Genomic DNA, 114,708 nt, shown 5'->3' with positions numbered 1-114,708 from the left:
CGCCTGGCGGATGTTGATCTGCAGCCCCTCACCGGCAACCCCCCGAGGCCGTGCTCGGCGCAGGGCCTGTTCACGGCTGGCGAGGGCTGCGGCGGCCGCCTCGTCACCCGATTTGCGCAGCTCGTTCAGGAGCGCCTGTGCAGCGGAGGTCGCGCCCCCGCTCGCGCACCTGGCCACTCGCAGGAAGGCTGCGAGTGACAGCCGGGCGAGACGCCCGTGGTCGGGCTGGCCTCCGCTCACCACCCCCGCACCGAAGAGCACTTCCAATCCCAGCGAATCGGCCACTTGGAGGTACTCGCCCACCGTCTGGAACGCCTTCTTCCCCATGCTCGCCGCCACGTCGCGAACGCCGCTCGGCTCGCCCCGCTCGCGCATGCGATCGCGCCGCCGCTGAAACGCCACCGCCCATTCCCACGCCGAGAGGTCGGTGCGGTCGAAGTTCTCGCCGAACACCATCGCATCGGCACGGTCGTCATCCGTCGGTTCGAGCCGGACAGGAACGAGCCAGTTCCCTTCCCCGTCTCGTTTCAGGACCGGGGCGGCCTCGCCTCGCTCCACCAGGCGGTGGAGAGCGCGTACGCGCATCTCACCGGGCATGAGCTCGACCCAGCCCTGCTTGGACGGATGCGGCCGCGCGCGCGGCTCGTGGATGAGCCCGTTCGCCAGCACGCTGTCGGCGAGGCGCTCGATTTCCGCGGGCGGGAATACGAGCCTCACCTGGAAGGGCGAGGCGTCGATGCGATCCAGTCGAACCTCCTGCAGACGCCCTTCACCGCTCCGGCCGTCGCGGCTCGCGTCATACGTGCCGACGTTGTCGTCCAGCCGGACCCGCGGCTGATCCCCTCCCCGGCCGCGCCCGAGGGTCACAGCCCACCCGCAGCCGGCCGGAGGCCGACCCGCGCCAGCCCGAGGATCCCCAGCACCTCGCGCACCAGGTCGCAGAACTCCGCGGCGTTGCTGGAGCGCGGCGCGTAGAGCGTGACGGGCTTCTCGTACAGCGCCGCCTCGCCGGCAGCCATCTCGAAGGGGAACGTGCGGTCCATCCTCAAACCGGGGTAGTGCCGGTCCACCTCCTCCTGCATCCACGCGAGAAGGTTCGACCGCCTGTGTACGAGCGTGAGCAGCACGCGCAGCTGCACGGCCGTGGCGGCCCCGCGCGCGAGCGCGGCGATGTCGTTGATCCGCTCCAGGCTCTCCTTGCCCGGGACGGCGGGAATGAGGACCAGATCGGAGCCACGGACCGCGGCCGTCGTGATGGGGCCCAGCGCGGGTGGCGTATCCACCACCACGAGATCCGGCCCCAGCGCCCGCGCCCGTTCGATCTGCCGCAACGCGCTGGAGAGATCGGCCCCCTCCATCGACCGGCCGCCCCGCAGCAGCTGACGCGGCAGGCCGTGGTCGCTGCCGAAGGTCACCGCCACAGGGTCGGCGGCCAGCGGCTCCGCGACCCGGCTGAACCCGCTGCGGCTCGTCAGGTCGGCCTGCGGATCGGCATCGACCATCACCACGTACAGGCCCCCCTTCGCCGCGAGGTGCGCGATCGCCGTGACCGAGGACGTCTTCAGCGTCCCCCCCTTCGCGCCGACGAGTGATAAGACCTTTGGCATCTCCCCAGTATGAACCAGGCGTGGAGTCGGGCGCGGCGGATGTCCGTATACCGGACAGACCCTCCGCGCGGCGTTCTCGCTACTGGTACCATGACCTGACAGGATCCGCCGACGAGCAGCGCCGGCCCGGGCGCCGGCATCTCGGACCCCGGGGGAGAAAAGGAGAGGGAGCACCCCCCCTTCCACATCGCACCCCGACGATGGTGACATGCTCGCACCTCAGGAGGACGCGGTTCAGCTGGCCCTCCACCTCCGGACGCTCGAAACGGCGGGGCAGCTCGTGGTGGGCACGTACGACGAGGTCCTGGCGCTGCAGGCGATGAACTCCCACGTCGAAGCCGATCCGGCATCACCGACCGGTTTCGCCCTCACCCTGCGCCGCCTGGCCACGGGCGAGGCCGCCGAGGCCGCCGGGATCACGCGCCACGACGTCGCGCTGCCGCAGCGGTGGGTCGACCACATGACCGCCGTCGCCGGCGACCCCCGGGGGCACTTCGTCTGGAGCTACCAACGCAGCCCCGTCTGTGGCGAGCCCTTCGCCACGACGACCCACGGCGCCCACCTGCTCAGCGTGTTCTGCAGCGCGATGGCCGCGTGCTGAGCGGTGGGCGCGCTCACGCACCCCGGAAAGTAAATCGGCGGGCAGCGTCAGCTCCGGGCCCCGCGCCGCCGAATCGACTCACTCCCCTTCCTCTTCGAGCCCCATGCACCCGACCACCGTGAGCTACTTCGCCGTTCCGACCGAAGCCGCGCACGGATTCTTCGCGTCCGAGCTCGCCGGCGATCTCACGCGCGGCGCGCTTCCGCCCAGCCTCGCAAGCGCCCGCCTGAACGCCACCTGCCTGGACGACGAAGACGTTACGGACGTCTGCGGCCACCCGGCGAGCCGTGCGGCGCTGCTGGAGGAGATGGACGCGCTGGTCCACTGCTACGGGGAGGACTGCCCCGTGTCGGAGATCGTGAGCGATCCGCTGCCGTACGCGCTCGCCGCCCGGGTGCTCCCTTCCGGGTACCGCCGCGCCGCCTTCGACGTCGCGCTCCAGGACGTCCTCGACGCCGACCCTCGCGCGCTCGCCGAGTGGCTCGAGGCACGATGCGACGGTGCGGGCGAGCTGTCCGACGTCCGTATCCGGCTCCTCGGCAGCGCGGGCGACCGGTTGCGGCTGGAGATCAGCGGGGAGCTCGTCCCCACCGCGCCCGAGCGCGACGTGGAGAACCCGCTGGTCCCGAGCGACGAGGTTCCGCTGAACGCCGGGTGCGAGCCTGCCGACCAGCCTCGCTACTGCGGCTACACGATGGGCGGCTGGACACGCCTGTGCCCGCGGTGCATGGCCGTGCACGAAGCGCAGCGAGAGCTGCTTTCCACCCACTGAGAGCAAGAAGCCGCATGAAGCCCCTCTCGATTCCCGGCTACGTCATCGCCGCCGCGTCGCTGCTCGCCGGCGGCGAGGGCACGGCCGCGACCTCGCTCTTCATCGCCCTGCCCGCGGCGCCCGAGAGCCGCCAACCGATCGTGATCGCCCGGTGGAACCACGAAACGGGCGGATGGTCGGAGCGTCAGGCGTTCCACGAGCTTCCCGAACCGGGAGCCCCGCCGGCTGTGGCGCGCGCGTACATGGCGTACGCGAAGCGCCTCGGAGCGGAGGCCGCGACCTTTCTCGCACAGGGAGCGCCGCTCAGCCGTGCCCTCCGCGCGCCGCTCATGATCGGCCACGACCACGCGCGGGGGATCCGCGCGGCCCGACGCAGATCGCTAGAAGAGCTGGGGCACGCGGGCTGGGCGGACACCCTCGTGGACGCCTACGTCGACCCGTTCGGCGCCTGGGCCGCCATGGACGCCGCCGGCGCGGACAAGGTCGAGCACGAGGAGGAAATGTGGTGACCCGGTGGTTCCTGTCCCGGCAGGACTACTGGGGCGAGGAGAATCCGCTGGCCGTCGAGATCGCGGCTGGCGGGCTGGACTATTCGAACGCCGACATGCTGGGCGTAGCCTACGCCCGGCTCGGAGAGGGCGAGGAATACGAGGACCCGCGCGAAGCGGCCGCCGCCGCTGTCGCCGTCGCGGTGGCGTGGCGGCGGGACACCGGCCGGTCCGCTGACGAGATCACCGTCCGCATCGGGTTCACCGGGGGCGGCTCCATACCGTTCGAGGAAGGCACGGACGCCGAAGCCATCGCGTGGGGCGCAAACACGTACGCTGGGCTGCCGAAGTGCCCCGGGTGCGGAGAGCTGATGAAGGAGCGCTGGGTCCCGACCGACTTCGCCGTGGACGATGACGAGGCGTGCTGCTCCCAGTTCTGCTGCGAGCAGCGCCATCTCGTCAGCGAATACGCCGCGTGAGCTGAACGCCGACGCCCGGAAACCGATGTCCGTCGCCGACCACGCCGCGCGCTTCCGTCCCCAACTGGCCTTCGACCTCCCTGCCTGTCCGCCGCCTCGGCCTGCACCGCAGCCGTCCTGGCAACTCCCAGCGAGAGCGGGCAGCGACGATGCGCCGCCGGATTCGAACCTCCGCGGGATCAACCTGGCACGTCGCGCGGCCGCCCTCCTCGCTGAAGTAGTCGCCACGCAGGAGGAGATCGGCGCCTCCGAGAACCTCGACTTCGCGCGCCAGGTCCACAGGGCAGCCACCCAGCTCGCCGGCGCGCTCCGAGCGAAACCAGCCTGTTAGGTCGGTGATCCGCGGCGGCAGCACTCTCCCCACCCCCGCAACCCCGTGACGGTCATGATTGGAGCCACAACCGCACCGCCCTCGTACCGCAAGCTGGTGAGCGCCCTCCGGCGACTGCTGGAAGCCAGCCGAGGCACGGTAGGCGACTACCGCGTCCACAAGGACGCGTGCGACCTGGTGGATCGGGCGGAAGAGATCCCGGCCCCGCTGGAGTTGGACGAGCGGCAGACCGGGACCGTGCTGGCCGCCCTCCGCTATTGGCAGCGGAATGCCGAGAACGGCGCGCCCGAATGGGAGATCGCCACCGAGCCCGAGGGAGGCGCCCTGGACGAAGACGAGATCGACGCCCTGTGCGAGCGCATCAACTGCTCCCCGGGGGACGCCGACACGCCCGTGAGCATGTCTCCCACGGACACCCGGGCCCTCACCCTGTTCACGTCCACGCAGGCCGGCGCATCGGCAGAACAGCGGACCCGGCTTTCCGCCGAGGTTCTCGCCGTCCTTCGCGCGGAGTTCAAGATCGACGTGATCGGCCATCTCCACGGCCAGCCCCTCGTCCGCCTGGACGCGCATCCGCACTACTACACGTCCTGGTACCTGGGCGACAACGGCGGCGAACTGAACGTGGGGCCCATCAACCGCGACGAGGAAATGCGCTCCGTCCCCTACTTCGCCTGGAGCACCCTGCTGGACGCTGGGACAATCGCCTACCGCGTCGCGGCGGTGATCCGCGACGAGGTGATCGACTACGACCTCCGCCGCCCCAAGCTGGTGCAGGGATAAGCACCAGTTCTCTCCGGCGCCCTCGGCAGCTGCACGCGACCGGTGGGGCGGTCGAGAGCTACGTTCGCCCACACCCAATCACATACCCATGGATCAGGCGCGGCTTCGGGCGTCCGTCCTGCGGGCGCTGACGCGAACCGTACAGGCGCACGGCTGGACGTATATGTATGGTCCGTTCGCGGACCATCCCGTCAGGTACGGATACACGATCGGCCTCCCCGAGACGTTCGGTTTTCCGGAGGCTGTCGTGGTCGGGCTGAGCGAGGACACGGCGGCATACGTCTTCGCGGAGCTCGTGACGCGACTCCGTGCCGGCGAGCATCCCCCGCTGAACCAGCACATCAGCCTCGGCCTCAACCTGCCGGTCGTCCTTCGCGCGCTGCCGGCGTCGGCTCAGCCCGAGCACCTGTGGGGCGCGAACGCATACCACGATGGACGCCGCGCCAGCTACGAGGCCGTCCAGATCGTCTGGCCCGACGCAGGCGGGCGCTTCCCATGGGAGGCCGGCTATCCGCGGGCGGACAATTACCAACCCCTTCTCTTCGATGACCCGCCGCCGGAGTAGATCTGCCCGCCCGTGGAAAAACCCGTTGAGAAAACGATGGGCGCTTTCACCAGCAACCGCCGCCCGGCGACATCCGGTGCGGCAATTTCCCCGTGGAGGGCTCACGCCGATGGCGCGCATGTTGGAGCTGACGATCCAGGAAGGATTGTCCGTCGGTCGCCTGATCGCGGACTGTACCGCGTTCGCCGCCGGAAAGGGCCGTGCACCGGACCCGCGCACCCTCACCGCCGCCATTGCCGGGGCCAAGCGGCCCCAGGACGGGGAGCGCCTCGCCGCCGTCGCCCTCTGCGCGAGCGCCGTCACCGATCCGGTCGACGTCATCGCGCTCATCGGCGCGGTCCGCGACGACTACGCGCGCTGCGACCTCTTCGGCGACGCCATCAGGATGCAGCTGATCGGCGTAGAGCACGCGGTCGCGGCGGCGGCCGTGATGGACCAGGGCGGGTGCTGGCGGCGAAACGTCCTCCTCGCGTTCCTTCGGCTCGCACGCGCCGCAGAGGTCCTCACCTGGGCCGACGTCCACGGCGCACTGCCCGAGATCGGCACGAAAGCCGAGCTCAACTTCGTCGTCGTCAGCGCCGTGGAGCACGGGATCCTGCTCGACTGGAGCGTCGCCTGGCCCCTCGCCGCGTGCGCTGATGCCATGGGCCAGCGCGACGTCGCGCGGGCGGCGATCGCCACCCGGATCGCTCCGGAGTGGCGCGTACTCCACAGCGACCTGGAGCGGATGACGACGCGCAGCGAAACCGCCGAGGCGCCCCATAACCACCCCTCGCTCCATCCCCAGCCCGAGGAGCAACGGGCGCTGGTAGTGCAGATGGCGATCGGTGCCGGCCTGCTCTCCGACGCGGCCGACGTGGCGGCAGAGGTACGCCGCGCTCTGGCCCTGACCACTCCGTACCGCGGGTGGCACGAGCTTTCGATGCTCCTGCATGCCGCCGACCGGGCGGGAATCGCGATCCCCGATCAGCTCCGGGGCGATGTCGACGCGGCGCAGCGCGCCAACAACGCGAGGAACGCCGAGCGCGCGCGAGAGACGCAGCAGGCGACCGACCACCGGCCAAGGCGGCGCACGACGACCTCACGTCGGCCGGTGTCGGATCCGGCCGTTCCCCGCATCACGCCGGTTGTCCAGGGACAGCTGGCGCTTTCCCTCTGAACGGGAACTGTCCCGCGGTCTTCCCAGCATGAGCCGAGGCCCCAACCCGGTCCGCGTGTCGCCATCCGCCGACCTCGACCTGCTCGCGCCGCTGCAGTGCGCCGGCGCCGGCGACACCTCCGAGCCGGTGAACGTTCCGCGTGGCAAGCGAACGACCACGCGCGCCGCGCCCCCGGCGACCGCCGCGGACGAAACAGTCGCGGCGACCCCGCTTCCTCCCCGCTCCGACAGCGGGACCGTCGTCGCGGTGCTCACCGCACGGATGGAGGTCCTGCTCCGGCACACGTACCGCTACGCCCCGCCGGTGATGGAGATCGAGGCGACCCGCGCCTCCTTCCTCCCCTACGAGCCCGGCCGGGACTGGCGGGAAGCGCGCGCCCACGAGCACGCCGTTCGGGAGCAGAACGTCGCGTGCGGCTGGCTGCCGCACCCGCCCGCCGCGGAGGATGAGCCTGGGTGGCGGGGGTGGTGCGCCATGATCGAGGAGTACGCGCACCTCGCGACAGCGCTGCTGCCGCCCGACCACCCCGAGGCACGCCGGTTCGTGGCGCGAGTCGACCCGCGCCCCGCCTGCGTTCCTCCCCTGGAGTCGTGGCTGCTCGCGGCCGGACGCGAGCGTATCACCGCGCTGCACCATGAGCTTCGCCGGCGCTACCACGCCCACCCCTGGTTCACTCGCGACCGCGACACCCCCGCGCCCCTTCTGCGGGTGCGCGGCCGTCTGGCCAAGCGCCGCGAGATGGGCGACAAGCGCCCGTGGAACCTGGCCAGCGACGCCATGGCCGAGCTCGAGGCAATTCTCGTTCGCTGTGCGCCGCGCTGGTGGTACCACGTCGTGGTCGAGCGGGGCGCGACCCCGCTTGCGGATCTGAAACGTGCCCTGGACGAGTGGCGGGTTGACATCGACATCCCTCCGGACGCGGCGCTGTACGCGACCGCTGATCGTCCCGCGGGGGCCACTTTGACCACATAAGCCGCCCCGGCAGCATCCGGAGGCATTCGCCACGGGCAACCCTCCATCCCGGCCACTTTTGACCACATAGTTCGTCGCGTCGGCCAGCCCGCGCGAGGACACCAGACGTGGCCAGCACGAGCTTCCTTGGATGAGGGCAACCACACGAGCGTGTTACAGATACATATCCCTTGCGCAGCGCGTCTTGCGACCTTTTATTGTGATACACTGCGACTGACAAGCCGCCTGCGCGATGGCCCTCACATCCTGATTATGGTCGCGCAGTTGCATCACGGCGTTTCCACGCAGCGATTGCAGGCACCCACCTGTCTACATACAGGAGACGGATCATGGACAACACGCAATTCGCCAAAATCATCGCAAAGGTCTGGGCCGATCCCACGTTCGCGGCAGCGCTCGTCCAGAACCCTTCGCAGGCCCTCGCAAAGGAGGGGATCGAGGCGCCGAACAACCTCCGCGCCGAGATCCTGCTGTCGACGTCCACCCGCCTCTACATGACGATACCGGCACGGCCCGTCGGCGTCGGCGGGCCGGTGACGAGGAGGCAGTTGGCAAGCGTGATGGACGGATGCCACGTCGCAGAAGAGACGGAGGTCGAAGTAGACGTCTAGGCACGCCTCGCAGTCCCTGGGGCGAGCACGGACCCATGGTGGGTCCGGCTCGCCGCGTTCCGGCAGCGGTCTGCCGACGACGTTCGGGCGCCCCTCCACCGCTGTCCGGATGACCACCACATCGTTTCCCACGTTCAATCCAGCGCTCGCGATAGAGATCCTCGAGCCCGACGGTCTCGCGGTCCTCAGTGACGATAGCGAGCTGTTTCTCTCAGGAAATCTCTACTGCCGGCTTGCTTTACACATCGATGGCCGCACACCGCCCGAAGGGCTGGTGGAACGGCTTGCACCCGACTTCAGCGCCGCCGAAGTGTACTACGGGCTGCAGGTGCTGCAGACGAGCGGTCTCGTACTCGACTCGCCTCCCCCCGGCCCGGCGGCAAGCGCTGCCTTCTGGCACGCACTGGGCGCGAACGCCCGAAGCGTCACCGAATCGCTGGAACACGGCGCCGTCGCCGTCTCCACGTGTGGTGCCGCGGACGCAACAGGGCTTGTCGAACAACTCGCCGGGGTGGGCTTGGCGGTGCGCGACGACGCTCCGCTGAAAATCGTGGTTACCGACGACTACCTGCGGCCGGAACTCGCCGCCTGCAACGCCCGCGCGATGGCTCAGCAGCGGCCGTGGATTCTCGCGCGGCTATCGGGCGCGGCTCTCTGGCTTGGACCCCTGTTCGCACCGGCGTCCGTCACCGGCTGCTGGTCGTGCCTGGCGACGCGCCTCCGCTACCACCGGGTCGCAGAACGCCAGGTTCAGCGCCGGCGCGGGGGCGACGACCCGGTAACGACGCCGCCGGCGTTTCTTTCCACCACCCAGACAGCGGGAGCCGCGCTGCTCGCGCAGGAAGCAGCGCGGTGGCTGGGCACGGGCGAGTCGGCCCTCACCGGCGCGGTGGTGTCCCTCTCCCTGAAGACGCTCCAGACGAAGCGCCACACGCTCGCACGGCGGCCACAATGCGAAGACTGCGGCGTGCCGCTAGATCGTTCACCACCGTTGTACAAGCGATCGGATCCGCTGGTAGAACTCGACAACCGGGCCGCGACGATCATGGATGGGACGGGTGTCCGCGTCACATCGCCCGATCAAACCTTCGCGAAGTACGCGCACCACGTCAGCCCGATCACGGGAGTCGTGGCGATGCTTGTCCGGGAGCCAGCGATGGGAGCGGCGAGCCCGATCCACCTGCATACGGCTGTGTTCGCGGAGCCGCACCTGTACGACGCCGACCGCTGGGACGCGCCCGGTGTCGCGGCGGGAAAGGGCACCACCGACGAGCAGGCTCGCGCCAGCGCACTGTGCGAGGCGATCGAGCGGCACTGCGGTTCAGCGCGCGGTGAAGAGCCGGTGCGGCGGGCGCGGATCGCTGACCTCGGCGGCCACGCCCTGCATCCGGGGGACCTCCTGCGCTTCAGCACGGCGCAGTACGACGGCCTCCTGCAGTACAACCGGACGTACCCCGACCCCCGCTGCCGCGTCATGATGCCCTTCAAAGACGAATGGCGGATTGACTGGACGCCCGGCTGGTCGCTCACGAACGGTGCCCTTCGGTGGCTCCCGGCGGCGTTCTGCTGGTATGGACACCGCGACGCCGACGTAGACGTCTTCTGCCGAGCCGACTCCAATGGAAACGCGTCCGGCAACACGCTCGACGAAGCGGTCCTGCACGGGCTGCTGGAACTGGTGGAGCGGGACGCGTCGGCGGTCTGGTGGCTGAATCGCGTGCGCCGCCCCGGCTTGGACCTTGATTCGCTGCACGAGCCCTACGTCGATCGCCTCAGGGCGTTCTACGGGTCACTCGGACGTGATCTCTGGGCGCTCGACCTGACCAGCGACCTGGGCATTCCGGCCTTTGCTGCTGTGAGCGCACGCCGCGGTGAAGGCTCGGATGAGATCATCTACGGCTTCGGCGCGCACCTGAACCCGCGCGTAGCGGTTCTTCGCGCGTTCACCGAGTGCAACCAGTGCCACGCAATCCTCCAGGCTCTGGCGTCGGCACCCGACGGCGGCGGCGGCGACGGATGGGGGTCGCGGCTCGAACGCGCGAAGCGCCAGTGGCTCGCGGCCGCGCGCCTTCGGGATCACCTGTACCTGCTTCCGGACGAGCGTGTGCCGCGCCGCCCGCTCCACGGCTTCGCCGACCTGTCCACCGGCGAACTCGCCCGTGACGTCGCCGAGTGCCGGCGTCGGGTGGAGAACGCGGGGATCGAGGTGATCGTCGTGAACCAGACGCGCCCCGACGTCGGGATGCCGGTGGTGAAGGTGGTGGCGCCCGGGCTGTGCCACCCATGGCGCCGGCTGGGTGCTTCGCGGCTGTACGAGGTGCCGGTGGTCGCGGGCTGGCGTGACACGCGCATCGCGGAAGACGCGCTGAATCCCGCTCCCAAGCTCTTTTGAGCACCGCCCTGCCGACCGCTGCGGGCGAGACCGCGAAGCGCCATCGCAGGGGCACGCATCGCGTCTGCCCCCCGGAAGAGACGCTGGAGCGCGTGCGTCCGCTGTTCCCGCGGCTTGGAATCACCCGCGTTGCCGATCTCACCGGCCTGGATCTGCCCGGCGTTCCGGTCTTCCAGGCGGTGCGCCCAGGGGCGCGCAGCCTGACGGTCAGCCAGGGAAAGGGATTGACGCCCGCGCTGGCGCGCGTCTCCGCCGTCATGGAGTCCCTCGAGCTCTGGCACGCCGAAACGATCGAGCTCCCCGTGGTGCGGGCGCGCGTGCGCGAGATGGTGCCGCGCCTTTCCTATGATCCACGCCGCCTGATGCTCCGGCACAGGAGCTTTTTTCACGACGACCTGCTGATCGACTGGATCCCGGCTCGTGCCCTCCTGACCGGCGATCCATCGTTTGTGCCCAGGGATTACATTCTGCTCGACCGCGTTGTCGGGAACCGTTTCCGCCCGCCCATCTTCCGGGCGAGTTCCAACGGCTTGGCGAGCGGCAACGTGCCGGCCGAGGCCGTCCTTCACGGGCTGTGCGAGGTGGTGGAGCGCGACGCCATCGCCCGGTGGCGGAATTCGGGAGGCGTCGACGAGGCCGTGGTGGATCTCGATTCGGTCGACGACGAGGGCTGCCGCGAAGTGCTCGAACGCTTCGCAGGTTGCGGGATCGACGTGGCGGCGTGGGACATCACGGGACCCACGGGCACGCCTGCGTACTTCGCCGCGATCTACTCGCGCGACCTTCCCAAGATCCTTCAGGGGTTCGGATGCCACCCCGATCGTGGGATCGCGCTGAGCCGCGCCCTCACCGAAGCCGCACAGACGCGCCTCACGGTGATCGCGGGCGCGCGCGACGACCTGCCGGCGCGCTACAGCTGGCTGTCACCCGACGCCGACGGCCTGATCGCGGGCGTAGCCGGCGCGAATGGCCGGGTTCCGTTCCGCGGCCGTGCATCCACCGCCACGGACGACCTCGATGCCGACGTGCGCACCCTGGCGGCGAGGGTCGAACGCCAGACGGGTTTCCCCGTCGTGGCCGTCGACCTGACGCGCGGCGAGCTGGAGATTCCGGTCTACTTCGCCGTGGCGCCGGGATTGACGCACGGGCTGACCCATGGAGCGTCGCGGCTGTGAGCGCCTCCTACGTCTTCGCCGGCCCGACGGTCACACGTGCCGAGATCCTCGCCGTGCTCCCCGGCTGCACCGTCATACCGCCCGTTTCCGCGGGCGACCTAGTGCGCCTGCGACCACGCGCCGGCGACGTCGTGGGGCTGATCGACGGTTTCTTCCGGGAACGTGGCGCCGTACGTCACAAGGAGATCCTCGATCTCATCGACCGGGGCGTGCGTGTTCTCGGCGCCGCGAGCATGGGAGCCCTGCGCGCGGCGGAGCTTCACCCGTTCGGGATGGAAGGAGTTGGCGAGGTGTTCCGCCTCTTTGCGTCGGCGGAGCTGGAGGGCGACGACGAGGTGGCACTGCTGCACCTGGACGAGGAGCGCGGGTACCGGCCGATCACCGTCCCCCTCGTCAACATGCGCCACGCACTGGCTCGCGCGCGAGACCGCGACGTGATCTCCCGTGCCCTGGCAGCCGCCCTGGTTGCGGCCGCCGTGGAGCTTCCGTTCGGCTCGCGCACCTACCAGGCCGTCTTCGAGCGCGCGGTGCGGTCAGGCACCCCGCTCGCCGCGCTCCAGCCGCTGCGGAGCTTCCTGGCCTCGGCGCGGCACGACCTCAAGCACGACGACGCCCTGCTGCTCATCGAGCACCTGGCGCGCGCCGAGGGGACCCCAGCCGGCCCACGGGCCGAGCCGAACACGCATACCAGCTATTTCCGTCTTCTGGAGATCGAAGCCAGCGGATCGGGCGGCCAGGGAGAGCGGGACGAGTTCGTGTCGGACCGCGACGTGCTGGCGTTGCGTAGGCTGCTCGACGCCGACTATCCGGCGTGGCACGTTCGTACGGCGTTGACGCTTCTGGCCGCGCGGTACGGCGAAGAGCTCGGAATCGCGCCGCCCTCGGCGGATTCGCTGCTGGCGGACTTCCGCCGCGTGAACCAGCTGTTGGTCCCGGCGGACTACGAAGCGTGGCTGGCTGCCCGCGAGCTAGGCGAGCCCGAGCTCGCGTTGGAGTTGCGGGATGAGGCATTAGCCGGGGCGGCGGCCGCCCGCGTGGCCGGCCAAGATGTCGGGGACGTGGCCTCGGATGCAGACTTGGAGCGCGCCGTGGCCGCCTACCTGTTCCATCTCGGGCTGGTCGCCACGGCGGACGCCTTTCCGGAACAGCTGGAGTTGTGGCTCCGCCCCACGGAGCGGAGCTCGCTCGCTCCGGCGCGCGCACTCGCCGTCGCGGCCGTCCGCGCGCTGTACGACGTGCAATGGGTGCCCCGCTTCGTCGCGGCCGCGAAACGGACACGGCCGATGTCCGGAGATCGAGCGCGGGTACGCGACACTCTCCGGTTCAACCGCGCCCTGGCCCGTGAGTCGTCAGGCGCGGGCGGCGCGGGAGTCGCGGGCGAGGAGGTGAAGGAATGGGCGGCGCGGCGCTGGTCGGCGGCTCCCGACGAGTTCGAGTGGGAGCTCCTGGACCGCGGCTTTCGCGGACGAACGAGCTTTGAAAGCGTGGCATCGTTCCACTACCTGTACGACTGTTGCGTTCCGCTGCCCGTACGCCCAGGAGATCCCCATGTCTGGTAACTTCAACGGCCGAACTCCGGCACCCCACGGCTTCCGCCGCGGCGGGCTGGTCGTCGTCGGCTCGGGAATCAAGGCAATCGGCCACTTCACGCTCGAGGCGGTCGCCCACATTCAAGCCGCCGACAGCGTGTTTTACCACGTGGCTGACGGGGTCACGGCGCGGCACATCGTGGAGCTGAACGCCAGCGCGGTGGATCTCAACCGGTACTACGGCGAGGACAAGCTCCGCCGGGTCACCTACATCCAGATGGCCGAGGTCATCCTCCGCGAGGTGAGGAGAGGGAAGTACGTCGTCGCGGTGTTCTACGGCCACCCGGGGTTCTTCGTCTTTCCGGCGCGGCGGGCGCTGGCCGTGGCCGAGCTCGAAGGGTACGACACGGCGATGCTCCCGGGGATCTCGTCCACCGACTTCCTGTTCGCCGAGCTTCGCATCGATCCTTCGCAGTCCGGGTGCCAGATCGTTGAGGCTAGCGATCTCCTGCTGCGCAACCGGCCTCTGCTCACCGGCAGCCATGTGCTGGTGCTGCAGGTGGGCGCGGTTGGCGACCCGGGCTATTCGGTTCTTCGGTTTAAGAACGCGAAGCCTGCGGTGCTGTTCGACCGCTTGATCGAGGAGTACGGCGAGGACCATCCCTCCGCGCTCTACGTGGCGACCAGCTTTCCCGGAGCGCGCTCGGCGATCCAGTGGCGCCGGCTTGTCGAATACCGCGGCCCCCAAGCAGACCGGCTCGTCCTGCCGCTGTCGACGCTGTACCTGCCGCCCAGGGACCTCGCGGAAACGGATCCCGAGATGGCAGATCGGCTCGGGGTCGGCAGGCTGCGGGGAACGACGCGGCCGGGGCCGCACAGCGCGGTGGCAGCGTACGGCGACTTCGAGCGCGAGGCCGTTGCCGCGCTCGTCGATCCTCGCACGCCTTCGCGTACGCCGACGAAGCGATCGTCGCGGGCGCTCTGGCGGGCGATGTCGGACCTGGCCCTGAACCCGCGCGCCGCCGAGGCGTTCCGCCTGAACGCGCACGCGTTCGTCCGGATGCATCCGGACCTTTCGCCCGCAGAATGCGGAGCGCTGCTGCTTGGCTATGCATCCGTCCTGCACAACGCCACGCGCGTGGAGCCGGCGTCCGCCGATCCGGGCCCGGCCACCGGCCCGCGGGAGACTCACCTCTTCGGCGCCGTCGCGCTGCTCCATGCGTCTGCCGAGCGGCCGGCGGAACTGGAGGAGCTGGTGACGGAGATGGAGCGCCGTTTTGAATCGCCTGGCGGCGAGGCCGCCGTTGACCAGTGGCTGCTGACGCGCGGGCACAACACCACCATGGCTGCGTTGGAGCGCACGCTGCAAGAGCTCGGAAGTTCCCTGGGGCTGTTCGCAGGCCGATACCCCATGCTCGTCGACAGCCGTCCCGCGGGCACGCTGACCATCGAGCGCGATCCCGCGACGGACGAAGTATCGGTGCGGATGTGGCATGCCGGCGGTTCGTCGGTGGAGAGGAATGTTCCCAACTGGAGCTACGACCCGGAGACGCGCACGCTGCGCTGGGGAGAGACCGGCGACGGTAACGGACACGCGACGGGATGGGGCGAGTTGAAGTTCGGCGTAGCGCTAGGCGCCGAACCGGATGCCTTGGAAACCGGATACATCGGGCCGTACTTTGGCGGACGATACTGGCGGGGTGACGACCGGCCCAGCGCGCCCAACGCGTACGGAAAGCTGAACGTGGCGACGGCGAGTGCGATGTCCGTGCCCGCCGCGGTCGACGCGCCCGAGGTGTGGGAGGGGAGCTACCAGTGCTATTACTACGACGGCCCGCCCGGCGAGGGCGACGATTCGCCGACGTACCCAGGGCCGCGTGTCGTCGTTGCCGTCGACGGGACGGGCCTCGCCGCAACGATCGACGAAATCCCGGTTGCGCTCCCGATGTTCGCCGCAAACCGCCTCTGGTGGAGCGCGGGGGAGGGCCACAACGAGACGGCGGCCAGCCTGGCGTTCGTGCTGGCGCCCACGGTTCCCGGCGCTCCGTCTGCGCGGGTGTTCTTCGGCCGGCTCTGGGCCGGGGCCGTTCGCCCGCCCGCGTATGTGAACGTGCTGGGCGTAGGGGCCGGCGCGCCAATGGTCTTTCCCTCACGGCTGGAGCTCCTGCGGCTCGCCACGCGGCACGGGGTCCTCACCGGGCTGGCCGACGCGCTGCTGCCCTTCGTCGCTCTCGGCCGCGCAGCGTGGCGCGACCCGCGTGAAGCGGCCGACGCCGACTGGCAGCGGATGGCCCGCCGCCTGCGCGGAATGCTGAGCCACGTCGAGGCGTCGGCGCACGCCACGCCGTTCCCGGCCCTGATCCCCCCGATTCGACGCACGACCGTCGCGCCGTGAACACGCGGTCGCAGAGTCCGGGCCGCGGCGAGGCCGCGCTGCTTCTGAGCTTTCGGCCCGGCATCACGGTCGAGGAGGATTCCCTCGGGCGCCTGTCGCTGGTGGACGCCCGCGGCGGTGCCGAGCACCTGGCCGATCCGTCTCCCGTACTCAGGGAGGTCGTATCACGCCTTGGGCACGGCGCCACCGAGGCTGAGGTGGCCGCCGCCGCCGAGGCCACCGGCGATCCCCTCGCACTTCCTACGGCGTACTTCCAGCTTGATCAGTGGCGCGCGAGGGGGGTTCTCGCGGAAGCGATCGAGGACCACGGGGCGGTCCTGGCCACCGCCATCCCCATCCGTGAGGGGTGGCGACACGCGGGTCCGCTGCCCCCGCCGGCCGGGACGGTCCTGTCCAGGTTCGCCCTCTTCTACCGCGACGGGGGGGCGACGATCCTGGAATCCCCGCTCGCCAACTGCCGACTGCTCCTGAACGGAAGGGTGGCGGGCGGACTGCTGTCCGCGTTTGGCGAGACGTGGGCGGCCGACGCGCTCGCGGCGGCGTGCGGAGTGAGCCGCGGCGCCGCCGCGCTGCTGGCGGACCTGCTGTGGCGATGCGGCTTTACCGTGCCGGCGGGCGTGGAAGATCCGCAGCTGGCCACGTGGGAGCTCCCGGACCTCCTGCTGCACGCGCGCAGCCGCGGGCGAGGGCGGCGGGGAGGCACGTATCGGTTCGCAGGCACACTCGAGCCGCCGCCCGTCACGCGGCCCCGGCACCCCGGCGATCCCATCCCGCTGCATCGGCCGGGCACGCCCGCGAACGGCGGCGGTCCCAGCTTCGCCGACACGCTGGAACGGCGCCGAACCGTGCGCGTGCATGACGGACTGATCACCGCGGCGCAAATCGGCGAGCTCCTGTTCCGGGCGGCACGCGTAAAGTCCATCATGCCGTCGCGCGCCGACCCGGCTTTCGACACCAGCCGCAGGCCGTACCCCAGCGGGGGCGCGTGCTACCCGCTGGAGCTGTATCTAACGGTGGGCACCTGCGACGGGTTGGCTTCCGGTCTTTATCACTACGAGCCCCTCGAGCACGAGCTCACGCGCCTCGCGGCACCTAGCGATCAATTGCGGGAGATGCTCCACGCGGCCGGCGCGGCAACCGGCCGCGCGCTGCAGCCCCAGCTGCTGGTGACGCTCACCGCGCGCTTCGCTCGAACGAGCTGGAAGTATGAGGGAACGGCCTACGCCCTGATTCTCACGGAGGCCGGAGCGCTTCTGCAGACGCTCTATCTGGTAGCGACCGCGATGGACCTCGCGCCGTGCGCGCTTGGGACGGGCGACGCAGACGCGTTCGCGGAGGTGTCAGGACTCCCGTACCTCACCGAAGGCGCCGTGGGCGAGTGTCTGCTCGGGGCGTGCGCGCCGCAAATCCTGCAAGCGGAGCGCTAGCCACCGAGCCCCGAACCACGAACAGGGCCCGACCTCTCATCTCCGCACGCGCGCTGTAGTCGGAGTAGCGGCCCAGCCGCGCAGGACCCCGGCGCCCCCTGACTAAGGCCCTCCGCCGATTCCCGGCGGAGGGCCTTTTCGTTTGGGGAAGGCCGGTTGAACCCACGTAGAAAAAGCCCGGGACGTCAAGGTCCGTCGGTGGTGGGAACGGCGAACGCCCGGTGCAGCATCCCGGCCCCGTTTCGGGGCGGAGGGATCGTTTCACCGCGCCCGGGACAGCCACATGGGTCTCTAACCCCGCTGCCCGGCGCTTGCCCCGGGATGAGGGACGGCGCAACCCACGGTCCTCCCGGGATTGGGTTCTCCCGGCGCGGCCAAACCACTTCCCCGGGGTTACGGTGCCGCGCCATACCGACCGCAGCTTGCTCCCCGCGTTCTCCGCGCCCGTATCGACGCCGACGGCGTGACCAACGGGGAGTACCACCGGCTCCTCCCGACCCTGCCCGACGCGGCCCTCTGCGATCACGCCGAGGTGTACGCGCAGCATTGCGCCGCCGAGGCATTACGCGCGGACCACACGCTGCCCGAGGCGTACCTCCACCACTTCATCCTGCCGGAGCTGGTCGCCCGTCTCCGGGGCTCCCACGCGCGCGAACTGAGTCCACCGGATCCCTCCAGCATCTTCCGCTGGCTGCTCACCGACTGGGACGCCTTCGCGGCCCGCGTGGCCGGGGCGATCGCCGCGCTCGCCCCTGCCGCCCTCGCAGACGCCGCCGCGACCGCGCGAGCGGCCGTGGAGTGCCGCTGGTCGCCGGACGATCTGGTCTACGACGGCACGATCTTCCACACGATTCTCCCGGGCTCGCCAGGCGACTGGACCAAACACCCGCCTAGCGCCCGACCTGCGCCGGCAGGTCCGGCACGGGCAGGTACCGTGGACGTCGCTGGGGTTCGGGCGGGTCGATCGCGCACGGGGCGATCGGGCACGGGCCGGGCGGCCCGCTTCGCTCATGTGAGCCGAAGGGCAATGCAAAACCGTCGCATCCGGACAGGCGGCCAGGTATATTGCGCAGGGGAAACGCTGGTCCCGCCAACCGCCCCTGCCGTCTCCTTTAGCTGCGCAATTCCATGAAAGTATCTACGTACAGGTCGTCCCTCTTACTCGCCGTCGTGCTCAATGCCCTGCCGGTCGCCGCTTCGGGGCAGGCTCCCGGTCGACAGGCTGCCGATCCAAAGGCTCCCGATCTCAAGGTGAACGTGCTGCTCGACCGCGAGTCGCTGAGTGCCGGCGACTCCACGCGGCTGCACGTCTGGGTGGCTAACCCGTCGGCGACACCCGTGGACAGCGCCAGGGTGCGCGTGACCGCGCCCTGGTTCGTGGACCTTCATACCGGGTCCGGCGACCGGACGCCGTCCGAGATCACGATGGCGCTCGGGAAGATTCCCGCCCTGAACCTGGTGGACACCACGGTGACGCTGTGGACGGGGGATCAGATCGAGGAAGGAGAGGCTGGACTGGCGATCAGTGTCGATTACTTCTGGACGCAGGGGGGCGGTCCCGCAACCGGGCGGGCCTGGGTGGTCGCCGAGAAGAAGCTGAAGATTGGGCTGCTGGGCAACGAGACCGTCGCGGGCGTGTCGCTTCGCCTGGCTTCGCTGCTGGTGCCGGGGCTTCTCTGCTTTCTCCTGCTGAGGGCCGGCGGCGTGGGCTGGGCGAGCGACCTGGATTCCACGCCGATGCTGACGCTGAGCGTCGTGCTCTCCGTGCTCCTGGCGGGCATCGCGTCGAAAGCGTTTCCCGGAGGGTCGGAAAACGCCATCAGCAATCAGCGCTTCATCGGCCTCTCGCTGTCGGGCCCCGGCCTCGCCCTCGTGTACATGGGCGCAGCGCACGGGATCCGCAGGTGGGGCGGGCGAAACCTCGTCGAAGCGAACGATTCGGAATCGCAGGCCCTGGAGAAGGTCCTGAAGCAGGCCCATCACCCGATTCGCAACCTGTTCGCGAAAGAAACTTCACGCCTCGATTCCCGGGTCGTGGCGATCAAGGGCGGCGAACGCCTGACGGGTTCGGTCGCGGGGCGCACCGCGGAGGGAGGGACGGTCCTGCTGGGCTGGTTCAAGCTGTCCGTTCCAGCGGGGGAGGGGCAGCTGCTGGAGAAGCTGGAAAAGCTCCAGGAGAAGGGGAACTGGCTCAAGATGCTGCAGGTGGCGCAGTCGAAGAAACTTGCCGTCAAGCCCAACCAGTCGATCACGACGTCGGCCGCGAACGGCGGCTCGGGCCAGATCAGGCGCCTCGCAAAGGAAGACGTGCTGTCCAACATACCGGCCAACGGCACGCTCCCGCCGCTGGTGGCCCAGCAGGACTAGACAAAAAAAGACCGCCTCCTCGGTTTCCCGAAGAGGCAGGTCCATGTTAGAGCAGTGCTCTTTGGCGCCCGCGTCGCGCAAAACCGCGGGACGGCCCCGACACGTTCTTCCAGGTAATCTGCACAGTTCCATGCGATCCGTCAAGCAGAACGAACGAGCACTTCGGATAAAGGAGGACCCACATGAGCGGTTTGGCCACCAAGACGGTGCGACTCAGGATGTTCGACTTCCATCCGGTGCTCGCGGGGCTCGCCGAGACGGCTCCCCTCAGCAAGCCGCTGTCCTTTCTGGTAGAGCCCAATCAGTATGGTCCCGCGCAGGAGCAGGAAGGGGTGGAGACCGAGCACTTCCTTGTGCAGCCTCTGACGGCCGCCGAGCTCGAGTTCGGCGACGTGCACACCCCGAACAAGTTCTGGGCGCAGTACTACGACCGGTATTCCCTCCCCGCGAAAGATCCGCGGAATCGCTGGCAGCGCCTGGTCCCGCTGCGCTGCGTGCCGCGGTCCTTCACCGCGCACCTGGTCACCGGCGACCCGGCGGTGAAGGCCCAGGTCGAGGCGACGGTGTGGCTCTGGCCCTTCGGCTGGTCCTCGCACCTCCAGATCATCGTGGAAAATCCCCTCACCCTGTCGGGATTGAAGAAGCTGGTGCACACCATCGATAGTGCGAAGTGCTTCGACCTGGAAGGAGAGCTGGTGCCCGTCTCCGGCGTGTTCCGCTCGCTCTCGCGGCAGGTGGCGGGAGATCTTTACGGAGACCCGGGACTGGGAAACGCGCGTCCCTGGATCCCCCGCTACATGGTGGTGTCCATGGACGAGCTGGGCTCCCTGCCGCAGATGCTGGATGCCACGGCGAAGGCCCGGTACTTCGACTTTACCGAGAGCGACCGGGCCGGGCTGCACTCCGCCCTGCTCGGAACCGAGATCGGCATCGACGAGCTCAAGAAGCGGGAGCACGAGAAGACGTTCACGTGGACATTCTATCCCACCGCCGGCTTCGGCATCACGTATTTCGAGACCGACCGTACCCTGCTGGTGCTGCACGAGGCGAACGAGTGGAACGGAAGCCGGGCGGGGTGCCTGGGCGGCAACGTGGCGTTGTGCTCCATGATGGCGCTCTCGCTCCTGGGGGCGATCCGCTTTGCATCCCGGTCCGAGTTCAAGGACAATCCCGCGGTCAAGGAATTCACGGAGGTCGCCCGCGCGGCCCTGCTCGAGATGCCCGACAGATACGACAACCCGTACTGCGTGGACCTGTTCAGCAACCACCACCGCCTGAAGGCCTGGCGCAGCGGGTCGGTCTAGTCCACGCGAACGAGTTTCGTCGTGCGTCGAACGCCCCGGCTTCCGTTCAACCGCCTCCGAACGACGTGCGGCACGACTTCGTCCCGCCGTCCCATCCGAACCACGCTGTGCTCTTCAAACCGCGGCGCGTGGTGGTCCTGTGGTGGCCGGCAGCAACTGGTCGCTGGGCACCGCCTTCGTGCTGGCGGGCGAAGGCCGCACGGATCCGTCCTGGCTCGACATCAACCGTGCTTCGGACTTCCGCTTCGCGGGCGATGACGTGACGGTGGACCTGTCCGGTCGGGGCGACTTCGCCAAAGTGATGGTCTACAAGCTCTCCACTCACGCGGTGGACGCGGAGCAGATCGCCGCGTGACCCCTGGGTCGCGCGCCGCGCGGTGAGCGCGGCGCGAACGCAGTTCCCCGTCGACAGCTCCGCCACTCTGTTCGCGACCCCCACCTCAAAACTCGGCGTGCCATCGGAACGAAAGCTCTGGCTGCTGCGACAGCGGCGAGATCTACGCGCTGTGCTCGCTCTGCGTGATGTACCGCCGCCTGGAGTTCTACGTCGATCATCACGCGTCGGACGACGAGACCGCCGAGGTGGTCGCGCTCCAGGGTGGGCGGTGCCGCGCGGAAATCGAAGACTTCCCCTCCTGCCTCACCAGACCCGCGCCCGCGGCGGACCCGGTTGGGGAAGCAGAGGCTGACGCCCGCGAGGCAGGCGGGTGCGATCCGACAGGGAAGGAGTAGCTGGCGGCAAGCGACCCAGCGGGCATCCCCCCTCGCAGCAGCCCCCGGGAGAAAAGGCACGGGCGAGACTGCCACCGCTCCGCGCCGCCGAGGGGCCCACCGCCATGTATCGCCAGGTCATCCACCACGCGCCGTTCGTGATCGGACCCGCCGGGATCCGCATCCTCCAATGCCACAGCCGCGGGGACCGGCGCTTCACGCCCTTCAACTGCTTCGTGCCGGCGTTCGGGCGCGACGACAGCATCGAGAACCATTACCACCGCGCCAAGCGGTTCGGCGAGAAGGCGCCGCGCGACTGGCGCGAGGCCAAGAAGCTGAAGCAGACGGCCCGCCAGACCGGCTGGCAAATCGGCCCGCTCGCCGTGGAGGTCCGCAGCAACCCTGTCGGATCGAGCTTCCGGCTGGATGACCTCGGGATCCAGTACTACGTGATGCTGTGGTACCGGTACCTGCGGCCGCGGCCGGAGCTCGTCGCGGCGGCCGCAGAGTTCGACGAGTTCGATGACCCGTTCCGCGGCGCCTTCCCCTTCTGCCAGGCAGACGTCATCCGGCAGGTGGTGCGCGAAGGCGTCGACAGCCTGCGGCCGATGTTCTCCGAGCTGGAAGGAATTCTCCGGGTCCCCTGATCCCCGGCACGCCAGCAATTCGCCTGACCACCCACACATACGTACAGGAGTCCCGCAGATGACTACCGTGCGCTACGTCGTGCTCAACGAGAACGCACTCGGGTACATCTCGGACGCACAACAGGGTGTGGCGGGGGTGCTGGCGAGTACGATTGGCGGTCCCAGTCCCCTCAACGGGCCGGTGGCCCTGCGGGATAGCGACCGCGTTCGTCCCGCCACCGCGCAGGACTTCGACAACTTCCGCGTAAGCCCGACGGGTCACCTGCCGGCTGACTGACCAACTTTCAGGTGCAGAGAAAGGGCACGGTGAGATCTGTCACCGTGCCGTTGCTCGTCTCCTGAGCCTCTTGCACCGCATGGGGCTCACTCCGGGAACGAGACCCTCTCGCCAGCCTCCCAGTCAACGCGGACCCCACGTTACCGTGCTGTGGCGGAGCCATGAGAACCAACACGATCAGGGCAAAGCTCGCCGGGATGCGCACCGAGCAAGACTTCAGCGTTTATCCGCGCAATCGCGGTGGCGCACCCGTCATCGTGCAGAGTGACCGCGCGATCGGCCAGTTCGATCCGGAGACGGGTGAGGGCTTGCTCAACTGGCGGGGCTCGAAAGCAAAGTATTTCCACCACCTGGACGTCTCGCTGGGCGCCGAGCGGTAGACCTTCCCCCCTGAGTTCGTCGCGCAGGCAGTGACGAACGAACCGAAACGCGGCGAGGAGGTCGGCCCCGGGATCTACGTCCCGTAGATCGCCACCAAAGCCGCTAAGCAACCCGCGACCCCTGACAGCAAGGAGATCCACCATCATGAGCGGACGGGAACCAGCATTTCAGGACGCGACCGGGGCTGTGTATCACTGGACGGGGCGCATCCGCCCGGTATGAGCAGAAGAGGTCGCCGCAGGCACCTCGTGCCTGATCCACCCGCACCGCGTGGGCCGAACCGATCCAATCCCGCCGGTCGTGATCCACGTAACGAAAGAGAACGCGGCAACCGTAGGCTGCGCTCTCATCCTTGCGCCCGGCGCGGTGGAGGATGCGCACGAGCTGTCCCGCGCCCTTCGGGGAGAGCGCGGTCCCCTGTCGGGAGATGTCGTGCGAGTCCGCGGGGATCGTTACTATGCCGCGAGGGACGGAGCGTTAGCCGTGATCGGCGCGTCGCCCCTCGCCGACGCGGGAGAAGTGATGGCGACGCTGAGGGCCAGCGCCTTCCGCGGTCCAGCGACGCCGTACAGCGACAATCCGGTGATCGTTTCCATTTCGGGCGGGCCGTGCCCGATCATCCCTGTGAAAGACCTCCGCGCGACCGGCGAATCCGTCGAGCATCGGTTCTGGCGGTGGCGTTCGTCCCCGCAGGCGGACGGAGGGCTGGACTATCGCGTCCGAGTGCCCGTGTGGGAGTGGGAGCCGCGCTAGGGGCGAGTTCGTCGGTAGCGCGGGGACGCGTTGCAGGCGGTGCCTTCACTCCTCTCCTGAGCAATGGCACCACGGCAGCTCGCGCCCCCCCGAAGAGCTCCCGGTCCCGGGGATCGCAGCACCTTCCCCACCAGCTCGGCCGCACCTGCGTCACCATCTCCGCTCGGTCAATCATCGGGATGCGGCCTGGCTTCGATCAAGCGATCCCACAGCTCGTTAACGGCCGTCCGACCTCCCGCGTTCTTCGCCGGTACGCCCGTGAGGGTACCGGACTTCGCCGAACCCCACGAGAAAAGGTTCAGGCGATTTTCGCGAACCACGCCGTTGTCCGGTATACGGACAGCGGTGGAGCCCACCTCCGCCGGAGCCTGAACCAGCCAGGGAGAAAAGTGGGGGCGTTGGCGCCGCTCCCGTGTCCCCGACCCCGCCGCCCATGAGCACCGATCGTCAGCCTCTCTGGCCCGGTTCGCCCGTCCTGGCGGACTTGGTGGACCGGCTCGTCTTCACGGTCCGGGAGGACGAGGTATTCGTGTTTGGATCCAACCGCGCGGGCTTCCACGGCGCTGGCGGCGCGGGCATCGCCTGCCGCGGGAACGCAGACGTCCGTACGTGGCGGAGGGACAAGGCATTCTCCGCGATGCGCGAGGCGCCGCGCGGATCCGAGACGCGCCGGGGCCGCTGGGCGGTGTACGGCGTCGGGCGCGGCCACCAGGTCGGCACCGCTGGCCAGTCGTACGCGATCGAGACCATCGAACGGCCCGGCCGCCAGTACCGGCGGGGGACGCCGCTACGGACCATCTACGCGCAGCTGCGCGAGCTGGTGGCGTTCGCGAACCAGCGGCCCGAGCTGGACTTCCTGGTGACGCCACTCGGGGAGGGCCTTTCCGGCTACGACCGCGCCGAGATGGCCCTCGTGTGGCAGACGCTGCACGAGCGCGTCGCCGGCGGGATCCCGCTCTCGTTTCGCTTCGTCCGGCTCGCGCGCGCCGGCGACCCTTCGCTGACCTGAGTCGGCCACGCATCGCCCCCATTCCTGATCGCCCGCCGCGCCGCGCCACCGTCGGCCGTTGGACACGGAGCGCCACCCCCTTCCCTGACCGCCCGCCATGCCCACCGACACGATGGAGTCGCGTCCGCACCCGGACTCGCTGTTCGAAAGAAGCACGCTGAAGCTCGCCTACTGCGACCTGTTGGCGGAGCTCGCGAAGGAGCACCCGGAGGTGGTCGCCGCGGCCGCACGCGCACTGGAAGCCGATGCCGCAGCGCTCCGCTCGATGAACCCCGGCAGCGGCTTCACCAGCCCGGGCGCCTTCCTGGCCCGCGCCTGGGTCGCGCGGTCGCATCCCACCGACGTGGAGGGCGTGCACGAAAGCCAGGCACGCGAAGCCGCGAGCCGGTTCCTCAACGGCCAGGTTGCAGAGCTGCGCGAGCGTTCGCCCGACGGCCTCGTGTTCGCCTACGTCCCGGCGAGTCACGTCGCAGACCTGGCGCCGCCGCAGGTACGCGTGCGGCCCGTGGAAAGCGGCCGCAGGGTCGCCGTCGAGCTCCTCGATCCGGAGGATGGGACTCCCACCTGCGTGGGAACCCCGGCCCTTGAACCCGCGCAGTGGAACTCGGCGCGGGGACCCCGGTCGGCCGCGTCCGAGACCTGACCGGGCGCGGCCGAAACACCGGCGGTCGCGGTGCCCGCGAGCCGGATGCCGCGGCGTCCCTGTCGGCCCGCTTGCCCACCGCCGCGGGGGCCAGCGCCGCCGCGGAGGCCCCCCTCCCCCTGTCCGCCGCCGCGGATTGAACGGGGGCCGGGTGCGCGGCGTGGAGTCTTCCCCCCTCCCTGTCCGCCGCCGCGGACGGCCCAGCCGCGCCGCCTGCACCCGGGCGCTGACTTCCTGTCCGCCCGCTTCCTGCCGGCCGCGCGGGCCTGCGGCGCGCGGGCTCCCACCCCCGGCCCCGCCCTGGAGCCCCAGCGGGGCCCGGCGGCCCCGCGAAACCTTCCAGAGGCGGCCGCAGGGGCGGCAACCAACTACCCTGTGCGCTCGCCTCCTCCCTGTCCGCCCGCCGCTGGTGCGGACGGGCCGCGGCATCCGAAACGCAAGGGGTGATGCAGGACACGCGCGGCACGGCCACGCCCCCGGGGGCCCCGGGGGCGGAAAACCGGCCCCGCCGCATCGGGGTACGAGGTTGAGCCCGCCGCTTGCTGGCGCCGTGACTCCCTACCACCGGATGTGTATGGTGATTTCGACCCTCCTCGCCGGTCTCCTCGCCGCGGCGCTCGGCCCCGCAGCTCTGTACCGCGGCGTCCTCGTGTCCACCCCTCCATGGCCCGCCACGGCCGCCGCGATCACCACCACCGGCCTGCTCCTCGCGGCGGCGGCGAGGCGGCGGCGCACAGCATTGGCGCTGGTGCCGGCCCTTCGTCGCGGACGGCGGCGGTGATCTGGATGCCCACCTTCGGATCTCCCTCTCCCCAGCCCGCGGCGTCGGTCCGCGTGGTCACCGCGCGGCGGCGTTCCGCCGTGGCGCTGTCCGTGCGGGCGGCCGAGCCGGCCGAGCCCGCCGTGGAGCGGATGTCCATCGAGATCTGCGTGGAGTCCCGAACCGTCGCGCGCTACGCCGTGGATGCCGAGACCGCGTCCGCACTCGCCTGCCTCTTTGACGGGCCCGTGTGGCTGCTGATGGTCGCCGCGGACGTCCCCGGCTGCCTCTTCGGCCGGCTCTGGGCACTGGTGCCGGTGGCCGTCGAAGCGCCCCTGGTGCTGGGTGACGAAGACGGCGTCTACGCGCTGCCGCTCGCCGAGGTCCGCATCGCCGACGCCGAGCGCGTCCACCCCGGCAACCTCATCGCCGAGGTCAGCCACCTCCTCCACCACCTGCCCCCGGGGAGCGCCGCGGCCGGCTGAACGACACCCGGCGCCGCGGGCACCACATCCGAAGCAAGGCCGGCAGTCACCTCCGACTGCCGGCCTTTTCGCGTTTCCCCCGCTACCGCCCCTCCCCCATGGAACTGCCTGAGCTGCCGACGATCCACCACCTCCAGGCCCGAATGGCGCTGGCGTGCTCCGCCGCCCGGCCAGTCCCCGCCGCCGGCGTCCTTGGGGTCCGGACGCTCTTCGTGTTGCTCTACGCCGGGGCCGTCGCGGGATCCGGCCGCTGGCTACGGCCGAACCAGGTCGTGCGGATGACGGGCGAGCAGTCGGCGCGCACCGCGGCGGCCGAGCGCGTCGCCTGGGCTGACGCGTCCTCCCGGCCCGGGTTCGAGCCGCAGGGGCGGCGGTGGTACGCGGAGAACACGCGCGAGTCCGTGCGGAAGGTGCTCGCGACGCTCCTGCTGCCGATCGGCGCGGTCGTGGAGCAGCCGGCCCTGGCCCCGACTTCCCCGGCCCCTCGATGGGCGCTCCACGCCGCGTTCGCCGCGTTCCTCTGCGCCCGAGACGACCGCGCTGCCGCGGCTCTCTCCGAGTGGCTGCAGGCCCGTTCCGAGTCCTCACCGGAATCCGCGGGCGCACAGCGTCTCGCGTCCTCGCTCACCCGCACGGCGAGCGCGGCTGAGGCGTTCGCGCTGGAGTTCCCTTCGGCAGCCGGCGCCGCAGAGGCGCGCGAGGCTGCGCGGCACGCACGGGCCGCGGCGGCGGTGCTGCTCGGAGGCGGGGAGGCTGCTGGTGTCGGGGGGCAGTCAGTAGGGCAGGTCGCGCGCGGCGGTCATCGAGGCGGGGGCGGGTGGAGATAACCCCCAGGACGAAAAAGCTGGGATGAGCGGCGCTGAGGCCAAGACGGGCACGGCGCTGGGCTCAACCAACCAGTCTCGATGGAGATGACCATGTCGCGCGATCGCAACAAGGTGTTCCTGGTCGGCAACCTGGGCGACCACCCGGAGATCCGCACCACCGGCGGCGGGGCCCGCGTGGCGCAGCTGTCGCTGTGCACCACGCGCCGGTGGAACGACCGCCAGGGCGAGCCGCAGGAGAAGAAGAACTGGCACCGCGTGGAGGTGTGGGATTCGATGAAGGGCACGTTCGGCTTCGTGGAGCGCTTCCTGGGGAAGGGCGACCGGATCGACGTGGAGGGCGAGATCGACTACCACTCGTACCAGGACAAGGACGGCGCCACGCGCTGGGCCACCGTGATCAAGGCCATCGAGATCCGCCCGGCCGGTGAGCTGAGCGGGCCGGAGGCGCGCGGCCGCGGGCAGAGCGGCGGGGAGCGGTCCGAGACCCGCAAGCCGGCGGGCGTGGGGGCCGGCGGCGGCGACTACGCGGACTTCCAGGCCCCGCCCTTGGAGGACGACGACGACCTGCCCTTCTGATCCACTCCGCGCGTGGCGGCCGGTACCCCCTCCGGTCGCCACAGCGGCTCTTCGAGACCCATGCCAACCGTTACAACCATCACCCGTACCCCGCGGACCTGGCGCTCCTTGAAGACGTTGTGTAGGCCGCCCACCGATTGCCGTAGGTCGGCACAGCTCCAACCCCCGTGAAGAAAAATAAGGGCGGTGAGGCGGCACGCGGGGGGCTCTCGCGCGCGCCGCAGACACCGCCCGCGCCCACCTCCCAACACCGGATACGATGCCCCAGAACCCCCTCCAGGCGCGGCCGTGCCCGCGCGCCCTCGCCGCCATGGAGACCGAGGAGCTGCTGGACCTGATGGAGACGCACGGGGACGAGCCGCACGGCGACCACCACCCCTCCGTCGCCACGATTGGCGCCGCGCTCGCACAACGCCTCGGAATCCAGTGCGAGAGCTACCTCGCCCTGGTGCTGGCGGGAACGTCGCCTCGCGAGTGGCGCGGCCTTGTCGGCATGGCCGCGACGCGCTGACCCCCCGGCGCCTGCTGCCGAAGCGGGCGCCACCGTCTGTCTGAACCCCTCCCAGAAAAGCGCCGGCTGTCTTTGCATCCCCACTGTCAGCCGGAGAATCAACGCCCATGCTCGACGCTTTCATTCAGCGGGTGCGCGACGCCTACGACGACGCGTTCCCGGAGGACCGCGCGCGCCGCGGCTACGGCTGCCCGTTCCACCTTTCGCGCTGCTACTGTGGCGCGCCGTCGTGGCAGCAGCCGTGCCCGACCTGCGACTACTACCCGATGTACGGCTCCACCGGGACGAGCTGGGCGCGAGATAGCGCCACGCGCGAGGGATTCGTTGCCAAGGCCGAGCGTCACGGGGGTGTCGCGGCGTGGTACTTCGCCGGCTACCGGCGCACTGTGGCGTACACGAAGGACTGGCGTTTCGCTGAGAAGATCGACGGCCTGGTCGAAGCGGCGAAGACGTGGGAGGGCGTGCCGAGTCCGGGGGAGGTGTGGGACATGGTGCGGGGGAAGAACGCCGTCACGGCTTCTGCGTGAGGCGCGGGGCGTGGCAGAAGTAGCGCGCAGCGTGGCGCAGTCGGCGGCTGCGCCGCCGGGCGGAAACTGCATCCCCCCGTGCAGAAAAGCGTGCGGCCGGTTCATAGGAAATCATCCCAGGGTGCAGATCACGCCCTTCTGACCCGCGGCGTGGGGCGCGGGGGGGGCTTCTCCCGCCCCCCCCGGCCCCCGCGGGGAGGCCAGCAGTCCCAAGCGGTCCCTCTGGCACCTTCGCGACGGGTCGCTGAGGGAACAGGCTGGCACTCGTCGCGGGACCACCAGGTCGCCGGGAGGCCAGCAGTCCCAGGCGGACCCGCGTGCCGCCCTCGTGCCCCGCTCCGGGCACGGGGGGCGCCCGGGACGCCCCGTGATGGCGCCAATCGACTCCCCGCGTGCCACACGCTCGACGGCGGCTGGCCCCCACCCGGGGTACCACCGGTGTGCCGCCGCACCCGTCCGGGTGGCCGTGGATGGCCGGAGGCCAGCAGTCCCACGAGGACCCACCGCGCATCATCTGCCCGTTGCGAACCAAGTCACCCCGCCGGAACAAACGCGGCTCCGGACTGCGCACGCTGACGTTCAAGTTCAGGGTGTCTCCTGACGAACTCCGTGTGATCCGCGAGCGGGCGCGCGGGTACCCGAGCCCTGCGGAGTATGCGCGGCGCACTCTCGTCGCGGGGTGGGCGCTCCCGGTAAGCAGGATCGCCCGCGTCACCGAGGCGTTTGTTCCCATTCAGGAAATGATCGAGGCGGCGCGCGCGGCCGGGTTGGGAGGAGAGTCGGACGCGGCGACGGATGCGCTCCGCGAGATCCTGGCCGCCGTCACCGAGCGATGATCGGCCACGAAGCATTCGGGGCCAGCTTCCGGGAGCAGGCCGATTACCTCGACCGCGGCACCGACGGTACGAAGGCCGGCCGCATCGAGTGGCTGGAGGCGCGGAACGTCTGGGCGCCTACCGTCCACGACGGCGCCGCCGTGATGTCGGCTCTCGCCTCGGCGTCGCCAACCCCGACCCCGGTCTACCACCTGTCGGTCAGCTTCGACCTGGCCGACGCCGTCGACCGGGCACTCATGCTCCAGGTGGCCGACCGGCTCCTCGCGGACCTGGAGCTCACGGAGCATCAGGCGGTAATCGTCGCGCACAACGACCGCGAGCACGCGCACTTCCACCTGATGGTCAATCGGGTGCACCCGCGCACCGGGCGCGTCTGGAAGATCGGCTTCTCCAAGCGGGCGATCGAGCAGTCGCTCCGCACGCAGGAGCGCGAGCTCGGTCTCCGCGAAAACCCCGGACACCTCTTCCGGCTCCCGGGCCAGGCTCGCCCGGACCGAAGCGTGACCCTCGGCGCCGGCGTGCTCCGCCGCGAAGAAAGGACGGGCGCCCGGCCATACGTGGAGGTCGCCCGCGAGGACCTCGCGAGCGACTTCGCGGACGCCACCAGCTACGGTGACCTGGAAGCCCGCCTGTCTGCCAAGGGCCACCGGCTGGAAGAAAGGCAGAGGGGCCTCGTCGTGACGGACGGGACCGGCTTCGCGGCCGTCTCGTCCGTGTCCTCAACCGCATCGAGACCGAAACTGGAGGCACGGTTTGGAGAATCATACGCCACGTACAGGGCCCGAGGATGCGACGGGCTCCCCGCCAGCACAACCGACACCGGGCGAGTCCGAACCGGGGACCGAGCCACCGGCAACCCTGCAGCCGAGCTTCGACCTGATCCAGGGAGAACAGACGCCTTCGGCTCCCCGTCGGCCGCCACCGCCGCGCCGGCCGGTGAGCCCGCCGGCGCCGACGCCCGAGACGCCGACACCCGCGACGTGCGCGCCCGAGACGCCGGCGATCTCGACCGCCAGCCTGGATCCCCTGATCGAGCACCTGGCGCGGGAGATCTCCGCGATGGTTTCGGCGGCCAAGGAGCAGATCCGGCAGGCGGCGGCGATGGCCGCGACGAACGCGGTAGCGAAAGTCTCAGCACACCTCGACGCGAGGGCGAGAGCGATCGAGGCGCACGTGGCGGAGGTCACACGCCAGGTAGCGGACCTCATCCAGAAGATGGACGAGCTGCTGCGGGCGTCGGTGGCGGTGGCGGAGAACAACGACAGCCTTCTCGCGGAAGTGCAGCAGGTGACGGTGACGAAGCTGGAGAACGTCATCAAGCGCACGGAGGACCAGGTGGGGGAGGTGCTGAAGCGCGGCGAAGCACAGTCGAAGAGCATCGGAGCGACCGCGCAGGCGCTGGTGGACGAGGCGAAGCGGTGTGGACGCCGACTGGCGTGGAAGCCGTGGGCGATGGCGACGGCGTTCGCCCTTATCACGATCATCATGATCACGCTGCTGCGGCCGGGCTGGACGATGAGCGGGGAGCAGCGCCGGGCGCTCCGCGTCGGGGAGGCGGTGATCTACACGTACAGCTCGGCTCCCGAGTCGGAGAGGAAGGAGATGCGCCGGGTGATGCGCTGGCGGACGCCGGAGAACCCGGACTCCGTGGAGGCGCCGCGGGTTCCGAGCCGCCCGTAGAGGACGCCGGGCCGCGCTTCTCGCTGTATGAAGACGAGGGGGTGTACGGCGTCTTCGACGGGGTGGGGCCGCAGGTCTATTTCGCTGAAACTCGCGAACGCGCAGAGGACGAGGTCATCCGCGCGAACGAGATCGTCGCGCGCTTCCCGAAGACCCTCTCGATCGGCCACCTGCGCGAGATGGACGGGGCGTGGCGCGCGGCGCGCGGCCTGCCCCAGCTCCACGAGCCGCAGGGTCAGCGGGTGATCGTGGATGACTGGCTCCGTGACCGGTCTCCGGCGCCCGCGCCGCCCGCGCCCCGCGGCGGAACGGAAGTGCCCGCCTCCGCCGCGGTGGCAGCCGCGATCGCGCTCGCCGAACAGGCGGCGGCGCTCCGCGAGGCCGAGGCCGCGGTGGAACGCGCAGACACCGCCGCCGAGCACACGGTCCAGCTCTCGGCGTCGCTCGCGCGCGCCACGGCCGACGCCCACGAACCGCTGCAGCGGCTCCGCGCAGCGCTCCGCGAGGTGTTCGGGGAGCACGCCCCCGCCGCCGAAGCGGGATTCCGCGCCGTCAGCCTGCACGACGGTGCCGATCGAGCCGCCCGCATGCTCCGCGAGGACCCTCGGGCGCTCCTGCCCCATCCGCGTCCGCACTCACTCCCGGGCGGCGTGCGCGTGCGCGAGTCTGCGGCTGCGCACGCCTCCGACTGTGCGCCCATGATCGCCCGGCTAGACCGCGTGCTCCAGGACGCCGCGATCCACGCGGGACTTCCCGCCGACACGCACCTCGACCCCATGTCGGCCGCGAGGCGCCTGCGCGACCTGCTCCCGGTCCACCAGCGAATGGCGGCCGAAGCCCTCGACCGGCGGCGCGGCCCCCACAGCGCGGCCGATACGCGATCACGGCTTCGCAGCGCGTGGACAGCCCTTACCCCGCCTGAGCACGCCTCGGTACGACGGGCGGTTCCGGACCTGGACGCACTCCTCGACCCCGCAGCGCGCCGGCGGTCACCAGGCGGGCCGGAGCTGTAACTGGCTCCCCGCCGCCGGACGCCAGTTCAGCTCCCGGGGTAACACACGGAGGGGGAATACCCCCGTCGCTCCCCACCCTCTGGAGCGCCATCCCGTCAACCCCTCATCCCAGGACCGATGACTCTTCCCCCACTCGGCGGCCGTCGATCCGCGACGGCCGCCACCTGCTTCCTCCTCCTCGCGGCGTGCGGCGGCGACGGCCCCAGGATCACCCGGGACAGCGTCGCCGGCGCCTGTTCGATCCAGGAGCCGGGCGGCTCACCGAGCGGTGGCGCCGCCGCGTACGTGGAGCACATCACGCCGACTGCCGGTGGCGGCTTCGGCGTCGGATCGCTGGGCGTCTCCGTCGTGTGCGCCGTGGACGGCGCCGCCGCGGAGCAGGTTACGCTGATCCTCCCCAACCTCGTACGCGGGCGCGGGATCCCGGTCGGCGAGTACCGGGTCCGCAGCCCGTACCACGCCCTGAGCGCGTCGGAACTGGTGGACCCGCGGGCCGCGTGGGCGCGCGCGCAACGCGGGGGGACCGCCCCCGTGCTCTACATCGGCGTCGGCGGAACCCTCGTCATCACACGCGCCGAGGCGGGCATCCTCGAAGGCGCGTATCAGGTGGCGCTGGCCACGACGGACAGCGCCGTCGCGCTGCCCGGTGCTCGCCCGGAGGTGGGCGGGCCGCTGGCGGGCGACTCGCTCGGCGCGGTGCCGATCAGCCGGACGGTGCTGGGCGGGGCGTTCCTCGCTCCCAGGAAGGAGGGGGACTGGCGTGGCCGGTAGCGCGGGCGCCCTTCGCGTGGCGGCGGGAGTGCTCGCGGGCCTACTGCTCGCGACCGCCGGCCTCGGCCTGACCTACAACACGACGCCGAGCCTTCCGCCCGGTGTCTACCGGATCCGTCCCCTCGCTGCGGAACCGGTCCGCGGCGACATCGTCGGCTTCTGCCTCGCGGGCGAGCCGGCTCGCATGGCCCTGGCCCGCGGCTACGTCCACCCGCAGGGGCTGGAGCCCCTGGTCTACGGGACCCGCTGCGGGTCGGGGGCGGCAGCCATCGGCAAACCGGTTGCCGGAGTCCCCGGCGACACCATCGAGATCACCACGCGGGGCGTTCTGGTCAACGGCCGGCTCCTTCACCGCAGTCGCATCCAGCGGCATGATCGCTCCGGCCGCATGCTCCCCGCAGCATCGCAGGGGAAGCGGATCCTCCGCGCCGGCGAGTTCTGGCTCCAGTCGGAGTTCGCGCAGAACTCCTTCGACAGCAGGATCATCGGCGTGGTCCCGGAGAACAGCATCCTCGACCGAAGGGTATTCGTGATCGGCTTCGCGCCCCTCTTCTGCCTCACGCTGGCCCTGATGGCGGGCGGGACCCTTCGGCGGCTGACGCGGGCCAACTCAGGGGGTGTGCAATGACTTCGGCCGAATGTGCGGCGCGCCTGAACGCCCGGGTCGGGGCCGAGGTTTGGACGGAAGGGCTCGCCGAGAATCCCCGCTGGGTTTTTATGATCGAAAGCGACGGCATCTCCGTTGGCGTCCTGGATCTCTACTCACGTGACGCCGAGCTCGTGCTGGCGGCCCCGCACCGTCTGATCCTGACTGCCGTGATGCAGAAGGGGCTCCCGTGGGTCTCCGCACGGTTCGTCGATTTCAGCGGGAGGTACGGGGATGCCCTCCACCATTCGGGGGGTGAGAGCGTCGTGGGATTCAGCGCGCCGCTCAGCAGGACGTGGGGGTCGCTCTCCGTCGCTCACACCAAGGTGCGTGACGACTTCGGGCCGGCCTTCAGGTAGGGGTCAGGAAGACGCCGCAAGCGCCGCCGGGACAAATCGGAAGCCTTCTGGCGCTCATTACGTGGGGTCAGGCTGGAACATCCGGAGGGGGTAGTCCCGGCCATAGGCAAGAGCGGGCATGCAAAACGGGGGGGGCAAGGAGCGCCTTGCTCCCCCCGTCGTTTCGTGGCCGCGCCGGGTCACGCCCACAGGCAGAGCACGGTCCTAGCGGCGATGGCGCGGACCGCCTTTTCGACCTCCTCCTGCGTGGAATAGCGGCCGACGGAACGTCGAAGCGTTCCCATCCCCCATTCGGGATCCACACCCATCGCGCGCAGCACGGGCGACAGGCGGACGTCGTGCGCGTGGCAGGCCGATCCGGCGGAGGCCGCGACCTGGTTCCGAAGTAGTTCGAATCGTTCGAAGCGGCGTTGCTCCCCCCCTTTCGTTTCTGGATCGCTACTCCGCCGAATCCGATTCGCCTGCTGCTACCGCCGCTTCGACAGGCTCTTTCGCGCTTATTTCCGGGACGAGCGGTAAAGTGAAGGTGAAGGTCGATCTCTTCCCATCCTGGCTCGCAGCGGAGAGATCGCCTCCCATCAGAAGAGCGAGACGCCGGGAGATCGCCAGCCCCAGTCCAAACCCGTCGTGCGTACGGGTCAGTCGGTTGATCGCGTTGGAAAGCAGGTTGAGCAGCACTTGGCGCACGCGCAACCGGTCCGCGAGGACCAACGGCGGCGGCTCGGAAGGTGGCCGGACGCTGAGCTGAAGGCCTCTGGATCTTGCCTGCGGAACCACGAGTGAAACGCTTTCGTTCACCTCACTGGGCAGATGTGAACGTGGCGGGAAGCTCGCGGAACACCGGCTCCACCCGCTCCAAGGTGCCGGCGGTGTCGAAGACCAGGACGAAGAGCGGAGGAATCCCCGGCGGCAGGTCCGGCACGGGGGAGCGACCTCAATCGGACGGCCGAAAAAATGAGCCGGCCGATCGCTGGCGACCCGCCGTGCGAGCGTGCCGGGGGCCGGGCCGCGGCGACCGGCCGGCTGCTCACGTTCCTGTATTTGCCGTCTTGAGCCGGCGCAGGTACGCCTCCGGCAGCTCGGTCGCGATTCGGGGCGGGGTCGCCATGCCGATCGTCTGCGCCACGCTCGCCACGAAGTCGATGCAGGATGAATCGAGGAGGCGGTACTGCCGCCGGTTCCAGTCGTCCATCATCCGGTAGATGGCCGTGCGTTGGTCTGCCGTGATCGTGCGTCTGAGGCTCACCGTCACTAAGGAGAACCGCCCCGGTGCCTGCTGGAACTCCGAAGAGGTCACTCCCGGCCCCCCGATGTACGCTTTGTCCGCGGTAGGGGACGGGTAGAAGCCGAGGCAGTCCTCGCGGGGACCCACGTTGGTCGGAACGCTGATGCACATGAACGCGTGGCCGACGTACTGTGCGTTGGTCCAGGAAGGACGCGCCCCCATAAGTTCGATTGAGAGCGGAGGCGGCGGCTGCCCCGCGGCGGGGGTGCGCATCGTGGCCTTTGAATCGGTGTCTGGCGAACCACTGCAGCTCGCCAGCAGGAAGAGCATGGCGATCGAACGGAACGTGGGAGACTGCATGGTTCCTCCTGCATGGAAGGGCGGAAATAGGAGCGGGCGTCAAGATCACAGGAACTTCGCCGCCCGTGAACCGCGCGAACCGAGGTACGAGACTACCCCCGCGCGAGCGGCATGCAGCACTTCGTACGCGCCTGCAAACTCGTGGATCGGCGCATGGAGCCGCCCGGCGTCGCCGTGGCGGACTCCGTCGAGCAGGTTCTCCCACGAGGCGAGCAGGTCGGTGGCCGACACCCTCTGCTCCGGGCGTTCCGCGCCAGCGCCGTGCAGATGGGCGCGGCCGGCCGTGCCGTGCAGGACCAGCGTGACCTCGGCGACGGGGGGTGCCGTCCGGCCAGCACCGGTCCTGCCGGAAGGGGCCGCCACTAGGTGTAGGGCCAGCTCCCGCTGGTTGTCGAAGCGGAGCGAAAGGTACAGGGAATGCGCCAGCGCTCCGCTGCGGGGGTCGACCTCGGCTCCCTCGGCTACGAACAGCTCCGCGGCGCCGCGCGCGCCGAGGCCGAGCAGCCCGGCCGCGATTTCGTGGACGCACCACGCGGGCAGCCACGCGGCGGCCCGCGCGGCCGGGTCGAGAGGGAGCGCGGCCGTGCGCGTGCGCACGCGCAACTCCGCCCGCGTCACCGTTCCCAGCCGGGCGTGCTCCCCCCGGTCACCCACCACCCTCTGCACGCGCGGATTGGAGAGCACGCCCGAAGCGTGCTGGACCATCCGTCCCGACGCCTCGGCGGCCCCGGCCAGGGCCAGCAGTGAGGCCGGCTCGGGAGCGAGCGGCCCCCCGAGCAGGACGTCCTTCCCCGCTTCGCACGCCGCACGTGCGAGCCGGGCGTTGCGCGCCTCTCCCGCCGCGACCACCACGATGGAGACATTCGGATCCGACAAGACTCCGCCGTCGTCGAGCGCCTTCACGGGGGCGCCTCCCGCCGCGCCTGCGCGGTGGAAACCCAGGTCCAGCGCCATCCGGCGCGGGTCGGCGAGGGTGAGAAGCTGGACGCCGCGCTGCGGGCGCGCGAGCGCGTCCACCCAGTTGCACCCCCACGCGCCCAGGCCGAGCACCGCGACCCCGAGGGGAGCGTCGCCCAGGCGGCGGCGGACCCAGCCGGGGCCCGCGGTACGGGCACAGGCCAGCGCGCCGGCCGCCAGGAACTGGCGGCGGGTCATCACCAGGATCGGTTCGCTCATGGTCACGTCTCGTCTCCTGTGCGGCCGCCGCTGTTCTGCCTCACCACCCGGATCGGTTCCGTGATGCTGATGATGCGCATCCGGCGCCGTACCTGGCTCGCTCCCTCCTGCTGGTTCCGAGGCTGTGGCTGGATCCTGGGAAAGAGCGCGTCCCAGAAGCTGGCTTCCCCCAGCGAGCCGATCGCTCCCGCCCAGTTGGCGAACGCGTTGGCCCAGCCGCCCTCGACGGTGACGATCCGGCCATACGCGTTCTGCTCCGGTACGCGCACGCCGTCGTCCAGGGGCCGCCACTCCGTTCCATTCTGCTCGTTCGTCGCGCGTCGCCAAAGACCGATGTACAGCTCCGACTCAGCCGGGGCTCCTCGGTTGCCGGCCGCCATGGTTACCCGCTGGGTCACGAGCAGGAGCGGCTCCCAGATGGAGCTCGCGTTGAGCTGCGAGAGAACCGCCGCGTTCGCTTGCGAGTTCCACAGCGTCAGCCGGGTCGGGTCGCGCCGGTCGGGTCGCAGCTCCGTCTGCTCCACCGAGAGGTATTCGCGCGTGGGGACCAGGTGGGCTTCGGGGAGGAGCTCGACCCAGTGGCCCTCGGTCCACTCCGCCACCTCGCCTTCGCGCCAGGTGCGTGCCGCGCCCCTGCGCCGCAGCGTGAAGCTGGGTGCGTAGTGCCGTGCGAAGCGGGGCCGCAGGTAGTACCAGGAGAGGTCGAGGCCGTCGACCCGCGGCGGGTTCAGCAGGTACGAGGTCGTGTGGTACCAAGGGTTCGGATCGGTCGGCCGGAAGGTGTGGCCCACCGGCCCGGTCACCTCGATCGTCCGGTTCGCGCTCTCGGGCCCCGCGGCTGCCGACAGGGTGGGCTTGGGCGCGAGCGCCGGGCGGGTGCCCTTGGCCCCTGCGTCCATCACCTCGGCCCTGAACCGCTCCGCCAGCCCGCCCGAGGCGTAGGCCGGCCCCTCTACCACGGTCATCAGCCCGGCCGCGCGCGAAGGCGCGGCGTCCTTCGGGTCGCGGTGGATGAGGGGGAGGACAGCCCGGACGCGCGGAGCGACGGCTCGTTCGGCGGGACGGCAGGGGATCAGGAAGGAGCGCCAGACCCACGCCTGCGCGCCGCCGCCGAAGTCGACCTCACCCGAGCAGTACCAGGGCTTGACGCTCGCATACCCCGGGTACAGCCCGGCGTAGCGGTGCGTGGCCGACAGCGCGAAGCGGTAGTAGTCGGCCCGGCGGTCGCCGGCCAGGTCGATTTCCTGGGTCCACTCCACCGCCTGCACCCGGGTGGCCGCCCGCTGCGGGGAATCCGCCGCCGCTGGGCCGCTTACGGAGCGCGGCTCCATGGGGTCGTCGTCGCGAGGCACGTCGCTCAACTGGCCGAACTCACGCGCCTCGAACGCCGCCCACCTCACCGGGTCGAGCCAGCGGGAGCGCCACGCCTCGCCCTCCTGCTCCGCGGCGGTTCCCCCCGCGCTCTCGAAGGTGGCGGCGCCGGGGAGGTCGTCGATCGTGCCGGGGAGCTCGCGCCCCTGCCAGGTCCAGCGCTGGCGGTGCAGGTTGACGCGGTTGACGAGCCGCCTTTCGTTCGGCAGGGCGCGCGTGGTGAGGCGGAGCCGCCCGGCGTCGGGGATGCTCCCGTCCTCGAGGATCACGGAGCCCTCGAACGCCGGCCGCAGGCTGTTCCACAGGGCCCGCAGCTCGCCCGGGAGGATCTGCCGCGGAGTGGCCACCTCGATCATCAGCGTCCAGGGGCTGTACGCGACGGAGGGGCCGAAGGCCGCTTCGGTGTCCCGGTCCGCCCCCCGTCCCACGGCGTACTCCGGGTCGAACCGGCCTGCCGCCTGGGCGGTGAGGAGGGGCGTGGCGACCAGCCGGTAGAGCTTCCCCGCGGCCACCGCCACCTGCACCCTGTCCCCGACCTGCGTGATCCCGTCGGCGGCCGGGGTCGCCCGGACGTCGACCTGGATGCGCGCGGCGTTCAGCCCGTCCACCGCCTCAGTGAGGCGGAGACCCTCGGGATCGTAGGCGCGGCCTCCCAGCGGGATCGGGAGCCCGCGGCCGCGGACGTTCCAGCGGTTGCTGGCGTCGTCGAACTCCTGCAGCACCAGCCCGATGGCCGTGACGGCCGGATCATCCAGGTCCATCGGCTCGCCGGGCGTCTGCGGGTTCTGCCGGTGGCGCGCGTGGTTCCGCTGCATCCGGGCGTGGTACTCGGCCACCACGCCGGCCCGTGCCTGGTCCTCCAGGCTGCTCCCTTTCCAGCGCAACCAGGTCTGCAGGTCGGTGGAGGGCGGCCGGAGCGCGAACGACCACGACGAGGCCGCCCGTGCGTCCGGCTCGGGCGCCAGTAGGAGGAGGGGCTCGCCCGCGCGCGACTCGATCAGCTCCTCTGCGAACAGCTCGCGGGCGCGCAGCGCCACGTCCAGCTCGTCGGGAACGGAGGGCGGCGAGATCCAGTCTCCCCGCGTGCCCGCCAGGCGGACCTGTCCCACGGCAACACGGCGGGGATACCACACCTTCACGGTCAGGCCGCCGGTCGCCGGCGGCGCCAGGGTGGGCGGCGGCGCGCCCCGCGCGCCGAGGCGGATGCGGGCCGGGTGCGCCGCGTCGTGCTGGAGCTCCACGGGGAGCGCGCCGCTGTTGGGAAGGGCGAACGCCGCCACCTCGTAGCGCTCGCCGAAGACCAGCATGGGGATCCGCACCCATTCCGGGGGCACCTGGTAGCTGGAGGCGGCGGCCGGGAGGACGTAGCTGTACCGGAAGGGGCGGGCCTCTCCCGTTTCGGCCGGGGCCGCGTCGGCCCCGAACATCAGCGCATGGCCGTTCATCCGGGCGAGCGGCCCGTGCGCCACCAGCGGCACGTTGTCGTAGGTGAGCAGCGTTTCGGACAGCTCGCCGGTGAAGGCGAGCCGCGGCCCCACCAGCAGGGGGCGCCCCTTCCAGCTCTGGATCGTCGTTTGCCCGTCGAGGCAGGCCAGGTCCGCCGCCTCGGCGTAGTTGAGGCACCGCCAGGTGCGGACCCGGTTCTCGTTCTCGACCTTTCCCATCATCACAGCGAAGCCCGCGTAGCGCCGGAGCGGGTCGGCTGCCTCGCCGCCGGACACCTCCGCCTCGGTCCGCCGCACGGGGAGCACCTGCACCGAGAGCGCGTGCGGCACCGGCGTGGCGGCGCGCAGCTCGCCCGGCGGGCGCGGGGAGGTGCGGGCCGGGCCGGTCGGCGCGACACCACCTACCTGTACTTCGGGCTGACGCTCTCGGCCGGGGTCGAGGCGGAGCGCGCCACCGCGGCCGAGGCGCTCCTCCTCGTCGGTCTCCAGCTCGGGGACCAGGGTACCGGTGAACGCCCCCGCGGCGGCCTGCAGCGTGGCAGCGAGCCAGGGGGGGAGCGGGGTACCGGCGGGGGCGCGGAACGCCGGGGCGTACCCCGCCACAGCCGGGAGCGGTGCGGCTCCGCCCCCGAAGCGCGACTCGGCGTAGGCGGCGAGGACCTGCGGGAGCGTCGCCACCAGCCTGGCACGCTGCTCCTTCGGGTCGGCGACCCGGTCGATCCCGCCGATCCAGGCCCGCCACACCGGGCCGATGCCGCCGGCGGCCAGCAGGTGGCGGGCGCGCATCCACCCGGCTCCCGCGCTGCCACCCCCGAGTGCCTCGACGGCGTCGCCCAGCTGCGTCTTCTGCGTCGCCGAGAGCGCGTCCAGCCGGCTCCACTCGGCCAGGAGGAGCGGCTTCAGCACCCCGGGCTCCTGCAGGAGGTCGTGCAGCTGCTGGAGCTCGGCGATCATCTCGGCGGGCGCCTGCTCCGGCCGCGTCGCGTCGGGTTCCAGGACCACCAGGTCGACCGGCGCCTCGGGGGCGCTGCCGCCGCCGCCGGGGAGCGCGGAGAGGCTCCGGGCGCGGAGCGCGGGGCGCAGGACGCCGTCGACCCACTCCGCCAGCGAGAGCGGCCCCGCGCCGCGGGCCGCGGCGCGGAGGCTGCGCGCCAGGTCACGCACGGCGGGGACCTCCGCCTCGAGGGTCCCGAGCAGGGAGTCGTCGGGCTTGTCGGGCTGCGCCCCCGGCCCCGGCGCGGCCGGCCGCTCTCCCGCGCCCACGAAGTCGCGCAGGCTCGCCACGATCATGGCGCGCACGCGGGGTGCCAGCTCCGTCCACACCGGCGCGGGGATCCGCACGCCCTCGGCGGCGGCCGCCTCGCCGGCGTGCAGGCGGCGGAGGGCGTCGATCAGCCGCTGCGGTAGGTCGAACGCGCCCAGGGCTCCCCGGTGCAGCTCGACGCTCCACGCCGAGCCGAAGACGCCCCCCTGCGCCACGCGGATCCAGAGCCGTTCGGGATCAATGGTCGGCGCGACGACCGGCGCCGATCCCGGCGCGCGCGGGACCGGGTCGGTGTACCCGTTCACCCGGATGGCGGCGCCCGCCCCGGCGTAGGTCGCCTTGAGGGTGGTGGAGCCCCCGCTCGCCGCGAACGCGCCGGTTGGGGAGAGCACCGCCTGGGCAGGGGCAAGCCGCACCACGGGGAGTGCCACGATCTCGGCCGTGGCGCCCGCGGCGGGGACGCGCACGATCCACGAGAGCTTCAGCCACTGCGCGTACGGGTAGGGGAACGCCGCGGCCTCGGCTAGCGCGAGGTGCCACGGGCGGGGAGGCTCCGGGCCCGCTCCCTCCTCGAGCGAGGTCTCGGCGACGCCCTCCGGTGTGGCGGTGGGCGAGGCGCAGCCGAAGCGCGCCCCGCCCCCGGTCCCGTTCGCCTCCGCCCACAGCGCCTCCAGGTTCGCGACTAGGCGCGCCCGGTCGTCGCTGCGCCCCTGGGGGGCGGGCTCCCCGGCGAAGGGGTCGCGGTCGAGGACCTCGACGCCGGCAAGGCGCGAGAAGGGCCCTCCCGCGGCGCGCCCGTAGAGGTGGATGTCCGGGACCTCCCAGGTCCACGGCTTGAGGAGGAGCGCCTCGGCCGCGGTGGCGCGCTCCGCCTCGACCCCGGCCGAGAGCGTCAGCCCGAAGTACAGGTAGGTGGTGTCGCGCGCCCCGAGCGGGTCGGTGGTGCAGAAGAGGGCGATGTCGCTCATGCCAGGAGTGCGAAGTAGTCGGTTGCGAGGCGCTGGAGCGTGGCCGGCTCCAGGAGGGGCCCGGCGTGGTCGTCGCCCGGGCACCCCAGCCTGTAGGTGACTTGGCGGCGAACCTTCAGGGTGAAGAAGCGGCAGATCTTGATCTTGAGCGACACGGTCCCCACACCGATCAGGACCCCGCCCCCGTACGACAGCTCCAGCATCAGCGTGAGCTGCACGCTCACCAGCCGAAGCACCGAGACTTCGCCGCGCAGGAGGAAGAGCACGCCGATCCGCAGCCCCCGGTCCTGTCCACCGCCGATGGAGAATTCGAAGGTGAAGCCCAGCGCCACCATCACCCCGCCGCTGATGGGGCCGAGGGCGACCGCCACGCTCGCGTTGGCGTTTATCCCCACCGAGAGGGTGGAGGTGATCTTCCCCGTGGAGAGGACGTACCGGGCGCGGATGTCGAAGTACCCGCCGCCGCCCAGGGCGAAGATGACCAGCGCGAAGGGAGCATCCTTCCTCCCCACGAACGCCCCCAGCTCCACCGCCAGCTGGTCGAACCCCCCGGCCCAGGTCAGCCCGAAGCGTACGCCCAGCCGGAGGTTCGACACGCCGAAGGCGCCCATCTGGAGCGGCGGCATCGCCAGGTCCAGGAACGACTCCAGCCCCTGCGGGGTGAGCGCGAAGTTGAACCCGTCCTCGCCGCCGCCGGCCTCTTTCAGCAGGTCGTTCAGGAATTCGAGCACCGGGGCGAGCCGGATCCCCGTGGGGTCAACGTGGAAGGAGAGCTTCCCCGGCGAGCGGAACTCGAGGGCGGTGTCGACCAGGCTGATGATGGGGTTTCCCGCCACGCGCACGTGCCAGGTGGACGAGATCTTTCCCCAGACCGAGCGGGTGCTGCCGTCGGGCCCCGCGGTGATGGAGGTTTTCGCCTCCAGCCAGGGGTCCTGGAGGTCGACCGATATTGGGCCGGCCGAGAACAGCGTGCAGCTCTCCATCTGCACCCGCTGCAGCCGAGCGTCGAGGCGCGCCTGGCGGGTGACTTCGTCGAAGGCGTGCGTGATCTTCAGCTTCCCGTCCAGGTCGCGGGGAAGCTTGATCCCGTTGAAGAGCGAGGCCACCTTCAGCCCGGCGAAGTCGCTGAAGATGTCGTTGAAGCGGAAATTCCGGAGCTCCGGCGGGATCAGGCGCTCCGCCAGCTCGTGGGTGGGAAGCTGCATCCCCATCCCCTTGAGCGCGTTCCCGACCTGATCCACGCGCGCCAGGACGGGGGTGATGCCGATCCGGCCGGCGCCCTCCTTGAAGTAGTAGCCGATCCGCCCGCGGCCGAAGTTGAGGTTGGCGGCGTCGGGGGGGCGGCCGAAGGCGCGCACCAGCCGGAACGTTTGGTCGGACGCCGCCCGGGCGGCGTCCCACTCCGCGGGGCGGGGGAGCGCCTGCAGGTCGCGGCGCAGCGACCGGCCGAGCTCCGATCCCCATCCCCCCAGGCGCCGCTCCAGCTGGTCGATCCCCTCCCGGAGCTGCTCCCTCCCCGCCGCCTCGGCCTGCGTCACCAGCGCGGCCACCGCGACCTCCACGCGCGCTTTTTCATTCAGCAGCAAGGCCTTCTGGCTCTCGCCGAAGCTGCGGACCTGCGCCGCTAGGGCCTGCGCCCGTTCCTCGACGCTCCTTCCCAGCTCGGCCACCTGGCGGCCAGCCATGGCGACCAGGGCGACCTTGCCGGCCTCCGCCCAGTCGCCCGGCAACGTACCCTGGCCTACGATGCGGAGGATCTCGCGCTCCAACCCGTCGAGCTGCGCGCTGACGACGTCGCACCGCTCCAGCCGGTCCAGGAGCGCGGCGAGGTTCGCGGCGCCGGGGTCTCCGCAGACGGCCTTCACCAAGGCGTGCAGTCGGTCGCGCAGCGCCTGCTCCAGGGCTTTGGTGGTGTCCTCGTAGCTGGCGCGCTCCGCCTCGAGCGTTTCGAGCGCCGCGCGGAAGGGCTGCGTGAGCGAAAGCGCCACCGTGTCGGCGTGCGCCATCCAGACGGCGCGCAGGTCAGCCACTTGCGCCTCGAACGCGGCGAGCCGCGCCTCCCACGCCTCCACCCGCTGCCGCAACCCAGCGGCGTCGGCCACGGCGGGCCAGGTCGCGGAATCCTTGCTCCAGGCGAGCCACAGACCGCGCAGCGAGCCGGCCGTCCGCACCAGGAGCGCGGCCAGAGGCTCGGCCGAGGAGGGGAGCGCACGGACTTCTGCGAGCACCCCCGCGCGCCACTGGGCCACCCTGGCGGCGCGTGCGTTCAGGTCGGTGATCCCACGCCACGCCGCGAGCTCAACGTCCTCGGTCACTGCCTCGATGAGGAGGGCGTGGTAACCTCGGCTCTTCCGGCCGTTCCCGAGCGGGATCCCGTTCACGAACCGGTCGACGGGCGCGCGGTGGGCCGCGGTGATCTCCCCGGCGGCGGCCGCCACCGCCGCCGCGCGCCGCCCCAGCGCGCTCCGCATTTCCGTCTGCCCCGCCTCCAGCCTCGCCAGGGCGTCGCGATAGGCCCGGTGGGCCGCGGCGAGCTCGCGCGAGAGATCCGCCGGCGGGGCCGCCGCCGCGAGCACGGCCTTCAGGCGCGCGGCGTCGCCCAGCCCTCCGGCCAGGGTGCGCAGCGCGGTGGAGACGGCCTCGTACGCATCCTGGACCCCCGCCACGGCCTCGAGTCCCGCGTCCGCGGCAGGCGCGCCGGCTCCCGCGCTGCCGCGCATCAGCGTGAGCGTTTCCACGTCGCCGGCGAGCGACTCGTTCCGGACCCCCGCCAGCAGGTTCACCCGCGCGTCGGGGAGGCGCACCCGGAAGGTGACGCGCTCGAACCCGAGCGGGGTGGACGGGTCCGGGATGGTGCGCGTGGCCAGCTCGCCCGCGTGGGTGAGGTCCGCCGGCATGGGGGGCGCCTGGGGGAGGGCGTAGGCGACGAAGTCGACCCCCTCGATCGGGGGCCAGGTGGCGGGATCGCCCTTCTTGAACCCGGAGCCCGCCCCGGGGGGCTGGTCCGCCGTCAGCGTGAAGAAGTAGACGTTCTGCGGCTCGGTGAGGAGCGCCTGGACCTCCTCCTCGCGCCGGACCCCCACGCCGGTGCAGGCGAGGTGGATCTCGGGCTTGGGGTAGATGGAGGGCTCGGCGTCGAACGCGGCCGCGTTCCAGAGGGGGACCTTCCACCCCACGTCGCCGACCTCGGCTCCCCAGGCGCTCCGGACGGGGATGCGGGCGTCCGCGGGAAAGTGCGTGGCCTTCACGAAGCCGGCGCCGGAGCGGGTGAACTCGGCGACGGGCTCCACGATCTCGATGTACTCGCTCACCTTCCGCACCACGGCGCGGCCGGCCAGCGGGGTCTGGTGCGCCTGGAACTGCGGGGTGGCCTCGAGAGTGCGCTCGAACACGCTCACGTGCACGGCCCGGTTCCAGAACACGCCGATCCGGCCCACGCGCCGCACCACCAGGCGTTCCAGCTGCCCCATGGTGACAGTGGCCTCGAACCCGGAGAGACCGCTGTCGAAGGCCGCGTCGTTGAGGCCGTAGCCGCCCAGCGCACTCAGCCCCAGCCCGGTCACTTGGTGCGGGTGCTCCTGGAGCTCCTTATCGGTGGGGTTCCGGTGCCGGAGCAGCGCTTCGTACACGGGGCCCTGTTCGACCGCCCACAGCGCCCCTCCCCGCAAGGCCGCGGGGTCGTTGATCCGCTCGAAACGGTTGCGGGTGTCGATCTCGCCGGGCGCCAACAGCTTGCACGCAAGGCCCTCCCGGATGGTCAGCGCCTCGAGCGCGAAGCGCTGCCCCGGCACGAACGGCTCCAGCAGGTACAGCCGTGCCCGCATCCAGCTCCGCAGCTCGTCCCACCGCTTCCGGGCGGTGTCCAGCGCATTCCGGTGCAGCTGCGACGTGGCTTGCCACCTCGGCGGGCCCAGGGCGTCGCGGGGGTCGCCGATGCGCAGGGCGATCTCGGCCGCGCGCAGCGCCGGGGGCGGGTCGCCGGCGCCTGGTCCGTCACGCCGTGGGAAGGTGCAGGAGAGCCCATAGAGCAGCTCGAACTGGAGCTGCGTGACGGTGACGACGTCAGTTTCCCTCACGCGCGGGTCCGAGAAGATCCGGCGGAGGTTCCACGGCGCCTGCCGGTACCTAACCGGGGCGGCGGAGAGGTTGAGACTCAAGCGAGCGGGGGGGCCGAGCCGGTAGTCAAGCGTGCGGTTCTCGCGGTCCGCCAGGTCGCGCTCCACCTCGATCTCCTCGCCCACGGCCTGCGCGGGGAGCACCAGGCAGGCGTCGGCGGCTCCTCTCTCCTCCATTTCGCCGGCGAGCGTCCACGCGCCGTCCCTCCATTCCGCGACGACCGGTTCGTCGGACGCGGTCAGGAAGTCGGGGTACAGCACCAGGGCCACCAAGAAGGGGCGCGTGTCGATGACCACCACGCGGTTGCGCCTTTCCGGCGAGAAACCCTCGCAGTACGGCGCCGGCGGCGGGGTGGGGGGCGGGGTCGAGTCCGGAGTCGGGGCCGGGGTCGAATCCGCGGGCAGGCGGGATGCCGCGGCCTTGAAGGACTGCAACTCGAACGTGGTCTCGAACGGGCGGGGGCCCGCGGACCAGGTTTGCCTGCCGACGAGCACCAGGCGGGGGTCGCCGACTGCGTGGTCGGGCGCCAGGGGGATCACAATGGGCGGGGGCCGGTCGCCGTCGGCCGCCGGAGCTTCGAAGGGGTCCTGCCCCCCCGGGACCGCCGCGTAGGCGCCGAGCTCGAGCTCGGCCGTGATACTCCCCAGCCCCCCACCGCTCTGCGCCGCCGCCGTCACGCGCCCTCTGGGAAGTGTAGCGGACGCTGCATCCGCCGTGGTCGAGGCGGTCGCGAGGGTCAGGTCCAGCGCCCCCACGCGCACGGTGCTGCGCAACGCTGCCGCCGGCTCGTCGCGCGCGTCCATCCGGAAGGCGACCGCCGGCTGCCGGAGGAGGTGCCGGATCCACGCGGCCAGCACGGCGCCGTCGTTCCCGGAGTCGAGTGCGGCGGCCTCTTCGCGGGGCATGGGAACGACCCGCGTGCGGACGCTGAGGGGATGGCCGCTGCGGGTGGGCACGCGGGAGAACACGAGGGTGGCCGCAGCTTGGCGGAGAGGCGTGAGCGCGCGTGTCCGCCACGAGTCGGCTACCGCTTCCGATTCCTTCTCCCACCACACGGCCCACGACTGGACCGGCTCGGCCGTCCCTGTCCTGAGGTGGGGAAGGAGCGACATCTCGCCGCCATGGCTCCCCGCGTTTTCGTCGTACTCGTCGGCGACCGCGTTCCAGTACAGCTCGACGCCCCGGCTCGGGAGGCCCAGCAGCGCCACGAACTGCCGAACGCCGCCGGTGGGCGTGGTCTGCCGCGTCCAGTGCACCAGCTGGTACGGTTCCGGCTCCCACCTGGTGCTCCACCGCGTGTCGTGGAGAACCGGCCCGTGCACCGGGTGATCGTTGCACCGGTCGATGGGGATGTACCCCGAATGCATCAACAGCGAGTTCGTTCCGATCCGGATGGGGGCGTGCCGGAGGGCGTAGCTGTACCGTGCCGAACCGACCGGGGGCCTTACCCGCGCCTCGCGGGTGAACAGCAGCGCGTGCATCCCCGTTCCGGGGCCGGGCTGGCCCATCGGCTGGACGTAGACCCGCAGGCTGCTCGTGAACGTGAGCGGCCTTAGCGCAGCGCCAGGGCTCGCCTCGGCGCACTCCAGCCCGATCAGACGATGGCTCTGCTCGAAGGGCTCGTTGCTGCCAGTGGAGACCGTGAAGGCTCCCTTCGCGAGCCCCAACAGGGTGTTGTCGGGAACGGTCTGGGGCTGATCACCGAGCCTGAACGTCGTCACCGCGACTCCACCGTCCGCCACGGCCAGGACGAGTTCCAGGCGCAACCTTTCGTTTCTCGCCAGCAGGCACGGGCAGTCGCCCACGATCCGCACTGATCTCGCGCTCCACCGGACGGCGAACCGGCGCGACCGCGCGGCCTGCAGGTACAGGAACGGGGCGAGGTCGTTCGCAGCGTGGATGCGCAGTTCGTCGTCGTTGAACGACACGGGAGCCCGCGCTCCAGCCGCAGAACGCACGTCGAAAGCGCCATCCCGGAAAAAGATTGAGTGTGACACGCTGCGCGCGGTGCAGGGGAAACGAGGCCGAGCGGGTGGGATGCCCCGGTCGGGACTGCGCCGTCAGGAAGCCGGGACCAGCCGCACGCTGAGCCCGACAGTCACCGTGGGGCTCAGCGCTCGCGACTGCGCCTCGCCGCCGAGCTCCAGGAAGCCGCGCAGCCACGGCGCGCGCGCCCCGCTTCCGCTCTCGCTGGACCAGAGTGCCTTGGGAGCTACCAGCAGCCCCAGCGCGCCCGAAGCGCCGCCGTGGCCGGAGAGACCGTCCGGGGAGTCGTGGAAGTCGTAGAAGTGGAGCCCGAGCGCGCCGTAGAGCTGCACGCCGTCGGCGACCTCGTGCAGCCCGGCCCGGAGGCGCGCGCTCCAGCGCCTTGCCGCCGCGTCGCCGTCTCCTCCCTCCACCGACCTGCCGCGGAGGTGGCCCCACCACATGCCCACCTCGAACGCGGGCTGCAGGAGGGTCAACGACCCGACGGGTACGGGGGCGTTGCGTTCGAGCGCGATCCGGAGCTCTCCCCCGGCGGCGTCGGCAAGGCGCTGGCGCGGGCCGCCATAGGGGCCGCCCGCCGCGGCGCTCAGAACGACCACCCTGGGCTGCGGAGGAATGGGCTCCGGCTCCGGCCCGGGCTGTGCCCGCAGCGGGGGGGCCGCGGCCGCGAGGGCGGACGCAAGGGTGAGAACCTGTGCCGCGCGGTTCCAGTGCATGTGGGTGTCTCGACGGGTGGGCGCAGCAGCTTCCCGAGCCGTCCGCCGCGCCCTTGCCAGGGTCCTGCCGGTGCGAGCGGCGCACGCGGCGGAGGGGCCGGACGGGACGAACCAGGCAGGTTCAGCAGATTGGAGGGACGGGGGGGGCGAGTTTCCGCCGGACGACGAGATTACGGTCGCGGCATGGCCAGGTACGCCGCCATCACGTTCGCGCACTTGCGGCCCTGGTCCACCCGGCGCGCGACCTGCCGGAACGAGGCGGGCTCGTAGGTCTGCAGCATCGTGGTGATGTACGACTGGGCCTGCCGCACCCGTTCGGGTGTCGCGCTCGGGTCACAGAATTCGAAGGCCGCGCCGTAGCCGCCCGTGGTGGGCGTCATCACGCCGAGAATGAGCTGGCTCCCGGTGCCCGCCCACCGCGTCCACGTCCACGTCTTCTCCAGCGCCGTGCCCAAGTAGGTCGTGATGACCTCCCACTTGAGCGCCTGCGCACCGAGGATGAACTTGGCGATGTCGGCGTCGCGGCTCACCTTCACCGAGATCGTGGCGACCTGCTGCGTTTCGTCCGCCAGCGTTTTCAGGTTCGCCAGGAAGTATTCCGGCCTCGCCTGGGGATTGTCCCGCTTGAACCACTGTGCGTCCGGATTGGAGACGGCGCCGCCAATCTTGTCGAGCACGACTTTCATTGCCACGTCGATGCAGTTCGTGGAGCAAGGCGGGAGGAGTGTCGCCGCGGCGAGCGCGTCCGGAGCGTGCTCTGCCGAATCGGCGCGCCCGGAGGTACTCTCCGGTGCCTTGCTGGCCGTGCATCCAGCAATTCCGGCGACGTATGCGAGCAGAATGACCGAGCGGGAAAACCTGTTCATGGGAATCTCCCGGAACGAGGGGCGGATCAGGAGCAAGACGAGGAGACGCGCGAGACTGTGTAGTTTGCACGTTTGCACTTTGCGGGTCGTCGTCGATTCTGGACCCTTCATGCTCGGCCAAGGCCAGTCCGGCCAGAGGCGAGGCGGTCCCGGCGGCCTCCAAACTCACCACCGAAGCGGTGCGGGCGATTTCGTTGTACGAGGCGACGTTCCGGGCGGGAGGGGCACCGTGGGGGGGGCGGAACCGGTGCGGCATCGAAGTTCGCGTCGCTCATGAATACAGCTGGATAAACGGGGACAGGAACAAGTCAGCGGACCGGTGGACACGCAGACCGAGCTTGGGTCAGGGTGGTGGCCGGAACCGCCTAGGCAAGGTAGGACGGACCAACCCCGCGGACAAGAATAATTGTGGCGCAGCTGGATATTGCGCTCGGTAGCGCCAGCCGCCGCTCCCTGTTTTGGGCACTGTTTTTTCCCCATCGAGGGGTGGCAGTTCCCCAGCATGCGAGGCTGAGGCTGAGGCTAGCTCCAAATACATCGCATCCACCTAGGGCCGTGGCGGCGCCGCGAGAGACAAGGGAAGGCTCAGGGACAGGGGACAGCAGCCGGAATAGCACTCGTCTGCCGCGCGGATTCTCGATGCAGGACTAAACCAGGTGATCGCCCGCCCAAGAACGACATCGGTGGCTTCGCGGTACCTGTAAGGAGAGTGACATGACAATTCTCTCCAGACGAACGGCGGCTTGATGCCCGCATTGGAACGATTGATTCGCTTCGTGCACGACGCTCCAGCCGGAACACTGGTTCCGGTGGAGTCGCTTCGCGAACTACTCGCCGGCGTACCGGCAGCGGAGGAGGACCAGGAGCGGCGATTTTCGCCCGCGGAAGCGGCGGAATGGCTGCATCGCCACTTGGGCGGACGAAAGCGGACCGCCGCCGCCGTGCGCAAGGTGATGCGGACGGGGTTCCGTGGCGTTGTGCTGAAGTCGTACTCATACGGCCGCGAGCGCCGCACTACCGAGGCCGACCTCCGGCAATTCGTCGTGCAGATCGGCGCGATTCAGCGGCCGCCGGCACCGGAGACGGCGGACGCCCCCCTAACCGTCATTGCCACGGCTCCGGCTAAAGGCGGAGTCGCGACGAAGACCCATCGCGATCCAGGCGACGAAATCGCCGCCGCGCACGAGCGGTTCGGACGGCCTCGAACGCCGGAGCCCGCTCGGTCGCCGGGCCAGCGGCGGGCCGCGGGGGGAGCATGAGGAGGGCGGCTCCGTCGAGCCGCCCTCTTGCAATCATGCCGCCTTACGTCCCGGTTCGATCCGAGAGTCGTCCCCCGCCACTTGCCGGAAAGGCGCTCCCCTCCTCGCACCCTCGCGCCGGACGTAGCCCCGCTCCACGAGCACGTTGCGGCAGTAGTAGAATGTTCCCACGGGAAGCCCTGACGCGACCTCCCACTGCTTTGCGGCGAGCCCCTCAGGGGGCAGCAGAGCAAGAACGCTGCGGAGCTTCGGCGTCAGCTCCGCGCGCATGCAGCGCGCGGCCTGGCCCAATCGATGGCCGTACTGGTCCGACCAGTCCGTCCAGCGAAATTCGAGCTGCGGACGCGCGGCACGGAAACGCGTGTGGCGGAAGTACCGCCGCTCGATCATCTGGAACGACCCGTGACCCATCTCCGCCTGCAGTTTGACGGCGGTCATCGGGTGGCCGAGCTCGTCCAGGGTGTAGGCGCGGTGAGAGCAGTAGGTCACGCGCAGCCGGCGGGTGCGGACCTCTCCCGTCTCGTATCCGCAGTAGACGGCCACGCGGTCCAGGTGCTTTCGCCAGTCGCCCAGAGGAACGGCTCCGTCGCTCCACTGCGCCGGGAACAGAAGGGGTCCCGGGGGAGCGTTCGGCCCGCTCAGGTACTCGGCCAGGATCTCCGCGAGCTGCGGGTGCAGCGGCATCACGCGCTCCCGGTACTCAGTCTTCAACCTGTCCCTCATCTCGTCGGACCGGACCGCTTCGTTCGGCCGGACGATGATCACCCCGTTCGGAAACTCCACGTCGCCGGGAAACCGCACGTCCGCCACCCGCACACCCGCGCGCTCGCTCTCGATGACCCCGGTGAGCAGGTAGAACGCCAGCAGCGGGTAGATGGGCGGGCCCTGCCGGTGCGGCGGGTAGAGCCGCCGCGCGCCCTCCAGCAGGAGCGCGCCTTCCCACAGCTCCAGGTGCTTCGTCGGGCTCGGATCAACCGCGGGGAGGTCCGTGCGCTCGTGCACCCAGTTGGTGTTGATCCGCCCTTCGGCGACGGCGGCCTGCAGGAGCTCGCCGAGCGAGTCGAGATAGCGGCGCTGCGTGGTGGACGTCAGCACGCCCCTGCACCCGCCCGGCTGGTCGCGCAGACGCGCCGGCGGGTTGGTGCGCAGCTCCTTCATGTACTCCCGGATGTCGGCCGCCTCCAAGTCGCGCAAAAGCACCTTTCCGCGCTTGTGCGCGAAGAAGCGCGCGGCGTGGACCAGCTTGCTCCGCTGCTGGTTCAGGTGTCGCTTGGTGATCCGCTTCCGGCCGTGGCGGTTGGCCTTCTCCGCCAGGTACCACCCGGCAAAGGTAGCGATCCGGTCCAGCTCGTCCTCGGCGGGAGCGGAAGCCGCCTCGGGAGACTCGTCCGGCACCGGCAGACCGTCGGGGTGCTGCGCGCGGAGGTCGCGCAACTCAGTGAGCCGCTGGGCAAACAGCAGGGAGGCGTGCACCGGATCCCTGGTGGCCCCGCGCTCGCCCGGCCGGACCAGCGCCTCCATCCTGCCTCCCCACTTCCCCCAAGCACGCGCGTCGATGTAGGCGCGCCCGTCCTTCCAGTACAGCCTAGCGTGCGGCTCTTGCGGGCCGACCGCCGCCTGCGCCTGCCCGCCTGACCTCTTCTTGGCTACTCGTAGCATCCTTTAGTTCCCCAGCCGGGCAGGTACAGGTCCGCGGCTTCTCACCTGTGAGATACCGCGTACCCGGGGGAACCGTTCTGCGTTTTGTTACTGGAGTTTTGTTACTGGCTCCAGACCTGAGCTAAAAACGAAAACCCGCAGGCGGCGTAAGTCGCCGTCCTACGGGCCATTTAGCTCAGGTTCGCAAACGAATGCTCGAACCCCCGACCTCCGGTTTAGGAATCTTGTGCTCTATCCACCTGAGCTACGGGAGCCAAATCGGGTCGAATCTAGCAAGACACACGGGGGCGGTCAATTGAAGCGCGCGCACGGGCATACGCACCGCTGCGCGCGTGCGCCCGCCTCTCGATGCGGTGCGCTGGCGGCTTTGGAGCGGCAGACGCGGCTGGGACTTGACGCCGCATCCAAACAGCACCTAATTCGCCGTTACAAGCGAACCGCTGGGAAAGATCAGTCGCTCTATACCGGATGCGGCCGCCCCCTCTCGTCTCTCGTGTCAACCCTTTCGCGTAAAAACTTTTATGATGCCTCGCAAAGCACCCGGGACGAGCGTCGTCTGCGCCGTACTCCTTGCATTGACCGCCTGCCGGGATCTCCCTACGGCTGTCGCACCATCAGCGCCCGCACGGAGTGCCGGAGGACGAGCTGCCGCTGGAGGAGGGTTGCACCTCGGGCAATCGCCGCTGGTATGTGTGCTCGGCCGCCCGGCACCGGCGCCAGCCACCGGATGGCAGACGCGCCGGGATACGATCTTCCTCCCCCGCTCGGAATACGACGCGCGCGGCCCGATGGTGCGCTACCTCTTCTGGCGGTTGGCGCCGGGTGGCGGGATCGCGCACACGGCGACCTGCACGGTGCCGTACTCGGAGGCAGCGCTGCGCCGCGTGGATCGCCACTTCGGCGTGGAGCGGGGCGGAGGGGCGGACCAGTTCATCGTGCGCCAGGGGATGTTGACGACGCAGAGCTGTGTCGAGGACGAGAACACCAACGCGTGCGTGTTTGACCCGCTCGTGGTCACGGCGCCTCCAAGGGAGAACTCAGACCCGTGTGAGGCAAGGCCGCATGAATGCACGAACAAGTTTGGGAGTGGGTCAGAGGATTGGTGGAGCGACCCCAACTCGTGGGGTGGTGGTGGAGGCGGGGGTGATCCAGCCCCCCCAGAGGACACCGACCCGGCGAAAAGCTATGAACAGGGCCCGCTTCTCTGGACTGTGTGTGTGCTCGCGATGCTGAATAGCACCTATACGGTCGCGCAGGTGGCGGACAAGTTCGAAGCATGGTACAAGGCGTATCGGGAGGCCGAAGGCCTACAGCGTCTTTATCAAGCGATTATCGAGAACAATCCCGACCCAGCTATGCGACAGTTGTACGAGTATCAGTACAAGCAGGCACTCCAGCGTCAGGAGGACGCGAGGGGCGCAGTATCCGAGGCAACCGGCGCGAGCGCGTGGGCACTGTTGGGCGCGGGACTCGCGTGCGGGGCGTCGGCGCTGGTCCCAACACCCTAAGGGAGGAGGTCGTGAGGGTGAGAGAAATGCCGCGTACGGCTGGCGCCAGGAGATACAAACAGCTTCTTGCGATCATCTGGGTCGCAGCCATCGTCGGAATCACGCTGTCCGCCCGTGCGATGCTCGACGCGATCCTCGACGCGCCATTCGTCCCAACCGAGCGGCTGTGGAGGAGCGTGGCTAAGCAGGCGCTTTTCATCTGCGGGGGCGCCATAATGCTTTGGATCGCTCATCGGGGCACAAGTAGGAACCTTGCTCCTCCGGAGTGGCTACTGCTGGTGCTTGTGCTACTCCAATCGCTTGCGATCCTGCTGTAAGTAGTTCAGTAGGCAGTTCGATTAGAGGCTTGGGCGTGTTCCCCCTGGCAGGGGCCGGGCTGCGCGCGCAGTAAGGCGACAAACAACGTCGCCAAACCGCGCCCGGCCACTGGCGTTCGGCGCCGGTCGCGCTACAGCTCTCGCATCCGCACGTAGGCCATGCCGGCCGTTTTCGGATGTGGCTGCTCTGGGATTGCTCGTTGTGTTTCTGGATTTACTTAGGAGCGAACTTCGAGCACGCGAGGCGGTTCGGAGTGACCGTCCGTGGAGCGCGCCCGCCCCCGCCGGGGCGGATTCCATCTGGAATCCGCCCTGCGGTGTTTGGGTCGTTTCTGCTCACACGTTTCAGTGTGATTCGCGTTCCAACCCACGATCGCCTTGATGGTGCGGTGGGGGCCCGATGTCGAACATCTTGTGGAACCTCCGCGGAGACGTACCTTCCGGGCAAGCTCGCCCTTCCCACACGCTCCTGCGCTCAGCGGAAGTGCCTGTCACCCCTCCTCTACGGAGCCAGCATGGAGAAACGCGCGGGATCGTTGACGAACCCGAGGTTCGTGGGAGTCGCGTGCGCGATCGCGGCGACGGGGCTCGGATTGGCGTACATGGCCGCGGCCGGCGCTCCGCCCGTCTATCTCGCCGTCAATGCGCTGGCCCTGGTGCTGGGACTCGCGTTCCTTGGCGTCATGCCGGGCTCGGCGGGGCGGATGCCGTCGCTCCTCGGCGTGGGGCTCCTGGCATCCGGAGGGCTGCTGCTCGCCACGGCGCTGTTCGGTGTCTCGGTGGAGGGTGCCTCGCGCTGGATGTCCATCGCGGGGCTCAACCTGCAGATCAGCCTCGTGGTGGTGCCCGCGATGCTGGTCGCGTTCGCGCGGCGCCGCGATCTGCTCTCTACGCTGGGGGTGATGCTGGCGGCCGTTGCGCTCGCTCTGCAGCCCGACCGCGCGATGGCCGGCGTGCTCGCCCTGTCACTGGCGGTGCTCGCGGTGCACCGGCGGGATCGGTGGATGATCTCGGCGCTGGGCGTGGCCACCGCGGGCTTCGTGGCGACGCTGCTCCGCCCCGATCGGCTGCCGGCCGTGCCGTACGTCGATCAGATCTTCTACACCGCGTTCGAGGTTCACGCGCTGGCGGGGCTGGCCGTCGTCAGTGGCGCGCTCCTGCTCGTCGTTCCGGCGATCTCAGGAGTCAGGGCCGATCCGGAGAACCGCGACGTCTATGCTGTTTTCGGTCTCGCGTGGCTCTGCATCGCGGTGGCGGCCGCGCTCGGCAACTATCCCACGCCGCTGGTGGGCTACGGTGGGAGCTCTGTGCTGGGGTACGCGCTCAGCCTGGCGTTCCTGCCCGGGAAGGCGCGATCCGCCGCTTCCGCCGAGGGACGTGCGGAACATGCGGCGCCGGCGGAGGGAGACCGGGGTTCCGATCTGCGGATCGGCATCGCGTACGCATGAAGAGCCCGGCGTGACGACAGGGGCCTGGCGCGGAGGATCAACGACGATCACGTTTGACAAGCGGAGGGGCGGCTCGCGCGAGCCGCCCCTCCGCTTGCCCGTCCGTCGATCAGAGGAGGGTGCGGGGCATACGACGCGGCTCCAGCCGGCAATGGCGCGGGATCTGTGGCGATCCTGGCCGCGCATCGCTAGTGTTACGTACGTCCTTGCCCCGGCCGACGTGGCGCCCGGATTGGCACCTCACGCACCCGCTCCGGCTCTTCCCCGATGGCACTTCCGAACCCCCTCGAGACGACGGACGCGGCCCGCATCGGTGTGACGGATGGCGGAGCGGCGCCTCTCCCTGCCCTGCTCGGGGGCCCCGCAAGCGTCCGCATCCCCGGTCCGCACTTCCGGTGGCCGCTCATCGAGGCAGACGACGAGGAGGCGGTGCTCGCGCAGCTGCGCAGCGCCGAGCTCTCGTACCATCGCCGGGCAGGCGTCGTCGCGGAATTCGAGGACGCATTCGCATCGTACCACGGGGTGCCCTTTGCGATGTCGGCGAATTCGGGGAGCGCGGCGCTGCACGCGGCGTTCTTCGCCCTGGACCTGGAGCCGGGGGACGAGGTGCTGGCGCCGGCATACACGCACCTCTCCACGGTGCTCCCGATGCTGCACTGCCACCTCGTTCCCGTTCTCTGCGACGTCGAAGAGGAAACGGGGAACCTGGACCTCGCGGATGCGGAGCCGCGCATCGGCCCCCGCACCCGCGCCATCGTGGTCACCCACCAGTACGGCCACGTGTGCGACATGCCCGCCGTGCTCGCGTTCGCCCGAAAGCACGCGCTCCGCGTGGTGGAAGACTGCTCCCACGCGCACGGGGCCACGCTCCACGGACAGCTCGCCGGCACCTTTGGCGACGCGGGGTGCTTCAGCCTGCAGGCCCACAAGGCGGTGCCCGCGGGCGAAGGCGGGGTGCTGATCTGCCGCGATCCGCGGGTGATGGAGCGTGCCTCGCTGCTGGGCCACTTCCGGCAGCGCACGCCCGCCACCACCGACGCGTACGCGCCCTTTGCCGAGACGGGATACGGACTCAAGAACCGGCTCCACCCCCTGGGAGCGGCCCTTGCCCTGTCGCAGCTTCGCAAGCTGCCGGCGCGCATCGAAGCGCGCCGCGCGAACCTGTGGTACTTCGACGAGGAGCTGCGCGGCGTTCCCGGAGTGCGCCCGCTGACGACCGCGCCGGGCGTGTCGAGAGGAGGCTACTTCCGCTATCTGGTGCGCTACGACGCGGCGGAGCTGGGCGGGCTGCTGGCGGGGCGCTACGTGGAGGCCCTGCGCGCGGAGGGCGTGCTGGAGGTAAGCCCGGGGAGCCTGGCGAAGCCCCTGCACCTCACCCCGATCTTCCAGACGCTCGACGACCGCATGTACCGCAACGGATGGCCACGGCGCGGCCCGCACATCAGCCGCGCCCTGGTGTACGGCCCCGGCGACTTTCCCCGCGCGGAGCGGTTTTCCGCGGCCACCCTCCAGTTTCCGGCGTTCACGGAGCCGAGCTCCCATATCATCGCGGCATATTGCGCGGCCATGGTGAAGGTGGCGCGGCATGCGTCCATACTGGCGGAGGAGGCTTGAGGACGCTGATCGCGGGGGGCGGCGTGGCCGGGCTGGCCGCCGCCCGGGCGCTTCGCTCGCGCGGGCTGGGGTGCACGATCCTGGAAGGCTCGGGCGAGCTCGGGGGCCTGGCGTGCACGGACCAGGCGGACGGGTTCAGCTTCGACCGCACCGGGCACGTCCTGCACTTCAGCCGGCCGGAGGTCCGGGCCGAGTTCGAAGCGCTCGGCGTGCCGCTCACGCGCACGGAAAGGCGCGCCGCGGTGGTGGTGCGCGATGCGGTGGTGCCCTACCCCTTCCAGTTCAACCTGTGGGCGCTGGGCGATCCCGGCCTCGCCAGGCGTGCGCTGAAAACGGCGCGCCAGGCGCACGCCGGCCGCGACCCCAACCCCGCCTCCTTCGCCGGCGTGCTGGCGGGAGCGTGGGGCGAGACGATGGAGGCGCTCTTCTTCAGGCCGTACAACGAGAAGCTCTGGGGGCGCGGGCTGGAGGAGCTGCCGCCCGACTGCGCGGGCGACTTCCTCCCCGATCCCCAGCTCGACCTGGTGGAGGAGGGTATCCGTGGGCCCACCGGCTACACGGGATACAACGCGCACTTCCTTTATCCCGCCTCCGGGCGGCTGGGCGACGTCATCGACGCGCTGGCGCGGCCCCTCCAGCCACAGGTCCACCTCCACAGCACCGTGGCGTCGGTGGATCTGGAGCGGCGCACGGCCGCCACCCGCGACGGAAGGGAGTTCCCGTTCGACCACCTGATCAGCACGATGCCGCTCCCCGCGCTCCTGGCAGCCGCGAAGCTCCCCCTGCCGGAGGGCGGACTGCTGGACGCGACCCGCGTGGGCAACGTCCGCGTCCGCATCCGCGGGCGGATGCTGAGCGACCTGCACTGGATCTACACCCCCGATCCGTCCGTCGTCTTCCACCGGGTGGGCTTCCCGGCGAACCTGAACCCCCGCACCTGCCCGCCGGGGTGCATCAGCCTTTCCATCGAGCACACGATTCCGCGCGAGGGGGAGCGGCGCGGCTCGGGGGAGATCGCGGTGTCGGCCGTGGAATACCTCGTTCGCGTGGGGTTGATCGAGGTGGAGTCGTGGAGCGCGGAGGAGATCGTGCTGTCGCCCGCGTACGTGGTGTGGCGGGCGGCGGGGCGTCCGTGGTTCCGCGAAATGGCGGAGATGCTCCGCGAGCGCGGGGTGCTGCTCGCCGGCCGATTCGGCACGTGGGAGTACCTGTCGCTGGAGGGCGCCTATGCGTCGGGGATGGCGGCGGCGGAAGCGGTCGCGGGGCGGGAGGTGGCGCGTGTCTGACGTGCGGCCGGGGCGCGTGGTGATCGTCGGCGGGTGCGGGTTCATCGGCAGCCGGCTCGCCAACGCGCTGGCCGCGCGGGGAGCCGACGTCACGGTGGCCGACATCGCCCCTCCCCCCGCCGACCTGGACTCACGCTGCCGGGTGGAGGAGCGGGACGTGCGCCGGGCCGCCGGCCTCCGCGGAGTCGCGCGGGGCGCGGAGGCGGTTTTCGCGCTGGCGGCAAAGCTGAAGAAGACGTGCGAGGAGGATCCCGCTTGCGGGTGGCAGACCAACGTGCTGGGGATGGCCAACCTGCTGGACGAGGTGATCGCCTCCGGCAGCCGGCCGCGCGTCGTCTTCACGAGCTCGGGCGGGGTGTACGACCCTGACGGCACCGTGTTCCCCACTCCAGAGTCGGGGGCGCTCCGGGCGATCGGGCTCTACGCGGCGTCGAAGCTCGCCGGGGAGGGGATGGTCGCGGCCTCGGCGGCGGCGGGCGGCTTCTCCGCGGTGATCTTTCGCCCCTTTACCGTGTTCGGCGCCGGGCCGGCGGCGGGTGAGCGGGGGCACTTCATCGCGCACTGGCTGGAGCTCGCCGCCGCGGGACGGCCGTTGACGCTGCACGGCGACGGGTGCGGCACGGTGGACCTCACCTGCGTGGACGACGCGGTGCGCGCGCTGGAAATGGCGGCGCGGGCGCCCATCCCCCCGCGGCAGTGCCGGACGTACAACCTGGGCGGCGGAACCGAGACGCCGGTGGCCGAGGTGGCCCGCTGGATGCGCGAGGCCGATCCGTCGATCACGGTGACGCACACGGCCGCGCCGCACCAATCGCCGTCGCGGCAGTCCGCGGACATGCGGCGCATCCGGGAGGAGCTGGGGTATGAGCCGGCGGTGCACCCGCGCGACGAGATCCGGCGGTTGGTGGAGGCCCGGCTGGGCGGGGCGGGGCGGTGAGCGCGGCGCTGGCCGGCGCGCTCCTGGCGGCCGTCCTGTGCGCCGCCCTCACGCCGCTCGCTGGGCGCCTGGCTTCGCGGCTGGGGATCGTGGCCGGCGCGAACCCGGACGTGCCCACGCACACCCGTGCGGTTCCGCTGCTGGGGGGTGTCGCGATCTTGTCGGGAGTGGCGCCCGTGCTGGCGATGGCGGCGGCGGCGGACTCGCGCTGGAGGGCCTTCGCCCTCGCCCTGGTTCCCCTCCTGCTGCTGGGGCTCTACAAGGACTGGGCGGAGCGCCCGCTCTCCCCCGCCCTCCAGCTCGCGGTGCAGGGTGCGGCGGCGGGGGTGCTGGTGTGGGGCGGACTGCGTCTCGACGTGCTTACCCACCCCGCCGCCGATGCCGCGGCCAGCGTGTTCGTGTGCCTCTGGATCGTCAACAGCTGGAACTTCATCGACGTCATGGACGGACTGGCCGCGAGCGTGGCGGTGGTCAGCGCCGTGGCCTTCGCGCTCGCGGCGGGCCACCTGGGGGACCGGACGGCGGCGGCGGTCGCCTTCGCCATCGCGGGCGGCGCACTGGGCTTCCTCCTGCACAACCGGCCGCCGGCGCGCATCTTCATGGGCGACGTCGGCTCGTTCGCGCTGGGGCTCTCCTTCGCCGCGCTGGTGATGGCGACGTCGCGCGGCGTGGGTTCGGGAGCCGGCGCGCTGCTCCTGGTGGCGGTGCCGCTGGCGGACGTCGCCTTCAGCTCCCTCGTCCGGATCCGGGCCGGCCGCTCGCCGCTCGTGGGCGGGGCCGAGCACCTGTGCCTCCGTCTGCTGGCGCGGGGGTGGAGAGTACCGGTGATCCTGGCGGCCGCGTCGATCGCGGCGGCGGCGGGGGGTACCGCCGGGCTGTTCCTCCTTCGGCAGGATCAGGCTCCACCGGCCGCGACGACCACCACCGAATAAGGAAGGAGCGGGAGGCGCTGCTCGCGCACCACGCGCAGACCCCGCTCCACGGCCAGGCGGCGCACCGTGCCGGGACTCTGGTGGACGTGGTTCACGCACACGTAGGCACGCCCCCCGGGACGCAGGCGCGGCCCCACCGCGGCAAGAAAGCGATCGAGCACCTCCCACCCCATCTCACCCCCGCAGGTGCGGACGGCCTGGCGGCGCCGCTCTTCGTCGTCGCTCAGCCCCGTGTCCCGCATCTGCATCTCGAACACCGCGCGCGGGGTGAAGGGAGGAACGAACCACGCCACGTCGAAGCTTCCCTCCACACCGGCAAGCAGATCGGTGCAGCGAACGTCGACCTGCAGCCCGTTGCTCTCCGCCGACTGCCGCGCCCAGCTCGCCCACTCCTCCACCAGCTCCGTCGCCACCACCTCCAGCCGCCACCGGCGCGCCGCCCACAACGCCAGCGTCGCGTACGGGCCCGTGCCCACCTCCACGACCCTCATCCCGTCGCGCAGGTCGCGGGCGAGCGCCTGCCGGATGGCGAGCGTGCCCAGCTCCCAGAAGCTGGATGCGCCGCAGGGGCGAAGGGTGGAGCCAAAGAGCAGGCGAGTCGCGGCAGGGGACCGGTAGACGGTGCGGCGCACCGCCCGGTTCGCCGCCGACAGCAGGCGTACCCCCACGGAGGTGGTGCTCATCCTCTTCCGTCTCCCGGAGAACGGGTGGCCAGCAGCTCCTCGTACACCGCGAGCGTTTCCCGCACCACGCGGTCCGCGCCGAACTCCGTCTCGGCGGCGCGGCGCGCGTTGGTCCCCAGGACGCGCCGGAGCTCCGGGTCGCACAGCACCCTCGCCAGCGCCCCCGCGAGCGCGGCGGGATCGCGGGGCGGGACGAGGATCCCCGTCTCGCCGTCGATCACCAGCTCGCGGCATCCCGGCACGTCCGTGGCCACCATCGCCTTGCCGCACGCCCCCGCTTCCAGCAGCACCTTGGGGAGCCCCTCGCCGTACCACGACGGGAGGCACACGACCGCTGCGGCGCCGATCACGGCGGCCATGTCGGCGCGCGCTCCCCACCATTCGACCTCTCCCGCCGCTGACCACGCCTGCAGCGTCTCTTCGCCCACGGAGCTGCGATGCGCCGGATCCGGCTTTCCGACCAGGACGAATCGCGCGGAAACGCCGCGCGCACGGAGCTCCCGTGCCGCGGCGGCAAAGTCTTCGACCCCCTTCTCGCGCATCATGCGGCCCGCGTATAGAACCACCGGCGCGCCGCCGGGCTCCGGCACCGGCACGTACGTCTCCAGGTCCACACCGGACCCACGGATCACGACCGAGCGGTCGGGGCCAGCGGCGCCCGCCCGCGACAGCACCTCGAGGTCGTCGCGATTCTGGCAGATGATTCGCGCGCGCCGGTGCCCGGCGGCCAGCCGCAGCAGCACGAGGATCAGGCGGCGCAGAAAGGGAGCCTTCCACGAACGCGAGGTGAACGCCATCCCCAGCCCGGTGACGGTGTTCGCGTACACGACCCCGCGGCTGAGCCGCGCCGCGATGCCGCCGTAGACCACCGGCTTCAGCGCGAAGTGGTGCGCCAGATCCGGCTGGTAACGCCGGTAGGCGGCGACCACCTGGGCGAGGCTGCGCAGCTCGGTCACCGGGTTGAGGCTCCCTCGCGCCACGGACCAGGGGATGATCCGGAATCCGTCCGCCACCCCTTCCGGCATGCCGCTCGTGTCCATCATCACCGCGACCCCGGCGCCCAAATCCCGGAGTGCGCGGGCGAGCGCCAGCCGGTTTCGGCGGAAGTCATCCCAGTCCAGGAGGAGGAATAGGAACCGCACCCCGGCCAGGGGGCTCACGGGCGCCACGGTGCTCACACGCCCTGCTCCGGGCGAGCGGTCAGGCTCCGCCCTCGCGCCGCCCGTGACCGTAGCCGAGCACGAAGCCCGTGACCAGCAGCCCGAGCGCGTCGCCGGAGCCGCCGGCAAGGAAGGAGCCGGGGTCGTCGCGCAGGGCCCGGGCGATCGACTCCAGACGGTCCGCGACCTCGCCGTACACCGGCGCATCCGATGCGGCGACGGTCTGCGTGGCAGGCGCGGCGGAGGGAGATTCGGTGGGACCGGTCTCTTCCACGACGGGCGCGTCGTGGGCGAAGAGCGCCTGAGCCGGCGGCGCCTCTTCCGCCTCCGCGATGAACGGCGGCCACTGGGGCTCGGCGGATGACTCGGCTTCGGGCGCGGAGTCGCCCCACGGCCCCGCGTCGTCGGCCGAGGGGGTCTCGGCCCACGGCGCCACGTCGTGCGGCGCTGGCTTTTCGGCCCAGGGCGCGGCTTCCTCGGGCGCGGGGGTCTCGGCCCACGGCGCCTCGTCGGCCACGGTCGTTTCCGTCCAGGGCGCCGGATCGTCGGCCACGGAGGGGGCGGTCCACGGCTCCTCGGCGGCGGCCGGCTCGCTCCACGGCGCCGGCTCGCCGGCGGGAGCCCCAGGCATCGCATCGTCGGGCGCGGCGGTGTCCTGCGCGGCTTCCTCGGCGGCCGGCTGCGCACCACCCGCGTCCCATCCGGCCCATCCCGCCATCTCGTCGGCATCGGCGACGGGCTCGGCGGCATGGACGCGCGGGCCCTCGGCTGGCATCTCCAGCCAGGGGAAGTCCTCGGCGGCGGGGGGCGCGGCCGCCTCCCACTGCTGCGATCCCGCCTCTTCCGCGTCGAAGCCGTGCTGCGGGAGGTCGCAGTCCGGGTCGCCCGGGTCGTGGGCGGGGAGCGGGACTTCCATCGTGAACTCGTCCGGCGCGGGCTCCGCGGGGGCGGAGGGCGCGGAACGGGGCGCCGGCGGCATGAACGGCGGAAACACGAAGGCGTTGGGCGCGGAATCGCCCGGGAGTGCGCTCATGGAGGCTGCCCGAAAGAGGAGTTGAGGCGGGGCCGTGCGTGGGTGGATTCGCACGGAACGTACGTGCTGCGGCGGCGCATTGTCAACGACGCCGGTGCCCCCGCGGGAGCGCTGGCGCCAGGGATCAGCCGCCGGGCGGACGCTCGTCCGCCCACCCGAAGCGGCCGAGGAGCGGTACGAAGGTGCAGTCCAGCACCTCTTCCGTCGTCACTTCCCCGCCCCGCTTGGTCACCAGCACCAGCCGCTGCAGCTCGCGCGTCCCCACCGGCACCAGCATCTTGCCGCCGTCGGCGAGCTGGTCCACCAGCGGCTGCGGCACGTCCGGCGCGGCGGCGGCCACCAGGATCGCCTCGTACGGCGCGTAGCGGCTCCACCCGATCGTGCCGTCGCCCACCAGGATCGCCACGTTGGAGATCCTCATGCCGTCCAGCGCCTCGCGCGCGCGCGCCGCCAGCTCGGGGATGCGCTCCACCGAGTACACGCGGTCGGCGAGCTGTGCCAGCACCGCCGTCTGGTGCCCGCTCCCCGTGCCGATCTCCAGCACCTTGTCGCGCGGGCCGATCTCCAGCAGCTGCATGTACATCGCCTGCAGCGAGGGCTGCGACGCCGTCTGCCCGAAGCCGATGGGGACCGGCGCGTCCTCGTACGCCCGGTGCGAGACGGCGTGCGGCACGAAGGCGTGGCGCGGGATCTGGTCGAAGGCACGCAGCACCTCCAGGTTGCGGATCCCCTTCTCCTGCATCCGCCCGATCAGCGCCCGCCGCTGCGCGTTGAAGCGCTCCGTGCTCATGCCGTCAGCTCCCACTCCGCCACGTTGCGCAGCAGGGCGTGGTTGGTGAGGTCCAGGTGGAGCGGCGTCACCGAGATGTACCCCTCGTCGACCGCGTGGTAGTCGGTCCCCTCCAGCGACGCCCACTCGATGCTCCCGCCGCCGATCCAGTAGTACGGCTTGCCGCTGGGGTCGGTCCCCTGCGTGAGCGAGTCGCTGAAGACGCGCCGCCCCAGCCGCGTGACGCGCACCCCTTTCACCTGCTCCGCCGCGATGGCGGGGAGGTTGACGTTGAGGAGCGTCTCGCGCGGGAAGTCGTCCCGCTTCACCAGCTGCGCCAGCAGGCGCGACAGGAGCGGCCCGTACGACGCCAGGTACCGCTCGTCCGCGCGCCCGGCGTACGAGATGGCGACGGCGGGGATGCCGAAGATGGTCGCCTCCATCGCCGCCGACACGGTGCCGGAGTAGAGGACGTCCTCCCCCATGTTCATCCCATGGTTCACGCCGGAGAGCACCACGTCCGGCCGGCGCGGGAGGATGGCCTGCACCGCCAGCATCACGCAATCAGTGGGGGTGCCACTCACATTGTGCCACCGCTCGCGCACGGAGCGCGCGCGCAGCGGCAGGTGCATGGTGAGCGAGTGGCTGGTGGCGCTCTGCTCCCGGTCCGGCGCGACGACGTGCACCTCGCCCAGCCCGGCCGCCGCTTCCGCCAGTACGCCCAGCCCCGGCGCCATGTACCCGTCGTCGTTGGTGCACAGTATCAGCATCGCGGAAACACAACTCCTGTCGTGGCTTGCCTTCGCCGGCGGCGCGCGCCGCCGTGCGCGGACAAACTGCGCCCGACGCACCCCTCGCGCCACCCCCGCGGGGGAGCGGAGGGGCGGAAAGGGCGCGTCGGTTGGTGTCGTGGTGATGCGGGTGGCGCGGAAGGGGCTGCGGAGGCGGGTGAGCGCGCGTCGCCGGCGCTCACCCGGATGCGGTGCTCACCTGGAGGTGATCAGGATCGCGCCGGCGCCGTGATCCAGCCCGAACCGCTCCGACGCTTCCGCCGGGCTCAGGCGCCGCACCTCCGCCACGTCGCCCATCTTGATGGAGCGCAGCGCCGCCTTGGCGCCCACGAGCACGCCATCGCGGTACACCATCACATGGTTGCGACGCGAGTAGTCGTGCGCCCCGCGCCCGGCGAGCCAGCCGGCGTGGCTCGTGGCCAGAAACTCGTGCAGCGTGGCCTCGCTCGCGGCACCGTCCAGCTTCAGCACCACGCCCTGGGGTGCGGCGGCCTCCGTGGTGGCGCCGATCGGGTCGGTGGCGGCGAAGGCTTCCTGCGCGTGGGCCCCGCTGGCGGCGGCGAGGGTGAGGGCGGCGGCGGCGGTGGCGGTGCGGAGCAGGGAGAGAGACATGGTAGGCTACCTCGTCAGGAAGGGTTCGGGCCTGTCACGGTGTGCAGGCGAGAGCGGCTTCGTTGCCGCTCGTATCCATCTGACGTAGCCGGTGAAAAGAAGGTTGCAGAGTCGCGGTTAGCGGAGGATGAGCGGATTTTGCGCGGGGTGTTCGGTGGTGGGAACGCGGGGGGAACCCGCCTCACCGGGGATGAATCCCGGTGTGGTTGGGCGGCGCCTGTCCGGGGCACCGGGAGATGAATCCCGGTGTGGTTGGGCGGCGCCTGTCCGGGGCACCGGGGGATGAATCCCGGTGTGGTTGGCCGGCGTCGGTCCGGAGCACCGGGGGATGAATCCCCCGGCTGGAACCACGGGAAGGCGGCTGAAGCCGGCTCGATAGCCGCAGGCATCCCGTTTGTTTGTCATCCTGCGCGACGCGCTTCTCCGTCCCTGCCCCGTCTCAACAGCATCGCGTGGACCGAAGGACCTACTGCGCGGTGCGAGAGACCGGGGTGACACGTGCGAGCCCCAGTCCGGCTCCGGCTGGATCCTATGGTCGCCGCAGCAGGCCGGAGGGTGCTGCGGAGCCCGGCCAATGCGGCTCCCTCAGGATGACACAAGGGTGGGGTCGCGCGCCATTTATGCATGAGTCCGCGCAGGCGGACTTTGTGTGGTTCCAGCGGCGAATTCATCCGCTCCTGGAGCGGGGCGCGGCGCGTACCCACGACACGGGCAGCCACGTGGGGCTGCCCCTACCGGGTTCGGTGCGGAGGGTCAGGGGCGAGGGCGGGCGGACACGCAGGTCCGCCCCTACCGATTTTGGTGCGCGGGGCGCGGGTCGTGGTAGGGGCGAGGGTGGGCGTGATGAATCACGCCCCTACAGCCTTGTAACATGCGGCAAAGAACGGATCTCGCCCCCGAGGCCGCGAAGGCGGACTTTGTGCTGTTGTTGCAGCGAGTTCACTCGCCCGGCCAGCCCCCGGGGCCAACCCCAGCCATCCCCTTCACTCCTGCACCGGCCCCAGCAGCTCCAGGATCTCCTCCAGCTCGCCGCGCAGGGAGCGGATGAAGCTCTGCTCCAGGGCGTGGCCGGCGGTGGCGGTGGCGGAGCCGTCGCGGTTCAGCTCCTCGATGCGCGCGCGGGCGCCCTCCAGCGTGTAGCGCTCGTCGCGGACGAGGTGCTGGATCAGGGCGATCAGCTCCAGGTCGCGCTGGCGGTAGACGCGGTTGCCGGCGCGGTTCTTGGGCGGCGACAGCGCCGGGAACTGCGTCTCCCAGTAGCGCAGCACGTGCGGCTTGATCCCGAACAGCTCGCACACCTCCCCGATCGCGTGGAACTCCCGCTGCGGACGCTTCATCCCCACGTCTCCCGGCGCGGCTCGCGCAGCATGAGGAGCTCCAACGCGCGCGTGGCGGCCAGACCCTCGTACAGCATCGCGTGCACCACCTCCACGATGGGCATCTCGATCTCCAGCTTGTGGGCCAGGTCGCGGGCCGAGCGCGCGGTGCGCACCCCCTCCGCCACCGCCACCATCCCGCCCAGGATCTCGTCGATCGGCCGGCCGCGCCCCAGCTCGATCCCCACCTGCCGGTTGCGGCTCAGCGAGCCCGTGCAGGTGAGGATCAGGTCGCCCATCCCCGCCAGCCCCGCAAAGGTCGCGGGCTCCGCGCCGGCGGCGACGCCCAGGCGGGTGATCTCGGCGAGGCCGCGGGTGATGAGGGCGGCCTGCGTGTTGTTGCCGTAGCCCAGCCCCTCCACCACGCCGGCCGCGATGGCGATGACGTTCTTGAGCGAGCCGCCGAGCTCCACCCCGCGCACGTCGCTGCTGGTGTAGACGCGAAAGTAGGGAGTCTGGAAGAGCGCCTGCGCCCGCACGGCGGCCTCGGGGTGGTGCGAGGCGATGGTCACGGCCGTGGGGTGCTCCTCCCCCACCTCCAGCGCGAAGGAGGGGCCGGAGAGGAAGGCCGCCACCGCGCCGTCGGGAAGGACGTCGGCCAGGACCTCGTCCATCGTCTTCAGCGACTCGTTCTCGATCCCCTTGGACGCGCTCACCACCAGCGCGCCGGGGGCCATGTGCCGCGCCGCCTGCGCCATCACCGGCCTCACCACGTGCGACGGTGACACGGAGAGCACCACCGACGCGCCTTCGAGCGCCTCCTCCATGTCGGTGGTCACGCGCAGCCGGCCATCCAGCCGCACGCTGTCCAGGTAGCGGCGGTTGACCTGCTCGGCGCGGATCGTTTCCGCCACCTCGGGCTCGAACGACCAGAGGACGGTCGCGCCGCCCTTCTTGGCGAGGAGGTTGGCGAGCGCCGTCCCCCAGCTTCCGGCGCCGATGACTGCGGTGCGCTCCAGGCTCAACGGACCTCCTCCGCGTCCGCGGTGATGGCCGCGGCGGCCACGGTGGCCTCCGGCTCGTGCCCGCGCCCGAATCGCGGCTCCTCGCCGCGCACGATGCGGCGCAGGTTGGCGCGGTGCGAGAAGATGACGAACGCGGCGATCGCCCAGCCCAGCCAGCGGATCTCCGGGTGCCCATCCGGCGGCGGCGCCAGCGCCAGCACCACCGCCAGCACCCCCGCGCCCGCCAGCGATGCCGCCGACACCATCCGCGTCATCTTGAGCACCCCCAGCCAGGTGAGGAGCGCCACGCCCAGGGCGAGCGGCGCCAGACCGAGGAAGACCCCCGCCCCGGTCGCGACCCCCTTTCCCCCCTTGAAGCTCATGTACACCGGGAAGACGTGCCCCACGATGGCCGCCGCGCCGTACGCCAGCCCCCACTGCCAGCCCGCGGGCTCGTCCCAGCGCGTGAAGAGGAAGACGGGGAGGAAGCCCTTGAGGATGTCGAAGACCATCACCGGCGCCGCCACCTTTGCGCCGAGGACGCGAAATGTGTTGGTGGCGCCCAGGTTGCCGCTTCCGTGCCGGCGCAGGTCGATGCCGCGCGACCACTTCCCGGCCAGGTAGCTGGCGGGGACCGCGCCCCACAGGTACGACGCGGCGAGCGCCAGCCAGGGGCTCAATCCGCCTCCTCGCCGCGCTGGCGGAGGTTGATGCGGATGGGCACCCCGCTGAACCCCCACGCGTCGCGGAAGCCGTTCTGCAGGTAGCGCTCGTAGCTCTCCATCACCCCGTCGGGATGGTTGACCCAGAGCACCATCGTGGGGGGCGCGACGGACACCTGGGTGCCGTACAGGAACTTGACCGGGTGCCCGTGGTGGTGCGGCGGCTTGGCGCGCATCACCAGCGCGCGGAGCACCTCGTTCACCTCGTGCGTGGCGATGCGGCGCGTGCGCTGCTCCTGCACCGCCAGGATCAGCTCCAGCGTCTTGTACACGCGCTGCCCCGTCACCGTGCTGGTGAAGAGGATGGGGACCCACTTCAGAAAAGTGGCGCGGTTGCGGATCTCCTTTTCGTAGTTGGGCGCGCTCTGCGTCTCCTTTTCGACGAGGTCCCACTTGTTGGCAACCAGCACCAGCCCGCACCCGGACTCCCACGCCTTCTCGGCGATCTTGAGGTCCTGCACGGCGATGGGCTCGGTGGCGTCGATCATCAGCACGCACACGTCGGCCCGCGAGATCGCGCGCTCGGTGCGGATGGAGGAGTAGAACTCCACTCCGTCCTCGATCTTGGCCTGCCGGCGCAGCCCCGCGGTGTCCACGAAGATCAGCTTCCTGCCGTGGTACTGCATGGGGGTGTCGATGGCGTCGCGCGTGGTGCCTGCGACGTCGCTCACCACCAGCCGCTCCTCGCCCAGCAGGCGGTTGACGAACGACGACTTGCCCACGTTGGGCTTGCCGATGACCGCCACGCGCAGCGCCTCCTCCTCCTCGCCCTCGACGTCCGGGAGGTGCTTGACGATCTCGTCCAGGATGTCGCCGCTCCCCTTGCCGCTGAGCGACGACATGGGGAGCGGCTCGCCCAGCCCCAGGTCCCAGAAGTCGTGGTGCCCCACGGCGTTGGGATTCCCCAGGTTGTCCACCTTGTTGACCAGCAGGATGGCGGGCTTCTGCGTCTTGCGCAGGATCTCGGCGATGGCGTAGTCCAGCGGGTGCGCGCCGCTCTTGACGTCCACCACCAGCACCAGCACGTCCGCCTCGTCGATGGCGGTGAGCACCTGCTCGCGGATCAGCCGGTCCATCGGCTCGTCCGACCCTTCCACCATGCCGCCGGTGTCCACCAGGTAGAACTGGCGGGCGTTCCACTCGGTACGGTAGAAGTTGCGGTCGCGGGTCACTCCGGGACGGTCTTCCACGATCGCCACCCGCTCGCCGATGACGCGGTTGAAGAAGGTGGACTTGCCCACGTTGGGACGGCCGACGACGGCGACTACGGGAAGCTTCATGACAGCAGGGATGAGGGATTAGGGATGAGGGATGAGAGAAGGGAGGACCACACGGGGTGCGGTGGCTTCACCTCATCCCACATCCCCCATCCCTCATCCCCGAAGTAAAAAAGCGGCTCCGGAACCCGGGAACCGCTCGCGGCCCGATGTGCGCGGCCGGCGGGGCGAATATGGCGCCGCGCACCGGCCGCGTCAACGAACGGCTACCCCGCCAGCGGCGCCCCGCACGAGCCGCACACCGCCTGCCCCGGCTCGTACACCTCGCCGCAGACCGGGCAGGCGAACGACACCTCGCCCGCCGAGTCCATGTGCGACTGGATCATCTCCAGCGCGGTGCCGTACTGCCACACCGGCACCAGCACGCGGGCGATGCTCAGCTCGCCCATGTCCACGGGGAAGGAGCGGTCGGCCTGGTTGTAGAGCAGCGCGTCGATCTCCTCGGCGCGCAGATTCTCCACGATGAGCTGCGCCTCCATCTCCGACGCTGCACTGTACACCTGAGCCCACCCTTCGATCATCGGCACGGTGCGGTGCTCGTCGCAGAGCGCCGCGTGCGAGCCTTCCGGCAGGTTGCGGCACACCGCGCGCCCGCAGATCACGCAGCGGAACACCGCGAGCTGTGATGGGTCGTCCTCGCACGTCACCTGCTCCCGCAGCTTCCCGCACTGCGGGCATGCGTCGCCGCCCGCGAACTCCACTCCACAGTGCTCGCAGCGGACAGTCTGTTCCGCGATCTCGTCTACGCTCAAACCGGCTCCTCTCCGCGTGTCGTTCGGCCCCTCTGGAATTCCCTCTCCGGGTCGCAAGAAGCGTGCACCTCGAAGGAGCGCAACGGATGTTTCACACAGAGACACGGAGGGACACTGCAAGAACGGCAAGAGAGGTTCTTTGTGTCTTGCGGTTGGCTCTGTGCTCTCTGTGTGATGCTTTTCTCTTTTGGAACGGCAGCGGGGCGGCATCTCGCGACGCCGCCCCGCACCAACGCACTAACGCACTTCTTCGGGTTAGCTTCCCACCCGGTAGCTGTACCCCGTCACCGGCTGCGTCGTGGGCAGCGAGACCTCAAAGGGGGCCGAGGCGTCCTTGGCGGGGGCGTTCACGGTGATGCTCTGCGTGCCCACCGGGCCGGACGGGCCGAAGAAGGTGAAGTTCAGGCGGATCGGCGTGCCCGCGCGCGCAATGCCACCCTTCACGACACCGGTGAGGCGGGCGCCGTCGTCGCGCGTGCTGAGCTGCGTCTCGTCCACCTGAACGACCAGGGAGTCCGCCGCCTGCAGCGTGCTCACCGCCAGGTTCCGGTTCGCACTTTCCACCGCCGTGTTGCGCGACGCCTTCGCCGCATCCGAGATCCCCTTGTACGCGTTGAACAGCACGATCCGCGCGTTGTAGTTGAGCGGGTCGATCTGCACCAGGCGCGACGCCACCGGCACCAGCTCCTGCCAGCGCTCCAGCTTGTACAGCGCGAGCGCGTGGTTGTACCAGGCGTCGCGGTGGTTGGGGTCCAGGCGGTGCACCTCGGCGAACATCTCGCCGGCGCGCGCGAAGTCGTTCACCGAGAAGAAGTGCGCGCCCGCGTTCAGCAGCCCGGAAAGGCTCCCCGCCCGCGTCTCCACGAGCTCCGCGGCGTTGCTGGTGTCCGGCGTGACGCGCTCCAGCGAGGCGAGCGCGGCGCGGTACGCCGTGGCGGCACGCGCGTGGTCGTTGCGGCCCGCGTACACCACCGCCTGGTTGAAGTGCGCCTGCGGCATCGCCTCGTTCATCCGCCCGGCCTGCTCCCACTGCGACAGGGCCTGCGCGGTGTCTCCCCGGGTGAACGCCTCCACGCCCGCGTTGAACACCATCTGCGAGGCGCGCTCGCGCAGCGGGTTGACCTCGGCCGCGAACTGCGGGCAGAGCTCCAGCGTGCGGCGGAAGGCGCTGTCGGCGGCCGCGTAGTTGTTGGTGCCGAGCGCCGCCTGGGCAAGCAGGAAGTAGTGGAGCGGGTTGTTGGCCTCGGCCGCGATGCCGGCGCGCGCCTGCTCCATCGCCGTGTTGTACAACGGCGTCTGCGCCGCGCCCTGAAGGATCAGCGTGCGGTTGAGCGCCGCCTGCGCGGCGGTGGCCTGCGCGGTCACGGTGGGCGCACCGTTGGCGCACTGCACCTGCGGCAGCGCCGACGAAGCCGCCACGGCGGGCCCGGCGGCCGTGCCGCCCCCGGTGGTGCCCGCGCTTGCGCAGGCGCTCGCCACGGCGATGCCGGCGGCAAGGATCAGCCCACGTTCGATCTTCATTTCCATCCTCCGTGGAAGGGAAAGGTGCCGCCCCTGCAAGGGGCGATCGGTCCGGAGGCCGCGGCCGGGGGGGCTACCCCTCGGCCGCGACGCCCTCGGCCAGCAGGGCGCGGTAGGCGGCAAGCGGGGTGATCCCCAGCGCCGCCGCGGCCCGCGCCACGTCCTCGAACTCCGGCTTCGCCCGCTCGCCCCCGCCCGGGAGCGTCGAGCGCTTCACGCGAACTTCCTGCCCGCGCCACAACACGGTCTCCATCCGTCGCGGCAGTGTACGCCGGTCCGCCGCCCAGAAGCGCACCCCGATGGTGGAGCCGGCGTGGAAGAGCGCCTCCGCCACCGCGTCGCGCCGGTCGGGATGCGCAAGCGCCTCGATGCGCACGCCCGGCCGGCCCTTCTTCATCATCACGGGCTGCGCCGTGCAGTCCAGCGCCCCGGCCGCCAGCGCCGCCTCCATCAGCGGCGGCACGTACTCGGGCGGCAGGTCGTCCACGTCGCACTGGATCACCACGACGCTCTCCGCCGCCGCCTCGTTCCCCTCCACCAGGATCAGCCGCAGGCAGTTGGGGCGGTCCTGCGGGTCGCGAGTTCCCGCGCCGAAGCCGTTGGCGACCGGCGTGAACGACGTGGGCGCCGCGGCCCCGCCGGTGAGCGCCCGCAGGATGGCGGCTCCGGTCGGCGTGGTGCACTCCCCCTCGAAGTCGGGGTCGCGCACCGGGATCCCCCCCAGCAGCTTGAGGGTGGCCGGCGCCGGGAGCGGAAAGTTGCCGTGCGCGATGTTCACCCAGCCGCGCCCCAGCGTCACGGGCCGCGTGTAGAACTCCGTCGCCCCCAGCTCCGCGCACCCCGCCATCGCGCTGAGGATGTCCACGATGGCATCCAGCGCGCCGACCTCGTGGAAGTGCACCTTTTCGCGCGTGGTGCCGTGTACCTCCGCTTCGGCGTCGGCCAGCAGGGTGAAGGCGTGGACCGCCCGCTCCTTGACCTGCGCCGGGGCACCGGTTCCCTCGATGATCTTGACGACGTGGTGGAGGTGCCGGTGCGCGTGCTCGTGAGGCAGCTCCAGCAGCAGCCGGGTGCACGCGATCCCCTTCCGCTGCACCCGCTCCGCGCCCACCCGGATGTCGCCGAGGTCGAGCCCGGCCACGAACCCCTGCAGCCACTCCAGTGGCAGGCCCAGGTCCAGCAGCGCGGCGACCGTCATGTCGCCGCTGATGCCGCTGAACGGGTCGAAGATCAGCCCCCGCACGATGTGTCCCCTGTTTCCGTTGTCGAGACCGGCAAAGTAGGCGAGTCCCGGCGCGGCGTCAAACGGCGGGGGGACTGGGGAATGGGGAATGGGGAATGGGGAATGGGGAATGGGGAATGGGGAATGGGGAATGGGCACGGCGCCTCGACCTCCGGCCCGCCGCACCGATGTGGTAGGGGCGGACCTGCGTGTCCGCCCACCCTCGCCCCGGCACCTATGCCCACGTTCCGCGTAGGGGCCTGCCCGTGTCCGTCCCCGCTCCCAGACTCTGCTTCCACAACGCAAAAACCCCGCGGCAAATCCCGCGGGGCTCGTCGTGCGGCGCCAGGCGCGCCTACTTCCGGATCGCGGTATCCCGCGCGACGTTGGGCGCCGGCCTGCGCAGCTCGATTTCCCACGTGTCCAGACGCGCCCCCTTGCCCGCGTCCTCGCGGTAATTCGCGATCCCCGCGGCCCGCGTGAACCCGGCCGCGCCCGCCGCGTTGGTCGCGAGTACCACGTCGTAGCCACTGATCCCGGGGTCACCCAGGACGTAGATGGACTTCCCGAAGCGCGCCGGGTCCTCGTTCTTGAGCCGCTGCGCCATCTGCTCGGCCGTGAGGGCGCCGGGTTCATCCGCCACGAAGTACTGCCCGCCCTGCTTGATGCGAAGCTTCAGCCCCTCCGCGCCGGCCACCGACTCCGCACCCGGCGCCGACGCCGCACGCTCCCGCGATCCGCACGCGGCGCTTCCCAACGCGAGGGTGAACAGCGCCGCCGAAACCACGATGAGACGCTTCGATGACATGGGGACCTTTCGTCGTTGGGAATGCGGAAAATGCCAGTTTGACCGACCCGCAATATCCACTCCAATCTGCACCCTCTCCCCGCGGCGATCTTCCCATTCCCCATTCCCCATTCCCCATTCCCCATTCCCCATTCCCCATTCCCCCGCAGCTCAGTGCCTGAACAGCCTACGCCCCGTGAACACCATCGCGATCGCGTGCTCGTTGGCGGCGGCGATCACCTCGTCGTCGCGGACGGAGCCGCCGGGCTGGATGATGGCGCGCACACCCGCCTGCGCCGCCGCGTCCACGCCGTCGCGGAAGGGGAAGAAGGCGTCGGAGGCGAGCGCCGCCCCCGCCAGGTCGAAGCCGTTGTCGCGCGCCTTCATCACCGCGATGCGCGACGAGTCCACGCGGCTCATCTGCCCCGCGCCGATCCCCAGCGCCATCCCGCCGCGCGCCAGGAGGATCGCGTTGGACTTCACCGTCGCCACCGCCCGCCAGGCGAAGCGCAGATCGTCCATCTCCTCGCCGGTCGGCGCGCGCTCGGACGCGACCCTCCAGCCGTCCTCGGGGAAGCGCATCGAGAGGCGGTCCTGCGCCACGAATCCGCCGCGCACCCGCTTGAAGTCCGTCTCCCCCGCCCCGCCGCCCGCCGCGGGGATGGTGAGGAGGCGAAGGTTCTTCTTCTCGGTCAGCAGACGCAGCGCGCCATCGGCGAACGAGGGCGCGACGATCGCCTCCACGAAGTTGGGGCGGAGGAGGACGGCCGCCTGCTCCGTCACCTCGCTGTTGAAGGCGATCACCGAGCCGAACGCGCTGGTGGGATCGGTCTGGAGCGCCTTGTTGTACGCCTCCGCCGGGTCCGCGCCGGCCGCGATGCCGCACGGCGTGGTGTGCTTAACGATGGCGCACGCCGCCAGCGCCTCCCCCTCCCACGCGGAGACGGCGAGGAGCGCGGCATCCACGTCGATCAGGTTGTTGAACGACAGCTCCTTGCCATGAAGCTGCTTCATCGCCGCCAGGCCGGCGCCGCCGGCATCCGCGTCGCGGTAGAACGCCGCGCGCTGGTCCGGGTTCTCGCCGTAGCGGAGGTCCTGCACCTTTTCGAGCGACAGGTTCAGCGACCTGCCCTCGCCCAGGTAGCCGGCGATGGCGCGGTCGTACGACGAGGTGTGCTCGAAGACCTTTGCCGCCAGCCGCCGCCGCAGCCCCGCATCGTCTGCCTCGAGGCCCGCGAGGACGGCGTCGTAATCGGCCGGATCCACCACGACCCAGACGCTCGCGTGGTTCTTGGCGGCCGAGCGCAGCATCGACGGCCCGCCGATGTCGATGTTCTCGATGGCGTCCTCCAGCGTGACGCCGGGGCGCGCCACCGTCTCGCGAAACGGGTACAGGTTGACGGCCACCAGGTCGATCGGCTCGTACCCCTGCGCCCGCATCTGCTCCATGTCGTCCGCGTTCGCCCGGCGCCCCAGGAGCCCCGCGTGCACGGCGGGGTGCAGCGTCTTCACGCGGCCATCCATCATCTCCGGATGCCCCGTCACCTCGCTCACCTCCGTCACGGCGAGCCCGCCGTCGCGGAGGGCGCGCGCGGTGCCGCCGGTGGAGAGGAGGGTCCAGCCGCGCTCCGCCAGCGCGCGCGCAAAGGAGAGGAGGCCGGTCTTGTCCGATACGCTCAGCAGTGCACGCGGCATGGTTCAGCTAAGGATGGAGGCCAGCGTCGCGCGCACCGATGCCTCGGGGGGCGCGGGCGACGCGTACAGGTCGAAGCAGATCGGGCCGCCGGGGGTGTCGTGCGGCGTCTCGCCGAGCGCCACCGCCTCGACGGCCAGGGGTAGGATGCGGTGCTCCACCGCCAGCACCCGCGCGGCGAGCGTCTCCGGCGTATCGCCCGGGAGCACGGGTACGGGCCACTGCGCCACGATCTCGCCCTCGTCGTAGCGGTCGTCCACGCGGTGCACCGTCGCGCCGGACACGCGCACCCCCGATTCGATGACGGCGCGGTGCACGCGCATCCCGTACATCCCGCGCCCGCCGAACGCCGGCAGGAGCGCCGGGTGGATGTTGAGCATCCTCCCGCGAAACCGCTCCACCACCTCCGCCGGCACCAGCGACAGGTACCCCGCGAGCACCACCAGCCCGATCCGGTGCTCCTCCAGCGCCGCCAGCAGGCGCGCCGCGTGCCCGTCTCCGTACTCGCGCGGGTCCACCACGATCCCGGTGATCCCCGCGCGCTGCGCCCTCTCCAGCGCGCCGATTCCCGCCCGGCTGGCGACCACCAGCTCCACGCGCACCGGCGGCGCCTCGCCGCGGAAGCGGTCGATCAGCGCCTGCAGGTTGCTCCCCCCGCCGGATGCGAGGACGGCGACGCGCACGGGTTCGTTCAACGGGCCTCCGTTCTGGGGGTTCGGCGGCGCGAAGATAGACCCCCCGCCCTGCACCGTCAACCGAAACCACCCCCCACTCACTCCCTGAACGTAGCGCCACACCGAACCCGCGCCACCGCCGGCCTTCGGCGCGGAGTGAAGGGAACGGGATCCGCCGCGAACGGCGTACCCGCCCATGTGCGGAGGCCAAGTGCTCACGGATCATCGGCGCCGCACCGTACCTACCGGAGGGGCGCGATTCATCGCGCCCTCAGCCGCGGACGCGCCGGGTTTCGTGAATGCCCCGTCATGGTGATCCACCCACGCCACGCACCGTCTACTGAACATGGGATGGATCGGAGCGCGCGGCAGAGCCCGTCTCCTTCACTGCGCGCGCCTGGCGTCCGAGGGACGGCAGGGTACTCGGGGGCGCTCCGTTCAGGAAGTGGAGGGGGGTGCGCCGGGCGGTCACGCGAAGCGGCTGCCGCCGTAGACGCCGGTGATGAACGGGTTGCTCACGCGCTCGTGGCCCACGGTGGTCGCCGGGCCGTGGCCGTTGTACAGCGTGGTGGTGTCCGGGAGGGTCAGGATCTCCTCGCGGATGGACTTCATCAGCGTCTGCAGGTCCCCGCCGGGGAGGTCGGTGCGGCCGATGGACCCCATGAAGATCACGTCTCCCACCAGCGCCACCCCGTCCCCCACCAGGATCACGTGCCCGGGCGCGTGCCCCGGCGCGTGCCGCACGAGGAGCGTGCAGTCGCCCACCTGCACCGTGCCCCCGTGCTCCAGCGCGCGATCCACGGGCGGTAGCGGGGCCATCCGCATCCCGAACCACTCCGCCTGCGCCGGCGCGCCGTCGTAGAGCTGCCGGTCGTCGGCGTGGAGGTAGATGGGAGCGCCTGTCTCGCGCTTCGCGTGCGACAGCCCGTCCACGTGGTCGATGTGCGCGTGGGTCAGCACGATCGCGTCGATGGCGACGCCGGTCGCACGTGCCGCCTCCAGCGCTTCCGGCGTCGCCGCGCCGGCGTCCACCAAGATGGAGGAGCCGGTGCGCGCGCAGCTCACCAGGTAGCTGTTCTGCGTGAACGGCCCGCCCGTAAAGGTGCGGACGACGAGCTCCCCCCGCGGCGCATCAGACACCGGCCGCTCCCGCGATCTCGGCGAACCCGTGCGCGCCCGGGGCCGCGTACGCGATGCGTCCCTCGCGGTCGATCAGGTACGTCGCCCTCCCCACGCCGCCGCCCTCGCGGATCACGCCGTACGCGCTGGCGATGTCGGCGTTGGCGTCGACGATCAGGGGGAAGTCGAGCGAGTACTTGGAGACGAAGTCGCGATGGCTGTCCAGCGAGCCCGGATTCACGCCGAAGCGGACGATGCCGGCCGCGGCGTAGTCGGCGCTCTGGTCGCGGGCGGCGCACATCTGGGCGGTGCACCCGGGCGTGTCGTCCTGCGGGTAGAACATGAGGAGAACCGCGCTCCTGCCTCGGAACTCGGGGAGCGATACGCGCGCCCCGTCCGTCGTCTCCGCCTCGAATACGGGAGCCTCGCTCCCCACCGCCAGAAGTCCATCCGCCATGGCCGCCGCTCCTTCAGAAGTTGTCTGGGGCGACGAAAATCGCACCCCGCCACCCCCACCGCAACACGGCGACCACCCCCGTTTTTTGTCATCCTGAGAAAGCCGCCGCGCAGGGACCACGCGAAGCACACCGTACTCCTGCGGCGAACAAAGGATCTAGCCGGCGAGGCAAGAGGACGGCGGGCAACGACGCCGCCCTCGGAACGCGCAGTAGATCCTTCACTCCGCGCCAGCCATCTGTGAGGCCTCGGCGACGGTGAGGCGCTTCGTTCAGGATCACAGAAAGCGGTGGCCCGCGTGCCGCAGCGCATCCGTCGCATCGCCAAGCCGATCCGCCTTCACCAGCACGTAATCGGTGTCGAAGGTGGAGATCGCGAAGATGCTGATCCCCGCCTCCGCCAGCGGCGTGGCGATGGAGGCGAGGACGCCGGTCAGATCGAAATCGAGCGGACCCGCGACGGCCAGGGCGCGCCAACCGGGCTCGCAGCGGACGCCGGCCGGCACCGCATCCGCCGCGCAGACGACCGAAAGCTCGTCGGACGTGCGGGTGACGGAGAGGAAGCCGTGGGTCGGGAGCCACGACGGAAACGCGTCACCTGCGGCCAGGCGGCAGACGGTGAGCGCTTCCGGGAGGATGGTGAGGCGCAGCGGCGGCATCACGGCGACGAAGAGGGGCAAAAGAAACGCCCCGAAAGCTCGAGGCTCTCGGGGCGTTCGTCAAACCTTCCAGTGGATCAGGCGCAGCCGCAGCCCGGTTTGCGGAGGCCGGCCTCTTCCAGCGCGGCCTCTTCGGCGGTGGGGGCGACCCAGCCCTGGTTGAGGTCCAGCATGCGGCGCAGCGAGAGCTCGGCGCGGGTGCGCACGTCCTCGTCCAGCACCAGTTCGTGCTGCTGGTGGTCCAGGCACCAGGCCAGCTTGGCGATCGTGTTCACCTTCATGTTCCCGCAGATCGCCGCGCCGCTGAGCGGCACCAGCGTCTTTTCCGGGAAGCGCGCCTTGAGGCGGTCCACGATGCCGCGCTCGGTGCCAAAGATCACCTCGTCGTTCTGCTCGGCGATGTCCACCATCTTCGCCGTCGAAGCCACCATGTCCGCCTGCGCCAGGAGCTCGGCGCGCGACTCGGGGTGGATGACCACGAGGGCGCGCGGGTGCTTCTTCTTCGCGGCTGCCAGCTCGTCCAGCACCAGGTCGTCGTGCACGTAGCAGTAGCCGTCCCACGCCACGATGCTCCCCGGCTTCACCTCGCCCTCCTCGCGACCCGCGATCACGTACGGGCGGCCGCTGCGCTCGGCGGCGTAGCGGGCCAGGTTGCGGTCGGGCACCAGCAGGATGGTGCGATCGGCGGGGATGGTGTCGATCACCTGCACCACGTTGGCCGACGTGCAGCTGATGTCCGACTCCGCCTTGACCTCGGCCGTCGAGTTGACGTACGCCACCACCACGGCGCCCGGGTACTGCGCCTTCAGCCGGCGCAGCGCGTCGCCCGTGACGAAGTCCGCCATCGGGCAGCCGGCGCGCAGGTCCGGCATCAGCACCGTCTTGCCCGGCGACAGGATCTTGGCCGTCTCGGCCATGAAGTGCACGCCGCAGAAGACGATCACGTCCGCGTCCGTGCGGGCGGCCTCCTGCGACAGGCCCAGGGAATCGCCCAGATAGTCGCTGACTTCCTGGATCTCCACGCGCTGGTAGTTGTGGCCCAGGATGACGGCGTTCAGCTCCGTCTTCCGGCGGCGGATGCGCTCGGCCAGCTCTTCGCGGGTGAGGCGGGCGTAGTCGAGCGGCGTCTTCAGGGCGTCGGAGATCTGGATCAATGGCCACCTCGTGCGGAGTGGAAACGCGCGCCCAGCAACGTTAAGCCGCGTAATATAACGACTTAGCCACGCTCCGGCAACGCATGCGCAAGCTACGTTCTCGTAACGAGATAACGGCAGTTTCACGCAGAGGCGCGGAGGGGAACGAAAAGGCACAGAGGATAACGCCTCGGTTCTTCTTGCGGTTTAACTCCGTGGCTCTGTGTGAGGCTTTTGGATCAGGAGGGGAGGGTCAGGCGAAACGTGCTTCCCTGCCCAACGACGGAGGCGACTTCGAGGGAGCCGCCGAGGAGCTGGGCAAGGCGGCGCGCGATGGGGAGGCCGAGGCCGGTGCCCTGGTCCGCGGCGTCGTCCAGGCGCACGAAGTCCTCGAAGATGCGCGCCTGGTCCGCGGCGGGGATGCCGGGGCCCAGGTCGGCCACTTCGACGATGGCGCCGCCGCCGTGGCGCGCCACGCGGACGCGGACCGGGCGGCCGTGGCCGTACTTCACCGCGTTCCCCAGCAGGTTGAGGAGGATCTGGCGGATGCGCTTCCCATCGCCGCCCACGACCAGCGGGGGCTCCGGGGCTTCCAGGGTGACGGTGCACGCCTGCTCCGCCGCGATCACCTCCACCGCCGCCACGGCGTCCCTGGCCAGCGCCACCAGCTCCACCTCCTCGATGCGGGGCTCCATCTTCCCCGACTCCAGGCGGGAGAGGTCGAGCAGGTCGTTGATCAGCTCCAGCAGGTCGGCGGCGCAGCGCTGCGAGCGCTCCACGGCGTCGCGCTGCTCGGGGCCCAGGGCGCCGTAGCCTTCGCCCAGGAGGAGCTCGTTGTAGAGCATCACGGCGCTCACCGGGGTGCGCAGCTCGTGGCTCGCCATCGCGTAGAAGCGGTCGCGCGCGGCCACCGCCTCCTGCCGCTCCTGCTCAGCCGTCACCCGCTCCGACACGTCCACCACCAGGCCCACGGCGGCGGCGCGCCCCTCCACCTCCGCGCGCGATGCGTGGATCTCCAGCCAGACGACCCGCCCGTCGGCGCGCACGCCACGCAGCGAGTAGTGGGCGGCGCGCGGTGGGCCGTACAGCTGGCCCCGCGCGTACGCCTCGGCGCTGGCGCGGTCGTCCGGGTGCACCACCTCCCACACGCTGCGCTCGCGGAGCCACGCCTCGTCCGTCGCAAAGATCTCGGTGAGGCGCGGGTTGAGGTAGCGGAAGCGCTCGTCCTGCACCACGAAGATCCCCGCGAGCGACTGCTGCAGCATCGCCTGGATCAGCCCGTCCGCGGCCCGCAGAGAGGCCTGCCCGTGCTCGGGGCGCTCGCCGGCGCGCCGCCGCTCGATCTCCGCCACCGCGATTTCCGCCAGGTCGGCGAGCGTCGCCATCTCGTCGCCGCTCCAGGCGCGGGGGCTCATGCTCAGCGCGCACAGCGTCCCCAGCGCGTGCCCGTCCGAGGTCACCAGCGGGACGCCGGCGTAGGCACGCACGCCCATGCGCGTTACGGCGGGGCTGTCGCGCATGCACGGGTCTTCCTGCGTGTCCGGCACCGCCATCGCCGCGCCCGCGCCCGCCGCGTGCCGGCAGAGCGAGTGCTCCATCGGCGTCTCGCGGATGGGGGGCATGTCCGGGCCGGCGGCGCTCTTGAAGAACTGCCGCTCGCCGTCCAGCAGCGTCAGCGTGGACGCACCGGCGCCCAGCGTCCGCACCACGAGGCGCGTCAGCCGGTCGAACACCTCTTCCGGCGCCGAATCGAGCAGCCCCGTCTCTGCCAGGGCCGCCAGCCGCGCGGGATCGGTAAGGAAGGTGAGCGGTGGGGAGAGCATGCGGGCACGCGGGAAAGGGGCCCGGCACAGCAGCATGACCGCAAACATGCGCGTGAATCGTGCGACCGCGCAAGGTGGCGCTTGCCGCGCCGCCGCGATGCGCCGTACTGTTCAGCGCACCCTGCACTCACCCCGTTCCCGTGGGCGCGCCGTGTCGATGTTCAGCCAGGTGGTGGAAGACTACCTCAAGGCCGTGTGGATGCTCCAGCAGCTCGAGTCGCCCGTGGCCACGTCGCGGATCGCGGAGCGGCTGGGGCTCACCTCCGCGGCCGTAACCGCCATGGTCAAGCGCCTGGCGGAGCAGGGGCTGGTGCGCCACGAGCCGTACTACGGCGTGCGGCTGACCGCGTCGGGGGAGCTGGCGGCGCTGCGCATCATCCGCCGCCATCGCGTGCTGGAGCTCTTTTTGGTGGAGAAGCTGGGCTACGAGTGGGACGGCGTGCACGAGGAGGCCGACCGGCTGGAGCACGCCGCCAGCGACGAGCTCATCGAGCGGCTGGCGCGGCTGCTGGGGGAGCCGGACCGCGACCCACACGGCAACGCCATCCCCAGCGCGGACGGCGAGGTGGACACGGCGCACTACCCCTCGCTGGGCGACCTGGCCGCCGGCGAGTGCCGGCGCATCCTGGAGGTGGAGGTCGACGAGCCGGAGCAGCTTCGCTACCTCGGCTCGCTCAACCTGCGCCCCGGCGCGGAGGTGGAACTGCTGGACAAGTCGCCCTTCGACGGGCCCGTTTCGGTGGCGGTCAACGGGGCGCGCACGGTCATCAGCCACTCGCTGGCCCAGCGCATCCGCGTGCGCTCCACCCCCGCCCCGGAGCCGGCCGGCGACGCGCCGGGGTGAAGGTGGCCGGGGTTTTGCGCCCGCTCCCCGCGACGGGACCACTTACAACGCAATGGGCGCAGACATGGACTACAGGGATCGGAACGACGGCTGGTGGAAGCTGGCGCTGGGTGCGGCGGCGCTGGGAGTGATCGCCTTCGCCTTCCGCGGGGCGCTGCGCGGCGGCTCGCTGGAGGGGGCGCTGGACGAAGGCTCCGGGCGCGACCTCCGATCCGGCGCGGGGCCCCAGGGCTTCCGCGCCACGGACGGCTCGCGCGACTCGCACGGAGCCATCGGCGAGTACGCCGACGCGGACGAGGAGCCGGTGCTGGGATACGACGGGATGGACCGCGACTCGCTCGTCGAGTGGCTCCGCGACGCCAGCCTGGACGAGGAGACGCTCCTACACATCGAGCGCTACGAGCGCTCCAAGCAGAACCGCGCGCCGGTGCTGGACGAGGTGGGGGATCTGCTGGCGGCGTTCGGGTGAGGGACCAAGAGCGGCGCTGGATCACCGGGCCCCCGGCTGGAACCACGGGAAGACCGCTGAAGCGGTCTCGTGAACCGCAAGCCAGTCCGCGAAGGCGGACTTCCCGCGGTTGTTGCAGCGGTTTCAACCGCCGGGTGCAAAGAGGAGGCGCGGAGAGAGATCTCCGCGCCTCCGCTTCGTTTCAGGCAGCCCGATTCAGCCTGCGAGGACTTCCTTGGCGACGCGGTTGAGCTCCTTGCCCTCGAAGCGGCCCTTGGTGCGCGGGCTCACCTGCTTCATTACGTCGCCAAGGTTCTTGGCGCCCGCGGCGACGGCTTCGCGGACCATGGCGCGCACCTCGTCTTCGGTGAGCTGCGCGGGGAGGTAGGCCTGGAGCACGGCGGCTTCCTGCTCCTCCTTCTCGGCCAGCTCGGCGCGGGCGTTGGCGCGCATCAGCTCGGCGGCCTCGCGGCGCTTCTTGATCGCCGTGATCGCCACCCCCTGCACCTGCTCGTCGTTCAGCTCGCCGCCCACCTCGATCTCGCGGTTGCGAATCTCGGAGATGAAGGTGCTGAGCACGGTCGTGCGGAGCTTGTCGCGCCCGCGGCGGGCATCGTTCAGGTCGGTGCGGACCTGGTCCTTGAGCGGTACGTCCGGCATCTGCGTTCGGTCCGGTGGAATGGCGGGTGGCGCGAGGGGTGGAATGTACCGGAGGGAGGCAGCGGAATCAATTCGTTGGCCGGCGCGATTCATCGCGCCCCTGCCCGACGCTGCTCCGACGCCCGTAACAAAAACGCGGGCCGGAGGGATCGCCCCCGGCCCGCGCCGTTCGACCGCGAGAACGCTCAGGCGTTTTCGTCGCGGGGCTCCACCGGGTTGGCGGCCTGGTGGGGCTTCACCGGGACGTCGGCCTGCTCCAGGCGCAGCTCGATGCCGGGCTTGAGGCCCTCGCCCACGCGGCCCAGCGAGTTCAGCTCCTGCGGCTGCTCGGGCTGCGGCACGGCGTGCTTGCCGTACGGGCTCTGGTTGTCCAGCTCGTCCTCGGAGAAGTTCGTGGGGTTCTCCGGGTGCGGCGACGGGCGCGAGCCCATGACGGGGTGCGAGTGCGCCAGCTCCTCCTCCTCGAACTCACGGCGGTCCGAGTGCTCGATGGAGGTCTCGCGGATGTGCTGCGAGTCGTCCCTCTGGTCCGGCTCGGTGTCGCCCTGACGCTTCCGCCCCATCCCGCTCACGTTTCCACTCCACTCTGCCGACATCGCTCCCCCCGTCCCCTGGTTTACGCGCGCCGGACGGCGCGCAATGTCGTTCTCGATCTCCAGCCGGTTGACCACCGTCTCCACGTTGGGCACGCGCTGCGCCGTGTGCACCGCCAGATCCGCCTCCTGGTGCGTGTTCACCGACCCGGAAAGCTCGATGATTCCGCGGCTGATGGCGCCCACGTCGATCGGACGCTCTGCGAGCACCGGGTCGCGCAGGAAGGCGTCCAGCACGGCGTCTTCCAGCCGGGTCAGCTCGCGCTGGTCGCTGTACTCGCGGCGCAGGCGCCCCGGGCGCAGCCGTTCGGTGAGCGAGAGCGCGCCGTCGCGGAGCCGCCCGCGCACGCCGCCCGCCTGCACCTCTCGCGCGGCGCGCCCCACCACCCACAGCGAGAGCGCGAACCCGGTGGCGGCCCCCAGGGCGAATACCAGCGCGTTCTCGCCCTCGTTGCCCTCATCGCGCGGCGCGCGCTTCCCCCGACCCTGCCCCATGTTCCCCCTTCGTACGATGTTGGTGCCAGACGATTTGCGCAGCGCGGCGCGGGGGGCGGGGGTGCAAGAGGTGTTCCAGCCGGGCATCAAAAAGGCGCCCGGCTATGGATTGCCGGGCGCCCTCTCGCGCCGTCGCTGCTCCCGCTCGCGGTCCATGCGTTCGCGGGTGGCCCGCGTCCGTTCTCGCATGTTCCGGTCGAGGTCCTGCGTATCCTCCTGCCGGTCGATCTCGCCGCGCTGCCGCCTCGTCTCGGCGTCGTGCAGCTCGGATTCGCGGCTGCGTCCCACGGGCGGCGTGGTGCAGGTGGGGATGCGCCTGCCGGCGATGACGGGGGCGCCGCACTTGCCGATCCCCCACTCCCTCCCCTGCCGGTCCTTGATCGTCCAGTTCTCCGCGCGGTGGCGGCGCCGCGCCTCGTCGGCGACCGAGTCGTTGTAGGCACCCAGGCTGCGGGCGATCCGCGCGCGGACCCTGTCGTTGTCGCTCATCGGGGTTTCGCGAGCCGCCTCGGGGCGCACCACCAGCCGCCCGTCGCCCAGCTCCGTACCCAGCCGCCCGCCCGCCGCGCCGGAGCGCCCGCGGCCGCCCGTTCCCGTGCCCGCACCTGGCGCGCCTGTCCCTGGACCCACGCCCGTGCCCGGAACCGCGCCCGCGGGAGCGCCGCCCGCGCGTGGTGCCGCGCGCGCGGGGATGCCCGTGGGGGCACGCTGCGGAAAGCTCCTCAGCTCCGGCGCGGCGACGGACGCCGTGTCCGCCTGCACCGGCGCCGCGACCTGCTCGCCGGTCGTGGCGGTCTGTGGAGCGGCGGGCGCCGGCTCGCCACCCGCACCTCCTTCGTCGCCCGGCCAGGCGCCGATGTCCACGTAGCTGACCGCATCCGACGGCGCGCCAACCTGCGGTGCATCGCCCGGCTGCACGGGCCGCCGCACGGGGGCCACCCACACGACCAGCGCCAGCAGGAGGTGCGCGCCCAGCGAGAGCGCGACGCCGCGCCGGCTGATCTGCCCGCCACGCTCGTGCCGCGGCGCGCGGGTGAACGGCGCGCGGACAGGGACGTGCGGAGCCGCCCCGGTGGCTTCCGGGGTGCGCGCTTGCGCGGGCGGCGGTTCGAGAGTGGCGCGGGTCATCCCTCCATTCTACTCGACCCCGTCCACACGGTTCCGCCCGCGCCATGATCCTCGGATTAAACACACGGCCCGGCGAGGGATGAGCATCCCCGCCGGGCTTGAATCCACGGCGCGCGGCGCAGGCCGCGGCCGCCATCTGACGGTGTCAGCGGCACACGGCTACTCCAGCGGATCGGGCGTGTCGCCTCCCAGAGTATCGAGATAAACGTGACCGTGCGTATCGTCTGTTTCGTAAGCGGACGAGGTAGACTCGAAAGCCTTTCCACGCACACCACCAATGTGCACGCCGCCGAGAAATCGCTGCTTCAACCCGGCGAGCTGGAAGATGGGCGTGGCGTTCTTGATCCCGCGCATGTCCAATACTTTGCCGGACGTGCGCTTCATGGCGAATTGCAGGCTCACATTCCCAAGCTCGACCGTCTGCACCGTGCCCGATCCAGAAACCTCCAGTTCGACACTCGATGAGGCGGATTCAGAGATAACGATGTCGACGTACGGCGCCATCACGAGGGACGAGATTATCACCCAGTCCCGTTTCCATTGCCCGGCGCGGTATTTTTCGAGGATTTTTCGTTCCAATCCGATCAGGTCACGGATTCGCGGTTCATAGCTCTCCTGAGCTTTGATCAGGAAGGACGCCTCCCGCGAAAAGTCCAGTTTGATCCCCGCGCTCCCTTGTGGAACACTTGGAATGCTCGTGTTGGCCTCGCCAGCCAGCTTCGTAGTGATGGTTACCCCCGACTTGGAAGAGAAGTCGAGTGGGGACGAACTGTCATCCGGAACGATGTCGGCAGTCGGATCGAAGTCGATCCCCAGGTCGCGCAGGGTACTCATGGGCCTGAAGAGGTATCCACCCTCCAGCTCGCCCACTGTGCCCAGTTCGAGCGTGGAGCTGGGCAGCCAATGCGTAAAGTAAGACTTGAAATCCTTGTGGAAACCCCGCGCGTACAGCCGAGCGACTGATGCCATGACGGCCTCTTGAAGATGAGGAGGAACCCAGGGGAGATGCGGCGAGGAAGGGGGTGCAAGCAAACTACCCGATGCCGCCTGCGCATTAGTAGCGTCAAGATGGCAAGAACGCAATCTTTTGCTGGGCTGGGGTGTTACGCGCGAGCCCGGCGGCGGATGTCCACCCCCGCCGGGCTTACGTACGCACCCCGCGAATCCTCAGACCGCCGCCGTCTCCGCCATCCGCGCGATGCGTTCCGCCGCCTCGCGGATCCGCTCCTCCGAAGTGGTCAGCGCGATGCGAAAGAACCCCTCGCCGCCGCGCCCGAGCGACTTGCCGGGGAGGACGCTGACGCCCTGCTCCAGGAGGAGGCGCCGCGCCCACTGCTCCGATTCGACGCCTTCGGGGAGCGGCACCCACAGGTACATCGTGGCGGCGGGATTGGGGACGTCCCAGCCGGCGCCGCGCAGCGTCTCGACGGCCGCGTCGCGGCGGGCCTGGAAGGTGGCCACGTTCCCCGGCACCCACTCCGCGTGCGAGCGGAGCGCCGCGGCACCCGCGTGCTGGATCGAGAAGGGGACGCCCGTGTCCGCAAAGCTCTTCACCCGCTGCAGAGCCGCGATGAGCTGAGGCTCGCCCACCGCCCACCCGGCGCGCCACCCCGTCATGTTGTACGTCTTGGAGAGCGAGTGGAACTCGATCGCCACCTCGCGCGCGCCAGGAATCTCCAGGATCGACGGCGGAACGTACCCGTCGAACGCGACCTCCGAGTACGCGTTGTCGTACGCCAGGATCAGGTCGTGCTCGCGGCAGAACTCCACCGCGCGCTCCAGGTACTCGCGCGGCGCGATGGCGGCGGTGGGGTTGTTGGGGTAGTTGAGGTAGAGGATGCGCGCGCGCTTCACCACCTCCGCCGGAATCTCGTCCAGCGGAATCAGGAAGTCGTTCTCCGGACGCAGCGGCACCAGGTGCGCCTCGCCGCCGGCCAGCACCGTGCCGCCCAGGTACGCCTGATAGCCCGGATCGGGCATGATGGTGACGTCGCCGCGTTCCAGGAAGGCGAAGGGGAGGTGGAAAATCCCCTCCTTGGAGCCGATCAGCGGCAGCAGCTCGCGCATGGGATCGACCGCCACCCCGAAGCGTCCCTGCATCCAGCGCGCGATCTCCTCGCGGAACTCCACCAGGCCGAGCTGGAAGGCGTAGCGCGAGTTGGCCGGGTCCGGCGCCGCCTCGCGCAGCGCGTGCACCGCGGCCGGGGGCGGCGCCAGGTCCGCGTCGCCCGTCCCCAGGTCGATCACGTCCACCCCCCTGGCCAGCAGCTCGCGCTTGGTGGCGGGGACTTCGGTGAGCGGGTAGGGCGGCAGACCCTGGAAGTGGCGAGCGAGACGGGGCATGTACGATGGCCTCAGAGCGCGGTGGACGGAGTGGATTCGGCCGGTGCGTCGCGCACCAGTCGTGCCGCCAGCACCACGGCGCCCAGCGAGATCGCCACGTCTGCCACGTTGAAGATGAAGGGGAAGGAGCGCACCAGGATGAAGTCGGTCACGGCGCCGTCCATCAGCCGGTCGCCCAGGTTCCCCAGCGCCCCGGCAATGACGAGCCCGGACGCGACCCTGACCCATGCATCTCGCGTTGTGCGCATGATCTGCAGCGCGACCACCACGCCGATGCACGCCGCCAGCGCCAGCAGCGGCGTGCGCCACGCCGATTCGCTGTCCGCGAACCAGGAGAAGGAGATCCCCGGATTGCGGTGGTGCGAGAGCGACACCCACCCGCCGACCAGCGGCCGCTCGCTCCCGATGGAGAGCTGGTTGGCCACCCAGAACTTGGTGATCCAGTCCGCCGCCACCACCCCGGCGATGCCGAGCGCGAGCCAGCGGTTGCGCGAAAGCTTCATCTTGTCCTGGAAATTTGCGGCGCCGTCCATCGGGAATGGCGCAGGTACACGGGCGCGGCGAGGGGGTTCCCGCGGGGGCACGCAGGCCCCCTCCCCCGCTCGTCACCTCGCGGCCCCTCCCCCAATAACAACCTGGGGGAGGGGCGTACACTCGCATCGGCGCGGGTGCTTCGACCACCGCGCGAACGCAAGAATCGTAGGGGCAGACCTGCGTGTCTGCCCACCCTTGCCCCATCTCGAAACCCGCCCGTCAGATCGACCCTCGTAGGGGCGGCCCCGCGTGACCGCCCGTGCCCGCCCCCGCGACGCCCTCTGCCCCCATTCCCCATTCCCCATTCCCCATTCCCATTCCCCCGCAGTCCCTACCCCGCCCTTCGCGCCTCCAGCCGCTCCCCGTAAAACCGCAGCATCGCCTCCTTCACCTCGCGCCACGGCCCCTTCACCACCGGCGCCGGGGGGAGCGAGTCGATGAAGTACCGCCCGTAGCTCTTCTTCGCCACGCGACCGTCCAGCACCAGGACGACCCCGTGGTCGCCGGTGGAGCGGATCAGGCGGCCGAAGCCCTGCTTCAGCCGGATCGCCGCGCTCGGGAGCATGTACGAGACGAAGGAGTTGCCCCCCGCCCGCTCGATTGCCTCGATGCGCGCGGCGGTCACCGGCTCGCCGGGGACCTTGAAGGGAAGCTTGGGGATCACCAGCCCGCGCAGCGCCGAGCCGGGGACGTCCACCCCCTCCCAGAACGAGGTGGTCCCCAGCAGGATGCCGCGCCCGGAGACCGCGAATCGCTCCACCAGTTGCGCGCGCGGCCCCTCGCCGTGCACGAAGAGCGGCCACTCCAGGTCCGCGCGGCGGCGGCGCAGCTCGGAGGCGACGTGGCGGAGCGCGCGGTACGACGTGAAGAGGACGAAGAGCCCGCCGTCCGAGATCCTGGCGTGCTCCAGCACCGCGCGCACCGTGGCCTCGTCGTGGCGCGGGTCCGCGTCGCCCGCGGGGAGCGGGAGGTCGGTGGGGACGGCGAGCAGTGCCTGCCGCGGGTAGTCGAAGGGCGATGGGAAGACCGCCTCGGCCACGGGGTGCTCCTGCTCGAAAGCGTCGCTGAGCCCCAGGCGCTGGCGCACGAAGCGGAAGTCCTTTTCCTGCGTCGAAAGCGTCGCCGAGGTCAGGATCACCGTCGGCACCTGCTCGAAAACCGACTCGCGCAGCACGGCGGAGAGGTCCAGTGGGGCGGCGTTCAGCGTCAGGTTCCCCTCGCGGCTCTCCCGCGCCGCCTGCCGCTCCATCCAGCGCACCATCTTGACGCGCTCCTCGCCGGGGCGGAGGGCCATGCGCAGGCCGTCCGCGGCGCCCTCCACTCGGTTGGCGGCACCGCGCAGCTCCATCAGCTGCGGCTCCAGGTTGCGGCGCAGCTCGTCGTCGGTAGCGACGCGCTCGCGAAGGAGCTCCATCCCCGCCAGCATCGACTGGAGGTTGTCCAGCAGGCCGGAGAGCGCGTCGTCCAGCCCCAGCGGCCACACGGGGTGCGCGGCGAAGTGGTCGTCCAGCCGCGCCAGCGGCTCGCCGGAGTTGAAGACGTCGTTGAGGAAGGAGAACACCGCCGCCGCCCGCTCCCGCGCCCCCTCCAGCGACGGGAGGAGCCGCTCCTCGATCGTGTCGAGCGCGGCCCGGGCCAGCAGGTCGTTCTTCACCGCCCCCAGCGCGCCGCGGAAGGCCGGGAGCAGCCCCTTCCCCCGATGCTCCAGCCTTCGCAGCGTCCGGAACAGGCCACGGCGGGACACGGTGGCCCCGAGATGGCTCGTCGCCGCCTCCTCCAGGTTGTGCGCCTCGTCCAGCACCAGCCGCTTGTAGTGCGGAAGGACGGCGGGAGAGGAGTAGTTCCCCTGCGCGCGCCGTACGGCGAGATCGCTGAAGAGGAGGTGGTGGTTGGAGACCACGATGTCCGCCGAGGAGGCCTCGCGCCGGGCGCGCTGGTAAAAGCAGTCCTCGAAGTTGGGGCACTTCGCCCGCAGGCACACGTCGCTCTCCGACGACACCTCGTCCCACACCTCGGCCGAGGGGCGGAACGAGAGGTCGGAGAGCGATCCATCCGCCGTCTTCCCCAGCCACTCCACGATCCCGGCCAGCTCCGCCTGCTTCTCCGCGTCGAAAAGCGCCGCCGCGTTGTCCCGCGCCAGCAGCGCGCGCCGCACGGAGACGTAGTTGCGCCGCCCCTTCACCAGGGTGAAGCGGAAGGGGATCCCCAGCGCGCGCCGCAGCATGGGGAGGTCCTTGTCGACGAGCTGTTCCTGGAGGTTGATGGTGTTGGTGGACACCAGCGTGCGCTCGCCGTTGAGAACCGCCCAGCGGATGGCGGGAAGGAGGTACGCCACCGACTTCCCCGTCCCCGTCCCCGCCTCCGCGATCCCGACGCCACCCTCGTTGTAGAGCGCCCCGATCATGCGCGCCAGCTCGCGCTGCTGCGGCCGGTCCTCGTAGCGCGGGTGGCGCGAGGCGAGCGCTCCGCCGGGGCCCAGGTCGCGGTCGAGCGCGTCCAGGTCGAGCGGGGTGCACTCGCTGGCGTCGGGCGGCTCCACGATGACGTACAGCTCGCTCGCGTCGTTGTCGACGATGGCGGAGCCCAGCCCCATCTCCCACACCCGCGCGGCGACCTGGAAGTCCGCCTCGGAGGGCTCCAGCACGCCGGAGGGGTGGTTGTGGATGAGCAGCCCTCCCGCCTCGGGCGACTTCACCAGCGCCAGCACCGCCGACGGCCCGCCGCGGGCGATGACGCGCGGCTCCGTAACGGCGCCGCCCTCGCCCACGCGCGCCACGAAGCACACCTCGTTGCCGCGGGCGCGTGCGATCTCCCGCCGCACCAGCTCGGCGGCGGCGGGTTCCAGGAACAGCTCGACGGCGGAACGTTGCTGTTTCATCTAACGGGGGAGCGGGATACGGGCACGGGCGAAACAGAAGTGCCAAGTGCTAAGTGCCAAGTCCTGAACAGAAGTTCCACTCAGCACTTAGCACTTAGGACTCAGCACTTAGGACTCAGCACTCTTCCTCACCCACCTCGCGCGCCGGCTCGGACTCCGCGAGCGCCTCCCGCAGGAGCTCCTCGTCGTCCTCCGCCACGGCGTCCATCTCCACGTACCCCACCCGCGGCGGCTCGGCGGGGTCCTCGGGGCAGAGGAAGCGCGCGCCGTAGAACCCGCGCTCGGTGGGTGCCGGGTGCCCGTAGAGGATCTCCACCAGCCACCCCCTCCCCCGCTCGTCCTGGAAGATTGCCCTGTCTTTCGCCATTTCTTCGGTACAATGCTGCCGCCCGGGTGTTCCGTCAACGTTGACGAAGTGTACCGAGGAGGGGGCCGGGATGGAAGGCGGGGGGGCCTCACCCGGCGGGCCCTCACCCGGCAGCTTACAGCTGCCACCCTCTCCCACAAACAGCCGTGGGAGAGGGGACTTGGGGCCTGCGCGTCTGGCGGGCGGCAGAGCGGGGGGTGGATCAGCGGGGACTGCGGGTTTTCAGGACGGCTTCGATGCGGCGCAGGACGGAGCGTGGGTCGTCGATGACTTCCTCGTTGCGGAAGCGAACGACGTGGATGCCGCGGGCGTTCAGGAACTCGGTACGCACGGCATCACGTTCCTGCTGCTCGTGGTGGATGTCGCCGTCGACTTCCACGCAGAGCTTCGCGGAGGCACAGTAGAAATCCAGGATGAAGCGATCAACCGCGTGCTGCCGCCTGAACTTCGCCAAATTCCAGCCGCGCAGGTAGTTCCACAGCCGTTTCTCGGCCTTGGTCGGCGCACGCCTCAGCTCGCGCGCCCGCGCCTCCAGCTCCGGCGTCGTCCCCCGCACCCGCTTCCTCTCCATCCCGCCTCCTCGCCAGAATATGAGAACCCACACAGACGCCCAAGTCCCCTCTCCCACGGCAGTTTGTGGGAGAGGGTGGCAGCTGTAAGCTGCCGGGTGAGGGCCACCGGGCCCCCCTCACCCCTCCCGCAGCACCTCCAGGAACGCCTCCCCGTACTTCTCCAGCTTCGCGGGCCCCACCCCCGGCACCTCCAGCATCTCCGCGTCGTCGCCGGGGCGGCGGCGCGCGAGCTCGATCAGCGTCTTGTCCGGGAAGATGCAGTACGAGGGGAGGCTCGCCTCCTTGGCGAGCTTCGAGCGCAACGCCTTGAGGCGGCCGTACAGGTCGGCCTCCTCGGCGGAGGGCGGTGCGACTTCGGCGCGCTTGGGGGCGGGCTCGGCGGGGGCGCGGCGGCCGATGCGGCGACCGTTGTTTTCCGTTGAGAAGGCGGAGAGGACGTCCATCAGCGGCGCGCCCCAGCGGTCCAGCAGCGCGGTGGTGACGCCGGGGATGCGCAGCACCTCCTCCGGGGTGGCGGGGGCGTACTCGGCCAGCGACTTCAGCACCTCCTCCGAGAAGACCATCAGGACCGGCAGGTCGTGGCGCCGCGCCAGCTCGCCGCGCAGCTCGCGGAGGCGGTCCAGGAGGTCGGTGCGGCGAGCCGTGCGCGAGGGGCCGCGGCGGGTGGAGGAGGTGCCCAGGTCCACCGCCTCGGACGCGCCGGCGCCGGCCACGGCGGGGCGCCCGCCCGCGCGCAGGCAGTTGTCGCAGGCGCCGCACTCGCGCATGGCGGCCGGGTCGCCGAAGTAGCGCAGCACGAAGCCGCGCCGGCACTCCTCGGTGTAGCCGTACGCCTGCACCTTTTGCAGCTTGCGCAGGTCGCGCTCGCGCTTGGAATCCAGCGTGCGCCAGTCGATGGGGAGGCGGTTGATCGGGGTGGTGCGGTCCAGCACCCAGATGCCGTCACCCCCCGCCTGGCCCCACTCCAGGAAGCCGCCGTCCTGCAGCCCATCCAGCAGGCGCATCGCCTCGCCGCGGCCGCCGGGGATGCCGAGCATCCCCCACTCCAGCTCGGTGCCGCGGTACGACGCCTCTCCCCCGCCCCGCCGCCAGATGGTGCGCAGCAGCTCCAGCTCCGCCGTGCGCCCCGCCAGCTCGCGCGAGATGCGGTCCGGCCGCGCCACCAGCCGCACGCGCACGCCCGAGCCCGCGGGACCCAGCGGACGCACGAGGCCGAACTGCTCCAGCACGCGCAGGGCGGAGCCGGCCATGCGGTCGCCCTTGATCCCCGGCACGATCCGCCCCAGCTCCACGAGGCCCACGGAGCACACGCCGGACGCGTCGGCCCCGCGGCGCACGGCGTCCATCATCGCCTCCACCGCGCGGCGGGGGGGGTTGGCGGTCTCGATGAAGAACTCGTGGGTGAAGCGGTCCGCGTACGAGTGCAGGAGGACGCAGTCGGAGGGGCCCCCGTCGCGCCCGGCGCGGCCGGCCTCCTGATAATACGCCTCCAGGTTGCCGGGCATGTTGTAGTGCACCACGATGCGGACGTCGGGCTTGTCGATCCCCATCCCGAAGGCGTTGGTGGCCACCACCACCTGCGCGGCGCCGCTCATGAAGCGCTCCTGGATGCGCTTCCGCTCCAGGTCCTGGATGCCGGCGTGGTAGCCCACCGCGTCGATCCCCGTGCCGCGCAGGAGCGCCGTGAGCGCGTCCACGTTCTTGCGCGTGGAGGCGTACACGATGGCCGATCCCTCGCGCCCGCGCAGGAGCTTGAGGAGGAGGCGGTCCTTTTCGCTGTCGTTCTTGGCGCGCAGGACGTGCCACACCAAGTTGCGCCGGTCAAACCCGGTGACCAGCGTGGCCGCGTCGCGAAGCGAGAGCTGGCGGACGATGTCGCGCCGCACCTCCTCGGTGGCCGTGGCGGTGAGCGCGGCGATGGGCGGGTCGCCCAGGGCGTGGCGCACCTCGCCCAGCCGCAGGTACGACGGGCGGAAGTCGTGCCCCCACTCGCTGACGCAGTGCGCCTCGTCGATGGCCAGCAACGACACGTCCATCGCGGCCAGGCGGCGGATGAAGCGCTCCCCGTCGAAGCGCTCCGGCGCGACGTACAGGAGCTTGAGCTGGCCGCTTTCGGCCGCCAGCATCCGCATCGACATCTCGTCCGGCGAGAGCGACGAGTTGATGAAGGTGGCGGGGAGCCCCACGCGGGCCAGCGAGTCCACCTGGTCCTTCATCAGCGAGATGAGGGGCGACACCACCACGGTGAGTCCCGGCAGCATCATCGCCGGCACCTGGTAGCACAGGCTCTTCCCGCCGCCGGTGGGCATGATGGTCAGCGAGTCCGCCCCCGCCAGGACGTTGCGCACCGCCTGGTCCTGCCCCGGCCGGAAGTCGGGGTACCCCCAGTGGCGGCGGAGGACCTCGCGGGCCTCCTCCAGCGGATCTTCGACGGCGGGGTGGAACGGCTCGGTGAGCATCGGGCGCGGGTGCGGGATGAAGGTGTTGCGCCCCCGTACCCGACACCGCCGCCGGGGTTCACGCCGTCCACCTTCGCGAGCGAAACCCGTCCCCGCGATGGCGTCCGGGGCGCGCTCCCGCTCCCGCACGCGCCGGGACAGCGGAAGCGCCCCCGTGCGATAGGATTGCACAAGGACGGCGGGGCATGCTAGTTTGGAGGCCGTACACGGGGGATCGTCGCCCGCCAGCTCCCGTCGGCGCACGACACCCCCGGCGCCCCCCGCGCCCGCTCATCCCGTCTCTCCTGCCCCCGATGACCATGGACCCGATCCGCACCGCTCCGCCCCAGGCACCCCGTTCCGCGCCGCGCCGCGGCTGGGTCGCGCCGGAGGTGAAGGACCTTCCGCGCCTGACCGAGCTGACGCTGCAGAGCGGCGGGGGCATTCCCTGCGGCGGCACCGGCAGCAGCACGGTCTGCCCGTAGCGCACGGCCGCTGATGCTTCTGGGCCTCGCGATCACCGAGCACTGCAACCTCCGCTGTCCGCACTGCATCCGCGATGACGTAACCACCGTCCGCAACCTGGACGCGGGCCTGATCCTCCGCACGGTCGATCAGGCTCGACTGCTGTGGGACGAGGTCGCCGCGTCCATCACCGGCGGCGAGCCCACATTGCACCCGGAGTGGGAGCGGATCATCGCCGGGCTGCACGAGCGGGGGGTAACATACCGCTTCGTGACCAACGGCTGGCACATGCGCCGCCTGATGCCGGCGCTGGATCGATACCCCCCGGCGCGCGTGCGCGTCTCCCTCTCGGGCGCGGACGAGGAGGTGCACGACGAGGAGCGGGGGCGCGGCTCCTTTCGGCGCGTGCTGATGGCGGTGGCGCTCCTCACCAGCCGCCAGATCCCCACCTCGCTCGGCTTCGTGGTGGACCGGCGCGACCGGCACCAGCTCCGGCAGGCGGCGGACCTGGCGGAGGCGCTGGGGTGCACTTCGATCGACTTCGCCCTGGCGCAGCCGGTGGGCGGCAGCGCCGCGCGCGACAGCGATCTCGCCCCGCGCGAGTGGTACTCCGCGCGCGACGAGATCCTCGCGCTCGCCGCGGAGGGCCGCCGCACGGCCGTGATGCTCGATTACGGCGCCCCGTCGGAGGGCCCCGAGCCCGTCTGCGACACCTTCAAGAAGAACCGCATCTACGTCGATGCCCGCGGCCGCCTCTCCCTCTGCTGCCAGCTCTCCGAGTACGGCTCCAACGAGACCGACGTCGTCGCGGACCTGAACCACACCTCGCTGCTGGACGTGTGGCCGCGCTACGAAGAGGCTCTGGATGCGCAGCGCGCCGCCAGCCTCCCCCGCGGCGGCGACCCGTTCGACCCCTTTCCCTGCATCCGCTGCGCGCGCGCGCTGGGGAAGATGGCCTGGATCCGCGACTACCCGTCCAGCCCCTGGGCCGGTGCCGCCCTCCCCCCCACCGTCCCCCTTCCGCCCCGCCTCGTCCCGCTCACCTACGCCGCGCGGGTGTAGCGTCGGACTCAGGGCGCCGCTGGAAAAACACGAAGTCCGCCGTCGCGGACTCGCCCCTCCTCTTGTCATCGTGAGCGACGCGCTTCGCCGTCCCCGCCTCGTCACGAACCTATGGCGCGAGCGAGGGATCTACTGCGCGTGCCGGGAGCTCGGCCCGTTCATGCCGCCCCGAACCCGCGCCGGCTAGATTCTTCGTTCGCCGCAGGAGCTCCGGCGCGCTCCACGGGCCCCTGCGCGGCGGCTCTCTCAGAATGACAGAAAACCGGTCACGCCCCGCGGCATCTGACCCCGAGTCCGCGAAGGCGGGCTTTGTGCTGTTGTTGCCGCGAGTTCACTCGCCAGGCCTCTCCCCCCTCCCCATCCCGATTTGCCGCGCTTTCCCTTAGATTCCACAAGTCCGCCCGGCGGTACCCCTCGTAATCCCCGCTCGCCCATGCGGTTCCCGCTGCACATAGCACTCCTCGCCATACTCGCGGCCGCGTGCGGCGACCCCGGTCCGGGCGTCACGCACCCGCCCAGCGGGCCGCTCACGCTGGAGCTGCAGGGGACGCTCGCGCGCGACTCGGTGGTGCACGTGCGGGCGCTGCGCGCGGGCGTCGTCGTCCCCGCCGCGCAGGTGACGCTCGCCGCCACGCCCGCCGACGCCGTGCAGCTCCTGGGCGGCGACTCGCTGCGCTTCCTCAAGGGCGGCAGCCTCACAGTCAGCGCCACGGCGGGAGCATCGCGCGGAAGCCGCACGATCGAAATCACCGCGCCCCCGCCGCTCGCCCTGGAAGTGACGGGGAGGATCGAGCGCGGCGCGGTGGTGCGTGTCGCGGTGACGCAGGGCGGCGTGGCGCTCGGGGTCGGCGCGGCGACGCTCGCCTTCACCCCGGCCGATGCGGGCCAGTCGCTCGGCGGCGACTCGGTGCAACTGCTGCGCGCGGGGACGGTCACACTGCGCGCCACCTTCGGCCGCGACGAGGGCGCGCGCGAGCTGACGGTCGCCGTGCCGCCGTCGATCGTCTTCGACCGGGTGGTGGACGGCAACCGCGACCTGTGGCGCGTGGCGCTGGACGGTGGCGACCTGGCGCGCCTCACCGATCACGCCGCGGACGACAGCGACCCCACCGTGGCGGCGGGGCGCATCGTCTTCTCCAGCCTGCGTGTGGACAGCAACCTCGAGCTATTCAGCATCGCGCTGACCGGGGGCGAAGCCACGCGGCTCACCCGCACGGCGGGGCCCGAGACGATGCCCGCCCTGTCACGCGACGGGCAGCGACTCGCCTACATCATCAGCGCCGGCGGACTCCCCAAACTCTGGCTCGCCGCGGGCGACGGCAGCGGGGGCGCCCCGGGCGCACCCACCTTCGGCGCCGGCTTCGCGCTGGACGCATCGCCGTCATGGGCGCCGGACGGGAGCAGGCTCGCCTTCACCTCCACCGAAGCGGGGAGCCCGGACGTGTTCGGGCTCGTCCCGGGCACCACGCCGGTGCTCCTGGCGGGCGGCAGCTCGCTGGAGCTGGAGCCGGCGTTCAGCCCCGATGGCCGCTTCCTCGCCTTCACCTCCGACCGGGCGGGCGGCGGCGTGACGCGCATCTACCTGATGGCGCTGTCCAGCGGCGCGGTGACGCGGATCACGTTCGGAACCCTCTCCGTGGGACAGCCCGCCTGGACCGCGGACGGACGCCTGGTCTACACCGAGTTCGCCGCGGGCGGTGGGCAGCTGCGCTGGATCGATCCCGCCACCCCGGCCGCGAGCTACGCCATCCCCACCGGAGCGGGGAGCGCGCGCAACCCGGCCGGAATCCCCTGACCATACCCGTGATGGAAGCCACAAGCCGCTACGCCGTCCCCGACGAGGTGCTGACGGCGCACCTGGAGGGCGAGGCCGTCCTCCTGCACATGGAGACCAAGAACTACTTCCGCCTCAACGCCACCGCGGCGCTGCTGTGGAAGGGGATGGAGCGCGGCCTGGAGCGCGAGCAGCTCCTGGACAGCCTGCTGGCCGAGTTCGAGGTGGACCGCCCCACCGCCGCCGCGGAGCTGGACCGCCTCCTGGGCGAGCTCGCCGCCCGCGGCCTCGTCGTCCCGGGATGACCGGCCGCGCCGTCCCTCCCCCGCGTTCGGGGGAGGGAGCCGGGGGGTGGGGGCCCATCGCCGGCATCCGTGCCGCGCTGCGCACGCCGGGCTGGCTGCGCGACGGTCGCTGGCGCACGCTGCTGGAGCCCGTCCCCCACGCGAGCAACGATGCCGAGCCGCCGCGCGGTGCCCTCCGCGCGGCACGCGGCGCGCTGCGCGTGCTCGCGCGCGCACCGGGCGGCCGCTGGAGGAACACCTGCCTCTACCGAAGCGTCGCCGAGTGCCTGGTGCTCCGCGAGTTCGGAGTGGACGCGCGCCTCCGCATCGGCGTCGGCACGGAGGGGGCGGAGGTGATCGCGCACGCGTGGGTGGTCCGCGGCGCCCAGGCCGACGCGGATGCCGACCCCGCCGCCGCCGCCCTGCGCCCCCTCGCCGGCCGCGCGTGACGCACGTCCTCCTGCGCGACGGCGCCCTCCGCCTGGAGGCCGCCCCCGATCTCCTCCCGCTCATCGTCCACTGGCTCCCGCTCCTCCCCTATTCCGAGCGCACGCCGGACCCGCACGGCTCGCTGGTGCGCGTCATCCGCGGCGATCCCCATCCGCCGCCGCACATACGCCCAACCCTGCGCCTGGGGACGGCGGACGCGTGGGTGGAGGGCGACGGGGCGGTGCTCGCCGGCAACGCCGCGCGCTGCTGGGGTGAGGTCGATCTGCAGGGAGGCACGGCCGAGTTGCGCGCCCCGGTCGGCGCGACGGATGACGCCACGCGCTGGGAGCTGTACTCGATGGCGTCGCTCGCCTGCGCCCTGCTGCTGAACCGCATGGGGCGCACGCTGGCGCACGCGGCCGGCGTGGTCGCGCCCGACGGCGGCGCGTGGCTGCTGGTGGGGGACACGCACGCCGGCAAGAGCACCACCGTAGCCAACCTCCTCCGCTGCGGATGGGGCTACGTGTCCGACGACAACGTGGTGCTGGCGCGCGGCGGCGGCGGGATCGCGGTGGAGGGGTGGCCGCGCCACTTCCACATGGACGAGGGATGGGAAGCGGGCACCCCGCTCGGCCGCCGCGGCGCCATCGATCCGCGCGAGCGCTGGCCGGGGCAGTGGATGGACGCCGCGCCCCTCGCGGGGCTCCTCTTTCCGCGCGTGGAGCCGGGGCAGCCCACGGAGCTCGCGCCGTACCCCGCCGCCGACGCGCTGGCGGCGCTCCTCCGCCAATCGCCCTGGCTGCTGGCGGACCGGGGGAGCGCCCCGGCGGTGCTCGCCCTGCTGCGCGACGCGGCGGCGCGCCCCGCCTTTGCGCTTCGGCTGGGGCTGGACAGCTACGCCGATCCGCCGCTCCTGGCCGAGCGGCTGCGCCCGGCATGGGTCATCTGACCGGTAACAAAAAGCTGTTCCTCCGCCCAACTTCATTTTAATATTCCCGTGGGGAGCCCCGATGGCCGGACTCCCTCCCCCCATACATCCGCACGAGGTCGCACCAATGACACATTCCATCATCCGACGCATCGGCCCCGCCGCGCTCGCGCTGGCGCTGACGGTGGCCGCCACCGACGCGGCGAGCGCGCAGATCGGCGGGCTCGGCCGCACGCTGGGGCGCGCCGCCAGCAGGCTCAACGTGGACGCGGTGCTGCGCGGCGATCCGCCGATCACCACCAGCCTTCCGGACGCGCGCTGGGCCGTCGACTCGCTGGACAACTTCACCCCGCGCGAGAGCAAGCGCTCCATGCTCCAGCTCCAGCGCACCCCCAACGGCGGCTTCGTGCTGCAGCCGGGGTACTACGAGATGGAGACGCAGAGCTACTGCCTCAAGGCCGGCACCCACGGCCCCGGCGGCGGCGACGGCTACCTGTACGCTCCCACGGCCGGGCCCGCCGAAGACGCGGTCAAGTCGATCCTGCGCAACTCGGTGAACCACCCGCAGATCGAGCAGTCCAAGGTGCAGACGCTGCTGTGGGCGATCATCGCCCGCGCGAAGTTCGAGGACATGAGCGCCGACCACAAGGCGACCGCCGCGCGCCTGCTGACGCCGCAGCAGCTCGCCTCCCTCAACCGCACGGCGCTGGACATGGTGCCCGGCCCCGCGATGGACGCCGCCATGAGCCGCGTGCCGCCGCTGGTGCGCCAGGTCTTCCAGGCCGAGGCGCAGATCCGCCAGATGCTCACCAACCCGGGCACCTCGTTCCAGCAGCTCGAGGCCGCGGCGGTGCTGGCCGGGATGGCGCCGATGGGCCCCGGCAGCCGTCAGGTGCCGAACGGCCGCTGGAACCTGCACCCGGACGGCTACTACGTGCGCTACCTTCCGCACGGCTACAGCCACACCACCACGCAGATCTGGATTCCGCAGGGGAGCCCGGCGGTGGGCAAGGAGTACGACCCGGCCACGCACATCGCGGTGCCGGGAAACACGGCCCGCCAGCGCCTCGTGCAGTCCGGCCGCGCGCACCGCGCGTCGTAAGCGGCGGCGGGGTTCAGAGAGACGGGCCGGCGAGCGATCGCCGGCCCGTTTTCGTGCGGCAAGGAAGAGCGTCCCACAGAGACACAGATGAAACGGCAAGAACAGAAGGAAAAGCTTTTCTCTGAGGCTTTCAGTTCTCTCTGTGCCCTCTGTGTAATGGGTCTCCTCGGCTGAAGCTAACCGGCCCCGCACTAGGACAGGTGCGGGGCCGGTTCGTGCTTGGCCCGCGCTGGGTCAGGGAATGAACCCGCAGGTGCAGTACCCGTTCGAGGCACAGTACCCGATCCCCCACGGGCAGCGCTCGCCGCAGGGGTAGTATTCGTAATCGTACCCCTCCTTGGGGCAGTTCCCCGCCGCCGCCGTGGGCTGGCTCGCCATCGCCCGGCTCGCGCCGAAGCTCAGGCCCCCGGCTACGAGCACAGCGAACACTGCTTGGATGAGATACGCCAGACGAAACTTCATACGTCCTCACGGAAGGTGGGACCCAAGCGTGTCCCGGCGTCTACCGGAACTCCCAGCCCTGCCCGCCGGTTTCAGGGAACGTAGCCGCAGCGGCAGATTCCGCTCTCGGAGCAGTAACCGCGGTTCTGGTAGCAGCCGTAGCCGCAGGGCTGGTACGGATAGTCGTAGCCCATCGCGGGGCACGTCGCCATCGCCGCCGCCGGCTGGGTCGCCATCGCGCGGCTCGCGCCGAAGCTCAGCCCTCCCGCCACAAGCACCGCCAGTACTGCCTGAATGAGATACGCCAGACGAAGCTTCATACGTCCTCCGAGGGGGTTGGATGCAAGCGCGTCCCGGCAGCTACCGGGACGTCAGCGGATGGAACGAGATCTCAGGGAATGTCGCCGCACTGGCAGTTGCCGTTCGCATCGCAGTACCCTCGCCCGCCCGGGCACCCGATGGCGCAAGGCGAGTACGGATACTCGTAGCCCTTGGCCGGGCAGGTCCGCGCAGCCACCTCGCCGCTCGCCATCGCCCGGCTCGCGCCGAAGCTGAGCCCCACCGCCACCAACACCGCGAATACTGCCTGGATCAGGTACGCCAGACGAAGCCGCATACGTCCTCCCCGGATGGGAAATGGAGTTCCACGGCGCTCCGATAGAGGTACCGAAGCGCCACCGCAGCTCGCGCAATATCCATTCCCGTCCGAAACTGATCGTCGCGCGTTTCCCGCGCGTGATTCTGGAAGGGCGTGAGTGCGACGAGACCGGCCGTTCCCCCCTTTTGTCATCCCGGGTGACGCGCTTCTCCGTCCCGTGCCCGTCCTCAATTTCTGGCGCGGAGCAAAGGATCTACTGCGCGTGCCGAGGGGCTCGTCGTTACCCGCCGTCCTCTTGCCTCGCAGGCTAGATCCTTCAGTCGCCGCTACGCCGTGGCGTGCGGCCATAGGTCAGAGCAGCGGCTCCTTCAGGATGACAGAAGAAGCGTTCCCTCCGCGCCTCCGCGTCTCCGCGTGAGCCCTGATCGGTGCGCCCCGCGCAGATGCATGCAAGCGCCCCCTCCCCAGGTAGTTATTGGGGGAGGGGGCAGCGAGGTGACGAGCGGGGGAGGGGGCCCTACACCCGCGCCGTGCCGTACAGGATCGCCTTCTTCACCTCGCCGAAGAGGTACTATCTCCCGGAGGTCAGCCGAGCGCACTCCTTACGAAGCTTCTCCGTGAAAGGCTGCGTCCGTATATGGTCACGGTGAAAGTTACCTTGCGCCGTGCTATCGACGACAGCCACAGCTTCCTTGAACCATTGCTCAGCCTCTTGCGTGTCCCAAAGCTTTATAGACAAACGATCTGCGTACTTCACGATCTCGTGCGAATTCGGAAGCGGCGGTTTGCCGGGTTCCATCAGCAGTCGCGTGGCGAGCAGCACATGGTAACGGGCAGGCTTGTACTTCGCTTCCAGCGTACCGTTCCTGAAGAAGTATTCCAAGCGGTACAAAGCAGAAGCAGCTGAGTAGTAAGGCTCCAACCGATGTTGAGCACCGAAAATTTCTTTCCCAACGCTTCCGAGCAACCCGCGGTAGTTACGCGTGGTCCGATGAGGCTCTTCTAGAAACATCGACGCGTACGCTCGGATAAGATTGGCCGGTGTCACGATCCGCGTTTTTTCAAAGCCAGCAACATTGTTGAACTGCCGTGAGCGCCGCTCATAGTAGAGCTTCTTATTGTCTTCGAAGCTCCTGAAGAACATTTCGAGCTTCTTCTGGAAGTCCGAAAGCGCAATCAGTTGCTCTTCCTTAACTTCTGTTTGCCTGTTCGTAGCCTTGATGATGGCCGCAATGACGGCATCATCCTGAGTCGCAATCAGGCGCAGAGGAACCATCACAGAATCATCAAGATTGTCCTTCTGATCGAAAAGAACGTGACTGGTCTGACAGCCATTCACGATTTGATAATCCTCGATGTAGATCCGATTTCCGGTTGGTCGCATAGTCTTCGCGATGATCGTGATTCCGTTGTTCATCAACGCGAATCGTGCACGCATTTCTGTTGAACTGAGCGTTTCGCGCATCTCGGAATTCACCGCGTTATAGTCTTGCCAATCCCTGACGTTGTCGTAAAAAATAGTGCGCACCAACTCACCGCTCTCGTCTTTCACAAGGCCGAGAAACTCATTGGCGGGGAGCAAGCCGATGTACGCCTCTGTGACTCCGGGAATCTCCGGCAGGACCGTGCGGTCCGCAAACGTGAACTCTCGTGAGATGGCGTTCTTCGTCTGGTTGTAGAGCTTCTGGAGTCCGTCCGCATCGACGGGAATGAACTCGACTTCTCGGAACAGACGCGTTTGTTCGAGGTCTTCGGTGACGGCGGCCCGCCGAGCCTCCAAGTTCTGGTCGCCGTTCCACTTTCCTGTGGTAACGTAGTAAAGCCGGCAGATTGGATTCCCGCGTTTGAATTTGCTGCTACGGTCATAAACAGCCTTCATCACTGCGGCTGCTTCCTTTATTGCGTCGTTGCGCGGCAACGAAGGTGCATCCTTGAAGAAGTCGACCACTCCAAATCCGAACTGGCCGATCTTCGCCGTCTCAAAGCTCGATGAGCGTTCTGCTTGGACGAATACAAAGCTCACATCAAGGAAGCCGTTGGTATCGGCGAGCTCTGCCACCAGTTCAGAATCGGTCGCCAGAGATCCATTGACTATGATCGCAAGCGCATCGATACCCGTGTCTGCACCGGAACCGCTGACCACATCGTTAGTATCGAAGCTCTCGCTGAGGTGACGCCCGATGTTCAGGTATGCTGCAAAATGCTCAAACCGACTATCCTCACCCAAGTTCGTGATCCTGTCGATCCCACTCTCCTTGGAAAACTCGTCGAGAAGAGATCTGGTGATGCGGTCCATGGCTTCCTAGTCGAGAGGGTTCAGTTATGGGGTGGGTTGTCTTACGGGGTCTCGCCGCATCCCGCGTTGCTGCCCGAATCTTCATTCAGCAAGCCAAGGTTCAATTCAGGCCGCAGGACTGATCCTAACATCTAGACGGACCAGCCCCTCGACGGATCAAGTCCGGCAGACCGGCCCATGACCTTGTTTACACCCGCGCCGTGCCGTACAGGATCGCCTTCTTCACCTCGCCGATCGCCTTGGTGATGCGGATCTCGCGGGGGCAGGCCTCGGTGCAGTTGAAGATGGTGCGGCAGCGCCAGACGCCCTCGCGGTCGTTCAGGATGCTGAGCCGCTCCCCGGCCGCCGAGTCGCGCGAGTCGAAGATGAAGCGGTGCGCGTTCACGATGGCCGCCGGGCCCACGAAGTTCTCGTTGGCCCAGAACGACGGGCAGCTCGTGGTGCACGCCGCGCACAGGATGCACTTGGTGGTGTCGTCGAACTTCTCGCGGTCTTCCACCGACTGCAGGCGCTCGCGCTCGGTGGTGCGGCCGTCGTTGATGAAGTACGGGAGCACGGAGCGGTACTGCGCGAAAAAGGGCTCCATGTCCACCACCAGGTCCTTTTTCACGCGGAACCCCATGATCGGCTCCACCGTCACCTTTTCACCCACGTCGCGGATCAGCACCTTGCACGCGAGGCGGTTGACGCCGTTGATGCGCATGGCATCCGACCCGCAGATGCCGTGGGCGCAGGAGCGGCGGTAGGTGAGGGTGCCGTCCTGGTACCACTTGATGGCGTTCAGCGCGTCCAGCACCCGGTCGGTGGGGTCCACCTGCACCTGGAACTCCTGGAAGCTCGGCGCGGCGTCCGTGTCCGGGTTGAAGCGGAAGACGCGCACCGTCACCGGCTTCACCCCGCCCGCCTTGGGAGGCGGGGCGGTCTTCTGCGCCGGAGCCTGCGCGTTCGCCGCGGCGGCGCCCGCGGAGCTCGCGTCGGCGGTGGTGGAGTCGCGCCTGGCGCCGCCCTGCCCTTCGGTCTCGGCCTTCATCAGTATACCCTTTCCTTCGGCTCGAACTGCCGGATCACCACGGGCTTGTACGAGATGCCGAGCGTGCCGTCCTCCGCCCGCGTCACCAGGGTGTGCTTGAGCCACTCCTGGTCGTTGCGGTCCAGGTAGTCCTCGCGCAGATGGGCGCCGCGGCTCTCGGTGCGGTTGATCGCGCTCACGGTGGTCACCTCGGCAAGGTCCAGCAGGTTGCCGAGCTCCCACGCCTCCAGCAGGTCGGTGTTGAAGTTCTTCCCCTTGTCCATCACCAGCACGTTACGGAAGCGCGCCTGCAGCTCGCGCACCTTTACGAGCGCCGCCTCCATCCCCGGGCCTTCGCGAAAGATGCCGACCGCGTCCTGCATCACGTCCTGCATCTCCTCGCGAAGGCGGGCGGCCGGCTCGCCCTTTTCGGTGGCCAGGATGCGCGTGAACTCCGCCTCGATGCGCGCCGTGGGCCTGGCGGGAAGGGGCGGCAGCTCCGCCGTCTTGCAGAACTCCGCCATCGCGATCCCGCCGCGCCGCCCGAAGACCACCAGGTCGAGGAGCGAGTTGGTGCCCAGCCGGTTGGCGCCGTGCACGGAGACGCAGGCGCACTCGCCGGCCGCGTACAGGCCGGGGATCACGGCGTGCCCCGCATCCAGCACGCGGCACTCCACGTCCGTGGGGATTCCGCCCATCCCGTAGTGCGCGGTGGGCTGGATCGGCATCGGCTCCTTCACCGGGTCCACGCCCAGGTAGGTGCGGCAGAAGTCCGCGATGTCCGGCAGCTTGTTCTCGATGACGTCCGCGCCCAGGTGGGTGGCGTCGAGGTACACGTACTTCTTCCCCCCGATCCCCCGCCCCTCGCGGATCTCCTTGCTGATGGCGCGCGCCACCACGTCGCGGCTGGCCAGGTCCTTCATGGTGGGGGCGTAGCGCTCCATGAAGCGCTCGCCGTGGTCGTTGCGCAGGATGCCGCCCTCGCCGCGCACGCCCTCGGTGATCAGGATGCCCAGCCGGTAGATCCCCGTGGGGTGGAACTGGTAGAACTCCATGTCCTCCAGCGGGATCCCGCGGCGCAGCGCGATCGCCACCCCGTCGCCGGTGTTGGCGTGGGCGTTGGAGGTGATGGACCACACGCGCCCGAAGCCACCCGTGGCGAACTCCACCGCCTTGCTGCGGAAGATGTGCAGGTGCCCCGTCGCGACCTCGTACGCGATCACCCCGCCGCAGCGCCCGTCGTCGGCCATGATCAGGTCGACCACCTGGTACTCGTCGTAGAAGTCGACGCCGGCCTTGATGCAGTTCTGGTAGAGCGTCTGCAGGATCATGTGCCCCGTGCGGTCGGCCGCGTAGCAGCTGCGGCGCACCGGGCCCTGCCCAAAGTGGTGCGTGTGCCCGCCAAAGGGGCGCTGGGCGATCTTGCCGTCCGGCGTGCGGCTGAACGGGAGCCCCATGTGCTCCAGCTCGATGATCACCGGCACCGCCTCTTCGCACAACACCTGGATGGAGTCCTGGTCGCCCAGGTAGTCCGACCCCTTCACGGTGTCGAACGCGTGCCACTCCGGGTTGTCCTCTTCCAGGTTCGCGAGCGCCGCGCCGATGCCGCCCTGCGCGGCGCCGGTGTGCGAGCGGGTGGGGTACAGCTTGGATATGACCGCCGTGCGCAGGCCGGGCGCGCGGCTGAGGTAGATGGCCGTCATCAGCCCCGCCCCGCCGCCGCCCACCACCAGCGCGTCGTACGTATGCGTGTGGATCATCGGGTCGGGATCGTCGGGTCGAAGGTGAGGAGAGCGAAGACGCCCCAGGCCATCACCGAGAGGAGAAGGGTGTAGGCGACCGCCTTCACCGCCACCTGCCGGCCGGGCTTGCGCACGTAGTCTTCGATGCTGTAGCGCAGGCCGTTGATGCCGTGCAGCATGGCGAAGACGCAGAGCGCAACGTTGTAGAGGCGGTTGAACGGGTTGGTCCACCGCTCGCGCACCATGTCCGCGTCCAGGTGCTCCACGCCCACCACCAGGTTCCACCACACCAGGTGGTAGAGCGACAGGAAGATCAGCACGAGCCCGCTGACGCGCATGAAGAGCCACGAGTACAGCTCGAAGTTGCTGCGCGCGGTCGTGGGACGCTCGAAGCCGCCGCCGCTCCGTGGGGCGCCGCGCACGGCAACGTCGTACGTCGTCTCCTGGTTCATCGCGGCGTCTCCATCGGCACGTCCAGCACCCCCGGCGTCGCCTCTTCACGGTGAGCCGCCGGCACGCGCCCCTCGGCCTGCAGCCGCTCCATCCGCGCGCGGTGCCGCTCCACCCCCGGCTCCTCGGCGAGGCCTAACACGGGCGCCATCATGATCCACGCGACGGGTAGGATCAGCAGCACGCTCAGCCCCAGCGCGGCGAGCCCCAGCTTGCGCTGGTGGCGCATGGCGTGGGGCCAGAAGTCCTGGATGATGATGCGCAGCCCGTTCAGCGCGTGGTACAGCACCGAGAAGAAGATGGCCAGCTCGCCCACCCGGAAGAGCGGGTGGCGGTAGATGTTGAGCGACTCGTCGTAGAAGTCCGGCCAGTAGATCACCAGCGCGGTGTCGAAGACGTGGATCAGGAGGAAGAAGAGGATGCCCAGCCCGGTTACCCGGTGCAGCATCCAGGTCCACATCCCCTCGCGCCCCTTGTAGCGGAGCGACTCGGTGAGCCGGGTGTTGCGGACGTTGCGCACGCTGCCGGCGCCGTTCTCGATGCGGGTTGCCATGTGTCGGTATCTCGGTGTTGCACCCCCGGAAGCCGAGCGCCGCCCCATTGGAGCGGCGCCGGCGGGGGTGCGTCAGACCAGCGCCATCGGCTCGAGGACCGCGTCGGCCGACTTCTGGAGCGCGGCGCGCTCCTCTTCGGTCAGCTCCACCTCGATGATCCCCTCCATCCCGTTGCGCCCCAGCTTCACCGGCACGCCCAAAAAGAGGTCGCGCATCCCGTACTCGCCCTGCAGCCACGCGGCGCAGGGAAGGATGCGCTTCTTGTCCTTGACGATGGCCTCCGCCATCTGCACCGCGCCGGCGGAGGGCGCGTAGTACGCCGACCCCGTCTTGAGGAACTTCACGATCTCCGCGCCGCCGTTGCGGGTGCGGTCCACGATGGCGTCCAGCTTCGAGCGCTCCATCAGCTGCGTGACGGGAATGCCGCTCACGGTGGTGTAGGAGATCAGCGGCACCATGGTGTCGCCGTGGCCGCCGAGGACCATCGCCTGGATGTCTTCCACGGACACGTCCAGCTCCATCGCCAGGAAGGCGCGGTAGCGGGCCGTGTCCAGCACGCCGGCCATCCCGATCACCCGCTCGCGCGGGAAGCCGCTGGCCTTCATGGCCACGTAGCTCATCACGTCCAGCGGGTTGCTGACCATGATGATGATGGCCTCGGGCGACACGCGGGCGATGTTCTCGCTCACCTGGCGCACGATTCCGGCATTGGTGTTCAGCAGGTCGTCGCGGCTCATCCCCGGCTTCCGCGCGATCCCGGCGGTGACGATGTAGATCCCCGACCCGGCGGACTCCTCGTACCCGTTGCTGCCGATGATGCGCGAGTCGAAGCCTTCGATGGGGGCGGACTGGAACTGGTCCAGCCCCTTCCCCTGCGGCACGCCCTCGGCGATGTCGATGAGGACCACCTGGCGCGCCAGCTCCTTCTCCGCCACGCGCTGCGCCGCCGTGGCGCCCACGTTCCCCGCCCCGACCACCGTGATCTTGTCCATGTATCCCCGAGCTTTGGATGCGTGGTTTGTGTGGCTCCGCGGCCCTGCCGGGAAGCGCGGGCAACATAGACGCGCCCGCACTACGTGTCAACGGAAGACGGGGCCCCGCGCGGGCCCCGTGTTTCACCCGCGTTCCACCTGCCGCAGCGCCTCGTAAAGCGCCACCCCCACGGCGGTTGAGAGGTTGAGGCTGCGCGTCTCCGGGCGCATGGGGATGCGCACGTGGTGGGCGGGCGCGGTGGCGAGCACGTCGTCCGGCAGCCCGCGCGACTCCGGCCCGAAGACCAGCACGTCGCCCGGCGCGAACTCCGTCTCCCACAGCCCGCGCTCCGCCCTGGTGGTGAACATCCACGTCCTGCGCCCTTTGACGGTCGCCGCGAAGTCCGGCCACGCCACGTGCACGTGGTAGTCGACGTGCTGCCAGTAGTCCATCAGCGCGCGCTTCGCCTTGGGATGCGTGAACGAAAATCCCAGCTTCCCTATCAGGTGCAGCGGCGCCCCCGTCGCCCCGCACGTCCGCGCGATCGCCCCCGCGTTGCCGGGGATCTCGGGCTCGTACAGCGCGACGGCGATCTGGTTGGGTGTCAGCATGGGCGGTCGGGGGCGGGCGAGTAAACTCGCTGCAACAACAGCACAAAGTCCGCCTGCGCGGACTCGGGGACCATCATCCCGCTTCGCTCACCGCCGTGCGCCCCGCCATGTAGGGGTGCGATTCATCGCGCCCGCCCTCCTCCTTCCTCGACCTCCGCAACCCGCACCAACCCCGTAGGGGCCGCCCCACGTGGCTGCCCGTGCCTGAACATTCGCCGCGGCCCGCCCCACGAGCGCCGGTCCAGGAGCGAAAGTCCGCCTGCGCGCCGCCTTCGCGGACTCACGCAGAGGGCGGCGCGCGTTGCCAGCCGTTTGTCATCCTGAGGGAGACGTCGCGCACAAATCGCGCGACCCACGCAGGGCTTGTGCGGCGACCGAAGGATCTACCCCGCGAGGCAAGAGGACGGCGAACGGAGAACTGCGTCACTCAGGATGACATATTGAAATTCACGTATCTCGAGACCGCTTCAGCGGTCTTCCCGTGGTTCCAGCCGGGGGCTTCAGCCCCCGGTGATTCGCCCGGTGCCGTCATCCCCCGGTGATCGCGGCACCCGCCCCGCCACCCACCTGCGCCAGGACGGCGAAGTAGTGGCAGACGCTGCCGGCGATTACGAACAGGTGCCAGATGGCGTGCGCGTACGGGATGCGGCGGCTATGATAGAAGACGGTGCCGCCCGTGTACGCCAGCCCACCCGCCACGATCCACAGCAGCGTCGAAGGCGGGAAGCGCTCCAGCATCGGCTTGGCGGCCACGATCGCCATCCACCCCATCCCCAGGTACAGCGCGGTGGAGAGGCGGGGGAAGCGGCCGGTGAAGAAGAGCTTGAAGACGACGCCGGCCGCGGCGAACACCCACGCCACCGCCAGCAGCGTCCACCCGAAGCCGCCGCGCAGCCCCAGCAGGGTGAACGGCGTGTAGGTGCCCGCGATCAGCAGGTAGATGGCGCAGTGGTCGAAGACCTGGAGCCGCGCCTTCACCCGCGGCGTGCGCGCCGCGTGGTACAGCGTGGAAGCCGCGTAGAGCAGCACCAGCGTCGCGCCGAAGACGGCGCTGCCGAACACGGCCCACACGTCGCCACGGAAGACGGCGACGGTTACGAGGATGGCGGCCCCGGCGGCGCTCGCCACGAGCCCGGCACCGTGGGTGAGCGCGTTCGCCAGCTCTTCGCGGCTGGTTGGGGATGCAGCGTCCATCGGGGTCTCGCGGGTGGCACGGTTCGTCATATTCGCGAGACCGTATCCGCAGGAACCCGGCCGCGGCCCCGGAACACTCCCCCGCCCCGGCGGTGTAAGCCCGAGTAGAGGTCCCACACCGATCCCACACCCTGCCGGAGACACCCCCGTGACCTCCCACACCGTCGCGCGCTGGACCCGCCGCGGCACCGCCGCCCTGGTGCTCGTCCTCGCCACCGCGTGCGCCAGCGCGGAGAAGCGCATGAACCAGGGCATGGCCCTGGAGCAGCGCGGCCGCCCCGCCGACGCCGCCGAGCGCTACATCGACGCCCTGAATAAGGATCCGTCGCTCACCACCGCGCGCGCCCGCCTGCAGGAGACGGGCGACCGCGCCGTGCAGGAGGCGATCGCCGAGTCCGCCGCGCTCGCCGCCGCCGGCCGAGCGGCGGATGCGGCCAACACGCTGCTGCGCCTGGACGCGCTCGGCCGCGACGCGTCGGCGGTGGGCGTGCGGCTCGCCCTGCCGGCCGACTACGCGCAGCGCCGCCGCGCCACCTTCGACCGCGCCATCGACGACGCCATCGCGTACGCGGAGCGGGCGGAGGGAAGCGGCGGCTTCGACGAGGCGGTGAGCCGGCTGGAGCGCGCCAGCCGCTGGGAGCCGGGCGTCGGCCAGCGCACCGGGCTGGACCGCGCCCGCTTCGGCGCGCAGCTCGGCTGGGCCGAGGCCGGGATGCGCGCGGGCCAGTACCGCGCCGCCCACGAGCGCGCCCGCGCCGCCGCTGCCCTCTTCGGCCGCGAAAGCCCCGAAGCCCGCCGCGCGCTCGCCCTGCAGGAGGAGGCGCTGCGCCGCGGCACCCTGCGCGTCGCCATCCTGCCGGTGGGGAGCGAGCCGGGTGCGCGCGCCAGGCTCCCCGACGACCTGGTGCCCGCGCTGAACGACGCGCTGGAGCTCAACCACTGGACGCGCGCGCCGCTCTTCGTGCAGGTCCTCGACCCGCGCACGGTGCGGGGCGCGGCGCGGCGGCACGGCTACGCGCGCCAGGCCGCCTCCCTGCGCGACGCGGTGGAGCTGGGGCGCTCGGTGGGCGCGGAGCTGGTGGTGAGGGCGGCCATCGACAGCGTCGTCGTGACGGAGAGCGGCCTGCGCGAGTCGCGGCGCCCCGCCCGCACCGCCGCCGGCGCGGACACCGCCTACACCGTGCGCGAGGGGCGCCGCGCCATGCGGGTGCGCGTCACCTACACGGTGGTGCGCGTGAACGACTACCGCGAGTCCCCCGAGGAGCGCGTGTGGGCGAGCGCCGACACCGACTTCCGCGAGGCGGTCTATCGCGGCAACCCGCGCGAGCTCACCCTCGCCAGCCGCGAGCGAGACCTCTTCGACGAGCGCCGCGCGGGCCGCGCCGGGCGCGCGCTGATCGACGAGCTGACCCGCGACCTGGGACCGCGCATGGAGCGCGAGGTGTTCGAGCGCCTCGTCCGCGACGTGCGCTGACGGGCCGCAAAGACGGCGCGGGTGCACGCTCGAGGCGGTCTACGCCACCCCGACACGTGCAAACATCGAATGGGCCTCCATCGAAGCGCTGTTCGTGACGGTGGGCGCAGAAGTGGAAGAGCGTGCGGGTAGCCGGGTGGCAGTGAAGCTGGGCGACGCAATGCAGGTATTCCACCGAACCCATCCGGGCAAGGAGGCGAAGAAGCCCACTGTGCGCAGTGTTCGTGACTTTCTTATGATGCTCGGGGTGAAGCCATGATGCAGCATGGACGGTATCTCGCCGCGATCGAGTATGATCCCGACGAGGAAAGCTTCTACGGCCGAACGGTGAACGTGAGCCCAGGGGGCTTCGACTTCTGGGGCTCCAGTGTGCAAGAGCTGTGGCGGGAGTTCGCCGCCAGCGCCCAGATTTTCGAGGAAGCGACAAGGGAGAAGGGGATCTCCGCGGAGGTGGCGGAAGCGCCGAATCCCTCCACCCTAGCAGCGAGTGCGTTGGGGCGCCGCAGGTCTCCTGCGAAAACGGCGTCCTCCCGCGCAAACGGGTTGAAAGCCGGACGGCCGCGCGCCGAGCCTTCGGCGGAGGCGGCGCGTCTGATCCGGGAGATCCCCGTCGAATACCCACTTGCCCCACCGGCAGCGAATGTAGAGGCGGAGTTCGGCAAGGAAGTCATCGCGGAATGCATGGAGCGAGGATGGGTGAAGCAACCCACGCGCGTCCATGGCAATCGCGAGGCTGGCCCGGTATACCGCCTTACCACGACCGGCCGGCGCCTCCGCACCCGGCTCGATGCCGAAGCGGAGACGCTGTCCGGGTCTGCGGATGTGCCCTGATCAGACGATGCGGTCGGCCATCGCCAGCACCGTTGGGTCGGCCTCGGGGATCTGCGGGGCCATCTTCTCCAGCGCATCCACCACCACCTGCGCCACGAGGTAGTCGCGGACCGGCTTCTCGTCGGCGGGGACGACGTACCAGGGGGCGTGCGGGGTGCTGCACCGGGTGAGCGCGTCCCGGTACGCCTCGGTGTACTCGTCCCAGAGCTGGCGGTCTTCCAGGTCGCTGGGGGCGAACTTCCAGCGCTTCTCGGGGCGCTCGAGGCGCTTGAGGAGGCGGCGCTTCTGCTCGTCCTTGGAGATGTGGAGAAAGAACTTGAGGATGGTGGTGCCGTTCTCGGCCAGCATCCTTTCGAAGCCGTTGATCTGGTCGTAGCGCTTCTCCCACCGCTCGCGCGGCACCAGCTCGCGGACGCGCGCCACCAGCACGTCCTCGTAGTGGGAGCGGTTGAAGACGCCCACCTGCCCGTACTCCGGCGTCGCGCGATGCACGCGCCACAGGTAGTCGTGGCGAAGCTCCTCGCCGGCGGGCGCGGCGAAGCTGGCGAGGTGCATCCCCTGCGGATTCACCGCGCCAAAGACCTTGCGGATGGTGCCGTCCTTGCCGCCCCCGTCCCGCGCCTGCAGCACCACCAGCAGCGACCGCTTCCCCTCCGCGTGGAGCGCCGCCGCGAGCTTCTCCAGCCGCTCCAGCAGCTCCTCCGTCTCGCGGTCCACGCGCTTTCCGCCGGGCACTTCGGACGGCGGCGCGGCCTCCTCGTCCGAGAGAAGCGGGCGTTGCGAGGGATCGATCGGCTTGAGCAGTGTCATCGGGGCGCCCGCGTGTGAGGGTTGGGTGCGTGAGGGACCGTTGATCCGTCCCTTCAAGGCGCGGGCCGTGGCGGTGCGAGGCTGGTTCGAGGCGGGGCGAGGGTGGGCAGACACGCAGGTCTGCCCCTACGGGCGCCGGGGCGAAGGGCGGCCGTAGGAAGGAGAGCGAAACCGCCCCCTCTCTCGATAACGGCGAGGGCGGAGCCCTCTCCCGTTATCGGGAGAGACATCTGAGGTGGTCCGTCAAGGCTTTTCGGTTCAGGCGGCGGCCGCCAGGCTGATTCGTGACGCCAGGGGCGACCCGCGCTCCACCAGTGCCTTGACGTATTGAGCCTCGTTGTACGGCGTACGTTC

General features: G+C 70.6%; 109 protein-coding genes (1 of these 109 only partly in view). 54 read left to right on the top strand and 55 right to left on the bottom strand.

What is annotated here, in order from left to right:
* Both VF584_26805 and VF584_26800 read right to left on the bottom strand, forming a co-directional pair.
* Positions 1-867: the 5' portion of a ParB N-terminal domain-containing protein gene (locus VF584_26805; protein HEX8213806.1), read on the bottom strand. 168 nt of this gene lie to the left of the window's left edge; the window shows 867 of its 1,035 coding nt (coding positions 1-867); its start codon is at positions 865-867; its stop codon lies off the left edge, out of view.
* Complete coding sequence (locus VF584_26800) at positions 864-1,607, bottom strand: ParA family protein (GenBank protein HEX8213805.1); 744 nt, start codon at positions 1,605-1,607, stop codon at positions 864-866. The genes VF584_26805 and VF584_26800 overlap by 4 nt, the downstream gene beginning before the upstream one ends.
* A 208-nt stretch (positions 1,608-1,815) precedes the next feature.
* Between VF584_26800 and VF584_26795 the strand changes: the two genes are divergently transcribed.
* The 30 genes from VF584_26795 (at position 1,816) to VF584_26650 (ending at position 29,065) form a co-directional block, all read left to right on the top strand.
* The gene (locus VF584_26795; GenBank protein ID HEX8213804.1) at positions 1,816-2,208 is read left to right on the top strand and encodes a hypothetical protein; all 393 of its coding nucleotides are present in this window, start codon (positions 1,816-1,818) and stop codon (positions 2,206-2,208) included.
* A 103-nt stretch (positions 2,209-2,311) separates the two neighbouring features.
* Positions 2,312-2,980 (top strand): hypothetical protein, encoded by a 669-nt coding sequence (locus VF584_26790; GenBank protein HEX8213803.1) that lies wholly within the window; start codon positions 2,312-2,314, stop codon positions 2,978-2,980.
* Positions 2,981-2,994: 14 nt separating this feature from the next.
* Positions 2,995-3,489: a hypothetical protein gene (locus tag VF584_26785; GenBank protein HEX8213802.1), complete on the top strand. Its 495-nt coding sequence runs from the start codon at positions 2,995-2,997 to the stop codon at positions 3,487-3,489.
* Positions 3,486-3,947, top strand: a complete 462-nt coding sequence (locus VF584_26780; protein ID HEX8213801.1) for a hypothetical protein — start codon at positions 3,486-3,488, stop codon at positions 3,945-3,947. The genes VF584_26785 and VF584_26780 overlap by 4 nt, the downstream gene beginning before the upstream one ends.
* Positions 3,948-4,332: 385 nt before the next feature.
* Positions 4,333-5,061, top strand: a complete 729-nt coding sequence (locus VF584_26775; protein HEX8213800.1) for a hypothetical protein — start codon at positions 4,333-4,335, stop codon at positions 5,059-5,061.
* Positions 5,062-5,149: 88 nt separating this feature from the next.
* Positions 5,150-5,626, top strand: coding sequence for a DUF4262 domain-containing protein (locus tag VF584_26770; GenBank protein ID HEX8213799.1), 477 nt, complete (start codon positions 5,150-5,152; stop codon positions 5,624-5,626).
* A 118-nt stretch (positions 5,627-5,744) separates the two neighbouring features.
* Positions 5,745-6,785 carry a hypothetical protein gene (locus tag VF584_26765; protein HEX8213798.1) on the top strand — a complete coding sequence of 347 codons (1,041 nt, stop codon included), beginning with the start codon at positions 5,745-5,747 and terminating at the stop codon, positions 6,783-6,785.
* A 28-nt stretch (positions 6,786-6,813) separates the two neighbouring features.
* Positions 6,814-7,758, top strand: a complete 945-nt coding sequence (locus tag VF584_26760; protein HEX8213797.1) for a hypothetical protein — start codon at positions 6,814-6,816, stop codon at positions 7,756-7,758.
* A 329-nt stretch (positions 7,759-8,087) separates the two neighbouring features.
* A complete protein-coding gene (locus VF584_26755) occupies positions 8,088-8,369 on the top strand; it encodes a hypothetical protein (protein HEX8213796.1) in 282 nt (93 codons plus the stop codon).
* Between the two features lie 109 nt (positions 8,370-8,478).
* Entirely contained in the window at positions 8,479-10,761 is a 2,283-nt protein-coding gene (locus tag VF584_26750) for a TOMM precursor leader peptide-binding protein (GenBank protein HEX8213795.1), read from the top strand.
* Positions 10,758-11,936 carry a YcaO-like family protein gene (locus VF584_26745; GenBank protein HEX8213794.1) on the top strand — a complete coding sequence of 393 codons (1,179 nt, stop codon included), beginning with the start codon at positions 10,758-10,760 and terminating at the stop codon, positions 11,934-11,936. The genes VF584_26750 and VF584_26745 overlap by 4 nt, the downstream gene beginning before the upstream one ends.
* Complete coding sequence (locus tag VF584_26740) at positions 11,933-13,495, top strand: TfuA-like protein (protein ID HEX8213793.1); 1,563 nt, start codon at positions 11,933-11,935, stop codon at positions 13,493-13,495. The genes VF584_26745 and VF584_26740 overlap by 4 nt, the downstream gene beginning before the upstream one ends.
* Positions 13,485-15,860, top strand: a complete 2,376-nt coding sequence (locus tag VF584_26735) for an SAM-dependent methyltransferase (GenBank protein HEX8213792.1) — start codon at positions 13,485-13,487, stop codon at positions 15,858-15,860. Before VF584_26740 ends, VF584_26735 begins: the two co-directional genes overlap by 11 nt.
* Entirely contained in the window at positions 15,857-17,287 is a 1,431-nt protein-coding gene (locus VF584_26730; protein HEX8213791.1) for a SagB family peptide dehydrogenase, read from the top strand. The genes VF584_26735 and VF584_26730 overlap by 4 nt, the downstream gene beginning before the upstream one ends.
* Before the next feature lie 463 nt (positions 17,288-17,750).
* Positions 17,751-18,419, top strand: a complete 669-nt coding sequence (locus tag VF584_26725) for a hypothetical protein (GenBank protein ID HEX8213790.1) — start codon at positions 17,751-17,753, stop codon at positions 18,417-18,419.
* 119 nt (positions 18,420-18,538) lie between these two features.
* Positions 18,539-19,654, top strand: a complete 1,116-nt coding sequence (locus tag VF584_26720) for a hypothetical protein (protein ID HEX8213789.1) — start codon at positions 18,539-18,541, stop codon at positions 19,652-19,654.
* A 182-nt stretch (positions 19,655-19,836) separates the two neighbouring features.
* Positions 19,837-20,958 carry a hypothetical protein gene (locus VF584_26715; protein ID HEX8213788.1) on the top strand — a complete coding sequence of 374 codons (1,122 nt, stop codon included), beginning with the start codon at positions 19,837-19,839 and terminating at the stop codon, positions 20,956-20,958.
* Positions 20,959-21,100: 142 nt separating this feature from the next.
* A complete protein-coding gene (locus VF584_26710; protein HEX8213787.1) occupies positions 21,101-21,313 on the top strand; it encodes a hypothetical protein in 213 nt (70 codons plus the stop codon).
* A 481-nt stretch (positions 21,314-21,794) separates the two neighbouring features.
* Positions 21,795-22,316 carry a hypothetical protein gene (locus tag VF584_26705; protein ID HEX8213786.1) on the top strand — a complete coding sequence of 174 codons (522 nt, stop codon included), beginning with the start codon at positions 21,795-21,797 and terminating at the stop codon, positions 22,314-22,316.
* 58 nt (positions 22,317-22,374) lie between these two features.
* Positions 22,375-22,593: a hypothetical protein gene (locus VF584_26700; GenBank protein ID HEX8213785.1), complete on the top strand. Its 219-nt coding sequence runs from the start codon at positions 22,375-22,377 to the stop codon at positions 22,591-22,593.
* A gap of 161 nt (positions 22,594-22,754) precedes the next feature.
* Positions 22,755-22,973 (top strand): hypothetical protein, encoded by a 219-nt coding sequence (locus VF584_26695; protein ID HEX8213784.1) that lies wholly within the window; start codon positions 22,755-22,757, stop codon positions 22,971-22,973.
* Positions 22,974-23,457: 484 nt separating this feature from the next.
* Positions 23,458-23,727: a hypothetical protein gene (locus VF584_26690; protein HEX8213783.1), complete on the top strand. Its 270-nt coding sequence runs from the start codon at positions 23,458-23,460 to the stop codon at positions 23,725-23,727.
* 433 nt (positions 23,728-24,160) lie between these two features.
* Positions 24,161-24,736: a hypothetical protein gene (locus VF584_26685; GenBank protein HEX8213782.1), complete on the top strand. Its 576-nt coding sequence runs from the start codon at positions 24,161-24,163 to the stop codon at positions 24,734-24,736.
* 97 nt (positions 24,737-24,833) lie between these two features.
* A complete protein-coding gene (locus tag VF584_26680; GenBank protein ID HEX8213781.1) occupies positions 24,834-25,379 on the top strand; it encodes a hypothetical protein in 546 nt (181 codons plus the stop codon).
* A gap of 574 nt (positions 25,380-25,953) precedes the next feature.
* Complete coding sequence (locus tag VF584_26675) at positions 25,954-26,160, top strand: hypothetical protein (protein HEX8213780.1); 207 nt, start codon at positions 25,954-25,956, stop codon at positions 26,158-26,160.
* Positions 26,161-26,165: 5 nt separating this feature from the next.
* A complete protein-coding gene (locus VF584_26670; GenBank protein ID HEX8213779.1) occupies positions 26,166-26,624 on the top strand; it encodes a hypothetical protein in 459 nt (152 codons plus the stop codon).
* 98 nt (positions 26,625-26,722) lie between these two features.
* Complete coding sequence (locus VF584_26665) at positions 26,723-27,451, top strand: hypothetical protein (GenBank protein HEX8213778.1); 729 nt, start codon at positions 26,723-26,725, stop codon at positions 27,449-27,451.
* A 90-nt stretch (positions 27,452-27,541) separates the two neighbouring features.
* Positions 27,542-28,027 (top strand): single-stranded DNA-binding protein, encoded by a 486-nt coding sequence (gene ssb / locus VF584_26660; GenBank protein ID HEX8213777.1) that lies wholly within the window; start codon positions 27,542-27,544, stop codon positions 28,025-28,027.
* 259 nt (positions 28,028-28,286) lie between these two features.
* Entirely contained in the window at positions 28,287-28,538 is a 252-nt protein-coding gene (locus VF584_26655) for a hypothetical protein (protein ID HEX8213776.1), read from the top strand.
* A 107-nt stretch (positions 28,539-28,645) separates the two neighbouring features.
* Positions 28,646-29,065, top strand: a complete 420-nt coding sequence (locus VF584_26650; GenBank protein HEX8213775.1) for a hypothetical protein — start codon at positions 28,646-28,648, stop codon at positions 29,063-29,065.
* Between the two features lie 733 nt (positions 29,066-29,798).
* Here the strand turns inward: VF584_26650 and VF584_26645 are convergent.
* Positions 29,799-30,548, bottom strand: a complete 750-nt coding sequence (locus VF584_26645; GenBank protein HEX8213774.1) for a hypothetical protein — start codon at positions 30,546-30,548, stop codon at positions 29,799-29,801.
* A 289-nt stretch (positions 30,549-30,837) separates the two neighbouring features.
* Here VF584_26645 and VF584_26640 point away from each other — a divergent pair, with 289 nt between their 5' ends.
* From VF584_26640 to VF584_26620, 5 genes are all read left to right on the top strand, one after another.
* Positions 30,838-31,581, top strand: a complete 744-nt coding sequence (locus VF584_26640) for a hypothetical protein (GenBank protein ID HEX8213773.1) — start codon at positions 30,838-30,840, stop codon at positions 31,579-31,581.
* Positions 31,582-31,622: 41 nt separating this feature from the next.
* Positions 31,623-32,594, top strand: a complete 972-nt coding sequence (locus VF584_26635) for a hypothetical protein (protein HEX8213772.1) — start codon at positions 31,623-31,625, stop codon at positions 32,592-32,594.
* 117 nt (positions 32,595-32,711) lie between these two features.
* A complete protein-coding gene (locus tag VF584_26630) occupies positions 32,712-33,365 on the top strand; it encodes a hypothetical protein (GenBank protein ID HEX8213771.1) in 654 nt (217 codons plus the stop codon).
* Positions 33,355-33,993, top strand: coding sequence for a S26 family signal peptidase (locus VF584_26625; protein ID HEX8213770.1), 639 nt, complete (start codon positions 33,355-33,357; stop codon positions 33,991-33,993). The genes VF584_26630 and VF584_26625 overlap by 11 nt, the downstream gene beginning before the upstream one ends.
* Before the next feature lie 89 nt (positions 33,994-34,082).
* Positions 34,083-34,370: a hypothetical protein gene (locus VF584_26620; protein HEX8213769.1), complete on the top strand. Its 288-nt coding sequence runs from the start codon at positions 34,083-34,085 to the stop codon at positions 34,368-34,370.
* 438 nt (positions 34,371-34,808) lie between these two features.
* Here VF584_26620 and VF584_26615 read toward each other — a convergent pair whose 3' ends face one another.
* The 8 genes from VF584_26615 to VF584_26580 form a co-directional block, all read right to left on the bottom strand.
* Positions 34,809-35,081: an ATP-binding protein gene (locus tag VF584_26615; protein ID HEX8213768.1), complete on the bottom strand. Its 273-nt coding sequence runs from the start codon at positions 35,079-35,081 to the stop codon at positions 34,809-34,811.
* 88 nt (positions 35,082-35,169) lie between these two features.
* Positions 35,170-35,292: a hypothetical protein gene (locus VF584_26610; protein ID HEX8213767.1), complete on the bottom strand. Its 123-nt coding sequence runs from the start codon at positions 35,290-35,292 to the stop codon at positions 35,170-35,172.
* A 105-nt stretch (positions 35,293-35,397) separates the two neighbouring features.
* Positions 35,398-35,955 (bottom strand): hypothetical protein, encoded by a 558-nt coding sequence (locus VF584_26605; protein HEX8213766.1) that lies wholly within the window; start codon positions 35,953-35,955, stop codon positions 35,398-35,400.
* Positions 35,956-36,000: 45 nt separating this feature from the next.
* Positions 36,001-37,131: a Gfo/Idh/MocA family oxidoreductase gene (locus VF584_26600; protein ID HEX8213765.1), complete on the bottom strand. Its 1,131-nt coding sequence runs from the start codon at positions 37,129-37,131 to the stop codon at positions 36,001-36,003.
* Positions 37,132-37,133: 2 nt separating this feature from the next.
* Entirely contained in the window at positions 37,134-42,179 is a 5,046-nt protein-coding gene (locus VF584_26595; protein ID HEX8213764.1) for a hypothetical protein, read from the bottom strand.
* Positions 42,176-48,223, bottom strand: a complete 6,048-nt coding sequence (locus tag VF584_26590; GenBank protein ID HEX8213763.1) for a hypothetical protein — start codon at positions 48,221-48,223, stop codon at positions 42,176-42,178. Before VF584_26590 ends, VF584_26595 begins: the two co-directional genes overlap by 4 nt.
* Positions 48,224-48,355: 132 nt before the next feature.
* A complete protein-coding gene (locus tag VF584_26585; GenBank protein HEX8213762.1) occupies positions 48,356-48,997 on the bottom strand; it encodes a hypothetical protein in 642 nt (213 codons plus the stop codon).
* A 170-nt stretch (positions 48,998-49,167) separates the two neighbouring features.
* On the bottom strand, positions 49,168-49,863 hold the full coding sequence (locus tag VF584_26580; GenBank protein ID HEX8213761.1) for a hypothetical protein: 696 nt from the start codon (positions 49,861-49,863) through the stop codon (positions 49,168-49,170).
* A 746-nt stretch (positions 49,864-50,609) separates the two neighbouring features.
* Here VF584_26580 and VF584_26575 point away from each other — a divergent pair.
* The gene (locus VF584_26575) at positions 50,610-51,122 is read left to right on the top strand and encodes a hypothetical protein (GenBank protein HEX8213760.1); all 513 of its coding nucleotides are present in this window, start codon (positions 50,610-50,612) and stop codon (positions 51,120-51,122) included.
* Positions 51,123-51,155: 33 nt separating this feature from the next.
* On the opposite strand, the gene VF584_26570 is transcribed toward VF584_26575, so the two are convergent.
* Positions 51,156-52,781, bottom strand: coding sequence for a hypothetical protein (locus VF584_26570; GenBank protein ID HEX8213759.1), 1,626 nt, complete (start codon positions 52,779-52,781; stop codon positions 51,156-51,158).
* 788 nt (positions 52,782-53,569) lie between these two features.
* Here VF584_26570 and VF584_26565 point away from each other — a divergent pair.
* From VF584_26565 to VF584_26535, 7 genes are all read left to right on the top strand, one after another.
* The gene (locus VF584_26565; protein ID HEX8213758.1) at positions 53,570-54,289 is read left to right on the top strand and encodes a hypothetical protein; all 720 of its coding nucleotides are present in this window, start codon (positions 53,570-53,572) and stop codon (positions 54,287-54,289) included.
* Between the two features lie 11 nt (positions 54,290-54,300).
* The gene (locus VF584_26560) at positions 54,301-54,606 is read left to right on the top strand and encodes a hypothetical protein (protein ID HEX8213757.1); all 306 of its coding nucleotides are present in this window, start codon (positions 54,301-54,303) and stop codon (positions 54,604-54,606) included.
* A 515-nt stretch (positions 54,607-55,121) separates the two neighbouring features.
* Positions 55,122-56,054: a hypothetical protein gene (locus VF584_26555; protein ID HEX8213756.1), complete on the top strand. Its 933-nt coding sequence runs from the start codon at positions 55,122-55,124 to the stop codon at positions 56,052-56,054.
* A 267-nt stretch (positions 56,055-56,321) separates the two neighbouring features.
* Complete coding sequence (locus tag VF584_26550; GenBank protein ID HEX8213755.1) at positions 56,322-57,668, top strand: aminotransferase class I/II-fold pyridoxal phosphate-dependent enzyme; 1,347 nt, start codon at positions 56,322-56,324, stop codon at positions 57,666-57,668.
* Positions 57,665-58,954 carry an FAD-dependent oxidoreductase gene (locus VF584_26545; GenBank protein HEX8213754.1) on the top strand — a complete coding sequence of 430 codons (1,290 nt, stop codon included), beginning with the start codon at positions 57,665-57,667 and terminating at the stop codon, positions 58,952-58,954. Before VF584_26550 ends, VF584_26545 begins: the two co-directional genes overlap by 4 nt.
* Positions 58,947-59,891, top strand: coding sequence for an NAD(P)-dependent oxidoreductase (locus VF584_26540; GenBank protein ID HEX8213753.1), 945 nt, complete (start codon positions 58,947-58,949; stop codon positions 59,889-59,891). The genes VF584_26545 and VF584_26540 overlap by 8 nt, the downstream gene beginning before the upstream one ends.
* Entirely contained in the window at positions 59,888-60,823 is a 936-nt protein-coding gene (locus VF584_26535) for an MraY family glycosyltransferase (GenBank protein HEX8213752.1), read from the top strand. The genes VF584_26540 and VF584_26535 overlap by 4 nt, the downstream gene beginning before the upstream one ends.
* Here VF584_26535 and VF584_26530 read toward each other — a convergent pair.
* From VF584_26530 to VF584_26430, 21 genes are all read right to left on the bottom strand, one after another.
* Positions 60,787-61,506, bottom strand: coding sequence for a hypothetical protein (locus VF584_26530; protein ID HEX8213751.1), 720 nt, complete (start codon positions 61,504-61,506; stop codon positions 60,787-60,789). The two genes, VF584_26535 and VF584_26530, sit on opposite strands and share 37 nt — an antisense overlap.
* The gene (locus tag VF584_26525) at positions 61,503-62,684 is read right to left on the bottom strand and encodes a glycosyltransferase family 4 protein (protein ID HEX8213750.1); all 1,182 of its coding nucleotides are present in this window, start codon (positions 62,682-62,684) and stop codon (positions 61,503-61,505) included. Before VF584_26525 ends, VF584_26530 begins: the two co-directional genes overlap by 4 nt.
* Before the next feature lie 22 nt (positions 62,685-62,706).
* Positions 62,707-63,699 carry a hypothetical protein gene (locus tag VF584_26520; protein ID HEX8213749.1) on the bottom strand — a complete coding sequence of 331 codons (993 nt, stop codon included), beginning with the start codon at positions 63,697-63,699 and terminating at the stop codon, positions 62,707-62,709.
* Positions 63,700-63,823: 124 nt separating this feature from the next.
* A complete protein-coding gene (locus tag VF584_26515; GenBank protein HEX8213748.1) occupies positions 63,824-64,489 on the bottom strand; it encodes a protein-L-isoaspartate(D-aspartate) O-methyltransferase in 666 nt (221 codons plus the stop codon).
* Complete coding sequence (surE, locus tag VF584_26510) at positions 64,486-65,238, bottom strand: 5'/3'-nucleotidase SurE (protein ID HEX8213747.1); 753 nt, start codon at positions 65,236-65,238, stop codon at positions 64,486-64,488. Before surE ends, VF584_26515 begins: the two co-directional genes overlap by 4 nt.
* Positions 65,239-65,454: 216 nt before the next feature.
* On the bottom strand, positions 65,455-65,871 hold the full coding sequence (locus VF584_26505; protein ID HEX8213746.1) for a hypothetical protein: 417 nt from the start codon (positions 65,869-65,871) through the stop codon (positions 65,455-65,457).
* A 983-nt stretch (positions 65,872-66,854) separates the two neighbouring features.
* Positions 66,855-67,208: a MerR family transcriptional regulator gene (locus VF584_26500; GenBank protein HEX8213745.1), complete on the bottom strand. Its 354-nt coding sequence runs from the start codon at positions 67,206-67,208 to the stop codon at positions 66,855-66,857.
* The gene (locus VF584_26495; protein ID HEX8213744.1) at positions 67,205-68,212 is read right to left on the bottom strand and encodes an NAD(P)H-dependent glycerol-3-phosphate dehydrogenase; all 1,008 of its coding nucleotides are present in this window, start codon (positions 68,210-68,212) and stop codon (positions 67,205-67,207) included. The genes VF584_26500 and VF584_26495 overlap by 4 nt, the downstream gene beginning before the upstream one ends.
* A complete protein-coding gene (gene plsY / locus VF584_26490; GenBank protein ID HEX8213743.1) occupies positions 68,209-68,871 on the bottom strand; it encodes a glycerol-3-phosphate 1-O-acyltransferase PlsY in 663 nt (220 codons plus the stop codon). The genes VF584_26495 and plsY overlap by 4 nt, the downstream gene beginning before the upstream one ends.
* Complete coding sequence (gene der / locus VF584_26485; protein ID HEX8213742.1) at positions 68,868-70,193, bottom strand: ribosome biogenesis GTPase Der; 1,326 nt, start codon at positions 70,191-70,193, stop codon at positions 68,868-68,870. The genes plsY and der overlap by 4 nt, the downstream gene beginning before the upstream one ends.
* Positions 70,194-70,396: 203 nt before the next feature.
* A complete protein-coding gene (locus VF584_26480; GenBank protein ID HEX8213741.1) occupies positions 70,397-70,942 on the bottom strand; it encodes a hypothetical protein in 546 nt (181 codons plus the stop codon).
* Between the two features lie 255 nt (positions 70,943-71,197).
* Positions 71,198-72,463 (bottom strand): tetratricopeptide repeat protein, encoded by a 1,266-nt coding sequence (locus tag VF584_26475; protein HEX8213740.1) that lies wholly within the window; start codon positions 72,461-72,463, stop codon positions 71,198-71,200.
* 73 nt (positions 72,464-72,536) lie between these two features.
* On the bottom strand, positions 72,537-73,706 hold the full coding sequence (gene larC / locus VF584_26470; protein HEX8213739.1) for a nickel pincer cofactor biosynthesis protein LarC: 1,170 nt from the start codon (positions 73,704-73,706) through the stop codon (positions 72,537-72,539).
* A 334-nt stretch (positions 73,707-74,040) separates the two neighbouring features.
* A complete protein-coding gene (locus VF584_26465) occupies positions 74,041-74,493 on the bottom strand; it encodes a hypothetical protein (GenBank protein ID HEX8213738.1) in 453 nt (150 codons plus the stop codon).
* Positions 74,494-74,643: 150 nt separating this feature from the next.
* Positions 74,644-76,167: a bifunctional phosphoribosylaminoimidazolecarboxamide formyltransferase/IMP cyclohydrolase gene (purH, locus tag VF584_26460; GenBank protein HEX8213737.1), complete on the bottom strand. Its 1,524-nt coding sequence runs from the start codon at positions 76,165-76,167 to the stop codon at positions 74,644-74,646.
* Positions 76,168-76,170: 3 nt separating this feature from the next.
* Positions 76,171-76,860 carry a phosphoribosylglycinamide formyltransferase gene (gene purN / locus VF584_26455; GenBank protein ID HEX8213736.1) on the bottom strand — a complete coding sequence of 230 codons (690 nt, stop codon included), beginning with the start codon at positions 76,858-76,860 and terminating at the stop codon, positions 76,171-76,173.
* Between the two features lie 447 nt (positions 76,861-77,307).
* Positions 77,308-77,979 carry an MBL fold metallo-hydrolase gene (locus VF584_26450; protein ID HEX8213735.1) on the bottom strand — a complete coding sequence of 224 codons (672 nt, stop codon included), beginning with the start codon at positions 77,977-77,979 and terminating at the stop codon, positions 77,308-77,310.
* Positions 77,972-78,415 carry a peroxiredoxin gene (locus VF584_26445; protein ID HEX8213734.1) on the bottom strand — a complete coding sequence of 148 codons (444 nt, stop codon included), beginning with the start codon at positions 78,413-78,415 and terminating at the stop codon, positions 77,972-77,974. The genes VF584_26450 and VF584_26445 overlap by 8 nt, the downstream gene beginning before the upstream one ends.
* Positions 78,416-78,691: 276 nt before the next feature.
* A complete protein-coding gene (locus tag VF584_26440; GenBank protein HEX8213733.1) occupies positions 78,692-79,093 on the bottom strand; it encodes an ACT domain-containing protein in 402 nt (133 codons plus the stop codon).
* Positions 79,094-79,149: 56 nt separating this feature from the next.
* Entirely contained in the window at positions 79,150-80,226 is a 1,077-nt protein-coding gene (nadA, locus tag VF584_26435) for a quinolinate synthase NadA (protein ID HEX8213732.1), read from the bottom strand.
* Between the two features lie 218 nt (positions 80,227-80,444).
* Positions 80,445-82,028, bottom strand: a complete 1,584-nt coding sequence (locus tag VF584_26430; protein ID HEX8213731.1) for an ATP-binding protein — start codon at positions 82,026-82,028, stop codon at positions 80,445-80,447.
* A 157-nt stretch (positions 82,029-82,185) separates the two neighbouring features.
* Here VF584_26430 and VF584_26425 point away from each other — a divergent pair, with 157 nt between their 5' ends.
* Together VF584_26425 and VF584_26420 are read left to right on the top strand one after the other, a co-directional pair.
* Entirely contained in the window at positions 82,186-82,872 is a 687-nt protein-coding gene (locus VF584_26425; protein ID HEX8213730.1) for a metal-dependent transcriptional regulator, read from the top strand.
* 64 nt (positions 82,873-82,936) lie between these two features.
* Entirely contained in the window at positions 82,937-83,341 is a 405-nt protein-coding gene (locus VF584_26420) for a hypothetical protein (protein ID HEX8213729.1), read from the top strand.
* A gap of 195 nt (positions 83,342-83,536) precedes the next feature.
* Here the strand turns inward: VF584_26420 and VF584_26415 are convergent, their stop codons facing one another.
* The 10 genes from VF584_26415 to VF584_26370 form a co-directional block, all read right to left on the bottom strand.
* A complete protein-coding gene (locus VF584_26415; protein ID HEX8213728.1) occupies positions 83,537-83,980 on the bottom strand; it encodes a GatB/YqeY domain-containing protein in 444 nt (147 codons plus the stop codon).
* Positions 83,981-84,165: 185 nt separating this feature from the next.
* On the bottom strand, positions 84,166-85,155 hold the full coding sequence (locus tag VF584_26410) for a BON domain-containing protein (protein ID HEX8213727.1): 990 nt from the start codon (positions 85,153-85,155) through the stop codon (positions 84,166-84,168).
* A gap of 15 nt (positions 85,156-85,170) precedes the next feature.
* Complete coding sequence (locus VF584_26405) at positions 85,171-86,196, bottom strand: hypothetical protein (GenBank protein HEX8213726.1); 1,026 nt, start codon at positions 86,194-86,196, stop codon at positions 85,171-85,173.
* 159 nt (positions 86,197-86,355) lie between these two features.
* Entirely contained in the window at positions 86,356-87,165 is an 810-nt protein-coding gene (locus VF584_26400) for a hypothetical protein (protein ID HEX8213725.1), read from the bottom strand.
* Between the two features lie 198 nt (positions 87,166-87,363).
* Positions 87,364-88,539, bottom strand: a complete 1,176-nt coding sequence (locus tag VF584_26395; protein ID HEX8213724.1) for an aminotransferase class I/II-fold pyridoxal phosphate-dependent enzyme — start codon at positions 88,537-88,539, stop codon at positions 87,364-87,366.
* A gap of 11 nt (positions 88,540-88,550) precedes the next feature.
* Positions 88,551-89,042 carry a signal peptidase II gene (lspA, locus tag VF584_26390; GenBank protein HEX8213723.1) on the bottom strand — a complete coding sequence of 164 codons (492 nt, stop codon included), beginning with the start codon at positions 89,040-89,042 and terminating at the stop codon, positions 88,551-88,553.
* A gap of 362 nt (positions 89,043-89,404) precedes the next feature.
* Entirely contained in the window at positions 89,405-91,951 is a 2,547-nt protein-coding gene (locus VF584_26385) for a helicase C-terminal domain-containing protein (protein HEX8213722.1), read from the bottom strand.
* Positions 91,952-92,066: 115 nt separating this feature from the next.
* Positions 92,067-92,318: a hypothetical protein gene (locus VF584_26380; protein HEX8213721.1), complete on the bottom strand. Its 252-nt coding sequence runs from the start codon at positions 92,316-92,318 to the stop codon at positions 92,067-92,069.
* Between the two features lie 202 nt (positions 92,319-92,520).
* Positions 92,521-92,889, bottom strand: a complete 369-nt coding sequence (locus tag VF584_26375) for a DUF559 domain-containing protein (protein ID HEX8213720.1) — start codon at positions 92,887-92,889, stop codon at positions 92,521-92,523.
* A gap of 117 nt (positions 92,890-93,006) precedes the next feature.
* The gene (locus VF584_26370; GenBank protein HEX8213719.1) at positions 93,007-95,349 is read right to left on the bottom strand and encodes an ATP-dependent DNA helicase RecQ; all 2,343 of its coding nucleotides are present in this window, start codon (positions 95,347-95,349) and stop codon (positions 93,007-93,009) included.
* Positions 95,350-95,648: 299 nt separating this feature from the next.
* Between VF584_26370 and VF584_26365 the strand changes: the two genes are divergently transcribed.
* The 7 genes from VF584_26365 (at position 95,649) to VF584_26335 (ending at position 101,372) form a co-directional block, all read left to right on the top strand.
* Positions 95,649-95,813: a hypothetical protein gene (locus VF584_26365; protein HEX8213718.1), complete on the top strand. Its 165-nt coding sequence runs from the start codon at positions 95,649-95,651 to the stop codon at positions 95,811-95,813.
* 13 nt (positions 95,814-95,826) lie between these two features.
* On the top strand, positions 95,827-96,855 hold the full coding sequence (locus VF584_26360; GenBank protein HEX8213717.1) for a radical SAM protein: 1,029 nt from the start codon (positions 95,827-95,829) through the stop codon (positions 96,853-96,855).
* Positions 96,856-97,288: 433 nt separating this feature from the next.
* A complete protein-coding gene (locus tag VF584_26355) occupies positions 97,289-98,650 on the top strand; it encodes a hypothetical protein (GenBank protein HEX8213716.1) in 1,362 nt (453 codons plus the stop codon).
* A gap of 11 nt (positions 98,651-98,661) precedes the next feature.
* Positions 98,662-98,934 carry a PqqD family protein gene (locus VF584_26350; protein HEX8213715.1) on the top strand — a complete coding sequence of 91 codons (273 nt, stop codon included), beginning with the start codon at positions 98,662-98,664 and terminating at the stop codon, positions 98,932-98,934.
* Positions 98,931-99,362 (top strand): lasso peptide biosynthesis B2 protein, encoded by a 432-nt coding sequence (locus VF584_26345; GenBank protein HEX8213714.1) that lies wholly within the window; start codon positions 98,931-98,933, stop codon positions 99,360-99,362. Before VF584_26350 ends, VF584_26345 begins: the two co-directional genes overlap by 4 nt.
* A complete protein-coding gene (locus tag VF584_26340) occupies positions 99,359-100,291 on the top strand; it encodes a hypothetical protein (GenBank protein HEX8213713.1) in 933 nt (310 codons plus the stop codon). The genes VF584_26345 and VF584_26340 overlap by 4 nt, the downstream gene beginning before the upstream one ends.
* A 106-nt stretch (positions 100,292-100,397) precedes the next feature.
* Positions 100,398-101,372 carry a hypothetical protein gene (locus VF584_26335; protein ID HEX8213712.1) on the top strand — a complete coding sequence of 325 codons (975 nt, stop codon included), beginning with the start codon at positions 100,398-100,400 and terminating at the stop codon, positions 101,370-101,372.
* 234 nt (positions 101,373-101,606) lie between these two features.
* On the opposite strand, the gene VF584_26330 is transcribed toward VF584_26335, so the two are convergent.
* From VF584_26330 to VF584_26280, 11 genes are all read right to left on the bottom strand, one after another.
* Positions 101,607-101,834 carry a hypothetical protein gene (locus tag VF584_26330; GenBank protein ID HEX8213711.1) on the bottom strand — a complete coding sequence of 76 codons (228 nt, stop codon included), beginning with the start codon at positions 101,832-101,834 and terminating at the stop codon, positions 101,607-101,609.
* 71 nt (positions 101,835-101,905) lie between these two features.
* Positions 101,906-102,133 carry a hypothetical protein gene (locus VF584_26325; protein HEX8213710.1) on the bottom strand — a complete coding sequence of 76 codons (228 nt, stop codon included), beginning with the start codon at positions 102,131-102,133 and terminating at the stop codon, positions 101,906-101,908.
* Between the two features lie 71 nt (positions 102,134-102,204).
* Positions 102,205-102,429 carry a hypothetical protein gene (locus tag VF584_26320; protein HEX8213709.1) on the bottom strand — a complete coding sequence of 75 codons (225 nt, stop codon included), beginning with the start codon at positions 102,427-102,429 and terminating at the stop codon, positions 102,205-102,207.
* 553 nt (positions 102,430-102,982) lie between these two features.
* Entirely contained in the window at positions 102,983-104,707 is a 1,725-nt protein-coding gene (locus VF584_26315) for an AIPR family protein (protein HEX8213708.1), read from the bottom strand.
* 187 nt (positions 104,708-104,894) lie between these two features.
* Complete coding sequence (locus VF584_26310) at positions 104,895-105,737, bottom strand: succinate dehydrogenase iron-sulfur subunit (GenBank protein ID HEX8213707.1); 843 nt, start codon at positions 105,735-105,737, stop codon at positions 104,895-104,897.
* Positions 105,737-107,476: a succinate dehydrogenase flavoprotein subunit gene (gene sdhA / locus VF584_26305; GenBank protein ID HEX8213706.1), complete on the bottom strand. Its 1,740-nt coding sequence runs from the start codon at positions 107,474-107,476 to the stop codon at positions 105,737-105,739. The genes VF584_26310 and sdhA overlap by 1 nt, the downstream gene beginning before the upstream one ends.
* Positions 107,473-107,910, bottom strand: a complete 438-nt coding sequence (locus tag VF584_26300; protein ID HEX8213705.1) for a hypothetical protein — start codon at positions 107,908-107,910, stop codon at positions 107,473-107,475. The genes sdhA and VF584_26300 overlap by 4 nt, the downstream gene beginning before the upstream one ends.
* Entirely contained in the window at positions 107,907-108,461 is a 555-nt protein-coding gene (gene sdhC, locus VF584_26295; protein HEX8213704.1) for a succinate dehydrogenase, cytochrome b556 subunit, read from the bottom strand. Before sdhC ends, VF584_26300 begins: the two co-directional genes overlap by 4 nt.
* 72 nt (positions 108,462-108,533) lie before the next feature.
* Positions 108,534-109,454 carry a malate dehydrogenase gene (gene mdh, locus VF584_26290; GenBank protein HEX8213703.1) on the bottom strand — a complete coding sequence of 307 codons (921 nt, stop codon included), beginning with the start codon at positions 109,452-109,454 and terminating at the stop codon, positions 108,534-108,536.
* A gap of 123 nt (positions 109,455-109,577) precedes the next feature.
* Entirely contained in the window at positions 109,578-110,045 is a 468-nt protein-coding gene (locus tag VF584_26285; protein ID HEX8213702.1) for a tRNA (cytidine(34)-2'-O)-methyltransferase, read from the bottom strand.
* 528 nt (positions 110,046-110,573) lie between these two features.
* Positions 110,574-111,239 carry a hemolysin III family protein gene (locus VF584_26280; protein ID HEX8213701.1) on the bottom strand — a complete coding sequence of 222 codons (666 nt, stop codon included), beginning with the start codon at positions 111,237-111,239 and terminating at the stop codon, positions 110,574-110,576.
* A gap of 148 nt (positions 111,240-111,387) precedes the next feature.
* Between VF584_26280 and VF584_26275 the strand changes: the two genes are divergently transcribed.
* Entirely contained in the window at positions 111,388-112,713 is a 1,326-nt protein-coding gene (locus VF584_26275; GenBank protein HEX8213700.1) for a hypothetical protein, read from the top strand.
* Positions 112,714-112,968: 255 nt separating this feature from the next.
* Positions 112,969-113,544, top strand: a complete 576-nt coding sequence (locus VF584_26270) for a hypothetical protein (GenBank protein ID HEX8213699.1) — start codon at positions 112,969-112,971, stop codon at positions 113,542-113,544.
* On the opposite strand, the gene VF584_26265 is transcribed toward VF584_26270, so the two are convergent.
* A complete protein-coding gene (locus tag VF584_26265) occupies positions 113,545-114,354 on the bottom strand; it encodes a PPK2 family polyphosphate kinase (protein HEX8213698.1) in 810 nt (269 codons plus the stop codon).
* Positions 114,355-114,708 lie beyond the last annotated feature (354 nt).

Origin of the sequence: Longimicrobium sp. (assembly GCA_036389135.1) — a bacterium.
In the GTDB taxonomy this organism is placed as follows: Bacteria; Gemmatimonadota; Gemmatimonadetes; order Longimicrobiales; family Longimicrobiaceae; genus Longimicrobium.
The sequence above is the reverse complement of the archived record's forward strand: the minus strand, read 5'-3'. Positions and strand labels throughout refer to the sequence as shown.

Excerpts from the sequence above, each read along its gene's own strand:
- VF584_26800 (HEX8213805.1), bottom strand. The coding sequence starts at position 1,607 with ATGCCAAAGGTCTTATCACTCGTCGGCGCGAAGGGGGGGACGCTGAAG.
- VF584_26795 (HEX8213804.1), top strand. The coding sequence starts at position 1,816 with ATGCTCGCACCTCAGGAGGACGCGGTTCAGCTGGCCCTCCACCTCCGG.
- VF584_26790 (HEX8213803.1), top strand. The coding sequence starts at position 2,312 with ATGCACCCGACCACCGTGAGCTACTTCGCCGTTCCGACCGAAGCCGCG.
- VF584_26785 (HEX8213802.1), top strand. The coding sequence starts at position 2,995 with ATGAAGCCCCTCTCGATTCCCGGCTACGTCATCGCCGCCGCGTCGCTG.
- VF584_26775 (HEX8213800.1), top strand. The coding sequence starts at position 4,333 with ATGATTGGAGCCACAACCGCACCGCCCTCGTACCGCAAGCTGGTGAGC.
- VF584_26770 (HEX8213799.1), top strand. The coding sequence starts at position 5,150 with ATGGATCAGGCGCGGCTTCGGGCGTCCGTCCTGCGGGCGCTGACGCGA.
- VF584_26765 (HEX8213798.1), top strand. The coding sequence starts at position 5,745 with ATGTTGGAGCTGACGATCCAGGAAGGATTGTCCGTCGGTCGCCTGATC.
- VF584_26760 (HEX8213797.1), top strand. The coding sequence starts at position 6,814 with ATGAGCCGAGGCCCCAACCCGGTCCGCGTGTCGCCATCCGCCGACCTC.
- VF584_26755 (HEX8213796.1), top strand. The coding sequence starts at position 8,088 with ATGGACAACACGCAATTCGCCAAAATCATCGCAAAGGTCTGGGCCGAT.
- VF584_26750 (HEX8213795.1), top strand. The coding sequence starts at position 8,479 with ATGACCACCACATCGTTTCCCACGTTCAATCCAGCGCTCGCGATAGAG.
- VF584_26735 (HEX8213792.1), top strand. The coding sequence starts at position 13,485 with ATGTCTGGTAACTTCAACGGCCGAACTCCGGCACCCCACGGCTTCCGC.
- VF584_26715 (HEX8213788.1), top strand. The coding sequence starts at position 19,837 with ATGAGCGGTTTGGCCACCAAGACGGTGCGACTCAGGATGTTCGACTTC.
- VF584_26705 (HEX8213786.1), top strand. The coding sequence starts at position 21,795 with ATGTATCGCCAGGTCATCCACCACGCGCCGTTCGTGATCGGACCCGCC.
- VF584_26700 (HEX8213785.1), top strand. The coding sequence starts at position 22,375 with ATGACTACCGTGCGCTACGTCGTGCTCAACGAGAACGCACTCGGGTAC.
- VF584_26695 (HEX8213784.1), top strand. The coding sequence starts at position 22,755 with ATGAGAACCAACACGATCAGGGCAAAGCTCGCCGGGATGCGCACCGAG.
- VF584_26685 (HEX8213782.1), top strand. The coding sequence starts at position 24,161 with ATGAGCACCGATCGTCAGCCTCTCTGGCCCGGTTCGCCCGTCCTGGCG.
- VF584_26680 (HEX8213781.1), top strand. The coding sequence starts at position 24,834 with ATGCCCACCGACACGATGGAGTCGCGTCCGCACCCGGACTCGCTGTTC.
- VF584_26675 (HEX8213780.1), top strand. The coding sequence starts at position 25,954 with ATGGTGATTTCGACCCTCCTCGCCGGTCTCCTCGCCGCGGCGCTCGGC.
- VF584_26670 (HEX8213779.1), top strand. The coding sequence starts at position 26,166 with ATGCCCACCTTCGGATCTCCCTCTCCCCAGCCCGCGGCGTCGGTCCGC.
- VF584_26665 (HEX8213778.1), top strand. The coding sequence starts at position 26,723 with ATGGAACTGCCTGAGCTGCCGACGATCCACCACCTCCAGGCCCGAATG.
- ssb (HEX8213777.1), top strand. The coding sequence starts at position 27,542 with ATGTCGCGCGATCGCAACAAGGTGTTCCTGGTCGGCAACCTGGGCGAC.
- VF584_26655 (HEX8213776.1), top strand. The coding sequence starts at position 28,287 with ATGCCCCAGAACCCCCTCCAGGCGCGGCCGTGCCCGCGCGCCCTCGCC.
- VF584_26650 (HEX8213775.1), top strand. The coding sequence starts at position 28,646 with ATGCTCGACGCTTTCATTCAGCGGGTGCGCGACGCCTACGACGACGCG.
- VF584_26630 (HEX8213771.1), top strand. The coding sequence starts at position 32,712 with ATGACTCTTCCCCCACTCGGCGGCCGTCGATCCGCGACGGCCGCCACC.
- VF584_26620 (HEX8213769.1), top strand. The coding sequence starts at position 34,083 with ATGATCGAAAGCGACGGCATCTCCGTTGGCGTCCTGGATCTCTACTCA.
- VF584_26605 (HEX8213766.1), bottom strand. The coding sequence starts at position 35,955 with ATGCAGTCTCCCACGTTCCGTTCGATCGCCATGCTCTTCCTGCTGGCG.
- VF584_26600 (HEX8213765.1), bottom strand. The coding sequence starts at position 37,131 with ATGAGCGAACCGATCCTGGTGATGACCCGCCGCCAGTTCCTGGCGGCC.
- VF584_26595 (HEX8213764.1), bottom strand. The coding sequence starts at position 42,179 with ATGAGCGACATCGCCCTCTTCTGCACCACCGACCCGCTCGGGGCGCGC.
- VF584_26585 (HEX8213762.1), bottom strand. The coding sequence starts at position 48,997 with ATGCACTGGAACCGCGCGGCACAGGTTCTCACCCTTGCGTCCGCCCTC.
- VF584_26580 (HEX8213761.1), bottom strand. The coding sequence starts at position 49,863 with ATGAACAGGTTTTCCCGCTCGGTCATTCTGCTCGCATACGTCGCCGGA.
- VF584_26575 (HEX8213760.1), top strand. The coding sequence starts at position 50,610 with ATGCCCGCATTGGAACGATTGATTCGCTTCGTGCACGACGCTCCAGCC.
- VF584_26570 (HEX8213759.1), bottom strand. The coding sequence starts at position 52,781 with ATGCTACGAGTAGCCAAGAAGAGGTCAGGCGGGCAGGCGCAGGCGGCG.
- VF584_26565 (HEX8213758.1), top strand. The coding sequence starts at position 53,570 with ATGGTGCGCTACCTCTTCTGGCGGTTGGCGCCGGGTGGCGGGATCGCG.
- VF584_26555 (HEX8213756.1), top strand. The coding sequence starts at position 55,122 with ATGGAGAAACGCGCGGGATCGTTGACGAACCCGAGGTTCGTGGGAGTC.
- VF584_26550 (HEX8213755.1), top strand. The coding sequence starts at position 56,322 with ATGGCACTTCCGAACCCCCTCGAGACGACGGACGCGGCCCGCATCGGT.
- VF584_26530 (HEX8213751.1), bottom strand. The coding sequence starts at position 61,506 with ATGAGCACCACCTCCGTGGGGGTACGCCTGCTGTCGGCGGCGAACCGG.
- VF584_26520 (HEX8213749.1), bottom strand. The coding sequence starts at position 63,699 with ATGAGCGCACTCCCGGGCGATTCCGCGCCCAACGCCTTCGTGTTTCCG.
- VF584_26515 (HEX8213748.1), bottom strand. The coding sequence starts at position 64,489 with ATGAGCACGGAGCGCTTCAACGCGCAGCGGCGGGCGCTGATCGGGCGG.
- surE (HEX8213747.1), bottom strand. The coding sequence starts at position 65,238 with ATGCTGATACTGTGCACCAACGACGACGGGTACATGGCGCCGGGGCTG.
- VF584_26505 (HEX8213746.1), bottom strand. The coding sequence starts at position 65,871 with ATGTCTCTCTCCCTGCTCCGCACCGCCACCGCCGCCGCCGCCCTCACC.
- VF584_26500 (HEX8213745.1), bottom strand. The coding sequence starts at position 67,208 with ATGAAGCGTCCGCAGCGGGAGTTCCACGCGATCGGGGAGGTGTGCGAG.
- der (HEX8213742.1), bottom strand. The coding sequence starts at position 70,193 with ATGAAGCTTCCCGTAGTCGCCGTCGTCGGCCGTCCCAACGTGGGCAAG.
- VF584_26475 (HEX8213740.1), bottom strand. The coding sequence starts at position 72,463 with ATGAAGATCGAACGTGGGCTGATCCTTGCCGCCGGCATCGCCGTGGCG.
- VF584_26465 (HEX8213738.1), bottom strand. The coding sequence starts at position 74,493 with ATGTCATCGAAGCGTCTCATCGTGGTTTCGGCGGCGCTGTTCACCCTC.
- purH (HEX8213737.1), bottom strand. The coding sequence starts at position 76,167 with ATGCCGCGTGCACTGCTGAGCGTATCGGACAAGACCGGCCTCCTCTCC.
- VF584_26445 (HEX8213734.1), bottom strand. The coding sequence starts at position 78,415 with ATGGCGGATGGACTTCTGGCGGTGGGGAGCGAGGCTCCCGTATTCGAG.
- VF584_26430 (HEX8213731.1), bottom strand. The coding sequence starts at position 82,028 with ATGCTCTCCCCACCGCTCACCTTCCTTACCGATCCCGCGCGGCTGGCG.
- VF584_26425 (HEX8213730.1), top strand. The coding sequence starts at position 82,186 with ATGTTCAGCCAGGTGGTGGAAGACTACCTCAAGGCCGTGTGGATGCTC.
- VF584_26420 (HEX8213729.1), top strand. The coding sequence starts at position 82,937 with ATGGACTACAGGGATCGGAACGACGGCTGGTGGAAGCTGGCGCTGGGT.
- VF584_26415 (HEX8213728.1), bottom strand. The coding sequence starts at position 83,980 with ATGCCGGACGTACCGCTCAAGGACCAGGTCCGCACCGACCTGAACGAT.
- VF584_26410 (HEX8213727.1), bottom strand. The coding sequence starts at position 85,155 with ATGCCCGGCTGGAACACCTCTTGCACCCCCGCCCCCCGCGCCGCGCTG.
- VF584_26405 (HEX8213726.1), bottom strand. The coding sequence starts at position 86,196 with ATGACCCGCGCCACTCTCGAACCGCCGCCCGCGCAAGCGCGCACCCCG.
- VF584_26400 (HEX8213725.1), bottom strand. The coding sequence starts at position 87,165 with ATGGCATCAGTCGCTCGGCTGTACGCGCGGGGTTTCCACAAGGATTTC.
- VF584_26395 (HEX8213724.1), bottom strand. The coding sequence starts at position 88,539 with ATGCCCCGTCTCGCTCGCCACTTCCAGGGTCTGCCGCCCTACCCGCTC.
- lspA (HEX8213723.1), bottom strand. The coding sequence starts at position 89,042 with ATGAAGCTTTCGCGCAACCGCTGGCTCGCGCTCGGCATCGCCGGGGTG.
- VF584_26385 (HEX8213722.1), bottom strand. The coding sequence starts at position 91,951 with ATGAAACAGCAACGTTCCGCCGTCGAGCTGTTCCTGGAACCCGCCGCC.
- VF584_26380 (HEX8213721.1), bottom strand. The coding sequence starts at position 92,318 with ATGGCGAAAGACAGGGCAATCTTCCAGGACGAGCGGGGGAGGGGGTGG.
- VF584_26375 (HEX8213720.1), bottom strand. The coding sequence starts at position 92,889 with ATGGAGAGGAAGCGGGTGCGGGGGACGACGCCGGAGCTGGAGGCGCGG.
- VF584_26370 (HEX8213719.1), bottom strand. The coding sequence starts at position 95,349 with ATGCTCACCGAGCCGTTCCACCCCGCCGTCGAAGATCCGCTGGAGGAG.
- VF584_26365 (HEX8213718.1), top strand. The coding sequence starts at position 95,649 with ATGGACCCGATCCGCACCGCTCCGCCCCAGGCACCCCGTTCCGCGCCG.
- VF584_26360 (HEX8213717.1), top strand. The coding sequence starts at position 95,827 with ATGCTTCTGGGCCTCGCGATCACCGAGCACTGCAACCTCCGCTGTCCG.
- VF584_26355 (HEX8213716.1), top strand. The coding sequence starts at position 97,289 with ATGCGGTTCCCGCTGCACATAGCACTCCTCGCCATACTCGCGGCCGCG.
- VF584_26350 (HEX8213715.1), top strand. The coding sequence starts at position 98,662 with ATGGAAGCCACAAGCCGCTACGCCGTCCCCGACGAGGTGCTGACGGCG.
- VF584_26345 (HEX8213714.1), top strand. The coding sequence starts at position 98,931 with ATGACCGGCCGCGCCGTCCCTCCCCCGCGTTCGGGGGAGGGAGCCGGG.
- VF584_26335 (HEX8213712.1), top strand. The coding sequence starts at position 100,398 with ATGACACATTCCATCATCCGACGCATCGGCCCCGCCGCGCTCGCGCTG.
- VF584_26330 (HEX8213711.1), bottom strand. The coding sequence starts at position 101,834 with ATGAAGTTTCGTCTGGCGTATCTCATCCAAGCAGTGTTCGCTGTGCTC.
- VF584_26325 (HEX8213710.1), bottom strand. The coding sequence starts at position 102,133 with ATGAAGCTTCGTCTGGCGTATCTCATTCAGGCAGTACTGGCGGTGCTT.
- VF584_26320 (HEX8213709.1), bottom strand. The coding sequence starts at position 102,429 with ATGCGGCTTCGTCTGGCGTACCTGATCCAGGCAGTATTCGCGGTGTTG.
- VF584_26315 (HEX8213708.1), bottom strand. The coding sequence starts at position 104,707 with ATGGACCGCATCACCAGATCTCTTCTCGACGAGTTTTCCAAGGAGAGT.
- VF584_26310 (HEX8213707.1), bottom strand. The coding sequence starts at position 105,737 with ATGAAGGCCGAGACCGAAGGGCAGGGCGGCGCCAGGCGCGACTCCACC.
- sdhA (HEX8213706.1), bottom strand. The coding sequence starts at position 107,476 with ATGATCCACACGCATACGTACGACGCGCTGGTGGTGGGCGGCGGCGGG.
- VF584_26300 (HEX8213705.1), bottom strand. The coding sequence starts at position 107,910 with ATGAACCAGGAGACGACGTACGACGTTGCCGTGCGCGGCGCCCCACGG.
- sdhC (HEX8213704.1), bottom strand. The coding sequence starts at position 108,461 with ATGGCAACCCGCATCGAGAACGGCGCCGGCAGCGTGCGCAACGTCCGC.
- mdh (HEX8213703.1), bottom strand. The coding sequence starts at position 109,454 with ATGGACAAGATCACGGTGGTCGGGGCGGGGAACGTGGGCGCCACGGCG.
- VF584_26285 (HEX8213702.1), bottom strand. The coding sequence starts at position 110,045 with ATGCTGACACCCAACCAGATCGCCGTCGCGCTGTACGAGCCCGAGATC.
- VF584_26280 (HEX8213701.1), bottom strand. The coding sequence starts at position 111,239 with ATGGACGCTGCATCCCCAACCAGCCGCGAAGAGCTGGCGAACGCGCTC.
- VF584_26270 (HEX8213699.1), top strand. The coding sequence starts at position 112,969 with ATGATGCAGCATGGACGGTATCTCGCCGCGATCGAGTATGATCCCGAC.
- VF584_26265 (HEX8213698.1), bottom strand. The coding sequence starts at position 114,354 with ATGACACTGCTCAAGCCGATCGATCCCTCGCAACGCCCGCTTCTCTCG.